At 71.4% G+C, this 115,343-nt stretch carries 86 protein-coding genes (2 of these 86 only partly in view); 52 read left to right on the plus strand and 34 right to left on the minus strand.

The window, feature by feature from the left end:
* On the minus strand, window positions 1-1,075 hold the 5' portion of the coding sequence (locus tag ACH4S9_RS27910) for an AMP-binding protein (RefSeq protein ID WP_398374314.1). The gene continues 638 nt to the left of window position 1, outside the view; 1,075 of the gene's 1,713 nt are visible here — the first part of the coding sequence; the start codon lies at window positions 1,073-1,075; the stop codon falls past the left edge of the window.
* 366 nt (window positions 1,076-1,441) lie between these two features.
* Between ACH4S9_RS27910 and ACH4S9_RS27915 the strand changes: the two genes are divergently transcribed.
* Both ACH4S9_RS27915 and ACH4S9_RS27920 read left to right on the plus strand, forming a co-directional pair.
* Window positions 1,442-8,323 carry a type I polyketide synthase gene (locus tag ACH4S9_RS27915; protein ID WP_398374316.1) on the plus strand — a complete coding sequence of 2,294 codons (6,882 nt, stop codon included), beginning with the start codon at window positions 1,442-1,444 and terminating at the stop codon, window positions 8,321-8,323.
* Window positions 8,316-14,171 carry a type I polyketide synthase gene (locus ACH4S9_RS27920; protein ID WP_398374318.1) on the plus strand — a complete coding sequence of 1,952 codons (5,856 nt, stop codon included), beginning with the start codon at window positions 8,316-8,318 and terminating at the stop codon, window positions 14,169-14,171. The genes ACH4S9_RS27915 and ACH4S9_RS27920 overlap by 8 nt, the downstream gene beginning before the upstream one ends.
* Window positions 14,172-14,210: 39 nt before the next feature.
* Here the strand turns inward: ACH4S9_RS27920 and ACH4S9_RS27925 are convergent, their stop codons facing one another.
* The gene (locus ACH4S9_RS27925) at window positions 14,211-15,407 is read right to left on the minus strand and encodes a cytochrome P450 (protein WP_398374319.1); all 1,197 of its coding nucleotides are present in this window, start codon (window positions 15,405-15,407) and stop codon (window positions 14,211-14,213) included.
* A 145-nt stretch (window positions 15,408-15,552) separates the two neighbouring features.
* The gene (locus tag ACH4S9_RS27930) at window positions 15,553-16,173 is read right to left on the minus strand and encodes an MBL fold metallo-hydrolase (protein WP_311722213.1); all 621 of its coding nucleotides are present in this window, start codon (window positions 16,171-16,173) and stop codon (window positions 15,553-15,555) included.
* Window positions 16,174-16,290: 117 nt separating this feature from the next.
* Between ACH4S9_RS27930 and ACH4S9_RS27935 the strand changes: the two genes are divergently transcribed.
* The 14 genes from ACH4S9_RS27935 to ACH4S9_RS28000 all read left to right on the plus strand — a co-directional run bounded on the left by ACH4S9_RS27935 (window position 16,291) and on the right by ACH4S9_RS28000 (window position 34,695).
* Window positions 16,291-16,431: a hypothetical protein gene (locus tag ACH4S9_RS27935; RefSeq protein ID WP_311722214.1), complete on the plus strand. Its 141-nt coding sequence runs from the start codon at window positions 16,291-16,293 to the stop codon at window positions 16,429-16,431.
* Between the two features lie 302 nt (window positions 16,432-16,733).
* Window positions 16,734-18,854 (plus strand): putative PEP-binding protein, encoded by a 2,121-nt coding sequence (locus ACH4S9_RS27940; protein ID WP_398374322.1) that lies wholly within the window; start codon window positions 16,734-16,736, stop codon window positions 18,852-18,854.
* Entirely contained in the window at window positions 18,851-19,831 is a 981-nt protein-coding gene (locus ACH4S9_RS27945) for an ABC transporter ATP-binding protein (RefSeq protein ID WP_398374323.1), read from the plus strand. Before ACH4S9_RS27940 ends, ACH4S9_RS27945 begins: the two co-directional genes overlap by 4 nt.
* Window positions 19,828-20,595: an ABC transporter permease gene (locus tag ACH4S9_RS27950; RefSeq protein WP_385337705.1), complete on the plus strand. Its 768-nt coding sequence runs from the start codon at window positions 19,828-19,830 to the stop codon at window positions 20,593-20,595. Before ACH4S9_RS27945 ends, ACH4S9_RS27950 begins: the two co-directional genes overlap by 4 nt.
* Complete coding sequence (locus tag ACH4S9_RS27955; protein WP_385337702.1) at window positions 20,582-21,406, plus strand: ABC transporter permease; 825 nt, start codon at window positions 20,582-20,584, stop codon at window positions 21,404-21,406. The genes ACH4S9_RS27950 and ACH4S9_RS27955 overlap by 14 nt, the downstream gene beginning before the upstream one ends.
* Before the next feature lie 29 nt (window positions 21,407-21,435).
* The gene (locus ACH4S9_RS27960; RefSeq protein ID WP_385337699.1) at window positions 21,436-23,352 is read left to right on the plus strand and encodes a RiPP maturation radical SAM C-methyltransferase; all 1,917 of its coding nucleotides are present in this window, start codon (window positions 21,436-21,438) and stop codon (window positions 23,350-23,352) included.
* Between the two features lie 34 nt (window positions 23,353-23,386).
* Window positions 23,387-24,487: a hypothetical protein gene (locus ACH4S9_RS27965; protein ID WP_311722221.1), complete on the plus strand. Its 1,101-nt coding sequence runs from the start codon at window positions 23,387-23,389 to the stop codon at window positions 24,485-24,487.
* On the plus strand, window positions 24,484-26,697 hold the full coding sequence (locus ACH4S9_RS27970) for a peptidylprolyl isomerase (RefSeq protein WP_398374326.1): 2,214 nt from the start codon (window positions 24,484-24,486) through the stop codon (window positions 26,695-26,697). Before ACH4S9_RS27965 ends, ACH4S9_RS27970 begins: the two co-directional genes overlap by 4 nt.
* Before the next feature lie 208 nt (window positions 26,698-26,905).
* Window positions 26,906-28,486 (plus strand): amidase, encoded by a 1,581-nt coding sequence (locus ACH4S9_RS27975; RefSeq protein ID WP_398374328.1) that lies wholly within the window; start codon window positions 26,906-26,908, stop codon window positions 28,484-28,486.
* 63 nt (window positions 28,487-28,549) lie between these two features.
* Window positions 28,550-29,125, plus strand: a complete 576-nt coding sequence (locus ACH4S9_RS27980; RefSeq protein ID WP_385337690.1) for a Chromate resistance protein ChrB — start codon at window positions 28,550-28,552, stop codon at window positions 29,123-29,125.
* Window positions 29,126-29,178: 53 nt separating this feature from the next.
* Window positions 29,179-30,309 carry an MFS transporter gene (locus ACH4S9_RS27985; protein WP_398374443.1) on the plus strand — a complete coding sequence of 377 codons (1,131 nt, stop codon included), beginning with the start codon at window positions 29,179-29,181 and terminating at the stop codon, window positions 30,307-30,309.
* Window positions 30,310-30,431: 122 nt separating this feature from the next.
* Window positions 30,432-32,018: a PH domain-containing protein gene (locus tag ACH4S9_RS27990; RefSeq protein ID WP_398374330.1), complete on the plus strand. Its 1,587-nt coding sequence runs from the start codon at window positions 30,432-30,434 to the stop codon at window positions 32,016-32,018.
* Window positions 32,019-32,062: 44 nt separating this feature from the next.
* The gene (locus ACH4S9_RS27995) at window positions 32,063-32,437 is read left to right on the plus strand and encodes a hypothetical protein (RefSeq protein WP_385337686.1); all 375 of its coding nucleotides are present in this window, start codon (window positions 32,063-32,065) and stop codon (window positions 32,435-32,437) included.
* 578 nt (window positions 32,438-33,015) lie between these two features.
* On the plus strand, window positions 33,016-34,695 hold the full coding sequence (locus tag ACH4S9_RS28000; protein ID WP_398374331.1) for an HEXXH motif domain-containing protein: 1,680 nt from the start codon (window positions 33,016-33,018) through the stop codon (window positions 34,693-34,695).
* A 29-nt stretch (window positions 34,696-34,724) separates the two neighbouring features.
* Here ACH4S9_RS28000 and fxsT read toward each other — a convergent pair whose 3' ends face one another.
* From fxsT to ACH4S9_RS28015, 3 genes are read right to left on the minus strand one after another with little or no spacing between them, the layout of a single operon-like run.
* Window positions 34,725-39,221 (minus strand): FxSxx-COOH system tetratricopeptide repeat protein, encoded by a 4,497-nt coding sequence (gene fxsT, locus ACH4S9_RS28005; RefSeq protein ID WP_398374332.1) that lies wholly within the window; start codon window positions 39,219-39,221, stop codon window positions 34,725-34,727.
* A complete protein-coding gene (locus tag ACH4S9_RS28010; protein WP_398374333.1) occupies window positions 39,214-40,359 on the minus strand; it encodes an AAA family ATPase in 1,146 nt (381 codons plus the stop codon). Before ACH4S9_RS28010 ends, fxsT begins: the two co-directional genes overlap by 8 nt.
* Window positions 40,356-41,891: a hypothetical protein gene (locus ACH4S9_RS28015; protein WP_398374445.1), complete on the minus strand. Its 1,536-nt coding sequence runs from the start codon at window positions 41,889-41,891 to the stop codon at window positions 40,356-40,358. Before ACH4S9_RS28015 ends, ACH4S9_RS28010 begins: the two co-directional genes overlap by 4 nt.
* A gap of 411 nt (window positions 41,892-42,302) precedes the next feature.
* On the opposite strand from ACH4S9_RS28015, the gene ACH4S9_RS28020 reads away from it, so the two are divergent.
* Window positions 42,303-44,057 (plus strand): alpha/beta hydrolase, encoded by a 1,755-nt coding sequence (locus ACH4S9_RS28020; protein ID WP_398374334.1) that lies wholly within the window; start codon window positions 42,303-42,305, stop codon window positions 44,055-44,057.
* Window positions 44,058-44,198: 141 nt separating this feature from the next.
* On the plus strand, window positions 44,199-46,106 hold the full coding sequence (locus ACH4S9_RS28025; protein WP_385337671.1) for a polysaccharide lyase family protein: 1,908 nt from the start codon (window positions 44,199-44,201) through the stop codon (window positions 46,104-46,106).
* Here the strand turns inward: ACH4S9_RS28025 and ACH4S9_RS28030 are convergent.
* The 4 genes from ACH4S9_RS28030 to ACH4S9_RS28045 all read right to left on the minus strand — a co-directional run bounded on the left by ACH4S9_RS28030 (window position 46,063) and on the right by ACH4S9_RS28045 (window position 49,900).
* Window positions 46,063-46,680 carry a hypothetical protein gene (locus tag ACH4S9_RS28030; RefSeq protein ID WP_385337669.1) on the minus strand — a complete coding sequence of 206 codons (618 nt, stop codon included), beginning with the start codon at window positions 46,678-46,680 and terminating at the stop codon, window positions 46,063-46,065. The two genes, ACH4S9_RS28025 and ACH4S9_RS28030, sit on opposite strands and share 44 nt — an antisense overlap.
* Window positions 46,677-47,540 (minus strand): carbohydrate ABC transporter permease, encoded by an 864-nt coding sequence (locus tag ACH4S9_RS28035; protein WP_311722230.1) that lies wholly within the window; start codon window positions 47,538-47,540, stop codon window positions 46,677-46,679. Before ACH4S9_RS28035 ends, ACH4S9_RS28030 begins: the two co-directional genes overlap by 4 nt.
* Before the next feature lie 2 nt (window positions 47,541-47,542).
* The gene (locus ACH4S9_RS28040) at window positions 47,543-48,532 is read right to left on the minus strand and encodes a sugar ABC transporter permease (protein WP_311722232.1); all 990 of its coding nucleotides are present in this window, start codon (window positions 48,530-48,532) and stop codon (window positions 47,543-47,545) included.
* A gap of 87 nt (window positions 48,533-48,619) precedes the next feature.
* The gene (locus tag ACH4S9_RS28045) at window positions 48,620-49,900 is read right to left on the minus strand and encodes an ABC transporter substrate-binding protein (RefSeq protein WP_398374335.1); all 1,281 of its coding nucleotides are present in this window, start codon (window positions 49,898-49,900) and stop codon (window positions 48,620-48,622) included.
* A 152-nt stretch (window positions 49,901-50,052) separates the two neighbouring features.
* Between ACH4S9_RS28045 and ACH4S9_RS28050 the strand changes: the two genes are divergently transcribed.
* The 5 genes from ACH4S9_RS28050 to ACH4S9_RS28070 all read left to right on the plus strand — a co-directional run bounded on the left by ACH4S9_RS28050 (window position 50,053) and on the right by ACH4S9_RS28070 (window position 56,017).
* On the plus strand, window positions 50,053-51,411 hold the full coding sequence (locus ACH4S9_RS28050; RefSeq protein WP_398374336.1) for an alpha-L-fucosidase: 1,359 nt from the start codon (window positions 50,053-50,055) through the stop codon (window positions 51,409-51,411).
* A 473-nt stretch (window positions 51,412-51,884) separates the two neighbouring features.
* Window positions 51,885-53,186, plus strand: coding sequence for an MFS transporter (locus tag ACH4S9_RS28055; protein WP_311722235.1), 1,302 nt, complete (start codon window positions 51,885-51,887; stop codon window positions 53,184-53,186).
* On the plus strand, window positions 53,183-54,127 hold the full coding sequence (locus ACH4S9_RS28060; protein ID WP_398374337.1) for a dihydrodipicolinate synthase family protein: 945 nt from the start codon (window positions 53,183-53,185) through the stop codon (window positions 54,125-54,127). The genes ACH4S9_RS28055 and ACH4S9_RS28060 overlap by 4 nt, the downstream gene beginning before the upstream one ends.
* Window positions 54,124-55,260, plus strand: coding sequence for a mandelate racemase/muconate lactonizing enzyme family protein (locus tag ACH4S9_RS28065; protein WP_398374338.1), 1,137 nt, complete (start codon window positions 54,124-54,126; stop codon window positions 55,258-55,260). Before ACH4S9_RS28060 ends, ACH4S9_RS28065 begins: the two co-directional genes overlap by 4 nt.
* Before the next feature lie 130 nt (window positions 55,261-55,390).
* Entirely contained in the window at window positions 55,391-56,017 is a 627-nt protein-coding gene (locus ACH4S9_RS28070) for a hypothetical protein (protein ID WP_361194060.1), read from the plus strand.
* 50 nt (window positions 56,018-56,067) lie between these two features.
* Here ACH4S9_RS28070 and ACH4S9_RS28075 read toward each other — a convergent pair whose 3' ends face one another.
* Together ACH4S9_RS28075 and ACH4S9_RS28080 are read right to left on the minus strand one after the other, a co-directional pair.
* Window positions 56,068-57,183, minus strand: coding sequence for an SGNH/GDSL hydrolase family protein (locus ACH4S9_RS28075; RefSeq protein WP_398374340.1), 1,116 nt, complete (start codon window positions 57,181-57,183; stop codon window positions 56,068-56,070).
* Window positions 57,184-57,367: 184 nt separating this feature from the next.
* Window positions 57,368-58,414: a LacI family DNA-binding transcriptional regulator gene (locus tag ACH4S9_RS28080; RefSeq protein ID WP_361194065.1), complete on the minus strand. Its 1,047-nt coding sequence runs from the start codon at window positions 58,412-58,414 to the stop codon at window positions 57,368-57,370.
* 109 nt (window positions 58,415-58,523) lie between these two features.
* Between ACH4S9_RS28080 and ACH4S9_RS28085 the strand changes: the two genes are divergently transcribed.
* Genes ACH4S9_RS28085 through ACH4S9_RS28100 form a run of 4 tightly spaced genes read left to right on the plus strand, consistent with a single transcriptional unit; the run spans window position 58,524 to window position 62,542 of the window.
* Window positions 58,524-59,702, plus strand: a complete 1,179-nt coding sequence (locus ACH4S9_RS28085) for a phytanoyl-CoA dioxygenase family protein (RefSeq protein WP_398374342.1) — start codon at window positions 58,524-58,526, stop codon at window positions 59,700-59,702.
* Window positions 59,703-59,718: 16 nt separating this feature from the next.
* A complete protein-coding gene (locus ACH4S9_RS28090) occupies window positions 59,719-60,480 on the plus strand; it encodes an SDR family oxidoreductase (RefSeq protein ID WP_398374343.1) in 762 nt (253 codons plus the stop codon).
* 32 nt (window positions 60,481-60,512) lie between these two features.
* Window positions 60,513-61,523, plus strand: a complete 1,011-nt coding sequence (locus tag ACH4S9_RS28095) for a Gfo/Idh/MocA family oxidoreductase (protein ID WP_311722246.1) — start codon at window positions 60,513-60,515, stop codon at window positions 61,521-61,523.
* Window positions 61,520-62,542, plus strand: a complete 1,023-nt coding sequence (locus tag ACH4S9_RS28100; protein WP_385337636.1) for a Gfo/Idh/MocA family protein — start codon at window positions 61,520-61,522, stop codon at window positions 62,540-62,542. Before ACH4S9_RS28095 ends, ACH4S9_RS28100 begins: the two co-directional genes overlap by 4 nt.
* Window positions 62,543-62,549: 7 nt before the next feature.
* On the opposite strand, the gene ACH4S9_RS28105 is transcribed toward ACH4S9_RS28100, so the two are convergent.
* Window positions 62,550-63,707 carry a DUF2235 domain-containing protein gene (locus ACH4S9_RS28105; RefSeq protein ID WP_398374344.1) on the minus strand — a complete coding sequence of 386 codons (1,158 nt, stop codon included), beginning with the start codon at window positions 63,705-63,707 and terminating at the stop codon, window positions 62,550-62,552.
* A gap of 308 nt (window positions 63,708-64,015) precedes the next feature.
* On the opposite strand from ACH4S9_RS28105, the gene ACH4S9_RS28110 reads away from it, so the two are divergent.
* Window positions 64,016-65,374, plus strand: a complete 1,359-nt coding sequence (locus ACH4S9_RS28110; RefSeq protein ID WP_398374345.1) for an MFS transporter — start codon at window positions 64,016-64,018, stop codon at window positions 65,372-65,374.
* Here the strand turns inward: ACH4S9_RS28110 and ACH4S9_RS28115 are convergent.
* Window positions 65,362-68,373 carry a carbohydrate binding domain-containing protein gene (locus ACH4S9_RS28115; RefSeq protein WP_398374347.1) on the minus strand — a complete coding sequence of 1,004 codons (3,012 nt, stop codon included), beginning with the start codon at window positions 68,371-68,373 and terminating at the stop codon, window positions 65,362-65,364. The genes ACH4S9_RS28110 and ACH4S9_RS28115 overlap by 13 nt on opposite strands.
* A 182-nt stretch (window positions 68,374-68,555) precedes the next feature.
* The gene (locus ACH4S9_RS28120) at window positions 68,556-68,966 is read right to left on the minus strand and encodes a Fur family transcriptional regulator (RefSeq protein ID WP_352127484.1); all 411 of its coding nucleotides are present in this window, start codon (window positions 68,964-68,966) and stop codon (window positions 68,556-68,558) included.
* Between the two features lie 310 nt (window positions 68,967-69,276).
* On the opposite strand from ACH4S9_RS28120, the gene katG reads away from it, so the two are divergent.
* The 5 genes from katG to ACH4S9_RS28145 all read left to right on the plus strand — a co-directional run bounded on the left by katG (window position 69,277) and on the right by ACH4S9_RS28145 (window position 76,007).
* Window positions 69,277-71,493, plus strand: a complete 2,217-nt coding sequence (katG, locus tag ACH4S9_RS28125; RefSeq protein ID WP_311722252.1) for a catalase/peroxidase HPI — start codon at window positions 69,277-69,279, stop codon at window positions 71,491-71,493.
* A gap of 214 nt (window positions 71,494-71,707) precedes the next feature.
* Window positions 71,708-72,814: an ABC transporter substrate-binding protein gene (locus tag ACH4S9_RS28130; protein WP_385337621.1), complete on the plus strand. Its 1,107-nt coding sequence runs from the start codon at window positions 71,708-71,710 to the stop codon at window positions 72,812-72,814.
* Window positions 72,815-72,859: 45 nt separating this feature from the next.
* Complete coding sequence (locus ACH4S9_RS28135; RefSeq protein WP_385337618.1) at window positions 72,860-73,702, plus strand: ABC transporter ATP-binding protein; 843 nt, start codon at window positions 72,860-72,862, stop codon at window positions 73,700-73,702.
* Window positions 73,699-74,523, plus strand: coding sequence for an ABC transporter permease (locus ACH4S9_RS28140; protein WP_311722256.1), 825 nt, complete (start codon window positions 73,699-73,701; stop codon window positions 74,521-74,523). The genes ACH4S9_RS28135 and ACH4S9_RS28140 overlap by 4 nt, the downstream gene beginning before the upstream one ends.
* Window positions 74,524-74,546: 23 nt before the next feature.
* Window positions 74,547-76,007, plus strand: coding sequence for a dihydroorotase family protein (locus tag ACH4S9_RS28145; RefSeq protein WP_398374446.1), 1,461 nt, complete (start codon window positions 74,547-74,549; stop codon window positions 76,005-76,007).
* A gap of 248 nt (window positions 76,008-76,255) precedes the next feature.
* On the opposite strand, the gene ACH4S9_RS28150 is transcribed toward ACH4S9_RS28145, so the two are convergent.
* From ACH4S9_RS28150 to ACH4S9_RS28160, 3 genes are all read right to left on the minus strand, one after another.
* On the minus strand, window positions 76,256-76,783 hold the full coding sequence (locus ACH4S9_RS28150; RefSeq protein WP_385337612.1) for a choice-of-anchor C family protein: 528 nt from the start codon (window positions 76,781-76,783) through the stop codon (window positions 76,256-76,258).
* 47 nt (window positions 76,784-76,830) lie between these two features.
* Complete coding sequence (locus ACH4S9_RS28155; protein WP_311722259.1) at window positions 76,831-78,072, minus strand: right-handed parallel beta-helix repeat-containing protein; 1,242 nt, start codon at window positions 78,070-78,072, stop codon at window positions 76,831-76,833.
* A 161-nt stretch (window positions 78,073-78,233) separates the two neighbouring features.
* Window positions 78,234-79,160 (minus strand): AraC family transcriptional regulator, encoded by a 927-nt coding sequence (locus ACH4S9_RS28160; protein WP_385337608.1) that lies wholly within the window; start codon window positions 79,158-79,160, stop codon window positions 78,234-78,236.
* Between the two features lie 104 nt (window positions 79,161-79,264).
* Here ACH4S9_RS28160 and ACH4S9_RS28165 point away from each other — a divergent pair, with 104 nt between their 5' ends.
* A complete protein-coding gene (locus tag ACH4S9_RS28165) occupies window positions 79,265-80,179 on the plus strand; it encodes an MBL fold metallo-hydrolase (RefSeq protein ID WP_398374348.1) in 915 nt (304 codons plus the stop codon).
* Between the two features lie 17 nt (window positions 80,180-80,196).
* Here ACH4S9_RS28165 and ACH4S9_RS28170 read toward each other — a convergent pair whose 3' ends face one another.
* On the minus strand, window positions 80,197-80,889 hold the full coding sequence (locus ACH4S9_RS28170) for a pentapeptide repeat-containing protein (RefSeq protein ID WP_311722262.1): 693 nt from the start codon (window positions 80,887-80,889) through the stop codon (window positions 80,197-80,199).
* A 243-nt stretch (window positions 80,890-81,132) separates the two neighbouring features.
* On the opposite strand from ACH4S9_RS28170, the gene ACH4S9_RS28175 reads away from it, so the two are divergent.
* Entirely contained in the window at window positions 81,133-81,957 is an 825-nt protein-coding gene (locus tag ACH4S9_RS28175; protein ID WP_398374349.1) for a maleylpyruvate isomerase family mycothiol-dependent enzyme, read from the plus strand.
* 24 nt (window positions 81,958-81,981) lie between these two features.
* On the opposite strand, the gene ACH4S9_RS28180 is transcribed toward ACH4S9_RS28175, so the two are convergent.
* Entirely contained in the window at window positions 81,982-83,349 is a 1,368-nt protein-coding gene (locus ACH4S9_RS28180) for a hypothetical protein (RefSeq protein ID WP_311722264.1), read from the minus strand.
* 225 nt (window positions 83,350-83,574) lie between these two features.
* On the opposite strand from ACH4S9_RS28180, the gene ACH4S9_RS28185 reads away from it, so the two are divergent.
* The 5 genes from ACH4S9_RS28185 (at window position 83,575) to ACH4S9_RS28205 (ending at window position 88,706) form a co-directional block, all read left to right on the plus strand.
* Complete coding sequence (locus ACH4S9_RS28185; protein WP_398374351.1) at window positions 83,575-84,522, plus strand: helix-turn-helix domain-containing protein; 948 nt, start codon at window positions 83,575-83,577, stop codon at window positions 84,520-84,522.
* A gap of 180 nt (window positions 84,523-84,702) precedes the next feature.
* Window positions 84,703-87,321: a nitrate- and nitrite sensing domain-containing protein gene (locus ACH4S9_RS28190; RefSeq protein WP_398374352.1), complete on the plus strand. Its 2,619-nt coding sequence runs from the start codon at window positions 84,703-84,705 to the stop codon at window positions 87,319-87,321.
* 5 nt (window positions 87,322-87,326) lie between these two features.
* Window positions 87,327-87,743 (plus strand): roadblock/LC7 domain-containing protein, encoded by a 417-nt coding sequence (locus tag ACH4S9_RS28195; protein ID WP_385337589.1) that lies wholly within the window; start codon window positions 87,327-87,329, stop codon window positions 87,741-87,743.
* An 11-nt stretch (window positions 87,744-87,754) separates the two neighbouring features.
* A complete protein-coding gene (locus tag ACH4S9_RS28200; RefSeq protein WP_311722268.1) occupies window positions 87,755-88,129 on the plus strand; it encodes a DUF742 domain-containing protein in 375 nt (124 codons plus the stop codon).
* On the plus strand, window positions 88,110-88,706 hold the full coding sequence (locus tag ACH4S9_RS28205) for an ATP/GTP-binding protein (protein WP_385337586.1): 597 nt from the start codon (window positions 88,110-88,112) through the stop codon (window positions 88,704-88,706). The genes ACH4S9_RS28200 and ACH4S9_RS28205 overlap by 20 nt, the downstream gene beginning before the upstream one ends.
* A 66-nt stretch (window positions 88,707-88,772) precedes the next feature.
* Here the strand turns inward: ACH4S9_RS28205 and ACH4S9_RS28210 are convergent, their stop codons facing one another.
* Window positions 88,773-89,912 carry an amidase domain-containing protein gene (locus ACH4S9_RS28210; RefSeq protein WP_398374353.1) on the minus strand — a complete coding sequence of 380 codons (1,140 nt, stop codon included), beginning with the start codon at window positions 89,910-89,912 and terminating at the stop codon, window positions 88,773-88,775.
* Between the two features lie 110 nt (window positions 89,913-90,022).
* On the opposite strand from ACH4S9_RS28210, the gene ACH4S9_RS28215 reads away from it, so the two are divergent.
* Together ACH4S9_RS28215 and ACH4S9_RS28220 are read left to right on the plus strand one after the other, a co-directional pair.
* Window positions 90,023-90,214, plus strand: coding sequence for a hypothetical protein (locus ACH4S9_RS28215; protein WP_398374354.1), 192 nt, complete (start codon window positions 90,023-90,025; stop codon window positions 90,212-90,214).
* Window positions 90,215-90,248: 34 nt separating this feature from the next.
* Window positions 90,249-91,700, plus strand: coding sequence for a hypothetical protein (locus ACH4S9_RS28220; RefSeq protein ID WP_398374355.1), 1,452 nt, complete (start codon window positions 90,249-90,251; stop codon window positions 91,698-91,700).
* Window positions 91,701-91,743: 43 nt separating this feature from the next.
* On the opposite strand, the gene ACH4S9_RS28225 is transcribed toward ACH4S9_RS28220, so the two are convergent.
* From ACH4S9_RS28225 to ACH4S9_RS28235, 3 genes are all read right to left on the minus strand, one after another.
* A complete protein-coding gene (locus ACH4S9_RS28225; protein WP_398374357.1) occupies window positions 91,744-92,472 on the minus strand; it encodes a TetR/AcrR family transcriptional regulator in 729 nt (242 codons plus the stop codon).
* Window positions 92,473-92,561: 89 nt separating this feature from the next.
* Window positions 92,562-93,440, minus strand: coding sequence for an alpha/beta fold hydrolase (locus ACH4S9_RS28230; protein ID WP_398374358.1), 879 nt, complete (start codon window positions 93,438-93,440; stop codon window positions 92,562-92,564).
* 160 nt (window positions 93,441-93,600) lie between these two features.
* Window positions 93,601-94,089: an Lrp/AsnC family transcriptional regulator gene (locus tag ACH4S9_RS28235; protein WP_311722276.1), complete on the minus strand. Its 489-nt coding sequence runs from the start codon at window positions 94,087-94,089 to the stop codon at window positions 93,601-93,603.
* Between the two features lie 192 nt (window positions 94,090-94,281).
* Here ACH4S9_RS28235 and ACH4S9_RS28240 point away from each other — a divergent pair, with 192 nt between their 5' ends.
* From ACH4S9_RS28240 to ACH4S9_RS28250, 3 genes are all read left to right on the plus strand, one after another.
* Window positions 94,282-96,642, plus strand: a complete 2,361-nt coding sequence (locus ACH4S9_RS28240) for a transketolase-like TK C-terminal-containing protein (RefSeq protein WP_311722277.1) — start codon at window positions 94,282-94,284, stop codon at window positions 96,640-96,642.
* 98 nt (window positions 96,643-96,740) lie between these two features.
* Window positions 96,741-97,025: a hypothetical protein gene (locus tag ACH4S9_RS28245; RefSeq protein ID WP_311722278.1), complete on the plus strand. Its 285-nt coding sequence runs from the start codon at window positions 96,741-96,743 to the stop codon at window positions 97,023-97,025.
* The gene (locus ACH4S9_RS28250; RefSeq protein ID WP_398374360.1) at window positions 97,022-98,608 is read left to right on the plus strand and encodes an amidase; all 1,587 of its coding nucleotides are present in this window, start codon (window positions 97,022-97,024) and stop codon (window positions 98,606-98,608) included. Before ACH4S9_RS28245 ends, ACH4S9_RS28250 begins: the two co-directional genes overlap by 4 nt.
* Before the next feature lie 35 nt (window positions 98,609-98,643).
* Here ACH4S9_RS28250 and ACH4S9_RS28255 read toward each other — a convergent pair whose 3' ends face one another.
* The 7 genes from ACH4S9_RS28255 to ACH4S9_RS28285 are packed head-to-tail and all read right to left on the minus strand — an operon-like array spanning window position 98,644 to window position 105,322.
* Window positions 98,644-99,864, minus strand: coding sequence for a beta-ketoacyl-[acyl-carrier-protein] synthase family protein (locus ACH4S9_RS28255; protein ID WP_385337569.1), 1,221 nt, complete (start codon window positions 99,862-99,864; stop codon window positions 98,644-98,646).
* Window positions 99,864-100,094 carry a phosphopantetheine-binding protein gene (locus ACH4S9_RS28260; protein WP_311722282.1) on the minus strand — a complete coding sequence of 77 codons (231 nt, stop codon included), beginning with the start codon at window positions 100,092-100,094 and terminating at the stop codon, window positions 99,864-99,866. Before ACH4S9_RS28260 ends, ACH4S9_RS28255 begins: the two co-directional genes overlap by 1 nt.
* Before the next feature lie 54 nt (window positions 100,095-100,148).
* Complete coding sequence (locus ACH4S9_RS28265) at window positions 100,149-101,189, minus strand: beta-ketoacyl-ACP synthase III (RefSeq protein ID WP_385337565.1); 1,041 nt, start codon at window positions 101,187-101,189, stop codon at window positions 100,149-100,151.
* Between the two features lie 34 nt (window positions 101,190-101,223).
* Complete coding sequence (locus ACH4S9_RS28270; RefSeq protein WP_361186436.1) at window positions 101,224-101,706, minus strand: SRPBCC family protein; 483 nt, start codon at window positions 101,704-101,706, stop codon at window positions 101,224-101,226.
* Between the two features lie 11 nt (window positions 101,707-101,717).
* On the minus strand, window positions 101,718-103,001 hold the full coding sequence (locus tag ACH4S9_RS28275; RefSeq protein WP_311722285.1) for an aminotransferase class III-fold pyridoxal phosphate-dependent enzyme: 1,284 nt from the start codon (window positions 102,999-103,001) through the stop codon (window positions 101,718-101,720).
* Between the two features lie 57 nt (window positions 103,002-103,058).
* Window positions 103,059-104,657 (minus strand): aldehyde dehydrogenase family protein, encoded by a 1,599-nt coding sequence (locus ACH4S9_RS28280; protein WP_398374361.1) that lies wholly within the window; start codon window positions 104,655-104,657, stop codon window positions 103,059-103,061.
* Between the two features lie 44 nt (window positions 104,658-104,701).
* Complete coding sequence (locus ACH4S9_RS28285) at window positions 104,702-105,322, minus strand: hypothetical protein (protein WP_358847697.1); 621 nt, start codon at window positions 105,320-105,322, stop codon at window positions 104,702-104,704.
* 984 nt (window positions 105,323-106,306) lie between these two features.
* Here ACH4S9_RS28285 and ACH4S9_RS28290 point away from each other — a divergent pair.
* Window positions 106,307-107,011, plus strand: coding sequence for a response regulator transcription factor (locus ACH4S9_RS28290; RefSeq protein WP_311722288.1), 705 nt, complete (start codon window positions 106,307-106,309; stop codon window positions 107,009-107,011).
* A gap of 92 nt (window positions 107,012-107,103) precedes the next feature.
* Here ACH4S9_RS28290 and ACH4S9_RS28295 read toward each other — a convergent pair whose 3' ends face one another.
* Complete coding sequence (locus ACH4S9_RS28295; RefSeq protein ID WP_398374362.1) at window positions 107,104-107,463, minus strand: ArsR/SmtB family transcription factor; 360 nt, start codon at window positions 107,461-107,463, stop codon at window positions 107,104-107,106.
* Between the two features lie 237 nt (window positions 107,464-107,700).
* Between ACH4S9_RS28295 and ACH4S9_RS28300 the strand changes: the two genes are divergently transcribed.
* Window positions 107,701-108,372 (plus strand): enoyl-CoA hydratase-related protein, encoded by a 672-nt coding sequence (locus tag ACH4S9_RS28300; RefSeq protein WP_311722289.1) that lies wholly within the window; start codon window positions 107,701-107,703, stop codon window positions 108,370-108,372.
* Window positions 108,373-108,411: 39 nt separating this feature from the next.
* The gene (locus tag ACH4S9_RS28305) at window positions 108,412-108,867 is read left to right on the plus strand and encodes a PaaI family thioesterase (RefSeq protein WP_311722290.1); all 456 of its coding nucleotides are present in this window, start codon (window positions 108,412-108,414) and stop codon (window positions 108,865-108,867) included.
* A 58-nt stretch (window positions 108,868-108,925) separates the two neighbouring features.
* On the opposite strand, the gene ACH4S9_RS28310 is transcribed toward ACH4S9_RS28305, so the two are convergent.
* Window positions 108,926-110,110 (minus strand): CaiB/BaiF CoA transferase family protein, encoded by a 1,185-nt coding sequence (locus tag ACH4S9_RS28310; protein ID WP_398374364.1) that lies wholly within the window; start codon window positions 110,108-110,110, stop codon window positions 108,926-108,928.
* Between the two features lie 207 nt (window positions 110,111-110,317).
* On the opposite strand from ACH4S9_RS28310, the gene ACH4S9_RS28315 reads away from it, so the two are divergent.
* The 4 genes from ACH4S9_RS28315 to mgtA all read left to right on the plus strand — a co-directional run bounded on the left by ACH4S9_RS28315 (window position 110,318) and on the right by mgtA (window position 115,155).
* Window positions 110,318-110,476 carry a hypothetical protein gene (locus ACH4S9_RS28315; RefSeq protein ID WP_311722293.1) on the plus strand — a complete coding sequence of 53 codons (159 nt, stop codon included), beginning with the start codon at window positions 110,318-110,320 and terminating at the stop codon, window positions 110,474-110,476.
* Window positions 110,477-110,550: 74 nt separating this feature from the next.
* Window positions 110,551-112,029, plus strand: coding sequence for a hypothetical protein (locus tag ACH4S9_RS28320; RefSeq protein WP_398374365.1), 1,479 nt, complete (start codon window positions 110,551-110,553; stop codon window positions 112,027-112,029).
* Window positions 112,030-112,127: 98 nt separating this feature from the next.
* Window positions 112,128-112,478, plus strand: a complete 351-nt coding sequence (locus tag ACH4S9_RS28325) for a metalloregulator ArsR/SmtB family transcription factor (protein ID WP_311722297.1) — start codon at window positions 112,128-112,130, stop codon at window positions 112,476-112,478.
* Window positions 112,462-115,155: a magnesium-translocating P-type ATPase gene (mgtA, locus tag ACH4S9_RS28330; RefSeq protein ID WP_398374366.1), complete on the plus strand. Its 2,694-nt coding sequence runs from the start codon at window positions 112,462-112,464 to the stop codon at window positions 115,153-115,155. The genes ACH4S9_RS28325 and mgtA overlap by 17 nt, the downstream gene beginning before the upstream one ends.
* Before the next feature lie 52 nt (window positions 115,156-115,207).
* Here mgtA and ACH4S9_RS28335 read toward each other — a convergent pair whose 3' ends face one another.
* Window positions 115,208-115,343, minus strand: partial view of an LCP family protein gene (locus ACH4S9_RS28335; protein WP_398374367.1) — the final stretch only. It continues 1,376 nt past the right edge of the window; only the last 136 of its 1,512 coding nucleotides appear in the window; the start codon falls outside the window, past its right edge; its stop codon occupies window positions 115,208-115,210.

Here is a 115,343-nt window from a genome sequence, read left to right on the forward strand (position 1 = left end):
GCACGGCACCGGTCCTGGCCAGCTCGTCGCGGTCCACAGCACGGATCCGAGCGGTGTCCCCGGGGGCGGGATAGCTGATCGACAGGGTGGCCTCGGCCATGCCGTACACCGGGTACATCACCGACGGGCCGACACCGCTGGGCGCCAGCGCCTCGGTGAACCGCCGCACGGTGGCCGCGCTGACGGGTTCCGCGCCGTTGAACGCCAGCCGCCAGCTGGACAGGTCGAGCGCGGCGAGCCGCTCCGCCGGCACATGGTCGAGCAGGTAGTCGTAGGAGAAGTTGGGGCCGGTGATCACCGTTCCGCGGTGTGCGGCGAAGTGTTCGAGCACCGTGCCAGGTCGCCGGAGAAACGTGGTCGGCGAGAACGCGTGGACGTCGGCGCCGTTGAGCCAGTGGGCCTGGAGGCCGATGAGCCCCATGTCGTGGAAGGTCGGCACCCACTGGACGAACACGTCGTCCGGGCTGAACCCGCCGGAGACCACACAGGCGCGCAGGCCGGCCATGGTCGTGCGGTGCGGCAGCATCACGCCCTTGGGCAGGCTGGTGCTGCCTGAGGTGAACTGGACGATGGCCAGCGCGTCGGGGTCGACGGTGGGCAGGGCGAGCGGGTCGCCGGTGGAGCCGGGCGACGGCGGGGGCACCAGGGCCACCTCGGGGGCCGTCGTGGCGAGTGCGCGCCCGAGATCGTCGCCCAGTTCGTGATAGTCCCGGTCCAGGACGAGGTGGCGCAGGCCCGCGACACCCGCGATGCGCGCGATGCGCCGCGCGGTGTCCCGCGGATCACCGAATCCGGCCTGGACCGGCAGCACACTGATCGCCGCCCCGGCCCGCCAGAGCCCGAAGACCGTGGTGAAGAACCGGGCGGCGGTGGGCACCAGCACGCCCACGATGTCACCGGGCCGCACCCCGGCGCGCAGAAACGCGTGCGCGGCCGCGGCGGAGGCGATGTGGAGGTCCGCCGCGGTGATGTCGTCGCCCGCGGTGGGAAACCTCGCGCGGGAGTCCGGTGCTGCCTTCGCCAACAGCGCCAGGCTCTCTCCCAGCGTCTGTCCGTCCAGCAAGGCAGGTCGCATGGATCGCTGCAAGCTGATTCCCCTATCGCGGGTCGAAGACCAGATTCCTGCATTCCCGACCCTTAATGGATGAAGAAAGTGCAGGGGGCCGGGCCTGGCAATTACAGTTCTGGAGATTCTCAGCATGGCATGGATGTGCGGGGACTTGCGCCGGCGCCGGGGAGGACTAGGAGATCTGCTAAACACCCGCTCCACCCGGAGGCGGAGCCTGGAATCGCTTGCCGGGAATAGTTACGCTGCCGATCCCGTCGCCTCTTCCCGGGATTACCCGCGTATTCGGTGGCATTCCCTCAAGCGATACGTCCACGGCCCGTGTTCGGCACGATTCCGCCCGACGATGAGACGGTGAACAGGACAGGTGGTCCCATGCAGCCCGGCAGTACCGCTCGCCCGGCGCCGGTCGCGGTGATCGGCTTGTCCAACTGCCCCTCAGGGGTGCCGCCGACCGAAGCGGCGCTGCGGGCGCTGGACAACGCGGGCCTCGTCCCGGAGCGGCTCCGCAAGGCGGCGGCCAGTGTGTTCGCCATGGCGCAGGCCGACCCGATCGCCGCCGAACTGGGCGTGACCGGGCCCGCGCTGACGCTGGACACCCTGCCCGCCGGGGTGGTCCACCTGGCCTGCCAGTCCATCCTCACGGGCGAGTCCGCGCTGGCGCTCGCCGGCGTCGTGTCGCCCGAGGGAAGCAGCGGATTCCTGGTGCTGAAGCCGGCTCCGGCCGCGGTGGCCGAAGGCGACCCCGTCCACTGTGTGATCGACGGCAGCGCGCTGGGCCGCGGTGACGTCGTGCGGCAGGCCTGTGCGCGCGCCGAGGTGGCGGGCGACGGGATTCACTTCTGGTGGCGGGGCGGCTACCACGCGGCCGAGTCCGCACCGGACGGCCTGTTCGACGACGGCGGGCCGGGTGGCGAGGCCGGGGACGCGGTGGCGGCGTTGCTGGAGCTGCCCGTGCTGCTGGGCCGGGGACAGGTGCCGGTCCCCGGAGCCCCGGACCTCGACGGTCGGCTGACCGTGGTTCTCAGCTCCTCGGACGGCGCGGGAACGGCCTGCGCGTTGGTGCTCTCCGAACCGCCCGTGCGCCCCGCGCCGCCGGTGGAGGCTGCCGTCCCGGCGCTGCCCGTGCTGCTGTCGGCGGACAGCGAGGAGACGCTGTACGGCAAGGCGGAGAGCCTGCGTGCCCATCTGGCCGAGCCCGGGGGCCCGGACCTGCTCGACACCGCGCACACCCTGGCGGTCGGCCGCCCGCATCTGCCGTATCGCGCGGTGCTCCTCGCCGCCGACCGCGCGGAACTCGCCGACGGGCTCGGCGAGCTGGCCGCGGGCCAAAGCGGCGCGGTGCGGGCCGACACCGGTCGCAAGGTGGCCTTCCTCTTCCCCGGCGAGGGCGGCCAGCGCCCCGGCATGGGGCGTGAGCTGTATCCGCTGTTCGACGTGTTCGCGGACGCGCTCGACGAGGTGTGCGCACACCTGGACGCGGTCGCCACCTGGTCGGTCCGCGATCTGCTGCTCGACACGGGCAAGGCCACCGAGGTCGCGCCGGCCGACCAGGCGCTGTACACCCAGGACGCGCTGTTCGCCCTTCAGGTCGCGCTGTTCCGGCAGTTCGAGCACTGGGGCGTACGCCCAGACTTCGTGGCCGGGCACTCGGTGGGGGAGCTGGCCGCCGCGACGGCGGCCGGGGTGTTCTCCCTGCCCGACGTGTGCGCGCTGCTCGCCGAGCGGATCCGGCTGTTCCGGGAGAGGACACCCGTCGGCGGCGCGATGGTCGCGATGCGCGTCACCGAGGCCGAGGCCCTCGAATCGCTGGCCGGACACGAACACCTGGTCGCCCTCTCCGCGGTGAACGCCCCGAACTCCGTCGTCGTCTCCGGAGATCGCGAAGCCGTGCTGCGGATCGCCGCGCTGTGGTCGGAGCGGGGGCGCAAGGTGAAACAGCTGCCGGTCGACCGGGCTTTTCACTCACCGCATATGGCCGCGATGGCCGGGGACTTCGAGCAATTCGCCCGCGGCCTCGTCACACGACCGCCGCGCATTCCGATCGTCCCGGTGCACCACGCGCTCGGAACCGATCCCACGGTCGTCTGCCTGCCCGAGTACTGGGGTGCGCAGGTGCGCGGCACCGGGCATTTCCTCCAGTGCGTGACCGGCCTCGACGCGGCCGGAGTGAACACCTATGTGGACATGAGCGCGAACGGCGTGCTGGCCGCGCTGGTCGAGGAGACCCTGCCCGAGCCCGCCGCCGCGAAGGCGCACATCACCGCGGCCCTGCACGGCGGCGGGTCCGATCTCCGTGCCGTGCTCGGCACGCTGGGCGGGTTGCACGCCCACGGCGTCCCGGTGGACTGGCCCGCCGTCTTCGGCGGCTGGGGCGGCCGCCGCACCCATCTGCCGACCGAGGTGGCACAGCCCGCCCGCGCCGTGTCCCGGTCCACGGATCTGCGGCGGTCGATCCGGATCGAGACCGAGGCGATGACCGGGGGTGGCTACGGGCCGGACCGGTCGTTCTTCGAGCTCGGGCTGGACTCCCTGGCCGCCGTGGAGCTGGTGAACCGGCTGCGGAAGCGGACCGGGCTCAAGATCGCCACAGCCGCGCTGTTCGACCACCCCACCCCGAACCGCCTGGCCGCACACCTGGAGCACCGCGCGCCCCGGCCGGTGGCCGCCCGCCCCCGTCGGACCGGCCCGGACGAGCCGATCGCGATCGTCGGGATGAGCTGCCGGTTTCCGGCCGGAGTGCGATCGCCGGAGGATCTGTGGCGGTTGCTCGTCTCCGGCCGGAACGTCATGTCGCCGATGCCCGAGGACCGCGGCTGGGACCTGGCCGCGCTGTACGACCCGGAGCGGAACCGCCCGGGCACCAGCTATGTACGCGAGGGCGGATTCCTCCACGACGCCGCCGAGTTCGACCCCGCGTTCTTCGGCATCGGCGGACACGAGGCCCTCGAGATGGACCCGCAGCAGCGGTTGCTGCTCGAACTGTCCTGGGAGGCGATCGAACGGGCCGGCATCGACCCGGTCACCCTCCGCGGCAGCGACACCGGGGTCTACGCCGGGCTGTCCCACGGCCAGTACGGTACCGGCGCCGGCCACCCGGACCTCCATGTGCGACCGCATCTGGCGATCGGCACCGGCGCCAGCACGGCCTCCGGCCGGATCTCGTTCACCCTCGGCCTGGGCGGGCCCAATCTCGCGATCGACACGGCGTGTTCCTCGTCGCTGGTGGGGCTGCACCTCGCCGCCGCCGCGCTGCGCCGCGGCGAGTGCTCGCTGGCGCTGACGGGCGCGGTCACCGTGCTCTCGTCGCCCATGGTGTTCGTCGAGTTCAGCCGCCGGGGCGGGCTCGCGCCGGACGCCCGGGCCAAGCCGTTCGCCGAGGGCGCCGACGGCACCGCCTGGTCCGAGGGCGGCGGGATGTTCGTCCTGGAGCGGTACTCCGACGCACGCCGCAACGGCCATCCGGTGCTGGCCCTGGTCGTGGGGTCGGCGGTCAACTCCGACGGCGCCAGCAACGGGTTCACCGCGCCCAACGGCGCCGCCCAGCACCGGCTGCTGGTCTCCGCCCTCGCCGACGCCCGGCTGAGACCGTCCGACGTGGACGTCGTGGAGGCGCACGGCACCGGGACGATGCTCGGCGACCCCATCGAGGCCGGCGCCCTCCTGGAGGCGTACGGTGCGCACCGGCCGCCGGACCACCCGCTGCTGGTGGGCTCGTCGAAGTCCAACCTGGGCCACACCCAGGCCGCGGCCGGTGCCGCGGGGGTGATGAAGATGGTGCTGGCCATGCGGCACGGGCTGGTCCCGGCGACCGTCAACGTCGACCGGCCCAGCCCGCACGTGGACTGGGACGCGGGGCTGCGGCTGGTGACCGAGGACACGCCATGGCCCGACCAGGGACCGCTCCGGCGGGCGGGCGTGTCGTCGTTCGGCATCGGCGGGACCAACGCCCATGTCATCCTCCAGCAGCCGCCCGCCGAGCCACCGGCCCCGGCGGAGCCCGCGCGGACCGTCCGGCCGCTGTGGACCGTCTCCGGCGGCTCGCCGGCCGCGCTGCGCGCCCAGGCCGGACGGCTCGCCGCGCACTGGGACGCCCGTCCCGACCTCGACGCGCTCGACATCGGCTTCTCGCTGACCCGGACACGCTCGGCGCTGACCCACCGGGCCGTGCTCACCGGCGGTGACCGGGACCGGCTGCGGCGCTCGCTGACCGCCCTGGCGGGTGGACGACCCGACCCCGGCCTCACGGTCGGCGCGGTGGCCGAGGGCGGCCTGGCGTTTCTGCTGACCGGTCAGGGCAGCCAGCGCGTGGGTATGGGACGCGGGCTGTATGCCGCCCACCCGGCCTTCGCCGAGGCCTTCGACGAGGTGTGCGCCGCGCTGGAGCCGCCCGTGAAGGAGACGGTGTTCGGGACCGACCAAGGCCCCCTCGATCGCACCGAGTTCGCGCAGCCCGGGCTGCTCGCCTTCGAAGTGGCGCTGTTCCGGCTGTTCGAGAGCTGGGGCATCCGGCCGGACCTGCTGCTGGGCCACTCCCTCGGCGGGCTGACCGCCGCCCATCTGGCCGGGGTGCTGTCCTTCCAGGACGCGTGCACGCTGGTCGCGGCGCGCGGCTCGCTCATGCAGGCGCTGCCCCGGGAAGGGGCGATGTACGCGGTGGCGGCCGCGCCGGACGAGGTTGCCGAGCTGCCTCCGGGCGTATCGCTGGCGGCGGTGAACGGGCACCGGTCGGTGGTGGTCTCCGGTGTCGAGGAGGCGGTCGTCGCGGTGGCGGAGCGGTTCCGCGCCCAGGGGCGCAGGACCACGCGCCTGAGGGTCGGCCACGCGTTTCACTCGGCCCTGATGGACCCCATGCTCGACGCGTTCCGCACCGTCGCCGAGGGGCTGACGTACCACCCGCCCGAGATCCCTGTCGTGTCCGATCTGACCGGGCGGCTCGCCGAGCCCGGTGACCTGTGTTCCCCCGAGTACTGGGTCCGCCATGTGCGCTCCACGGTCCGGTTCCGGGACGGGATGCGGACCCTGCGGGACGAGGGCGTCACCACCTTCCTGGAGCTGGGACCGGACACGACGCTCACCGAGATGGCCGCCGACTGCCTCGATGAAACCACCGAGGCGGCGGTGATCCCCGCCCTGCGCCACGACGATGTGCTCGGCGCCGTCGCGGCGCTTCAGGTCCGCGGCCACGGGCCCGACTGGTCTGCGTGGTACGCCGGAAGCGGGGCGCGCCGCGTGGACCTGCCCACGTACGCCTTCCAGCGCAAGCGGTACTGGCTGCTGCCGGAGGCGGCGGAACACCGTTCCCAGCGGACGGACTCGGCGTTCTGGCGGGCCGTGGAGAGCGAGGACACCCAGGCGCTGAGCGATCTGCTGGGCACCGGCACCGACCGGACCCTCGGCGAACTGCTGCCCGCGATGGCGCGCTGGCGGCGCGATCACGACCGGGAAGCCGCGATGGACCGGCTGCGGTACCGGATCGGCTGGCGGCCCACCGCGGACCGGGTCGCCACCCGGCGCGACTGGCTGATCGTCCATTCCGAGGCCCTCCCCGTACCGGAACCGCTCCGTGACGCGCTCGGCACCCGGACACTCCCCGTCGCCATCGGCGCGGACCGCGCGGAACTCGCCGAGCGTCTGGCGTCCGTGACGGGCGGCGCACCGCCCGGCGGGGTGCTGTCCCTGCTGGCCCTGGACGAGCGGACCCATCCGGAAACGGCCGGAGTACCCGCGGGGCTCGCGCTGACCACGGCGCTCATCCAGGCCATGGGGGACACCGCCCTCGACGTGCCCTTGTGGTGCGCGACCCGGGGAGCGGTGTCCACCGGCCACGGCGACCGGCTCGGCAGCCCGGCGCAGGCCATGGTGTGGGGACTCGGCCGGGTCGCGGCCCTGGAGCACCCCGGGCGGTGGGGCGGACTGGTCGATCTGCCTCCCACCGTGGACGCACCGGCGGCCGAACGGCTGGCCGGGATCCTCTCCGCCACGGACGACCAGGCCGCCGTCCGCGCCTCCGGAGTGTTCGTACGGCGCCTGCTGCGCGCGCCGCTGCGCACCGGGCCCCGGCGCGGCTGGCCGCTGCGCGGAACCACCCTCGTCACCGGGGCGTTCGGGGCGCTCGGCGGACACGTCGCCAGATGGCTGGCCGCCGAGGGCGTCCAACGGCTGCTCCTGACCGGCAGGCACACCGACGACCCCGAGCTGGTCGCCGAACTGACCGCGCTCGGCGCCGAGGTCGACACCGCGGCCTGCGACGTGGGCGACCGGGAGGCGGTGGCGGCCCTGCTCGCGGGGATCCCCGGGGACCGCCCGCTGACCGCGGTCGTCCACGCGGCCGGGGTACTCGACGACGGCGTCATCGACGCCCTCGATCCGTCGCGGCTCGCACGCGTCCTGCACGCCAAGGCCACCGGCGCCTGCAACCTCCACGAACTCGCGGGGGAGCTCCGGGCGTTCGTGCTGTTCTCCTCCGCCACCGGCGCGGTCGGCAACGCCGGCCAGGCCAACTACGCGGCGGCCAACACCTACCTCGACGCGCTCGCCGAACAACGCCGCGCCGACGGACTCGCGGCCACCTCGGTGGCCTGGGGGCCATGGGGCGCCGGAGGCATGGCGGTGGACGGGGCGGACGCGCGGATCGTGGGCACCCGGCTGCGCCGCAACGGCATGACGGTGCTCGACCCGGACCTGGCCGTCGCCGTACTGGCCCGGGCCTTCGCGGACGACGAGTCCGGACTGGTGATCGCGGACATCGACTGGGCCCGGTTCCTCACGGCGTTCGCCACCACCCGCGACAGCGCCCTGCTCGCGGACCTGCCCGAGGCCCGGCGGGGCGAGGCCGTCGATCCGCCGACGGAGGTCTCCTCGCTCGTCGGCCGGCTCGCCGGGATGTCGCGGGCCGAGCGGGTCCGTGTGCTGCGCGACCTGGTGTGCCAGGACACCGCGCAGGTGCTCGGGCACGAGTCGGCCGCGCAGATCCAGCCCGGAAAACCCTTCCATGAGCAAGGGCTCAGCTCGCTGGGCATCGTCGAGCTGCGCAACCAGCTCAGCGCCCGGACCGGCCTGCGGATGCCCGCCAACACGCTGTTCGACCACCCCACCCCCTCCGCACTGGCCGGCCACCTCGCCGCGGAACTCGCCCCGGCCGTCCCACCCGAGCCCGTACCGGAGGCGGAGCCCGGGACGGCGGACCTCGAGGCCGTCCTGAGCCGCGCCGAAGAGGAGCTCTCCCGGGCCGGGGAGGACCGGCTCGATGGCTGACGACCGCAGGCTGCTCGACACCGTGCAGCGCCTCACCACCGCGCTGCGGGACACCCGGGAACGCCTGCGCGTGGCCGAGGCCGGCGCCCGCGAGCCGATCGCCGTCGTGGGGGCGGGCTGCCGGTTCCCCGGCGGAGTGGGCGACCCGGAAGGCCTGTGGCGGCTGGTCCGCGAGGGGCGGGACGCCGTCACGCCCTTCCCCACCGACCGCGGCTGGGCGGACGAGTTCACCGGCGCGGGGGCGTTCCTGACCGACCCCGGCTGGTTCGACGCGGGCTTCTTCGGCATCGGCCCCCGCGAGGCCCTGTCGATGGACCCGCAGCAGCGGCTGATGCTGGAAATCTCATGGGAGGCCGTGGAACGGGCCGGCATCGACCCGCTGTCCCTGCGCACCTCCCGGACCGGGGTGTTCACCGGCACCAGCGACCAGGACTACCGCGGCCTGCTGGGGAGGGTCAGCAACCACAACGAGCACACCGACCACCTGGCGACCGGCACCGCGGCCAGTGTGCTGTCCGGGCGCGTCGCCTATCTGCTCGGGCTGGAGGGCCCGGCGGTCTCCATCGACACCGCCTGCTCGTCCTCGCTGGTGGCGTTGCACCTGGCCGTCCGGTCGCTGCGCTCGGGGGAGTGCGATCTCGCGCTGGCCGGGGGCGTCGTCGTGCTGTCCACCCCCGGACTGTTCACCGCCTTCCAGCGCCAGGGCGCGCTCGCCGCGGACGGCCGCTGCAAGGCGTTCGCCGAGGCGGCCGACGGCGTGGGCTGGGGTGAGGGCGCCGGGGTCGTGCTCGTGGAGCGGCTGACCGACGCCCTCGCCCACGGCCACCCCGTGCTGGCCGTGATCCGGGGCACCGCGATCAACTCCGACGGCGCCTCCAACGGGCTGACCGCGCCGAACGGGCGCGCCCAGCAGCGGGTCATCCGCGACGCGCTGGCCGACGCCGGGCTGTGCGGCCGCGACGTGGACGCCGTCGAGGCACATGGCACCGGGACCCGGCTCGGCGACCCCATCGAGGCGGCGGCGTTGCAGGCGGCGTACGGCGGCGACCGGGAAGCCCCGCTGGCACTCGGATCGGTGAAGACGAACATCGGGCACACCCAGGCCGCCGCCGGGATCGCCGGAGTACTGAAGACCGTACTGGCGCTGCGCCACCGGACCCTCCCGAAGACCCTGCACGTGGACCGCCCGTCGTCCCAAGTGGACTGGGACGCCGACGCGGTGGAGCTGCTCACCGAGAGCCGCCGGTGGCCGCCCCGCCCGGGCCGCCCCCGGCGCGCGGGAGTGTCCGCGTTCGGCATCAGCGGCACCAACGCCCATGTGATCCTGGAGGAGGCGCCGCCCGCCGAAGCGCCGACGCCCGGCGAAACCCCGGCCGCCCCCGGGGCGGAGCCGCTGCCGTGGGTGCTCTCGGCCCGCACCGACTCCGCGCTGCGCGCCAGGGCGAGACAGCTGCTGTCGCACCTGGACGGCAGGGACCCGGCAGGCGTCGCACACGCGCTGGTCACCTCCCGCAGCACGTTCGAGCGCCGTGCCGTGGTGCTCGACACAGAGCCGCGGGCCGCCCTGACCGCGCTCGGCCGCGGCGCCGCCGCGCCCGGCCTGGTCACCGGCACCGCCGATCTGACGGGCAAGGTGGTGTTCGTCTTTCCCGGCCAGGGCGGTCAGTGGGCGGGCATGGCCGGCGACCTGCTGGAGACGTCGCCGGTGTTCCGGGAACACATCCACCGCTGCGCCCGGGCGCTGGCGCCGCACGTGGACTGGGACCTGATGGACGTGTTGCGGCAGCGGCCGCACGCGCCCTCGCTGGAGCGCGTGGACGTGGTGCAGCCGGCGCTGTTCGCGGTCATGGTCGCACTCGCCGCCCTCTGGCGCTCCTGTGGCATCGAGCCCGACGCCGTGGTGGGGCACAGCCAGGGGGAGATCGCCGCGGCCCATGTGGCCGGCGCGCTGTCCCTCCAGGACGCCGCGCTGGTGGTGGCCCGGCGCGCGAAGGCGCTGACGGGGCTGTCCGGCCACGGCGGCATGGCCGCGGTGGAGCTGTCGGCGGACGAACTGCGGCCCCGGCTGGACGGGAGGCTGTCCATCGCCACGGTCAACGGGCCCGGATCGGCGGTGGTCGCCGGGGACACCGACGCCCTCGACGCGCTGCTGGCGGACCTGGCCGAGTCCGGCGTACGGGTGCGGAAGCTGCCGGTGGACTACGCGTCCCATTCGCCCCAGGTGGAGCTCGTCCGCGACCGCGTCCTCGCCGAGCTGGGGCCGATATCGCCGACGGCCACGGACATCCCCTTCCACTCCTCGGTGACCGGCACCGCGCTCGCCGGGACGGAGCTCGACGCCGGGTACTGGTACCGGAATCTGCGCCTTCCGGTGCGGTTCGACGAGGCCCTCGCCGGGCTCGCGGCGCCGGAACACTCGTTCTTCGTGGAAGTCGGCGCACACCCCGTGCTGGTCCCGGCGATCGCGGCGGCCGTCGGTGACAAGGCCGTGGCCGTCGGGTCGCTGCGCCGCCGGGAGAGCGGCCGCGCGGCGCTGCTCGCCTCGCTCGCCGAACTCCATGTCCGCGGGCTGTGCCCGGAGTGGACGGCATGGACAGGGCCGGACACACCCGCATTCACCGAACTGCCCACCTACCCCTTCGAACGCAAGCGGTTCTGGCTGACACCGGGCGAGTCCGGAAGCGGCGAACACCCCTTCCTGGACACCGCGATCGAGCTGGCCGACAGCGATGAACTGGTGCTGACCGGACGCCTGTCGGTGGCGTCGGCTCCATGGCTGGCCGACCACCGGGTGCTGGACGAGGTGATCCTGCCCGGCACCGCCTGGCTCGAATGCGCGCTGCACGCGGGCGCCGTGGCGGGCTGCGCCACCGTCGACGAACTCACCCTGGAAGTGCCCCTGGCCCTGCCGGACGAGGGCGCCGCGACCATGCAGCTGCGGGTCGGCGCGCCGGACGGCACCGGGCGCCGCGCGCTGCGCCTCCACGCCAAAGTGGACGGCGCGGGCTGGGTGCGCCACGGCGAGGGCGTGCTGAGCCCGGCGCCCACCGAGCCCGAGGGCCCGGAGAAGTGGCCACCCCCCGGCGCCGAGGAGGTCCCGCACACCGGGCTCTACCCCGCGCTGGTCGGCCGCGGGCTGCGCTACGGCCCCGCGTTCCAAGGGCTGCGCACTGTGTGGCGGCGCGGCGACGCGGTGTACTGCGAGGTGGCCTGCCCGGTGGACACCCGCGGCTTCGTGGTCCATCCGGCGCTGCTCGACTCCGCCCTGCACGCTCTCGGATTCGGCGCCTCGGCGAATGGCGGAGCAGGAGCCGCAGACGGCCCGCTGCTCCCGTTCGCATGGACCGGGGTGACCGCGCACCCGGCCCGGCCCTCGACGCTGCGGGTGCGGCTGTCCGGGTCCGCCGAGAACGGGGTGCGGCTGACCGCGACCGACGGCGAGGGCGCGCCGGTGCTGTCGGTGGACTCGCTGGCCCTGCGCCCGGCGGCCGTACGGAGCGCCGCCCCGCGCGACGCGCTGTTCCGGAACCGGTGGGTCGAGGTACGCCCGGCGAGCGGCCTGGCATCGGAGACCATCGCGGCCGTCGGCCTGGACACCGGCCACTTCCCGAACTTCGACGATCTTCCGGCGCTGGCGGAGGCGGTCGCCGCGGGGCTGCCGGTGCCGGGCGTGGTGCTCGTCGCGGGCTCCCGCGGCTCGGTCCGGGAGTCCGCACACCGTGCGCTGAGCCTGGTCCAGTGGTGGAGCGCGCACCCGGAGTTCGCCGCCTCCCGGCTGGTGTTCCTCACCTCGGGCGCGGCGGCGGCCAGGGCCGGCGACGACCTTCCCGACCTGGCCGGCGCGGCCGTCATCGGCCTGGTCCGGTCGGCGCAGACCGAGGAGCCCGGCCGGTTCGTCCTGCTGGACGCCGACGAGATCACCCCGCACACGATCACCGCCGCCCTGGCCGCGGAGGAACCGGAAGTCGCCCTGCGGGGCGGACGGGTGCTGGCGCGCCGCCTGGTGCGGGCCGTCCCCCGTGGCCCGGGGCGGTTCGCCGGGCCCGAGGACACCGTCCTGATCACCGGTGGCACCGGCACGCTCGGCCGCCTGCTGGCCCGCCACCTGGCCGCCGCGCACGGGGTGCGGCGGCTGGTCCTGACCGGCCGCCGTGGCCATGCGCCAGGGCTGCGGGACGAACTCGCCGCCCTGGGCGCCACCGCCACCGTGGCCGCCTGCGATGTCACGGACCGGACAGCGCTGGCCGAGCTGCTCGGCACACACCGGCCGACGGTCGTGGTCCACGCGGCCGGGGTGCTGGACGACGGCGTGGTGACGGCCATGACGCGAGAGCGCGTCGACGCCGTGCTGCGGCCGAAGGCCGAGGCCGCGCTCGCCCTGCACGAGCTGACCCGGGATCTGCCCCTGACGTCGTTCGTGCTGTTCTCGTCGGCCGCCGCCACCGCGGGCAGCGCGGGCCAGTCGAACTACGCCGCCGCCAACGCCGTGCTGGACGCGCTGGCGCACCACCGGCGGGCGCGGGGGCTGCCCGCGGTCTCGCTCGCCTGGGGCCTGTGGCGGGAGCGCAGCGACATGACCCGCCATCTCGACCCGGCGGCCGACTCGCTGTCCACCGAGGAGGCGCTGGCGCTGTTCGACGCCGCGGCCGCCCTCGCCGACCCGGTGCTGGTGCCCGCCCGGCTCGACCCGCGCGGCCAGGCCGGGCCCCTGCTGCGGGAGCTGGTGAACCGGCCGGAGACGCCGGGGGGAAGCCTGCGCCGACGGCTCGAACCGCTGGGCGGGCCGGAGCGCGAGCGGACGCTGCTCGACCTGGTGCTGGACACGGTCGCGCTGGTCCTCGGGCACGACGGCACGCACGAGCTCAGTCCGCAGGCCGGGTTCCTGGAGATGGGCGTGGACTCGCTGGCCGCCGTCCGCATCCGCAACCACCTCGGCCAGGCGCTCGGCGTACGGCTGCGGGCGACCGTCACCTTCGACCATCCGACACCGCCGGCGCTGGTCCGGCATCTGCTGGAGGTGCTGGCCCGGCCCGCGGACCAACCGGCCCCGGAGGAGCGCGGCGAGACCGTCGACGAGCTGATCGCCAGGGCCAGGGCCACCGAATGGGGGACGACGCGCACCTACTTCTCCTCGCTGGACGAGCTGCCGCGGATCCCGCGACCGACCCGGCTGGCCAGTGGCCCGGAGGGACCGGCCCTGGTGTGTGTCACCTCGGCCATCGGCACCTCGGACCCCGTGCAGTACGCGCGCCTGGCGAGGCCGTTCCAGGGTGAGCGGGACGTCTGGGCACTGCGGCAACCGGGTTTCCACCGCGGCGAGGCGCTCCCGCGGACCTCGGAACTGCTGCTGCGGACACACGCCGCCGGTCTGCGCGTGGAGCTGGGGGAGCGGCCCTTTGTGCTCGCCGGCCTGTCCTCCGGCGGCCTGATCGCCCATATGCTCGCCCGGTACCTGTACGACCAGGGCACCCCGCCCGCCGGTGTCGTCCTGCTGGACAGCTACGCCCCGGGCGAGGACGAACGGCTCGCCGTCCTGGCCCCCGGCCTGCGGGGGGAACTCCAGCACCGGGCGGACGACCCGGACTCGGCGATGCCCGGCGACGACAGCTGGGTCACCGCCATGCTGCACTACGAGACGTTCGACTGGCCGTTCACCGAGCTTCCGGCCCCGGTGCTGTTCGTGCGCGCGGGGGCGCCGCTGGAGGGCTGGCCTGACGACTGGGCCCCCGCCTGGCCGTTCGACCACACCGCCGTCACCACCCGCGGCAACCACTTCACCATGCTGGAGGAGCACGCCCCGCACACGGCGGCCCTGATGCGCGACTGGCTGCGGGCCACGTACGGCTGAGGCCGGGGGTGGACGCGGCCACCCGGGCCGTGCGCGTCGTCAGCGCACCAGCCTGAGCGGCAGCTCCTCCAGGCCGCGGAAGCTGACGTTCGGTCGCCAGACCAGATCGTCGCCGGTGAGCTCGATCGTGGAATACCGCCGCACCAGCTCCGTCAGCACCATGGAGGTCTCCAGCTTCCCCAGCGCGGCGCCGACGCAGTAATGCGGCCCACCGCTGAAAGCCAGCGTTTTCACTCCGGTGCGGTTCAAGTCGAGGCGGTCGGGGTCGGGATAGCGTTCCGGGTCCCGACCGGCCGCCCCGAAGAGCAGCATCACCTTGGCCCCCTCGGGGAGGGTGATGTCCTGGAGGGGGAGGTTTTCGGTGAGAAGTCTGGAGACGATCTGCACGGGAGGGTCGTATCGACTGATCTCATCAATGGCGCCGGCGATTGTCTCCGGGTTGTCGCGCGCGATGCGCAATTGGTCGGGGTGGCGGAGCAGCGCCAGAAGGCCGTTTCCGATCAGATTGACCGTTGTCTCATGGCCCGCGACGAACAAGAACTGAACATTGGCGATGATCTCCTCCTCGGTCAGCCGACCGCCGTCGGCCTCGGCGTGCAGGAGGAGGGACAGAATGTCGTCCCGCGGAGTCGATCTGCGCTCTTCGAGATGGCCGGCGACATATTCGCGGAACTCCACCTCCGCCGCGTTCATATCGACCGCGTCCGCGGCGGTTATCGAGGGGTCGATCACGCGGCTTATCTGTTCCGTCCAGCGGCGGCACTGGTCCCGATCGCTTGTGGGCAGGCCGAGAAGCTCGCAGGTCACGGTCGTCGGAAGGGGCAGGGCCAGGCTCTGGATGAGGTCGGTGTCGCCTTCGCCCACGGCGTCGAGCAACCGGTCGGTCTCGGCGGCTATGCGCGGCCGCAGCCGCTCCACGGCGGCCCGGGTGAAAACCTTGCCGATCACGCCGCGGATCCGTCGATGGGCGGGTCCGTCGAGCATGAGCATCCACTTTCGCACGCTCCGCACGAGGGGGCTGTCGGGACCGCCGCGGCGGTTGGCCCAGGTCGGGTCCCGGTAGAACTCGCTCGAAGCGCCCTGCGCCCGCAGTACGGCATCCACATCGGCGTAGCGCGAAAGGATCCAATAACCGAAGTTCGATCGATGGACCGGATCCGACTCGCGCAGCTTTCGATAGAGGGGATACGGGTCCGTGCGCACCGAAGGATCTCGTGGATCGAAAAGTGCCGTCATTCCCGTCCCACCCCTGTGTCCGTGGCCGATTGCCCGTCCCCGCGGAGTTTCCGCATTCTCCATGAGACATAACACTGTTCGGAGAGGAGCGGCCAGGAGACGGAACCCGGACTAGGGAAAGTGCCATAAGGGGGCGGCTCGGCCGTCAGGCGGACGAGCCCGGCGCGAGCCAGCGGTAGCGGCCATCGCACTGATCGGTGAGCCAGCCGTTGAGGCTGCCGAGCCCCCGCTCGTTGATCTGCCCGTCGTGGATGCCGTACGCCCGCTCCGGCCCGACCCCGCGTACAAACTCGATCGCCTCGTCCGTCTTCAGCCATGACCCCTGAAGAGGGACCAGCAGTGTCTCCACCGGTTGGCCGGGAAGGTGCAGCGAGTCCCCGGGGTGGTAGAGGCTGTCCTCGACGAGGTAGCCGAGATTGGCGCAGTCCGGGAGTTCGCCGTAGATACGCGCGTGCCGCCCGCCGCGGGCGATCACCCGGAAACCCGCCGCGGTGAATTCCTCACCGGCGACGACACCGGTGAAGTCCAGGCCCGGGATGCGTGCCGCCTTGGGCGCGTAGACCGGGATGCCCAGCCCTTTCAGCCGCAACAGGTCCATGTGGTCGTCGTGTTCATGGGTCACCAGGACCGCGTCCGCGCCCGCGAGGGCCTCGGGCTCGCTCCAGATGCCGGGGTCGATGACCAGCGTGCCGCCGCCGTCGTGTTCCAACCGGACGCAGGAATGGGTGTACTTGGTGATCCGCGTCATTCGCACCCGCGTGAGCATAACCGGAAACCTGAATTCCCTCCGGAAGGAATGGCCGGAAAGGCCCACTTGTCAACTCCCCTGCGGACATTGGCAGTTCACCTTGTCGCAAGGTGGGGGCCCTGCTAGCGTCAGATCATGGACATATCAAACTCGAACGTCGAAGAGCTGGCCGACCTGGCTGAGCTGGAGTTCTCCCCGATCTCCCCGGAGGAGGCCGATGACCTGGATGACCGCGTGTACCTGCTCGGCGTCCGCCCCGAGTTCGTAAAGCGGTAACGTCCACTCGTCAACCCGCCCCTCGCCTATTCGGGGCATGTTGTCAATAAAGGTTCACCACCGGCATCGGTGCCGAACCTCGCCCTTGGGAGATGGGGATACAGCGCGTGGTCAATGATCATCTGCCGGGCTGCCTTCCCGCTGATTCAGCATTGCGGCTGCCGGTCGATGCGGCTGACGACACCATCCATGAGGCGATCGGCGCGCTCGATCCCGATCATCGCCTCGGGAGCGCGGATGACCCCGTTTTCCTGACAGCATGGCTTCCCTGCCCGAAGGGAAGTCGCCTGTCATTTCTCGGAATGGGCCCTGCCGGCCAACGGTGGCTGGCAGGGCTCGCCGGTGATGAATTCGCTGCGGCCCGCCGGGCCGAACTGGCCGCCGCCCTCGCCGCCGTGGATCCCGGCGCCGCGCTTCCCGACGACCCCATCGAGCAGGTGACCACCCTGGTCCGCGCGCTGACCAGGGACGGGACGGGACCGGATCAGTTCATGCTCGGGCGGCAGCTGCTGTGGTGCGGCCCCGACGGAGGCAGCGGACTCGCCTATTCCTGCGATCCGTCGACCGGCCGCCCCGGCGTGACCGGCACCTATCTCGCGGGAGGATCCGGGGCCCAGCTGCTGACGGCGGGCGGCACGGATCTCGCCGAACTGATCGACACACAGCCCTGGGGTCCTCGGTTACGCGAGGCGGTCCGCGCCGCCGAAGCCGGACTCGAATGGCCGGCCAGGGTGGAATTCGCCGTCGAACACGGCCTCGCGCACCTCGTCGGAATCACCCCGGCCCCCCTGCACGGCGCCGCTCGCCTGCGCGCCGTGGCCACACGGTACCGACAGGGCCGGCTGACCCCCGCGCGGGCGGTGTCGCTGGTGGAGCCCGCGGACATCGAGCAGGCGCGCTCCGCACCGGCCCGGTGCCTCGGCCTGCCCGTCGCCGCGCGCGGCCTCGGCGTGTCCCCCGGCATCGCCACCGGCACCGTCGTCTTCGGCGCGGCCGAGGCCGTCGCCGCCCAGGCGAACGGCGAGCGGCCGGTGCTCGTCCTCGCCGAGTCCCGGCCGGAGGACCTGCCGGGCCTGCTCGCCGCGACGGCCATCGTGACCGAGCGGGGCGGACAGACCTCACACGCGGCGGTCGTGGCGCGCGGACTCGGGCGGCCGGCCGTCGCCGCCCTCGTCGACGGCGTGCTGGACGGGGACGGCACGAGCCTGCGCACCACAGGCGGCGACACCGTCCGCGCCGGCGACCTGGTGACGGTGGACGGCGGTGCCGGGACGATCCATCTCGGCGGCCGGAAGCAGGGGACCGCCGAACGGCAGGCCGGCACGGCGCTGCCCGGCTGGCTGGACGAGGCGCTGTCCGGGCTGCCCGGCATCTCGGTGCGGGTGAACGCCGACACGGGCGCGGACGCCGCCGCCGGGCGGGAGCTCGGCGCGACCGGGGTGGGGCTGTGCCGGCTCGAGCACATGTTCCTCGGTGAGCGCCATCAGACGCTCCAGCGGGTCCTGATGGCCCGGCCCGGCCCCGAGATGGCGGAGGACCTCGCCGCGATGCGCGCCCTCCTGCGGGCGGAGATCACGGACGTGCTCGGCGCGATGGACGGGCTTCCCGTCACCATCCGGCTGCTCGACCCCCCGCGCCACGAGTTCCTCCCCGACCTGACCGAACTCGCCCTGACCTCGGCGGCGACCGGCGCCCCCGCCGACCGGGACCGGCTCGACATCACGCGCCGCCTGCACGAGCACAACCCCATGCTGGGGGTGCGCGGCGTGCGGCTGGGCGTCCTGCTCCCGATGCTGACGACCGTACAGATCCAGGCGCTGGTGGAAGCGGCCCTCGCGGTGCGCCGGGCGGGTGGCGACCCCCGGCCCGAGCTCCTGGTCCCCATGGTCAGCACACCGGCGGAGCTGGACTTCGTCCGGGGCCTGCTCGACGACGTCTGCGACCGTCTGGGCACCTCGCGCGAGGAGGCGGGCATCTCGCTCGGCGCCATGATCGAAACCCCGCGGGCCGCGCTGCTGGCCCGGTCCATCGCCCGCCGCGCGGACTCCCTGTCCCTGGGCACCAACGATCTGACCGCGCTGGTCTGGGGGCTCTCCCGCGACGACGCCGAACGGCATCTGCTGCCCGCCTACCAGGACCTCGGGCTCCTCGCCGAATCGCCCTTCGCCCGGCTGGACCTCGAGGTGGTCGGGGCCCTGGCCCGGCGGGTCGCGGACGAGGCACGCGCGGTACGCCCCGACATCACGCTCGGCGCCTGCGGCGAGCAGGCCGCCGACGCGGCGGCCGTGCGCTTCTTTGCCGAGGCGGGCTTCGACCATGTCTCCTGCGCACCGCCACGCATCCCCCTGGCAAGGCTCGCCGCCGCGCGGGCCGCCGTGGCCGAAGGGGCCACGGACGTCCACGCGATGGAGGCGGCGCGTTGAGCGAACCGGCGATCGTCGTGGAACACCTGGGCCGCACCTTCACCGACCGCGGACACGAGATCGTGGCGCTGCGGGACGTCGGCTTCCAGGTCGGGGTCGGCGAGATCGTGGGCCTGCTGGGCAGCAACGGCGCGGGCAAGACCACCCTCACCAAGATCCTGGCCACCCTGCTGTTGCCCACGACCGGCAGCGCCCGGATCTTCGGCCATGACGTCACGCGCGATCTGCGCGAGGTGCGCCGTATGACGGGCGTGGTGCTGGGCGGCGACCGCGGCCTCTACGCCAAGCTGGGCGGCCGCGACAACCTGCGGTTCTTCGCCATGCTCGCCGGGGTGGGCCGGCGCGGCCTGAGCGCGAAGCTGGACGCCGCCCTGGACCAGGTCGGCCTGGTCGACGCGGCCGACCGCGCGGTGGAGACCTACTCCAAGGGCATGCGCCAGCGGCTCCATATCGCCATCGGCATGATCGCCGAGCCGCGGGTGCTGCTGCTCGACGAGCCGACCGTGGGTCTCGACCCGGTCGAGGCCGAACGGCTGCGCGGCACCGTCGCCGCGCTGCGCGACACCGGGGTGTCGGTCCTGCTCACCAGCCACTATCTGCTCGATATCGAGCGCCTCGCCAGCCGGGTGATCATCCTCTCGGGCGGCACCCTCGCGGCCGACCTGCCGGTCGACGAGTTCGCCCGGCAGGCGGGCTACACCGCCACGGTGACGGTGCGGGGCACCGGCAGCCCGCCCGACGGCGGCGCCCTGTCGTCACCCGACATCGCCGTCGGCGGCGTCGACGTGGCCGAGGGGGCATGGACCCTCCGGCTGCACGTCCGCGACTGGAGCGTCGGCTCGTTCGGCCTCCTGGAGAAGGCCCTGGCCCATGTCAGCGTCCTGGACGTGCGCATCGATGCGGTGCGGCTCGAGGACGTCTACTCGCATGTGGCCGCGCGCCTGGCGAACGGCAGCCGGGTCGGTGGGGTGCGGTGAGCGGCGCCCTGTGGATGTTCCTGACCGCGGCCCGCATGGAGCAGCGGGCCATGCGACGCAATCCGCTGCTGCTGGTCAACTCCGGCATGCTTCCGGCCGTGTTCCTGGTGACCGCGGTGGAGACCGGCCGCCCGGACCGGGACGGGGCGACGGAGCTCGTGGTGGCCGTGGCGCTGACCGCCCTGTGGGGCTCCACGGTGTGGATGAGCGGAGGCGTTCTGCGCCGTGAGCGCACCTACGGCACGCTCGCCCGCTGTGTCTCCGGAGTGTGGTCCCCGTATCTGGTGCTGCTGGGAAAGAGCCTGGGCGCCACCGTCACCAGCGTCGGGGCGATTCTCGTCTCCACCGGTGTCACGGCGGCGGCGCTGGGGCTGCCGCTGAGCGTGGCGCACCCCGGGTGGATCGCGGTGTCGCTGGTGGTGCTGGTGTGTTCCGGCACCGCCCTCGGGGCGCTGGTGTCATGTCTCTTCCTGGTGACCCGCAACGGGCTGGTGTGGTCCCACGCGCTGATGTATCCGGTCTTCGTCCTCGGCGGGCTGCTCATCCCCGCAGGCGCGCTGCCGGAGTGGTTGCGCTGGGTGCCCGAGGTGATCAGCCTGCACTGGATCAAGGACTGCATGGTCGGCGCGGCCACCGGCGATGTCACGGCCACCCCGCTCGGTATCGCGACTCTGCTGACGCTCGGCTACTTCTCCGCCGCGGGGTTCGCCTACCGCAGGTCCGTCGAGGTGTCCCGGAAGGGGGGCACGCTTGACCTCGCATGACGCCGCCCGGGCGGGTGACGCCGCCCCGGCCCGCGCCCCCCTGGCCTGGCGGGCGGCCGAAGCGGCCCGCATGGGTTGGCTGGAGTACCGCGCGCTCGAGACGCCCGCCGGTCTGCTCGGCGCCACCCTGCCGCGCGGGGTCCTCCAGATCCTCTTCTTCACCACGCTCGCGGAGGTCCTCGCCGGTCCCGGACACCGGGAGTACGCGTTCGCCGGCTCGCTGGTGTTGGTGCTGAGCGGCACCAACGTCAACGGTGTCGTCGCCGTCCCCGTCCTGGACAAGCAGTACGCCACCTTCGCCCGGGTCCGGACCGGCGCGCTGTCCCCCACGGTCACCCAGATCGCCCGGGCGCTTCCCTATCCCGTCATGGGCTGGGTCCTGCTCCTCGTCCAGGCCGCGATCGCGGCACCCCTCCTCGGTATGACGGACTTCGCCCTCCGGCTGCTGCCCTGGGCGTGGGTGTACGCGCTGATCGCGCTCACTCTCAGCGTGCTGGGGCTCGCCGGGGCGACGATGACGGTCGGCAAACGGGCCGACGTGGTGGCGCCGAACGTCCTGTCGTATCTGGTCATGCTGTGCAGCGGCGCGATCGTCCCGACCGGCCGGGTGGCCTGGGTGGACGCGATCGGCCAAGTGCTGCCGGGCCGCCACGGCCTGGACGCCGTCCGCGCGGGGATGGCCGGGCGGCCCTGGCTCGGCGACCTCGGTCTCGAGGCCGCCGCCGGCCTCGGTTTCACCGCCCTCGCCGCGCTGTCGATCCTCGTCCAGGCCCGGCGCGCGAGCAGGCTCGGCCACGACGACTTCGAGTGACCGATGTGCCCACACCCGAGGGGAAACCGATGAGCATCATCCACCTGCCCCTGGCCGTGCGTACGGCACAGGAACCACAGGACCGCACACCGCCCGCCAGACGGCTGCGCGTCGCCCTGGTGAACATGCCCTGGGCGCGCATCCACGCGCCCTCCATCCAGTGCGGACTGCTCCAGTCCATCACCCGGAGCGCCGGGCACGAGTGCGACAGCCACTACCTCAACATCGAGTTCGCCTCGCTCTTCGGGGCCGAGGCCTACGACGCGATCGCCAACATCGCCTCCGAGCGGCTGCACCTGATGGGCGAGTGGCTCTTCTCCTACGCCGCCTTCGGCGAAGTCACCGCCGACGACGCGTACTTCGGTGAGTATCCGGAAGTGAAGTCCATCTGGGACGAGCTGACCGGAAAGGGCCTCGAGGACCTCGCCCGGACACGCCGTGAGACGCTGCCCGACTGGATCGCCGAGTGCGCGGCCAGGGCTGTCTGGGGGGAATACGACGTCATCGGCTTCACCTCCACGTTCATGCAGAATACGGCGTCCCTCGCGCTGGGCAGGAAGATCAAGGAATGCCACCCGGGCGTGACACTGGTCTACGGGGGCGCGAACTTCGACGGCGAGATGGGGGCCGAGTACGCGAGGAAACTGCCCTGGCTCGACTACGTCGTGGCCGGCGAGGGCGACCTCGCGTTCCCCGCGTTGCTGAACAACATCGCCGACGGCGTCGACACCCCGCTCCCCGGCGTGCTGCGGCACGGCGCCACCGGCCGGCCCCCGACCGCCGACGCACAGCGCCCGCAGGCCCTCGACGAGCTTCCCGTCCCGGACTACCGGGACTACTTCGCCTGGCTGGAGCGGTTCGACCGCGCCCGGCTGCTGGGCCGGGCCCCCGTAAGGCTGCCGGTGGAGTTCTCCCGGGGCTGCTGGTGGGGCCAGAAACACCACTGCACCTTCTGCGGCCTCAACGCGCTCGGCATGGCGTACCGGTCCAAGTCCGGCTCCCGCGCGTTCACCGAACTCGCCGCGCTGCTGCGGGACTACCCGGTGGTGCACGTCGACACCGTGGACAACATCCTCGACATGGGGTACTTCTCGACGCTCTGCGCACAACTCGCCGAAGAGCACTGGGACGTGAACCTCTTCTTCGAGGTGAAGGCCAATCTCACCCGGGAGCAGCTCGCCACCCTGAGACATGCCGGGATCCTCCGGATCCAGCCCGGAATCGAGAGCCTGAGCACCCATGTGCTGCGGCTGATGCGCAAGGGCGCAAGCAAGCTGATCAATATCCGGCTGCTGAAATGGGCCATGTACTACGGGATCGACGTCTCCTGGAACATCCTGGCGGGATTCCCGGGGGAGACCGAGGAGGACTACGCGGAGCAGCTGCGCCTGCTCCCGCTGCTGCACCATCTCCAGCCACCGGGGGGCTGCGGAAGAATCTGGCTGGAGCGCTTCAGCCCCTACTTCACGGACCCGTCCTTCCCCATGACCGGCATCCGGCCCCGGGCCAGCTACGGCCATGTCTATCCGGCCTCCCTGGACCATGAGAAGATCGCGTACTTCTTCGACTACGAGGTGTCCGGCACCTGCTCCAAGGAAGCGGTGGCGGAGCTGGGCGCCGCCGTCTCGCAATGGCAGCGGCGGTTCTCCGAGGCGAAGCCCAGCCTCGTCCACCAGCGGCTGCCCGGGAAGCTGACGCTGATCGACCGCCGGACCGACCAGCCCAGGCGGGCCGTCCTGGCGGGCTGGAAGGCCGAGGCCTATGAGTCCTGCGGCGACGCGCCCCGCGGAGCGGCGGCCATCGCCCGGGAGCTGGTGGCGAAGGAGGTGTCCGTGTCCGAGGACGAGGTGAGGGCCTTCCTCGAGCAGTGCTGCCGGGCCGGGGTGATGGTGTCGGACGACGGTAAGTACCTCGGGCTCGCGCTGCCGGAAAACCCCGGCTGGTAGGCGTCGTGGCCACGCGTCAAGGAGGGGTGAGCGCATGACACAGGCCGCATCGGCCCGGGACCGGGTCCGCCTGGGCAGAAGCGTCGCTGCCCGCCTGGCCGCCACGGTGAACGCGGACGCGGCGTTCCTCGCGGGCAGTTCGGTGGTCGGGCTCTCCAGCGCCACCAGCGACATCGACATCTATCTGGTCAGGTCCTCGGCGCGCGAGGAACGGCGGCAGATGTTCGCCGACACCGTCCGCGTCGACGTACAGCATCTCTCGCCGGACACCCTGGAGTCGCTGGTCGACCGGGTCCTCGGCACGGGACTGCGCTCGGACCACACGGGAGAGACGCTGTCGGAGCGCGAGGTCGCGCTGGCCGTCCGGCTGTGGACGGGCGACATCGTGACCGACTCCGGCACGCTGGCCGCGCTGCGGCAGCGGCTCGCCGAGCAGCCCCTCCGGCTCTCCCGCCTGGTCATGAACAGCTGGATCCTCACCGCGTTCTTCGCGGCCGAGGACTGCCTCGGGCTGCGCGCGTCGGACAGCCCGGTCGACCTGGACCCGGCCGCGCTCGTCGGCCGGCGCGCACTGGTGTGTGCCGGCAAGGCGCTGGCCGCGGCGTGCGGGGAGCTGTACTTCGGCGAGAAATGGGTGTGGCGGCAGCTCGCCCGCGGCGGCCCCGAGGGGTTCCCCTTCGCCGAGTTCCAACGGCTGCTGCGGGAGGACCCGCTGGCCGCCGACCCACAGGCCGGGCTGACCGCCCTGATGTCGTTCGCCCAGACCTGTCTGATCGCCACCGCCACCCTGGGCTGGCAGGACGTCGACGTCTCCCGCTGGCCGGCCTGGCTGGAGGGGAGCGGCCCGCTGCGCAGAGCCCCGGGGTTCTTCCCGCGCGCCTACGACGACATGGTGACGCTGGTCCAGCCCGGCGGCCGGCACTTCCGCCTGCCGCCCCACACGGCGCTGGTCTGGGGCCTGTGCCATGGGCGTGCCGAGCGGGCCGTCACCGAGGCCGCGCTGGAGCTGTCGAAGGAGTCGCCCGTGTTCGCCGGGCTGACCGAGCAGCGGTGCCGGAGCGTCATCACCGAATTACGGGACGCGGGTCTGCTCACCGAATCGGACGGACCACGGGGAGAGCGGGGTCGGACGTGAGGTTCCGTCAGCAGCGCAGCACCACCCTCGATCTCGCCCTGGCGCTCCAGCGCGAGCTGATCGGGCGCACCGGCTCCTGGGAACTCAACTTCCTGCCCAGGCCGGTCACCCCCGAGACCGATCTGTTCCGCGACGGGCTGCGGTCCTGGGCGCGGACGGTCGGCTCCGGCCTGCCCGCGTTCCTGGCCGCCGCACGCAGGCCACAGGATCTGCCCACGCTCGTCGACGACGACGCCCTCCGTCCCGGCGCCGAGCTCATCACCACCGCGCTGACCGCCGCGGCGCCGATGTTTGCCGACGCGCTCCCGCTGTTCGAGGACGTCCGCAAACAGGGGGTGGCGGAGGTGACCGACCTCCTCGCGCCCGAGCGCTATCTGGCCCCGCTCTGCGCCGCGCTGGGCACCGTGGACACCGGGCGGACGCTGGACCTCCACCTCGTGCCGCTCGCCCCCGCCCCGCCCGCCACGGGCTTTCTGATCGCCGAAGGCAGGGCCACCGGCGTCTACGCCGACTGCCGCCGGTTCCGGGGCGCCACGCTCGCGGACGCCGTCCTGACCATGCTGGGCTGGGCTCAGCTGAAGTCCGGTGCCATCCCCGAGGGCCATCTGTCCACCGAACTCGTCCGGCGCCTGCCCGGCGGCGCTCCGTACCGGCGCCGGCTGCGGGTTGTCCTCACCAAGATCCTCGTCGAGATGACGGCCGGGCATCTGGTGCGCGCGGTGGACTCCGGGCACCGTCCCTGCGCCGACGTCCTGGGCACCAAGTGGCGCTATCCGCGGCTGTACTCGGTGGCCGAACGGCACTGGCCCCGGTATCTCGACGGCGACGTCGACCGCGACCAGGCCCTGACCCGGATGGCCGCGGACCTGTCCGCCCACAGCCCGCGCTGGTTCGTCGACCATGTCGACCCGTCCTCCCTCGCCGCCGACTTCTATCTGCTCGAATGGCTGACGGCGGCGGGCGACCGCACGGCCCGGGCACGGCTGTTCCAGTGGCTGCCCCACCTGTGCGCCGAGCTGGCCGGCCACCTGGACAATGTGATCGGCAACGAGCTCGGACACTACGAACGGGCCAGGACCGGGCACTACCCGCGCGAGCTGGCGGACTTCATCGGGGAGATCAACCAGGGGGACAGCCGCGTCACCTGGCAGCGTCTGCGTCGTGAGCTGGGCCACGCACGGGCGCTCCAGCTCGCCACCGAGGCGTTCGCCGGTCCGGGGGTCGAGTTCGGCGGAGAGGCATGGGCCCCCGTCGCCGCCATGGTGCGCCGGTACGTCCTCCACGAGCTGCCGGACCGGGTCTTCGTCGACCAGTGCTTCACCCTGGAGCACAACAACGGCTCGCTCTTCGACAAATACCAGGACACGGCGACCATGCGCGAGCTGCTGGACGCCCAGGCGGCGACCGATCTCGGCACGCTGCTCACCCATGCCTCGGCGGAGGTCCGCGAGCTGTGGCACGGACGGTTCCGCGACTCGGCGGAACACCATCCGATGTGGCTCGGGCCGAGCCCGACCCCGCCGCCCGGGGCCCGTACGAGGCGATCGGGGCGGGGCGGCACCGGGCTGCCCGGAAGCGCCCCCGGCACCGTCGGATGCGGAGACCGCGGCGAGCGAGACGCGTTCGACCCGCTGCGGGACCCGCTGCGCGACTCCCCGGTGCGGATCCGCCGCATGGTGGCGCGCCGCCCCTTCTCGTCCCCCTTGAAGATCTACCGGTCCATCACCGCCGTCCTGCACACCGGGCACGGCGACATCCACCTCGACCTGCGGCCCGAGGAAGCCCCGTACACGGCGGACAACTTCGTGGGCCTGGCCACCGGAAGCCGCCCCTGGACCGACCCCTTGACCGGAGCCGCGGGCACCGGCGGTTTCTATGACGGCACGGTCTTCCACCGCCGTGTGCCCGGATTCGCCATCCAGGGCGGCGACCGGCTGGGCACCGGGCACGGCAGCGCCGGATACCGGATACCCGACGAAGTCCTTCCGGATCGGGGATTCGAGCACCCCTTCCAGCTGGCCATGGCGAATCTCGGCCGGGACAGCACCGGTTCCCAGTTCTTCATCACCCTCGCTCCGGCGACGCATCTGAACGGGCACTACACGATCTTCGGCGAGGTGGCGGACGCCCCGTCCCGGAGCGTGGTCGGCGACATCGCCTCGTCGCGCACGGCGGTCCGGCTCGACCGGGTCACGATCTCGGCCGACTGAGGAGTCAGCGGTCGGGCCGTACGGCGGTGCTCATGCGATCGGCTCTCAGTGGCCCCTTCTCGGTCATCTCTGATGGGAGCGCTCCCGTAGTGGCGATGGTGCCGATGCTAACGATCGAACGTTGTTCGCGTAAGGACGTAACCGGGGCGGCGGGAAAGGCCCTTGTGCCGGGTGGTCGGCCTGTAGTCGGCTGATCGTCATGAGGAGCATGAGGAAGCGGAGCACTGCCACCCTGCTCGCCGCCCTGGTCGTGGGCTCCCTGTGCGCGGGTGCGCCGGGTCCGCGTGCGGAAGCCGCCGAATCCGGCGTCGGGATCCGGCCGTCGGCGGCCTCGTCGCAGGGGGCGCCGGGAGTCGACCTCGACACGGTGACGATTCCGGAACTCCAGGCGCGCATGGCGGACGGTTCGCTGACCTCGTCGGCGCTGACCACCGCCTACCTGCGGCGCATCGAGACCATCGACCCCAAGATCAACGCGGTGCTGCGCACCGACCCGACGGCCCTGCGCCAGGCGGCCGCCAGCGACGCCCGGCATCGGCACGGCGACATCCGCGGCCCGCTCGACGGCATCCCCGTCCTGCTCAAGGACAACGTGAACACCCGCGACATGGCCACGACGGCCGGGTCCCTGGCGCTGGCCGGCGGCCCGCCGGGCACCGACGCCGCCCTGGTGACCCGGTTGCGGGCCGCGGGGGCGGTGATCCTCGGCAAGACCAACCTGTCCGAGTGGGCGAACTTTCGTGCGGCCAAGCCGACATCGGGGTGGTCGGGGGTCGGCGGGCAGACCAACAACCCCTATGTACTGGACCGGAATCCGTGCGGCTCCTCCTCCGGCTCGGCCGCCGCGCTCGCCGCGTCGCTGGCGCAGGTGGCGATCGGTACGGAGACGGACGGCTCCATCGTGTGTCCGGCCGGAATGAACGGGGTGGTCGGCCACAAGCCCAGCCTCGGCCTGGTCAGCCGGGCCGGAGTGGTCCCGATCTCCGCCGAGCAGGACACCGCGGGGCCCATGGCGCGCAATGTGACCGACGCCGCGCTCACCCTTGCGGTGCTCAGCGGCGGCGACACCTCGCGCCCGGGCGATGCTGTGGGTCTTTCGGGTCTGCGCGGCAAACGGATCGGCCTGTGGCGGCTGCCCTCGCTCGGGCCGGAGGTGGACGCCGTGATGACCCGGACCGCGCAGCGACTGCGGGACGCGGGGGCCGAGGTGGTCGAGGTGACACCGCCGTACCAGCAGCGGCTCGCCGAACTCGAGTTCCCGGCGCTGCTGAGCGAGTTCCACCGGGACATCGACGCCTACCTCGCCACCCGCGACGGGCCGCGCGACCTCGCCGAGCTGATCGAGTTCAACAGCGCCCACCCGGTCGAGCGGACCTGCTTCGCCGGCCAGGAGCTGTTCGAGCAGGCCCTCGCCGCACCTCCCGTCACCGACCCGGAATACCGGGCCAACCGTGCCGAGCTGCGGGACCTCTCCCGGCGTTCCATCGACGAGACCATGGCCACCCACCGGCTGGACGCCATCGCCTCGCCGACGAACCCGCCCGCCTGGACGACCGACTGCGCGCGGGGCGACAACGACGTCATCCCGTCCTCGACCCCCGCGGCCGTGGCCGGATACCCGTCGCTGTCGGTGCCCGCCGGATCCGTGGACCAACTGCCCGTGGGTCTGCTCCTGATGGCCGGTGACCACGAGGACGCGGCGCTCCTGTCGCTGGGGGCCGCGGTGGAGCGGCGACTTCACGCCTGGCGGCCACCGCGCTATCTGCCCTCGGTGGGGCCCGACGCCTGAGGGCATCGCGCCGGTAGAGCCGCAGGTGACCGCGACATCTGTAACGCGTCTTACTTTCATGAGGTGAGTGGCCAAGCGGCGATGCAGTGGATGGTGCTGATCGTGCGGCTGCCGGCGCAGCCCTCGCGGCACCGGGTGGCGGTGTGGCGGGAGCTGCGCAAGGTCGGCGCGCTGTCGCTCGGCCAGGGCGTCTGGGCGGTGCCGGACGTGCCGGTCTTCGCCGACGGCGTGCGCCGGGCGGTGGAGCTGGCCCAGCGCGCCCAGGGCGAGACCGTGACGCTGCGCGCCGCCGGGCGCGAGCCGCGGGACGCCCAGCGGTTCGAGGCGATGTTCACCGCGGCCCGCGAGGAGGACTGGGCCGAGTTCACCGCCGACTGCGGCAAGTACACCGCGGAGCTGGACAAGGAGATCGGCCAGGCCAAGTTCACCCTCGCCGAGCTGGAAGAGGAGGAGCACTCGCTGGAGCGGCTGCGCCGCTGGCACCGCGATCTGAAGGCCCGTGACGTGTTCGGCGCCCCGGGCGCCGGAGAGGCCGAACGGCAGCTCGCCGAGTGCGCCCGCCGGTTCGAGGACTACAGCGAACGCGTCTTCGCCCACCTGCACGCCTTCTCCACCGGCGGCGTCGAGGAGGTGCCGTGAGCGGGCGGCGGGCCGCTGAGACCGCCGCGATACCCGCGGCGGACCGGCGGCGGATGTGGCCGTTGTACGCGGCGGGGTTCACCACGGCCTTCGGCGCCCACGGCATCGCCGCCAACCTCGGCGCCGGTGACAAGGGCCTGGAGCGGTCGGTGCTCTACCTGGGGCTGCTGCTCGCCCTGTACGACGGAGCGGAGGTCGCCCTCAAGCCGGTGTTCGGCACCATCGCCGACCGCGTCGGCGCCCGCCCGGTCCTCCTCGGCGGCCTGATCGCGTTCGCCGCCTCCTCCGCCGTGTTCGTCGCGGTACGGGACCCCGGGTGGCTGTGGGCCGCCCGGCTGGGGCAGGGGGCTGCGGCCTCCGCCTTCTCCCCGGCCGCCTCCGCGCTGGTCGCCCGGCTGAACCCCCGGGCCGGGCACGGCCGCGCGTTCGGCTCCTACGGCTTCTTCAAGAGCATCGGCTACACCGCCGGCCCCCTGCTCGGCGGCGCCCTGGTCTGGGCGGGCGGCCTGACCGTGTTGTTCGCCGTCCTGATGGTGCTGGCCGCCGCGGTCGCGGTGTGGTCCGCGCTCACGGTGCCCGCCGTGCCGCCCCTGCCCAAGAGCCGCCAGACCCTTCTGGGCCTGGCCCGCCGCCTGTCCGACGGCACCTTCCTGCGCCCGGTCGCCGCACTGGCGGCGGCCACCGCCGCACTGTCCGTCGGCGTCGGATTCCTGCCCCTGTCCGGCGCCGCCGACGGCCTGCCCCCGCCCGCCACCGGCGCCGCCGTCTCGGCCCTGGCGGCGTGCGCGGCCCTCGTCCAGCCCTGGGCCGGGCGGGCGCTGGACGACGGACGGCTGACCGCCCGCGCCGGGATGGCCGCCGGGCTCGCCCTGACCGCGTGCGGCCTGACCGTCGCCCTGCTGCCCGGTGTGGCGGGGATGCTGACGGCCGCCGTTCTCATCGGCGCCGGCACCGGCCTGATCACCCCACTCGGCTTCGCCGCCCTCGCCGCCGTGACGCCACAGGAGCGGATGGGGCAGACGATGGGCGCGGCCGAACTCGTCCGCGAACTCGGCGACGCGGGAGGCCCCTTGCTGGTCGCCGCCGTCGCCTCCGCCGCCGCACTGGGCTGGGGCTATGCGGCGCTCGCGCTGGTGGTCGCGCTCGTCTCGCTCCTCCTGTCCGCCGGCCGACCGCGCGGGTGACCCCGCCGGGCACCGGGGCGAAACCGGCTTCACCTTTTCTGGAAGTCGGCAGCGTCGCCGACCGGGAAGCTGCCGAACCATGAACAAGCGCTTACGGCCCAGTAGATGTCAGGATTCCGGTTATGACCGATGTGTGGGAATTGACCTGCCGTCCCCTCTGGAAGCGCCCCCTGTGGTTCTTCGTCGGGCTCGGGGCGGCCGGGGCAAGCCTGGCCGCGGCGCGCGTGGCGTACCGGGGCGGGCTCCTGGACGGGCTCCTGGACGTATGGGCGGGCCTCGGCCTGCTGCTGACGCTGGTGGGCATCGTGTCGCTTCGCGCGGTCACCGCCGAGGTGAGCGCCGACGCGCGGGGCGTGCACTCCCGGACGCTGCTGCGCCGCCGGAGCGTGGCCTGGCCCGACATCGCCGACCTGCGCGTACGCCTGAAGTACGCGAACACTCCCCGGGCCCAGGACAGCCGACGGATCATCCTGGTGCTGCGGAACGGGCACAAACGGCTCCTGCCCCTGCCGCACAGCTGGTCCCCCCACGACCCGGCCTTCGACGCGGAGCTGGAGACGCTCCGCGCGCTGCACCGCCGCTACGGCGCCCCGGAGTCGAGCCACCTCCCCGTCGTCTCGTACCGCACCGCGGGGCGCGGCTGGGCCGGATCGCTGGCCCTGTGCGCGCTGCTGCTCGCGGGCGCGGGGGCGGCCGCGTGGTTCGTGCCGAACGCCGCGTCGGACGAGCGGGCGTGGAAGTCGGCCACCCCGTGCACCGCCGAGACGCCCGCCGCGGAGCGCGGGGGAGAGTGCCTGGCCACCCGGTCGGCGGTGATCGCGCGGACCGAGGTCAACGAGGGCAAGGGCCCCAGCCGGCTGTACTTCGCGGACGGCCGGCCGCTGGAGCGGCTCGAGGTCTCCCGCGAGGCCGCCGGGGAGTTCCAGCCCGGCGACAGCGTCGAACTGACCATCTGGCGCCACCAGGTGAGGGAGGTCGCCGGGGCGGGCCATGTGTGGCGCGAGCACGTACCCGGCCCCGGGTCCCTGGCCGTCGTGGCGGCCGTGCTCGCCCTCGCCGCGGGCTGGCCGGGAGCCCGGATACTGCTGCGCCTGCGCGGACGACGGCTGCCCGACGACGAGGTCCTCCCATCCGCCCTGCCGTTCGTGTGCGCGCTCGTCGGCACCGCCCTGTGGCTGCTGCCGCTCTGCTACCTCCACCCCACGACCCTGCTCGCCTCACCCTCGGCGATCACCTGGGCAGCCGTGGGCTCGCTGGTCACACTGGCCCTGCTCACCTGGGCCTGGCGCGCCACCCGGATCCGTACGCCCGGGACGGCCGGAGCGGCCAGGGCATCCGGGGCGGCGGGTGTCCCCGAGGTGTCCGCCGAAACGGAGGGTGAGGTGTTCCTGGCCGCCCGCTTCCTGGACCACACCGACTACAACCCGCACGGTTTCGGCACCCACATCGTCATCGGAGGCGGTGCGCCCGCGGTGACCCCCCACCCCGGTCCGGGCCGGTTCGCGGCGCGACCGATACCGGTGGAGCGGCTCACCGTCAAGGATGTACGGCGCGCCCGGGGCAGCGACGGCGACACCGTCCCCCGAAGCTGGCACATCGCCGAACTCGACGACGCCGGCCGACCGGTCCGCCTCGCGGCCGCCCCGGCCGACCTGTCCCGCATCCTCCGCGAGCTGAGTCCCGCGCACGCCGCGCCCGCCCCGAGGTGAGGGCGCGGTAGAGTCCGCTCCCGGGCATCGGAGGGGGCGAACGGGTGCCGGAGGAGCGAGAACACGGCCAGGGGCAGGACCGGCAGCCGCCCACGAGGCCCGGCGCCCGGCCCGGCCTCGACCGGCGCAGACGGCTGGTCCTGGCGCTGGAGGCGGTCCCCGTGATGGCCGATCCGGCCGCACGCGGCCAGGTCCTGGCACTGCTTCCGCCCGAGATCCACGGCAGTCTGCCCCGATCGCCGATCACCCGGGTGGACTTGGTGGGCGTGGTGGAGACCTGCCTGGCCTTTCCCGGCGGCCTCACCCTGCTGTGGCAGGCCGTCGAGATGGTGGACTCCGGGTCGTACGCGCTGCGAGAGCTGGCCGAGGCGCTGGCCGAGATGCCCGGATTCGACGGTGGGGGAGCGGCGACCGGTTGAAGGCGACCGGCCGAAAGGTGTCCGAGACACGGGCTACCCGTCGGTCCGGCGCTGGGACATGATGGGTGAACGGGAGAGGTCAGGGCCCGGAATCGGGGAGGTCATCGCGGGATGGATCGGCCTGGGACGGTTATCGAGTCGGAACTGCTCGATCTGACAGGCGTCAGTCTTGAGAACTTGCGCGCGAGATGCGGCCTTGAGTGGGACCGGATCGAACAGCGGATGGCACGGCAGCTCTCCGGTGGCCCGGCCAGTCTCGCCGCAGACACCAAAACCAGTTGGACCATGTGACGCCTGTCGGCAGCGGCGGCGAACGTCCCTTCGGGCGGCACCGCCCTCCGGGCTCGGCGCGCGCTCCACGGCACGGGCTTCCCCCGCGCCACTTCGACGCCCTGGCCGCCGGCGGCGGCGGGGCGGCGGTCATCGCCCATCTCTGGGACGCGGAACGCAGCCATCGGCTCCTTCTCCTGGGATTGCTCATGACCAGGGCGGCCGATCGTCCCGATGCCGTCGGTCCCCTCGCACCCCTCGAACAGGCATGGGAACTGCTCAGCGCGTCAGAGCGACAGAGCCGCGCGGTGACCGACGACCTATTGCTGCTGCCGGAAACCGGCGTCTGGCTTCAGCACACGCTGCGCCGATTACATGAGGCCCTGGCCCCGTCGGACGCCGATCCGCCTCTGTGGCTGGACACCGGGCAGCTGCACCTCATCGCCGCGGCCTGCGGCATTCGGACCGGCCTGCCCTTCTCCCTCCGCCTCCCCTCGCGCGCGGGGACCGTCTGGCTTCCCTCGCTGGGACTTGCCACCCTGCCCGGCGCGGCAGGCCCGGGGGCCGTGCGGGCGGAGTTCGACGGTGACGCGCTCACCCTCGGCCACGGCGGCGAAACGCTCCATGTGCCGTTTCCCAGCCGGGCGGACACCCCCGGATGGCAGCCACCGACCAGGCTCGTACTCGAACTTCCCGAAGGACCGAAGGACCTCCAGCTCAACGACCTCGGTCCGTATCGCATCCTGTCCGCGGCCCCCGCCGGTCGGCTCCCGTCATCCTCGGGCGAGCAGGCCGACCGCTGGGCCGAACTGCTCGGACGCGCCTGGCCGCTGTTGCGGCGCGCCGATCCGCAGGCGGCCGAGGATGTCGCCGCCTGCCTCCGCTCCATCGAACCGCTGCCCCCGTCGACGCCCTTCCGCTGGCACAGCGCCACCATGCGGGACGGCATGGGCGGTCTGGCCGCCTCCGCACCGACGGGGTCGGAGCCCGCCGCCGTGCCTCAATTCGCGGCGATCCTCACCCATGAGGTCCAGCACAGCAAACTCAGCGCCCTGATGCACATGTACTCCCTGCACACACAGGAGAACCAGGCGCGGCTGTACGCGCCCTGGCGGGACGATCCGCGGCCGCTGAGCGGGATGCTGCACGGGGTCTACGCGTTCACCGCCGTGGCCCGGTTCTGGCGCGGGTATGTGCTCAGTGGTGCTGCGCCGCCGGACGAAGCGGCGCTGGCCCATTTCGAGTTCGCCCTGCGCAGGAACCAGCTGCTGCGGGTGTTGCCCCCACTGGGTGAGGACCCGGAGCTGACCCGGCTCGGCCGCCGACTGCTGGGGCAGCTGACCGAAACCGTGTCGGACTGGACCGATGCCTCCGTCCCCACATTGCTTCTCACCGCGGCTGAGCGGGCGGCCGACGACCACGCCGTGAGCTGGCGGTTGCACCATCTCGCACCGGATCCCTCGCTGGTGGCGGAGATGGCCCACGACTGGATCACGGCCGGCCGCACCGGCCGTCCGCTTCCACGGCACGGCTGCCCGGCACCCCGCCTGGTGCCGGACCCCACTGCCAGAAACCTGGACGCCCGGGCCGTCCTCGCGCGGATGCGGCTGATGGAACCGGCGCTGGCGAAGCTCCGAGCAACTCCCGAACGCCTCGCCTCGACGGTCGAGGGCGCCAGGCCCGCCGACCTTCTCCTCGTCTCCGGTCAGGTCACGGCGGCGTGGGAGCTGTATGAACGGGAGATCAGCGCAGGGTCGGGCCCGGCGCCGGGCGGTGGGGTGGGCTTCCCCTCCACCGCCGGCGCCTGGGCGGGCCTTCGCCTCGCCCTCGGGGTCTCCGGTGGGCACCGGGCGGCCGGCCGGGCGCTGCTCCGGTGCCCGGAACTGGTCCGCGCGGTGCACCGGGCGATCGGGGAGGCTACAGGAGAGCCCGCCGATCCCGTCGCGGTCGCCGCATGGGTCGGGCGTACGGCTGGGGAGTCGGCCTGACACCGACCCCCGGCCCGCCCCCGGCGCCGTCAGAGCGGCATGGGGTCGGCATCGCAGTTGGCACGCCGCCAAGCCGCCGCGTCGACACAGGCGGGGTGGCCTTCGCCGAGTTTGGCCTGGAGCTCCTTGACCGCCGTGGCGTGCAGAGTCTCGGCCTCGTCGGTCTGGCGCAGCGCTCTGAGGTCACAGGCCAGGTTGCCCATCACGACCAGCGCCGTCGGGTGCGTCGCGCCCAGGGTGCTCTTGATCACTTCGAGGTTGGCGCGGTCGAGTTCGGCGGCCGCGACGGCGTCGCCCTGCGCGAACATGTCACTGGCCAGGTTGGCGGAGGCGATCAACACATAGGGGTGAGTGTCGCCAAGGGCCTCGCGGGCCCGCCTGAGCGCCGATTCGTTGAGGGCACGAGCGGTATCGACCTCGTTGAGCAGCCGCAGCGTGATGGCCAGGTCCACATCGGCCGCCGCGGTGTCCGGGTGGTCCTCTCCGAAGACCTCTTCGTACCGTTCTCTGGTCGACTGCCCCAGCCGCATGGCCTCGTCGAGGACACCGGACTGTCGCAGATCGACGGAGAGGTTGAGGGAGGCGATCAGGGAATCCGGACTCCGTACGCCGTATCGCTCGGTGAGGGCCTTGCGAACGGGCCTGCTGAGCTCGAGCGCTCCGGGGTGGTCTCCCGCCTTCCGCCGGGACACCGCCAGCCGCCCCACGGTGCGCAGGGTGTTCGGGTTCATCTCGCCGAAGACCCTGCGGAACTTGTCGACCAGTTCCTCGAACATCCGTGCTGACAGGGCGTATTCGCCCGCTTCCCGACGGTCGACCGCCAGCCCCATCTCCGAGAGCAGGCTGTCGTAGGCCTCCTCCCCGTAGAGCAGCATGGTGCGCCGATAGGTCTCCTGGTCGACCTCCCGGGCGCGTAGGAATTGGCCGGAAGTCCGCAGGGCGACGGCCAGGTTGTGGGAGTGGATCAGCGTCAGCGGGTCCTCGTCGCCGTACGCCCGCACGGCCCGCTCGTACACCTCCTCGGCGATCTCCAACGATCCCCGGAAGTCGCCCCGGGCTCGGCGGTCGGCGGCCACCTGACCGAGGATGGAGAGCAGTTCCTCCTCCGCGTCGGGACCGAGGCCCCGCACCTCTGCCCGCATGCGCTCGCTCAGTGCCGCGGCCTCCTGGTAGCGGCCCATCCGCCACAGCACGAACCACAGATCCCGGCAGAGCAGCAGGGTGTGCTGGTCGCCCTCCCCGTACTTGTCCTTCCAGACGTCGTACGCCTGCTGGCCGAAGTCGCGCGCGGCCTCGTGGTCGCCCCAGAAGTAGAGGTACTGCGCGAGATTGATGATCATCTGCCGCGCGTTGCGGGAGTCCGACTCGACGGCCTTCGAGACCACCACATGCGGATAGAGGTCGGCGAACCGCCCCCAGTGCTCGGGGTCGCGGGGATCGCGGGGGGCGTTGGCGGCCAGCAGCATATGCGCGCCCTGCCGCATGCGCTCGCGCTGCTCCTCGGTCATCCGGGCGATCAGCACGGCCTGCACCAGACGGTGCATCTGGATGGAGTTGTTGCGGTGGTCGATCTTGGCCAGGGAGTAGCGGTTGATCTCCCGGATGGCGCGGCCCAGCCGTAGCGGGTCGGTCAGCGCCCGGTCCAGGTCCGGGGCGATGGGCTCGACGGCGGCGCCGGAGAACAGCGACCGGGCCACCGGCTCGGAGGCGAAGTAGGCGCAGATCTGGAGAAGTTGCAGCGCAGCCGGGTTCTTGCTCGCCAGGTGGTCCAGCGAGACATTCCAGGCGGTGGCCACCGTCTGTTCGTACTGGGTCGGCGGCGACACCGACATCAGCTCGGCCCGCTTCTCCTCGAACAGCCGCAGATACTCCGCCGCCGGCATGCCGGTCTCGGCCCGCCAGGCCGACGCCTGCTCGACCGCCAGCGGCAGATCGCCGAGCACCTCCGCGAGCTGGTCCGCCTCCTCCTCGGGGAGGTCGGGGTTGCGGCGCTGGAGGAGCTGAATGCTCTCGGAGCGTTCGAACACATCCACCTCCAGCGGATGGGCCAGCGTGTTCCACTGCGGATTCCGGGAGGTGACCAGAATAGATCCGGAGGGGCCGCCCTCCGGGCTGCTCGGGAAGAATTCCTGCACTGATTCGGGACTTTCCGCGTTGTCGAACACCAGCAGCCAGTTGCCATAGGGGTTTCCGGTGCGCAGCGCCTCCAGGACCGCGGGCACCGCGGTAATGGCCTCGCTGGTCACCGGCAGGCGCAGCCGCTGGGCGAGTTCCACCAGTGCCTGGGCGATCTGGGTGGGCCGCTCGGCCGGAATCCACCAGACGACGTCGTACCGTGAGGCGTGTCGATATACATATTCCAGGGCCAGTTGGGACTTTCCGACACCGCCCATGCCGTGCAGCGCGTGCGGAAGCACCGCGGTCGGGCCGTCACCGAGGTCACGTTCCAAGCGCTCGAGCAATTCCTCGCGCCCGGTGAAGACAAGGTTCCGCGGCGGCATGTTTCCCCAAATGGCGGGCCGCGTCGACGGCCCGGAAGAGCCTCGATCGAGCGGCGCGCCCGATTCCGGCGTCGTCGCCCCCTGGGAAACCGCGGTCAAAATCGTACCTCCTCGAAGTGCGCCTTCGCCGCCCACACCTCCCTGCTGCGAGGGGACGGGCGTCTCGGGCATTCCTGGAATATTCACTGTGGCAGGGCTTTCGTTGTGTGCGGCGGGGTTGCTCTCTTCGCGCGCCGTTGGGTCAATCTTCTGATCCGATGACGTGCGGCCGGTGCGGATGACTCGCTGAATGCGCCGGGCGCGGCGCAAATGGGGCCCGGACAGGGCCTCCAGGACGGTGTGCTCGATTTCCCGGAAGCGCAGGTTCTCCCCGGTGACCTCGGGCTCTCTCGGAACCTCCCCGCCGCTGAGGTGGATGAGCAGCTCACGAGCCGCGCCGCTGTGCGGCGCCAGGACCTCCGCGGCGATCCTGGACGCCATTTCCGTCGCCTGCCGGGTGCTGGAGGCGAGCAGTTCCTCGCGCACTCCACGGCCGAAGAGAAAGGAGTTCCCGCCGCTCGCCGGCATGGGCTCGACGAGATCGCTCATAAAGAATTCAGCCAGATGGGCCGGGCCCGTTCGGGGCAGGGTGCGGCGCTGAACGGCGTACATGACGGGAAGGTCGAGCGGGACCGCGGCCAGCCGGGTGGCGAGGGAGAACGCCTCCGGCGAGGCCCACACCCGGAAGCGCGCGACGCGCTCCGCGGCGCCGCCGGCGGTCCTGGGTCGCTCCGGCCATGGGGCGGGGGGATCGGGCCGGCACGGGGGCACGAGGAGGGCCGCCACCTCGGTCCAGCGCGGCCCGTCACCGGCGATGAAGCGGGCCCAGGGGGCGATCCACTCGTCGGCGACCTCCAGGACGGGCACGGGGACCGGGCGCCGACGGCCGCTCGCCTCCGCGGCGGGTGCCGCGATGGAGGGCTCGGTGAACTCCCAGTCCACCCGGGCGCTCCCGGCCCAGGGGCCGGAGGCGCGCAGCCGGACCCGCCGCGGGTCGAGGGCCGTGCGGTGCCACAACCGCTGCGGCAGCGTCTGGAGTACGGCCACGGGCTGATGCCGGCCCCATACGGCCAGCGCCTCCTGCACGGCACCCGCGCGCCAGGCGGGGCCGAGGCCGTCGGTGAGGACGAGCACGATCCGGCGCCCGGTGGGATCGGCCAGACTCCTCGGCGGCTGGGGTCTCGACCGGCGGTTCGGGCCGCGCAGAGAGACCCCGCCCGGGTGGTCGGAGTGGGTGTCCAGGAAGCGCAGCCGCAGATCGCGGAAGCCGCCGTGGCGGCGCAGCGTCGCCATGAAGCGCCGGGCCAGTGCGGCCCAGAGCGTCATATGCGGGCCCGCGTCCACCACCAGCACCGCGTCCCAGCGGCGCTCGCTGCCCGGGCCCATCGCTGGGGGCAGCCCGGGGGCCTCGGCCAGCCGCTCGGCGGTCGCCTCCTCGTCCAGCTCCTGGAGGCGCGCCGAACGGATCCGCTCGCGGAGGGGGCGTAACGCGTCTCCCACCCGGGCCGTGTGGAGGTCGTCCGCCACCCTGGCCCGGGGCGAGGGCCGACGCCTGGCGGCGTGGTCATGGGTCCGGACCGCGGGGGTTCGCGGCGGCCCGGGCGGTGGGAGGCGGTCCGGTAACGGGTGTTCGTGTGCTTCGCCGCCGTCGGCCGTCGGCGACGCCGTACCCGCCGGGGCCGACGGCGCGGCGTCCGGCTCCGGGACCGAGGGCTCCGGTTGCGGCGCGGCGGCCCGCTGCTCCCCGGGAGTGGGTAACTCGCCGGTCGGTGACTCCTCGGACGGTGACTCGGCGGATTCCGGGGAGACATCGGGTTGCCGCGGCCCGGCCAGCTCCGGGTGGTGACGGGCCAGCCACAGCGCGTCCGCCACCTCCCACCACCGCAACCCGCCGACGTGCAGACGTCCGTGGTCCGGGGAGGTGGCAGGGCCCTCGGCCGCGCCATCCGCCCCGGATCCCTCGGGAACCGACGGACGTTCAGGCACTCGGTTCCGCCCCGTCGGCGCGTACGTCCGTACTCAGGGGATGCCAGATCGCGCCGAGGAGGGCCTGCCACTCGGCGCCGTCACCCTCGGCAGGCGTATACGCGCCGGAGGTCGCCAGATGGGCGGCGTTCAGCAACTGGTCGGCCGCCAGGCCGTGCACCTGCTCGCTGCGCGTCATGAAGTCCCGGACCAGCCTGTCGTGCATGTCCCCCAACTGGTCTGCGAAGTGAGCGGCGACCAGCTCGCCCAGTGCCTCCGGGCCAGGGTCCGGTATATCGAATCGGAGACAGCGGCGCATAAACGCCTCCGGGAACTCGCGCTCCCCGTTGGAGGTCATGATGACGATGGGGAATGACCGCGCTGTGACAATACCGTCCACGATGGGTGCGGTTCTGCCCGGATCCGCGGTGTGGACGGTCACTTCGGGGGACCGGCGCTTCACCCGCACGAGTGGTGGCACGGTGTACCAGCCGTCCTCGAAGAGCGTGAGCAGGTCGTTCGGGAGGTCGGCGTCGCCCTTGTCGAGTTCGTCGATGAGCAGGACCCGCGGTAATCGATGGGGGAGCAGCGCGGTGCCGAGCGGGCCGATCTGGATGAACTCGCCGATGTCCACGCGGTCCTCGCCGCATGAGGCCGTGGACCCCTCGTCGGAGCCGTCCGCCGGACGGCTGTGCTGCCGTGCCGCGTACCAGGCCTGGCCGGCCTGGGCGCGCCCGATCACATCGTATTCGAACAGCCCCGAGGCCAGGGTCGTCCGGGAGGTGACCGGCCACTGGAGCACCCGGCCCAGCCTCAGCTCACGGGCGATGCGATAGGCCAGGGTGGACTTGCCGACACCGGGCCGGCCGGTGACGAGCAGCGGACGCCGCAGCAGGATCGCGGCGTTGACCAGGCGGACCTCCTCCGCCGACGGGCTGCGCACTGCGCCGTCCGGGCCCAGCCGCCGGTCGGCCTCGTCGTCGTCGGGCGGCTGCGGCAGACAGGGGCCGCCGACGAAGGTCCGCCAGCGCGGCCCCTCCGGCCACTGGCGTTCCTCGTACGGGGCATCGGGCGGCACCGCGCCCGTCCCCTGGTACGGGAGTGCGCTCGTCGCGGCCGGAACCTCCGCCCCTCCGCTGCTGCTCTCGGGCGTGTTCAATCGATCCCCCCTACGAAGGTGGCGGGAGCACACGGCCCACCGTCGAGGAGCAGTTCGGGGTTGTCCCAGATCACGCTGAGATCCCTGACCGGGTCTTCCCGCGAACCGATTCCGCCTGCGGCGCAGTCGCTCTTCCACTGTCTCGTACGCTCGGGAAGCTTTGACAGACCGTCCTCGGCCAGTCCTTCACGCACGACGCTGCGGAAGGTCTCCGACGCGCTGTCCTCACGGTGGTGGATCAGCACGGGAACCCCGAGGTCGAGCCCCAGCCGCAGCTCGCGCAGCCCCACCCCGCTCCTGGGCCTCGGTGGCTCGCTGAGCACCATCGCCACCACCTCGTCCCGTCGCCCGATCTGCGCGTCCAGCAGAGCCAGGTGCTCGTCGGACGAGCGCCCCTCGGCGTCGCACCAGTGGACGTCTGCCTGGCCGGGCCGACTCTTCCACCGGGCCCAGCGCATGCGCCAGGCATGATGGAGCTCGCGTCGCTGCACTCGCTCCAAACTGTGGATGAATATCTCGTGATACTTGCTCAAGATCGGGTTCGCATAGCCTAGTTGTGGGTTCCGATTCCACCACTCCACGGGCTCGTTCAGCAGCTCGGTGGGTAAAAAGAACTCCAACACCACTTCCTCGGAGCGCGACTGCCACAGCTCCGCCATCCGGGTCAGCAGCTCCGCGACGGCGACGGGGACCCTGCTGCGCGTCACCAGCTCGCGGGGGTCGCCCTCCGGCTCCTGGTGCAGCCAGGAGGACTCGGCGTAGCGCACCCGGGCCGCCAGCCGGTAACGCGCCTCTCTGCGCCCCTGTCTTCTGCCCTTGGCGTCCACCGGGGTCAGATCCGGCGCCACCTTGACGAACAGCTTGATCACCGGGCGCTCCGGCTCGGCATCGGGCCCGTCGACCGTGCTTCGGCCGACCCGGGGCAGGACATCGCCGGTACGGCCGCCGGCCAGGCCCGCGCGCGTCGCGATCAGCCCTTCGTCGTCGTCCGCGACCCCCCATTCATGGGCGAAGTGATCATTCCAGGCGTACAACTCGCCCACCGAGGAGGCCAGGTCGGCGCAGAGGGCGAGCCGCTCCAGCAGCTCCATACTGGGCGGCAGGCCTCCGGGCCGGGTGTTGCGGCAGGCCAGATGGAGGAAGGTGTGCCAGGCGGTGGTGCAGTGGGCGGGGAGACGAAACCGGTCCCCGCATACCTCGGCGACGATCGCGTGCAGCTCGGGGATTCCGACGTCGAGCGCCTGCCGCAGCGCCGACCAGTCACGCCCCCGGTACAGATCGGCCGCGTTCCACTCGTCGAGCAGGGGCCGCAGCCGGTGGGTGAGCGCCGGGGCCACAAACCCGGTGATCTCCAAGAGCGCCTCCATGCCTCCCGGAAGGTCGCCGCAGGCGCGCACCGCCTCGAAGAACTCCTGATGGGGGGTTGGATACGGCTCCAGTTCCAGTCCGTCCAACGCCTCGGACAGCTCTCGCCGCCATTGGTGCCGCCCCCGGGCATCGGCCAGCGCCGCTGAGGCTCCCAAGACATTCACCATCTCCCCCAGTACCCGGCGCCGGGCCCGGCTTTCCGGAAATCGCTCCGACACGTGCGTCCCCCCTCGCACCCGACAAGCGCGCCCCCTGGTATCGCGCCTATTCGGCATACCCATCGTCGCGAGCGATTAGCGTAGAGGCACGATCCGCTTGTCGGAGGCGATTCACACATGAATCAGACGGCGTCCGGATCCGGCATGCCTCGTTCGTGTGCGCGGTGCGTCGATCAGCTGCTCGAAGCGGACCACGGCGGATCGGCCCCTCGCTCTGTTACCTTCCTTCCTTGATCGGCCGTGCGGAACATGGCACAGCGGGTGGAGGAATGTGGTGTTGGGGGACTCGGGATTGGCCTGGCGTACGAAGCCGCTTTCCCCGCGGGGCGGCTCTACGGGGAGTTGGTGACGGGCGTCATGGTGACTTTCGCGCAGTTGAGGGCGCTCGACCCGGCCCAGTTCGAGGAGGCGGCGGACGGCTGGCACAAGGTCAGCAGCAATGCGAGCGCGTCCAAGGACCGGCTGGACAATGAGATCAACGCGAAGCTCCGCGGGGCCCTGAAGGGCCAGGGCGTCGGCTCGGCGCTGGGCCGGCTGGAGCGGCTGAGCGAGAACTTCCACTACATGCAGGTGGAGTGCGCGCTGGTGCTCACGGCCCTGAACGGGCTGGCGGCGGAGTTGCGGGCGGCGAAGACGAAGTTGCACAACGCCGTACAGGACGCCCTGGATGCGGGGATGACCGTCAAGGAAGACGGTTCGGTGCAGTACACGCCCCCGCTGGTGCTGCTGCCGGGCCAGGAGTACGAGCCGGCGGGGAACGGCCGGACACCGTTCGTCATCACGACACCCAAGGAACAGGCGCAGGGGTTCGCCGACCGGATCGGTGACGCGCTGAAGGACGCGGCCGTGGCGGACGGCAAGTACGCGAAGACGCTGGGCAAACTGATCACGGTGGCGGATCTGTCGGTCACCAAGGAGGACTGGACCGACGCCGACGCGGACCGCGGGGCGGTCAAGAAGACCGTCGGCGACTATCTGCGGGATATCCCGAAGGACAAGTCACCGAAGGACAACGCGGCCTGGTGGAAGAGCCTGTCCAAAGAGGAGCAGACGGAGTACATCTCCCTGTATCCGGCGGGCGTGGGCAAGCTGGACGGCCTTCCCGTCGAGGACCGCGACGAGGCGAACCGCGTCTGGTTCAACGAGCAGCGGGCGAAGTACCAGACCGAGCTGGACAATCTGCCGCCCGAGCCGAAGCCGAGGCAGCTCCTGGCCGGCCGGTCCATGGTCCCCAATCCGAAGTGGACCGAGTGGTACAACCGCAAGAAGCATCTGGAGGGGGCGCTCGACGGAATGATGCGCATTCAGATGCGCTTCGACTCCACGGGAAAGGTCGATCCGTACCCGACCAAGAGGCCTGCCGATTACAAACCGACCGGCGACGGGTTGCCGCCGGCGTATCTGCTGGATTTCGACCCGGAGAACAACGGTCGCGCCATCATCGCGAACGGCAATCCGGACACGGCCGATCACACCGTCGTGATGGTCGGCGGTACCAAGAGCAGGCTCAGCGGCCTCTACACACCCATGGTCGCGGGCACCAATCTCTGGCAGGCGGCCAGTGCGATGCCGGGGGAGCCCAAGGTCTCGACGATCACCTGGAACGGTTACGACGCTCCGCAGAACCTCTTCCCGGAGGGCGCGCTGAACAGATACGCCGACCGGGGGGCGGGGGATTTCAACGACTTCCTGGCGGGGCTGCACACGTCCCATGACCCGTCGGCCGATGACCATCTGTCGGTGCAGGCGCACAGCTATGGGTCCGTGCTGGTGGGCTCCGCCGCCCGACAGGGCACCCTGGAGGCGGACGACGTGATGTTCAGCGGCAGCCCCGGCGTACAGGTGGGGCGGGCCGAGGACCTGGACGTGCCCCCGGGGCATGTGTGGAACCAGAGGGCGCAGGACGACCCCGTCCCCAGGCTGGGGGCGCCCACCCATGGCCACCGCGAGGGTCTGACGCAGTACATCACCCCGAACGACCCCATCTTCGGCGCCAAGCAGATGACCACCGACACCAAGGGGCACGGAAACTACTGGCTGGCCGGTTCGGAGAGCCTGGAGAACCAGGCGAGAGTCGTGGTGGGACGCTATGACGAGGTCCAGCTGAAGTAATCGGCAGCCGACGGGATATCGGGGATATTGACATGGCGTGGCCAACACGCCTAAAGTTATTGAAACGAACTATTGAAACGTTTCATGCGTATCGTTTGTGGTCGGCCTGTTGTGATGACACGGGAACACAAAGGAGTGTTCATGCTCGATCGCAGGCGATTTCACCAGTTCGGCGTGGCGGCAGCGATCGGCGCCGCGCTGCCGATCGCGGGGAACGGGATCACCGACGGCATCGCTATGGCGGATGAAGCGCTCGGCGTGGTCGAGACCGACACCGACATCACCGTCGACAACGGGCCGGTCCAGCTCACCGTCAGCAAGGTGAGCGCGGCCCGTGCCACTTCGCTCAAGTATCTCGGCCAGGAACTGCTCGGCAGCGGTGGCCGCGGCAACTTCGACATGAACAACGCCCGTGTGGGCGACCCGCTTCCGCTGCCGCCCCCGCAGAACACCTATGAGATCCGCCGGGGCGAGGACTTCGTCGACATCGCCTTCCGCTACAGCCCCACCAACGGGGGGCCGTTCTGGCTGGAGCGGCACCACATCGTCCGGGCCGGAGAGCCGGGCATCCACCTGGCCACCACGTTCCACCACACCGCCGAGCTGCACGGCTTCTCGTCCGAGCAGCACCGCTATGTGTTCTACCTGGACAAGGAGCTGTTCACCCACGCCTCGGTCGAGGACGACGGCATCGGCGGGGTCGCCTGGCGCGAGAGCGCCGCCCGGATGCCGACCCCGGAGGAGCTGAAGGCGGCCACCGTGGTCATGGACGCCACCTACGACCTGGCGGGGCTCGGATCGGCGTACCCCAAGCGCTACTACACCAAGTACGACTGGGGCACCTACATCAAGGACCACGCCGTGCACGGTCTCTACGGCAAGGGGTTCGGCATCTGGGCGGTGACCGCGCACCGGGACGCGTTCAGCGGCGGACCCACCCGGCATGACCTCACCCTGCACCAGACCGACAGCAGGCCGGTGCTGCTGGTCGAACCGCACGGCGCCCACTACGGCTTCCCGCCCGTCCGGGTGGCCGCGGGCCAGGAGTGGCAGAAGACGTACGGACCGTACTACGTGCACTTCAACACCGGCGACGACCCGGCCGCCCTGCGCGCCGACGCACTGCGGTACGCGGACGAGAAGGCGCACGCGGCGTTCTACGACCGGGTGGCGCTGCCCGGGTGGACACCGTCCACCGAGCGCGCCACCGTGCACGGCAGGGTGGTGGCGCAGGGCGAGTCACGGCTGCGCGGTGCGGTGGCGGTGCTGTCGGACAACGGGGTGGACATGCAACGCACCGCCCTCGGCTACGCGTACTGGACCGATACCCATGCCGATGGCGGGTTCACCCTGCGCGATGTGCGCCCCGGCACCTATCGGCTGACCGTGTACAAGCCCGGGGTCTGGGGCGAGTATGTGCGCGACGACGTGGTGGTGCCCAGTGGCGGCACGGTCCGGCTGGGTACGCTGCGCTGGACGCCGCTGCGCCACGGGCGCACCGTGTTCCAGATCGGCACGCCCGACCGCACATCGGTGGAGTACCGCCGCGGTCCGGAGTATCAGCAGTGGGGCACCTGGTCATTCTATCCGCAGGACTTCCCGGAGGGCGTGGTCTATCGCGTCGGCCGGAGTTCGCCCGCGCGGGACTGGAACTACCTGCAGTTCCAGCAGATCGACGGGGTGCGGCAGGCGCCGTGGCGGATCCTGTTCGACCTGGACGAGGCGCCGCGCGCCGGGCGGACCGCGACGCTGACGGTGGCGCTGGCCGCCTGGTCGCTGGACACCGCCCGCAGTGTGCCCAGCGGGCCCACCCATCTCACCATCAGCGTCAATGACGAGAAAACGGTCTGGAGGTTCGAACCGGACGATTCCCGCGGCGCGACCTACCGATCCGGTTGCTCCGGCGGCTACTTCCGGCGGATCTTCTCCTTCGACGCCGCGGTGCTGCGGCGCGGCGAGAACGAGATCACGCTGACGATCAACGAGGACACCGGTCCGGAGATGGTCAACACGGCGGCCTACGACGCCATCCGGCTCGAACTGCGCTGACACTCCTCGCGTCGACGGCGACGGTGGCGGCGGCCAGCGGCCCGGCGAGCAGCAGCGCCGTGATCGGCAGCAGCGTCACCACCGCGACCGCGGTGCCGACCGCGACCAGCAGCAGCGCGTCGCCGCCCAGGTCACGGCGGCCGACCTGGCGCGCGGCTCCACGCAGTACGGCGCCCCAGCGCAGCCCGGGCCGCCACCCACCGGCGGCGCGCAGACCGAGCAGCACCGCGGCGAGCAGGGCGACGGCCAGCGCCGTGGCGAGCACCGGACGGCCGGGCGCCCCGGCCGCGATGGCCAGGGCGTCCACGGCCAGCACCGCCGCGACCGCAGGCGGGATCAGCAGGCCGGCCGGTCCGGCGCGCAACGCCTGGGCCAGGCGGACCAGATAGGGGCGCACCCCCACCCCGGGCCCGCCCGCGACCCGCTCCCGCAGCAGAGCGCAGGCCGCGGCGAAGGCGGGGAACGCGGTGATCACGCCGACCGACGCCACCGCGGTGAACACCCCGAGCAGCAGCACATCCGCGAACAGCCCGAACCGGCCGTCCACCGTGGCCCGGGTTGACGATGTGCTCATGCGCCGCCCATTCCGGAGGTGCTGACGCCCTCCACCAGAAGTCGCTGAAAGGCCAGGAAGAACAGGCCGATGGGGAGCAGGGTGAGCACCGACATGGCGAACATCGGGCCGTAGGAACTCTCGCTGGTCTGGTCGATGAACAGGCGCAGGGCGAGCGGCAGCGTGTACTTGTCCGGATCGTTGAGGTAGATCAGCTGGGACAGGAAGTCGTTCCAGGTCCAGATGAAGGTGAAGATCGCTGTGGTGACCAGGGCGGGCTTCGACAGCGGCAGGAAGATCATGGTGAAGGCGCGGATCGGGCCGCAGCCGTCGATGCGCGCGGCCTGGCCGAGCTCGTCCGGCAGATTGCGCATGAACTGCACCATCAGGAACACGAAGAAGGCGTCGGTGGCCAGGAACTTCGGCAGCACCAGCGGCACGAAGGTGTTCACCAGGCCCAGATGGTTGAAGATGGTGTACTGCGGGATGAGCACCACGTGTGCGGGCAGCATCAGCGTCGCGATCATGAAGGCGAACAGCGGCCCGCGCATCCGGAACCGCATCCGGGCGAAGGCGTAGGCGGCAAGCGCGCAGGAGATCACGTTTCCCAGCACACACAGCAGCGCCACGGTGAGCGAGTTGCCGAAGAAGGTCCATACGCTGACCCCGCCCGAGCCCTTCAGCGCCTCGGTGTAGTTGCCGAGGACGAGTTTCCTCGGCAGCAGGGCGAGGCTGGAGACGATCTCCTCGGCCGGCTTGAAGGACATCGAGATCAGCCACAGCACCGGATACAGCAGCAGCGCCAGCAGCGCCGCGCAGACCAGATGCCAGAGCGTTCGGCGCCAGATCCTCGCGGCCCGCGGCGCGCGGGCGGTCGTCATGCTCACCTCTCCTCCCCGCCGGAGTAGAAGACCCAGGCCCGAGAGGTGCGGAAGAGGACCGCGGTGACGACGGCGATCGCGATCAGCAGCAGCCAGGCCATGGCCGAGGCGTAACCCATGCGGTACTCCACAAACCCGGACTGGTACAGATAGAGCGTGTAGAACAGGGTCGAGTCGCTGGGCCCCCCGCGCCCGCCGCTGACCACGAACGCCGAGGTGAAGGCCTGGAACGAGTGGATGGTCTCGAGCACCAGGTTGAACAGGATCACCGGTGACAGCATCGGCACGGTGATGGAGCGGAAGGAGCGCCACCACCCCGCCCCGTCCACCGCCGCCGCGTCGTAGAGACTGCGGGGGATCTGCTTCAGACCGGCCAGGAAGATGACCATCGGCGCGCCGAACTGCCACACCGTGAGCAGCACGATGGCCAGCAGGGCGTACTGCGGATCCGTCGTCCAGCCGCCCGCGTGCAGCCCGAAGGCCGAGGCCGCCTTGTCGACGGGGCCGCCGTTGTCGAAGATCACCCGCCAGACGAGGGCCACCGCGACGCTCGCGCCCAGCAGCGACGGGGCGTAGAAGGCGGCGCGGTAGAACCCCTGGGCCCGGCTGGTCCGGTTGAGCAGCAGTGCGACGCCGAGCGCGGCGCCGAGCTTGAGCGGGGTGGCGATCAGGACGTACTTCAGGGTCACCCACACCGAGGTGAGAAAGCGGTCGTCATCGGTGAACAGCCGCCGGTAGTTCTCCAGGCCGATCCAGCGGGGCGAGGTGAACAGGTCGTATGCGGTGAACGACAGATAGAGCGAGTAGAGCATCGGGCCGAGGGTGAGCAGCAGCGCGCCCAGCACCCAGGGCGAGAGAAAGAGATACGCGATGCCGGGCCGCTCGCCGTAGCGGTGTCTCCGCCCGCCACCGCCGGGCGGCGCCTTCGCCGCCCTGGGGCCCGGAGCGGCCGAGGCCGCCACCGCCCCCCGCTTCAGGGCCTGTTGTGCCATCAGCAGTACTCCTTAGCGCTCCTTTGTGCTCCTGGCGTGTCCATGGGGCTTGCCGGGCCCGGGTGGCGGGCCCGGCAAGCCGTGGTGTCACCGGTTGATGGCTTGCTCGGCTTCTTTGATGAATTCCCCGGCGGCCTTCTCCGGGGTGGAGCGCTCGAACATCACGTCGTCGTAGACGCGCTGGAGGGCGGCCTTGACGGCACCCGCGCCCTTGGGCGGCGGGGGAGGGGCGGCGGTCAGCTTCGGCAGCAGCGCGGTCTCGAAGTCATAGGCCAGGCGGGGCGGGCCGGTCAGGCTCTTGCCGACGGCGGCGCGCACATCCGAGTTGGCGGGCATGCCGCGCGAGGTGGACTGGATGGTCCCGGCCTTGGTGTCATTGAGCAGGAAGTCGACGAACTTCGCGGCCTCCTTGGGGTGTTTCGACCGCCTGGTGATCGACATCAGCATGGACGGCTTGGCGTACTGGCCCAGTTCACTGCCGCTCGACGGAAACGTGCTCAGCTTGAGCGGCCGGCCGTAGATCTCCCAGGACGCGGCGGTCAGGCCGGAGTCGTAGTTGAACTCGGCGGCGGAGGTCTTCTTGACCAGCGGCGAGTTGGCCTGTGAGCCGTCCATCTTCGTGGTCTCGGCGGCCTGGGTCGCGGCGCCCGAGGTGCGGAGCCGCTCCGCCAGCTTCCAGTACGCGGCGAGGTCGGCGGCGGTGTAGCCGAGCTTGCCGTCGTCGGTGTAGAGGGTCTTCCCCTGCTGCCGCAGCCACACCTCGAACCAGTCCTCGATCTGCCCGAAGCTGGTCACCCCGCGCACCTTGCCGCCGCTCGCCTCGCTCACCTCGGCCGCGCCGGCCTCCAGGTCGGACCAGGTCCAGCCGTCCTCGGGGGCGTGCTCGCCGGCCGACTTCCACACCTTGGGGTCGTACAGCAGCGCCTGGGTGGTCTGGCCCACCGGGATCGCATAGGTCCTGCCGTCGATCCTGCCGGAGCTGAGCAGGTTGGGGCTCATCTTCGTGGTGTTCACGCCGTTGATCTCGGCGAGCACATTACGGTCGGCGTACTCGCGTATATACCGGTAATCCATCGTCAGGATGTCGGGGCCGCCACCCCCGGCGAACTGGGTCGCCATCTTCTCCCAGTACGCGTCGAACTCGGAATACGAGGTCTCGATCTTGATTTTGGGGTTTTCGGCCTCGAACAGGTCGATCACTTTCTGGGTGATCTCCGCCCGGTCCGCGTTTCCCCACCAGGTGAAGTGCAGTGTGACCTTGTCATCGCCACCGGTTCCACCGCCACACCCGGCCGTGGTGGCGACGACGGCCACCCCCAGCGCCGCGGCGGCCATCCGTCTGCCCCAGTGGATACTTCCGAGCCGCATGGTTGCTCCTTCAGTGAATTGAAACGTTTTGAAGGACCTTGGCGGGGAGAAGCTATTGTCGTGACTGACCTCTGTCAAGATGGTGCGTCGAACCTTTGCAGGGCTCTGAGTCCTTTCAAAAGGATCGTGCCAACCGAATGGAACCGAGAAACGTGACAGATTTTCAGTCCTCGCCGCCCCGTATCGCGCCCTGGGACCGCTTCGTGCGGCAGGTGCCCGCCTGGTACACCGATGCCAAGTTGGGGATCTTCGTGCACTGGGGTGCCTACTCCGTCCCCGCCTGGGCGGAGCCCGTCGGCCAGCTCGGCGAGGTCGACGAGGCGGCGTGGTTCCGGCACTGCGCCTACGCGGAGTGGTACGGCAACACCATCCGTCTCGACGGCAGTCCGGCCCAGCGCCACCACCGCGAGACCTACGGGGGAGCGCCCTACGACGACTTCCTCGACATGTGGCAGGCCCAGGCGTTCGACGCCGAGGAGATGGTGGGGCTCTTCCGGCGGGCCGGCGCCCGCTATGTCATCCCGACGACCAAGCACCACGACGGCATCGCGCTGTGGGACGCCCCCGGTACCGGCACCCGCAACACCGTGCGCCGCGGCCCCAAGCGCGATCTCGTCGCCGAGTTCGAGCGGGCGGCGAGAAAGGCCGGTATGCGGTTCGGCGTCTACTACTCCGGGGGCCTCGACTGGCATGTCAGCGACTTTCCCCCGCATGACACCCAGCGCTCGGTGTTCGAGGACCGGCCCAACGACGCCACGTACGCCGCCTACGCCTACCGGCATGTGCGGGATCTCGTCGACCGCTACCGCCCGGACCTGCTGTGGAACGACATCGACTGGCCGGACGCGGGCAAACACGACGGCCCCGACGGGCTCGCCGGGCTGTTCTCCCACTACTACGAGCGGGTCCCCGAAGGGGTCGTCAACGACCGGTGGGGCGAGACGCACTGGGACTTCCGCACGAGTGAGTACCAGAGCGGGACGGAGAACGAGAGCGCCGGAGTGTGGGAGAACACCCGGGGCATCGGCCTGTCCTTCGGCTACAACCAGGCCGAGGACGCCACCGTCAGCCTCGACGGCCCCGGGCTGATCCGCCATCTGCTCGACACCGTTTCCCGCGGCGGCAACCTACTGATCAACGTCGGCCCGGACGCCGCGGGGCGCGTCCCGGAGCTTCAGCGAAGGACCCTGGAGTACCTGGCCGACTGGATGGACACGGGCGCTCCGGCGGTCTTCGGCACCACCCCCCTGGGGCAGGGCCTGGCGCGCCCCGGCGATGATCCGTGGGTGCGCTGGACCCGCTCCGGACATCTCACGCACGCGGTGATCGACGCGCGCGGAACGGTGGCGATCGGCGCCGACGCCGACGCCTTCGACCTCTCCTCGGCCCGCCTGACCGACGGGACGCCGGTCGAGGTGGCGGCGGTTGCCGGACGTCTCGAGGTGCGCCTTCCCGAGCCGACGGCTGTGGGCCCCGCGGTCGTTGAGCTGCGCCTGCGCGACGCACGCTGATCCGGCGGGCGGGCCGGCCACGTCGAGCGGCTCGCCAAGACCGGGTTTTGTCAGAAGCGTTGACGAATCTCTTGCGCCCCTCCTACCTTCATCGCGTCATGCATCGTACGTCATATACGAGACGCGTTATGCCGGGATTGGGGGGACAGTGACCGTTGTGTGCTCATGGGGGTCGCCTCATGCGTCGGCGCGCGCCACGGCCGTGGCCGCCCGGCCGCTTCCCGAGCCCGGGTATCCGTTAGCGGCATAAGCCAGGCGCCTCGATGGGCAGCCACGCGGACTGATCAGAAAACAGCCGCGGATGCACTGACGAATGAGAAACGCGGCCCGTTCACCGCCAAGATCCCGGGCCGCGTCAGAGAGTTCCGATGCTCCCTCTTGGGGGAGCCTATCCAACTTCGGGAGCGATGGTGCCCCTTTCCAGCCTGTCCACGTCCAAGACCGGGAGATCACCGGCCCGGCAGCGCAGCAGAATGCGGTGGACGATCGTCGGTTTCTCGGCGCTCGGACTGACGATCGCCTATCTCGACCGTGCCGCGCTGAGCGTGGCCATGCCGTATATGTCGAAGGAGTTCCACATCAGCTCTGCGGTGCAGGGCGTGATGCTGTCGGCGTTCTTCTGGACGTACGCGCTGTTCCAGATTCCCTCCGGCTGGCTGCTCGACCGGTTCGGGCCGAGGGTCATCTACCCCATCGCGGTCGGCTGGTGGTCGATCTGGACCGCGCTGATGTTCTTCGCGCGGGGCGTCGGATCGGTCATCGTGTTCCGTCTCGGCCTCGGCATCGGTGAGGCGCCGGTGCAGCCGGCGAACATCAAGGTCGTCTCGCGGTGGTTTCCGCGCAAGGAGCGGGCCTTCGCGTCGAGCCTGTTCGACATGGGCCAGCAGATCGGTACGACGCTGTCGATCCCGGTGGTGACGGCGCTGGCCCTGTTCGGCGGCTGGCGGCTGTCCTTCGTCGTCATCGGGCTCGTCGGGCTGCTGTGGCTGGTGGGCTGGCTGGCCGTCTACCGCGATCCCGAGGAGCACCCGCGGGTTTCCGAGGCCGAACTGGCGCACATCCGGTCCGATCAGGGCCCGAAGGACGCCGCGGCCTCGGGCGACGCCGAGGTGCCGTGGCGGGAGCTGCTGGGCGACTCGCAGGTGTGGGCGCTGACCACCGGCTATGTGTTCCGCTCGCTCGCCGGGGCGTTCTTCCTCACCTGGTACCCCAGCTATCTGCTCGACGACCGCGGGTTCTCCAAGGCGGACTTCGGCATGGTGGGCTGGATCCCGTCGCTCATCGCGATCGGCTCCACCGTGCTCGGAGGCATCGTGTCCGACCGGATGCTGGCGTCCGGACGCTCGCCGAACCTGGCCCGCAAGGTGCCGATCGTCACCGGGCTCGGCCTGAGCGCCTGCATCGGCTTCGCCCCGTTCGTCGACAGCAATCTGCTGCTGATGGTGGTGCTCACCATCAGCAGCTCGGCGCACTCGTTCGCCGGCGCGGCGATCCTGAGCCTGCCGGCCGAGGTGGCGCGCTCGTCGGAGCGCGTCGGCGCGGTGGCCGGCTTCCAGAACTTCGGCTCCCAGGTGGGCAATCTGCTCAGCCCCATCGCCATCGGGCTGTTCCTGGCCACCAGCAACGGCTCGTATGTGGGCCCGCTGGTCGGCGCGGCCGTGTGCTGCCTGGTCAGCGCCGCGATCTATTTGTTCTGGGTGAGCATCAAGCCCGTCGCGCCGGAGGGGGGCGCCCTCGCGGCGTCCGCCGGACACCATGGAAGGAGCACCTCGTGAATGCCTCTTGGGACCCGGCTCGCCTGGTCGAGCGGCTGAGCACGGTCATCGGGATCCCTGTCGTCCCCTACGACGAGGAAGGCGCGGTCGACCGCGACCTGACCGCCGCGCTGACGGCCCGGCTGATCCGCAACGGAGTCACCGTGCTGACGCCCAATGGCAACACGGGCGAGTTCTACGCGCTCTCCCCGGACGAGCGCCGCCATGTGCTGACGTATGTGCTGTCGGCGCGCGAGAGCGCCACGACCGTCATCGCCGGGGTCGGGCTCGACCTCGGGACGGCCGTCGCCGACGCGCGCTTCGCCCGGGACTCGGGCGCGGACGCGGTCATGATCCACCAACCCGTCCTGCCGTATCTCTCGGCGGACGGCTGGGTCGAGTACAACGCCACGGTCGCGGCGGCCGTACCCGACATCGGGGTGCTGCCCTATCTCACCAAGCGGGCGGTCACCGGCGCCCACATCACGCGCCTGGCGGAACGGGCGCCGAACGTCGTGGGGCTCAAGTACTCCGTTCCCGATCCGGTGGTGTTCGCCACCACCAAGGCCCAGGCGAAGGACGGGCTGTTGTGGATCGCGGGCCTGGCGGAGTCCTACGCCCCCGCCTACTGGCAGGCCGGGGCCCGGGCCTTCACCTCCGGCCTGGTCAACCTCGCTCCGGCCGTGTCCCTGGAGATGCTGGAGGCGCTCCGGCGAGGTGACTACGTCGCCGCGGCACGGGTCTGGCGGCGGATCCGCCACTTCGAGGAGCTGCGCGCCCGCGACGCCTCGGCCAACAACGTGTCCGTGGTGAAGGAGGCCATGCACCAGCTCGGGCTGTGCCGGCGCGACGTCCGTGCGCCCAGCCACCCGCTGGCCGAGGAGCTCGCCCGCGAGGTCACCGAGTCCATGGCGCACTGGCGCTCCGCGGTGCCCGAGGCGACGGGGGAGCGTGCGGCATGAGGATCGAGTCACTGGAGACCTTCAGGCAGCGGGTGGGCGACCGGCCCAGGGTGCTGGTGAAGATCGGCACCGAGGACGGGATCCACGGCTGGTCGGAGGTCTACAACCACGGCCCCGACCTGGCCTATCCACCGCTGCTCGACTACCTCTTCGAGCAGATCAAGGGCATGGACGCGCGGTCCCCGAGCCGCGTCAACCAGTTCCTCCTCCAGTCCGGCCGCTTCCCCCAGGGCGCGCTGGGGCTGGCCGCCATCGCCGCCATCGACCACGCTCTGTGGGACATCGCGGCCAAGGCCCTGGGCGCACCGGTGTACCAGCTGCTCGGCGGCGCCGTGCGCGACCGGGTACGGGTCTACGCCGGGCTCTACTCGGCGCCGGACGTCGGCGAACTGCGCGACACCACCGCGGCGTTGCACGACCGCTTCGGCTTCACGGCGTTCAAACTGAGCCCCTACCGGAAGGAGCTGCACCGCACCCGGTTCGGGCTGGTCGTCCGCGAGCTGGGCGAGTACTTCGGCGAGGTGCGCGAGAGCCACCCCGCGGAGTGGGAGTTCGCGTTCGACGCCCACGCGTGTCTGTGGGAGCCGCGGCAGGCCGTCGAGCTCGGGGCCGCGCTCGCCCTCCACCAGCCGCTCTTCCTCGAGGAGCCCATCCGCCCCGAGCACATCCCCGCCTGGGCCAGGATCCGCTCCGACATGGCGGTACCGCTGGCGACGGGGGAGTGCCTCTATTCGCCCCACGAGTTCCTGGCGCTGCTCGGCGCGGGCGGAGCCGACATCGCGCAACCCGACATCTGCGTCGTCGGCGGCCTCACCCACATGATGAAGATCGCCGCCATCGCCGACGCCCACTACGTCCCGATCGCACCGCACAACCCGCTCGGTCCGCTCGCCACCGCGGCGAATGTGCACTTCGCGGCCGCGACGACCAACTTCGCCATCCTCGAGTACAAGCCGGACACCGTGTCCTGGTGCCCCGACCCCTACCTCCCCGTCGACGGACACCTCGAACTGCGCCCGGACCGCCCCGGATGGGGCATCGAGATCGACGAGGACGCGCTCAGGACCGACGACTGGGTCACCTGGAAGCGGAGAGTACCGGTGCGCCCGGACGGCTCGACGGCGTGGATGTGAGGAGGAAGACGGCGGCCCGGCCCGGGTGGTGAAGGGCGCCGCACAAGGAAGCCGTAGCCGTGCGCGGGCGTTGCGGCCCGCGCACGGCAATGGCTCGATATTCGTGCGCGCGAGGCGGGATGATGGGCACATGACGAAGCCTTGGCGAAGAACCCTGCCGCTGCTCCTGCTGCCGCTGGCGGTGACCCTGTCGGCGTGCGGGGAGGGGTCGGTGGACCGCTCCGAACTGGAGTCCCGGGCCCGGGCGTTGGGCACCGAGCCGGAGATGGTGTACGTGACCGACGTACCCGGCTACACGCTCGCGTCGCAGTCCGTGGGCGTGATCGGCGACCACGGCTTCGGGGGCGCCTACACCAAGCCCGGCGGCGGGACGATCGAACTACGGGTGGACGAGGCCGGGAACGCCCCCGTCGACTGCGCGAAGTCCGGCCCCGACCAGGCCGGGGGCGAGAAGCGGACGTGCGAGCGGGACGGCGAGAGCTGGTACCGCGCTTCGAAGTCCGCCCACGAGTATGCGCGCGAGGACGGCGGACGGGTCATCCGGCTGAGCGCCGACCGGGAGAGCGTCACCCGCGACACCCTCCGCCGGGCCGCGAAAAGCGTCCATCAGGCCGATGACGGGGAGCTGGCCGAGGTCCTGCCGGAGGGTGCGGGCGACGGCGGCGGGCAGGGTGGCACCGAGCGCGGCGATCTGCCGAAGACCGGCGACGGCGCGCCCCAGGACCCGGCCGGGATGACCGAGGGGACCAGCGGCTGAGGGCCTGGGCCGGGAGCGCCGCTGGAGCCGGACGCAGGTCTTCCGCCCGGCTACCAGCGCAGCGGAAGGCCGGCGAGGAAGGTGTCGAGCAGACCGGAGATGATCCGGTGGTCGTGGGACGAGGGGTGCCAGTCGCAGCCGAGGCGATCCAGGGCGGGATCGTCGTAGTACCAGGAGCGGACCCGGTCGTCGCCCCGCCGGTTGCGTTCCTCGACGATCCGCAGGGCGGTCCGGGCGAACGCGGTGGTGTTGGCGAGGTAGGTGGCGCCGACCACGATGAACGGCGTGGGTCCGTACCGGGCGCGCAGCTTGTCGAGGAAGCCGTGGTAGGCCGCCTCGTAGGCGGCGGCCAGGCCGTCCTCGGTGGTCCAGCGCTCGCCCGGGTTGAGGGGGGTCGAGAAGTCGTTGATCCCGAGGCCGATCACGACGACCCGCGGCCGCCAGGTGTCCGGCTTCCGCCAGATGTCGCCGTCGACGTGCAGCAGGGCCCGGTCGTAGTACGTGCGGAAGTCGGTGCCGGGGCTGCTGCCGTTGTAGTTGCGGACCATGCCGAGGCCGGAGTAGGCGTTCAGCTGGTAATCGGCGTCCAGGCTGCGGGCGGTGAGGGCGCCGAAGGCGAGGTCGGCGTTGCTGTTCCGGTTGACTCCGCCGTTGCTCGAACAGTCGCGGGTGCCGGAGACATTGCCGTAGCCGGCGGTGAAGGAGTCACCGATGAACTCGATCTGCCTGCTCCGGGGCCGGGGTCCGGGCAGGACCGCGCCCCCGGGCGCGGCGAGAAACCCGCCGAACCGGCCCGCGGCCCACGGGCTTTCGGTGCGCTTGACGAGGCGCACGCGGTGCTCGGTGTCGGGGAGGTCGCCGATCCAGGAGGTGGTGCGGCCCGGCGTCACGAGCGTGGTGGCGGTCGTTCCGTCGATCTGGACGTCGTAGTCGTTGTCGGCGTCGTCGAGGACGATGCCGACACCGGTACCGCGGAAGCGGCCCTCGAAGGAGATGCCGGGCCAGGAGTACTCCACGGATCCGTCGGAGGTGTTCCTGACCCGGCCCGCTGTGTGGAACCGGGCGCGGGCACCGGATGCCTGTGAGGGGGACGCGGCAGCGGTGACGAGGCCCGCGGCGGCGGCCGTCACCAGTGTCCTTCGGGTGAAACGACGGGGCGTCTGCATGTGGCCATCCTTTGATGGTGGGGCACATGGTGCCGGGGCACGGCTGGGGCGGGGCACGGCTGGGGGCGGGGCGCGGCACACAACCGCACCACTGTAGGGGCGGGCCGGGGAATGCGACAGCTCCTCCGCCGCGCGAATCGGCCACCGAGCGTGCCGAGTTGCTCGCGGCCCGGGAGGGCGGCGCTCAGCCTTCGAGCGGCGCCGGCGGCACCCCGGGCGGCATGTTGTACGGCGTGACCACCTGGATCGCCGAGGGGAGGGCGGGCCCGTCGTCCGGCAGCGCCTGATGGGCCCGCATGATGGTCTGGCAGGCGCGGCGCAGGTCCTGGCGCAGGTCGTGGTGGAGGACCGCGGACAGCCGGCGCTCGCGCAGCAGCCGGGTGTTGTCCTGGTCCAGGTCGTGGGCGATGAACACGGCGCACTCCCGGCCGAGGGCGCCGAAGGCGTCGAGGGTGGCGAGGTTGCCGCCGCCCATGGAGTAGACCGCGACGATGTCCTCGTCGCGTTTGAGCGCCTCCAGGGCGAGTTCGCGCTGCGTGGCGTCCAGGCCGTCGCTGTCGGTGACCTCCACAAGGGACCGCTTGGGCTGGGTGAGGCGCATGGCGCCTCGGAAGCCCATCTCGCGCTCCTCCTCGCCGCGGAAGGAGCCCCGGCTGATGGTGGTGAGGACGTTGCCGGGGCGGTCGCCTAGCCACTGGCCGAGGAGGTAGGCGGCGGTGGCCCCTGCCGCGCGGTTGTCGATGCCGACGTACGCCACGCGGGCACTGTGGGGCAGATCGGTCACCAGGGTGACGACGGGAACGCCGGCCGCGACCAGCCGGCCGACGGCGGCGGCGATCTCCGGGACGTCCGGGGCCTTGAGGATCACCCCTTGGGTCCCCCGCTTGGCGATCTTGTCCAACGTCCCGATCAGCTCGGCGGAGGGGCACGTCTCCCGGAAGTGGAAGCGCGAGCGCACAACGGCGGGGTGCAGGGAGGGCAGCTCCGCCTCGAGCGCGTCACGCACGGCGCGCGAAAACCGCTCCGGCGCCTGCATGACGATGTCGATCATGAAGGTGCGGCCCCCGATGCGGATCTGGCTCCGCTGCCGGTCCAGGTCCTTGATCGCCTGGTGCACCTCCCTGACCGTGCTCTCCCGCACCCCGCCGCGGCCGTGGAGAACGCGGTCGACCGTGGCCGTGCTCAGCCCGGCCTGGCGGGCGATTTCCCTGATCGGATAGGGGTGTCCCATGGCTGTTCCCGATGGATGATGATGGTTTTTTGATGTACTGCTGAGGATTGAATGATGGGTTCGGATTCACAAGACTGGCAGAAAGGCAAGGACGGCGAAAGGACCCGGGATGTCCCCCACGCTTGAGGGATCACGGATGTGGCTCACCGAGGAAGACTGTGACTTCCACGCCTTCCGGTCGCTCGTGGAGCAGCGCACCGATCCGGGCGACCACCCCTCGGCCGAGGCAGTCGACCGGAACGTACCGCTCTACGACAGCGCCCGGCTGCGCGCCCTCGCGGACACCCCGGACGGGCGCCGGGCCGTTCAGGCGGAACTGGTCCGGGCCCTGCTGGACGGCCCCGGCATCGTGGTCCTCAAGGGCGCGTTCCCCGACGTGGCCGTCGTGGACCGGGCGTCCGAGGCGTTCAACGCGCTGATCGAGGAGGAGCGCGCCACCGGCGGGGCCCGCGGTGACCACTTCGCCAAGCCGGGCGCCAACGACCGGGTCTGGAACGCCCTGGACAAGGTGGCGGTGCGCGCCCCGGAGGCGTTCGCCGACTACTACGCCAACGACATGCTGGCGCTGATCTCCGAGGCCTGGCTCGGCCCCGCCTACCAGGTGACCTCCCAGGTCAACGTGGTCAACCCGGGCGGAGCCGCGCAGAGCGTGCACCGCGACTACCACCTGGGCTTTCTCACCCAGGAGCGGGCCGCGGCCTACCCGGCGCACGTCCACCGCCTGTCGCGCGTGCTGACCCTCCAGGGTGCGGTGGCCCACTGCGACATGCCCGTCGAGTCCGGCCCGACGATGTACCTGCCGCACTCCCAGAAGTACGAGCCCGGCTATCTCGCCTGGCGCCTCCCGCGGTTCGTCGAGTACTTCGAGTCCCACTACATTCAGCTCCCGCTGGAGAAGGGGGACGCCGCCTTCTTCAACCCCGCGCTCTTCCACGCCGCCGGGCACAACCGCACCGCCGACATCAAGCGCATGGCCAATCTGCTCCAGGTCTCCTCCGCGTTCGGCCGCGCCATGGAGACGGTCGACCGCGAGGCGATGGCGGGCGCGGTCTTCCCGGTGCTGCTGCGCCGCAAGGCCGAGGGCGCCTCCGAGGACTGGCTGCGCCGCGTGGTCGCGGCCACCGCCGAGGGCTACCCCTTCCCCACCCAGCTGGACCTCGACCCGCCGGTCGACGGTCTCGCTCCGCCCTCCCAGGCGGACACCGTGTGGCGGGCCGTCAGCGAGGGCTGGACCTCGGAGCGGCTGCGCGAGGAACTGCGAGCGGGCGCCGAGCGGCGTCAGGGCTGAAGGAGACACAGCACTCATGGGACTGCTCGATGACAAGGTCGTCCTCGTCAACGGCGGCAGCCAGGGCGTCGGCGCGGGCATCGTACGGGCCGCCGTACGAGAGGGCGCGACGGTCGCCTTCACCGGGCGCCGGGCCGAGGTCGGCGACAAGCTCGCGGCGGAGACGGGCGCGCACTTCCTCCGCGCGGACCTCGCGGACCCGGCGCAGGCGCGCGACAGCGTCACACGGACCATGGCCGCGCACGGGCGCCTCGACTGCCTGGTCAACGCGGCCGGGCTGACGTCGCGGGGCTCGCTGCTCGACACCACGCCGGAGCTGTTCGACGCCCATGTCGCGATCAATCTGCGGGCGCCGTTCTTCGCCATGCAGGCCGCCGTCGCCGACATGGTCGCCCGCAAGGCGCCCGGCACGGTGGTCAACATCATCACCACCTCGGCACACGGCGGACAGCCCTATCTGGCCCCGTATGTCGCCGCCAAGGCCGGGCTCGTCGGCCTGACCCGCAACGCCGCGCACGCCCACCGCCACGACCGCGTCCGGATCAACGGCCTCAACATCGGCTGGACCGACACCGAGGGCGAGGACGCCACGCAGCGCGCCTTCCACGGCGCGGGAGACGACTGGCGCGAGAGGGCCGCCGAGGCGCAGCCGATGGGCAAGCTCGGCCAGGTCGACGAGATCGCCGACTTCGTCGTCTTCCTGCTCTCCGACCGCAGCGGCGTGGTGACCGGCTCGGTCATCGACTGGGACCAGATCGTCATCGGCGGACTCGACTGAGCCGCCCCTCGGGCTGAAGGAACGAGAAACTCATGCGTATAGGCATCATGGGACTGGGCCGGATCGGCGCCTTCCACGCGGAAACCCTCTTCGGGCTCGACGCGGTGGACTCCCTCGTGGTCACCGACCCGGTGGCCACGGCCGCGGCCACCGCCGCGGAGCGGTTCGCGGCCACCGCCGTGGACTCCCCGGAGGCCGTGTTCTCCGCCGGTGTGGACGGTGTGGTCATCGCGGCCGCCACCGACGCCCACCCGGAGCTGATCCTCGCCGCCGTCAAGGCGGGCGTCCCCGTGTTCTGCGAGAAGCCCGTGGCCCGCGGCGTCGAGGAGAGCCTGGAGGTGCTGCGTGCCGTCGAGGCCGGCGGCGGCGGTGTTCAGGTGCATATCGGCTACAACCGTCGCTTCGACGCGGGATGCGCCGCCGCCCGCGAGGCTGTGATCAGCGGTGAACTCGGGCCGCTGCACACCGTACGGTCCACCACCCTCGACCCCGCGCCCCCGCCGGCCGGATATGTGGCCACCTCCGGCGGCATCTTCCGCGACTGCGCCGTGCACGACTTCGACATCGTGCGGTGGGTGACGGGCCGCGAGGTCACCGAGGTGTACGCGACCGGCGGCAACCGGGGCGCGGACCACATCCGTGAGGCGGGCGACGTCGACACGGCCTCGGCCCTGCTCACCCTCGACGACGGCACCATCGCCGTCGTCTCCAACTCACGCCACAACGCGCGCGGTTACGACGTGCGCCTGGAGCTGCACGGCATGAAGGACAGCATCGCGGTCGGCCTGGAGGACCGGCTGCCACTGCGCTCCGTCGAACCCGGCGCCACCTTCCCGGCCGGGCCGCCGCACGACTTCTTCATGGACCGCTTCGCCGACGCCTACCGCGCCGAACTCACCGCGTTCACCGAGGTCGTGGCGGGCACCCGCCCCTCGCCGTGCACGGTGGCGGACGCCCTCGAGGCGAGCTGGATCGCCGAGGCGTGCACCCTGTCGCTGCGCGAGAGGCGGCCCGTGCGGCTGACGGAGGTGCGCACGGCATGACGGACGGACCCCTGCGCATCGGTGTCCTGGGCGCGTCCCGGATCGCCGAGCTGTCGATCGTGGGTCCCGCCCGCGCGGCCGGCCACCGCCTCGTCGCGGTGGCCGCCCGTGACCGGGACCGGGCCGAGGCGTTCGCCGCCGCCCACGGCGTCGAGCGTGTGGTCGGCTCGTACGCCGATCTCGTCACCGACCCGGAACTGGAGGTCGTGTACAACCCGCTGGCCAACGGCGCGCACGGGCCCTGGAACCTGGCCGCGCTCCAGGCCGGCAAGCATGTGCTGACCGAGAAGCCGTCCGCGAGCAACGCCGAGGAGGCGGCCGAGGTGCACGCGGCGGCCGCGAAGGCGGGCAGCGCCTTCATGGAGGGCTTCCACTATCTGTTCCACCCGGTCACCCGGCGGCTGCACGAGCTGCTGGACAGCGGTGAGCTGGGCGACCTCCGGCACGTCGAGACCATGGTCGCGATGCCCGCCCCGCCGGACGACGACGTACGGTGGTCGCTGGCCCTTGCGGGTGGCGCGCTGATGGATCTGGGGTGCTACAGCCTGCACGCCCAGCGCATGCTCGCTCCCTGGGCCGGTGGCGCTCCGCGCCTGGTCGCCGCGCGCGGCGGAGCGCGGGCCTTGGCCCCCGGGGTCGACGAATGGCTCCACGCCGACCTGGAGTTCCCGAACGGCGCCACCGGCGCCGCCAACTGCCACATGGCGTATCACCAGTGGCAGATGAGCTGCCGGATCGTCGGCACCCGCGGCGAGGCCACCGCGGTGAACTTCGTCCAGCCGCACCTGGACGACCGGGTCGTGGTGCGAACGGCCTCGGGCGAGCGCACCGAGGAGCTCGGCCGCCGGTCCTCGTACACCTACCAGCTCGAAGCCCTCGCCGCCCACCTGCGCCACGGCGCGCCCCTCGCCCTCGACGCGGGGGACGCGCTCACCACCATGCGGCTCATCGACGACTGCTACCGGGCCGCCGGCTTCCCGGTGCGCCCGCGGACGGTCCTCCCGGCCGCGGCCTCGTGATCGGACGTTACGTCGGCGGGGCGTCGTCCCCGGGCGTTGCCCCCCGGGGCACCGGCTCGAGGCGCACGCTCTCCGGGTGTTCCAGGTAGGTGACGAGCGACGGCGGCCGGTAGCCGGGGTCCCCGTCGTAGTGCTCCTTCGCGGTTGTGGCCAGATACTCGAAGCCGTCGGCGCGGCCGTCCTTGTCCGTGGCCTCGCCGATGGGCCGGTTGAAGGGCTTGACCAATCGGTAAAGCCCCGTCCGGGAGGGGTGCGGAGAAGCCATCGGATCGGGTGCGACCCTGAATTCGACGCTCTCGCCGGGGGTTATCCGGATGGGGCCTTCAGGGCTGAAGGCCCCGGGCCGGAACTCCAGGCCGTATTCCCGGGCCCGCTCGACCATCCACAGCAACGCGATGTCCGACAGGGAGGTGTCGGTGTATCCGCCGCCGACATCGCAGTGCACCCCGCTGAACCACACCTGCTTCAGCTCCTGCCCCTGGACTCCGGGCTGCTGATGCCACAGCGTCGGCTCGAACGCCGCCCGCCGCTCGTCGATGGCCAGGGCGTGGAACGCGCCGTCCACCCGGGTGCTGAGCTTGGTGTCGTGAAACTCCCAGCGGTGGTTCAGCCGCCGCACCACGGGCCTCAGCCAGCGGGGCCCGAGAGCCGGGACACCGAGGGCACCGACGGTGTCCCACACGCCGATGAAGCGTATCCGCGGGTCGTGCGAGTACGCCCGGCGGAACAGGCTGGCCGCCACGCCGGTCGGCTTGTCGGCCGAACTGCGGTACAGGGACCACGCCTCGGCGATCCGGTCGGCGTTCTCCCGGCGCAGGATGCCGCAGTTGCGGACCATGCCGACGATGCTGCGCGCGGTGAACGCGCCCCTGCTGAACCCGAAGAAGTAGAGGTGGTCACCGGGTTCGTAGTTGTCGATGAGAAAGCGGTAGGCGTCGAACACATTGCGCGACAGCCCAATCCCGAAGGCGCCCCCGCGCAGCCGGTCCTTCCGGCTGGTGCCCACACCACGGTGGTAGTAGACGCACTGCCGGTTCCCGCCCGAGTCCTCGGAGGCCACGGTCAGGGCGAGTTTGGTGACATTGGTCGGGCAGGGGCGCCTGTCCTCGGTCTGATCGGGGGTGTTCCATGTACCGTCGCAGCACACGACGAGACGTTTGGGCATGACAGCCTTCCTCCCACGACCGTGTCCAGCCAGGCCGTTGGGTGGTTCATACCCTACGCATCACCCCCTCGGAGCGGAGGAACGACCCTCCGCATGCCGCTATGGTGGAGGTGCTCCCGCCCCTGGTGAACGAGCGGCGGTGTCGAGCAGTCAGGCGGTGCGGGCCGTATCGGCCCCCGCCTTCGCGACGCCCTCACCAGGCGTCCGTCCCGGCAGCACCGGCCACTCTCGCGGTCTCCCGTGTACTCCGCTGCCCCCTTCCCCCCATCGCACGCCCTGTCACACACCTGCGATCAGGAGACGCGCGCATGGCCACACCACCGCACCCCCGTACCTGGGTGCTGCTCGCGATGTCCGTGGGGGTGTTCTGTGTCCAACTGGACGCCTTCGCCCTCAACTTCGCCCTTCCCCGAATCGGCGCCGACCTCGGCGCACCCGGGGACGGAGCGCAATGGGCGGTGAGCGGCTATCTGCTGTCCACCGGCACGCTCATGCTCGGCGCCGGCCGTCTGGGCGACCTGTTCGGCCGCCGCGGACCGCTCGTGCTGGGTCTGTCCCTCTTCGGCGCCGCCTCCGTGGGGTGCGCGCTGGCCACGAGCCTGCCGATGCTGGTCGCCGCACGCGCCGTCCAAGGCGCCGGCTCTGCCGTGATCATGCCGGTGGGGCTGGCCCTGCTCACCAACGTCTATCCCGAACACCTGCGTGGCCGGGCCACCGGCCTCGCCCTCGGCATCGGGGGCGCCGCCACCGCCTGCGGCCCCTTCGTCGGGGGCACGCTCACCGAAACCCTCTCCTGGCGCGCCGTCTTCTGGCTGAACGTCCCCCTCGCCGCGCTCGGCGCCGTGTGGGCCTCGCGCGCCGCCGAGAGCAGTGACACCGGCGGACCCCGGCGACACCTGGACTGGCGCGGCCTGCTCACCGTCACCGGCGCGCTCGCCGCGCTCGCCGTGCTCCTCGATTGCGCCCAACGCGGCGCGCCACGGGGCGAGATGGCCTTCCTCGTCCTGCTGTGCGCGGCGCTGCTCGGCGCGTTCGTCCACGCCGAGCGCCGTGCGCCGCATCCCCTGGTCGGGTTCGCCCTGTTCCGCAACGGCCTCTACGTCGCCCTGACCCTCACGGGCGCCGTGGCCAACACCGCCGCCGTGATGTTCCTCTTCGTCGTCCCGCAGTCCCTTCAGGACCGATGGGGCTGCTCCGCCATGGCTGCGGGCGTGGCCTTTCTCCCGGCGGCCCTCGCCATGGCGGTCGGCGGTCCCCTCGCGGGACGCGTCGCCACCCGGGACGCCGCGCCCGCGATGGCCGCCTGCCTCGGCGCGGGCGCGCTCGGCCTGTCCGGGCTCGCCCTCGCTCCCTCCTTCGCCGTCTATCTGACCGTCGCCACCTGCTGCGGTGCCGCCCTCGGGTTCGGCAACGCCCTCACCCTCGTCGCCACCCAAGGAGTCATCCGCCCGGAACGGGCCGGCGAGGCCTCAGGTGTCACCAAGACCGTCATCACCGTCGCCGCCGGCCTGGGCGTTGCCCTCGCCGGTGTCGGTGCCGGGGCCGCCGCCGACACCGCGCTGCTGGTCACGGCCGCCGGTTGTGCGGCCGCGTGCGCGGCGCTGCTGGGGTGGCGCGTACGACATGGTCCGGACCTCGGCGGGCGCGGTCGGTGTCACTTGAGATAGGGGCCGTCACCGCCGATCTTGCCGGGGCCGTTCAGTACGTACACCCGGAGGTTGCCCTTGCCGGGGGCCGCGACGGACAGCGAGCCGCCGGCGACGGTCTTCACGTCTCCCGTGACGGCGTCGGTGTACGTCCCGTTCGGAATGCCGGTGAAGGTGGCCCCGCCGGTGACGGTGACGAGCGCGAAGCTGTCGGTGCCGCCGCTGGTGTAGCGGCGTTTGAACGCCATCGGGCCGGTGATGCCGTCGGTGGAGTACTGGCCCATCTGGAGGGCCGGGACGGCCCGGCGGATCCGGTTGAGCCGCTGGACGTGCTCGACCAGGGGCTGGGCGAGAGTGGTGGCGACCTGGCCGGTCGCGGAGTCGGCCTTGCCGAAGTCCGAGGCCGTGACGGATCCGGCCAGATGGTCGCCGTAGTACGCGCGTCCGGTGGAGGCCAGCGGGCAGGTCGGGCCGCAGTCGATCTGTTTGCCCTTCTGGAACTCGATCTCCGAGCCGTAGTACAGCGTCGGTATGCCGCGGAAGGTCCACATCAGCGCCATGTTCTCGGCCCAGGCGTCGGTGCCGCCGCTGTAGCGGTTGCTCGACTTGTTCGGGCCGTAGTCATGGCTGTCGACGTAGACGACGTTGTAGGTGGCGTCGTTGACGCTGTCGTCGGAGTCCTTGCCGTTGTTGTACGCGTTCTGCGCGTCACCGAAGTTCATGTGCATGCGCATATCGATGATGTTCATGCCGGAGAACCGGCTGTGGTCCGGCGTGTGGTAGGTGTTGCCGTCCAGGAAGGCGTTGGCGGAGGTCGGCTGGTTGCCCGTGCCGAGCTGCTCCTCGTGGTCGTACTGCTCGATGGCCGCCTTCTCGTCGTCGGCGCTGTACTCCTTGCGCTCCTTCCACGTGTAGAACTGCGCCGAGTGGTTGACGGACCCGCGGTTCCACTTGTCGTTGACGAAGGCCGCGACCTCGCCGAAGACAAAGAAGTTGCGCGCCGCCTCGGCGCCGAACTTCCTCGTGACCCGTTCCTGGATGGCGGGCAGGAAGCGGCGGTTCCAGGTGACGCGCGGGATGTGGACGGCCGTGTCGACGCGGAACCCGTCGACGCCCATGTCGATGTACTTGTCGTAGGCGCCGATCAGGTAGTTCTGCACAGGGGTCGACTCGGTGTCGAAGTCGGCGAGGTCCTCGTGCAGCCAGCAGGAGCGGGAGTCCTCGCCCTCCCAGTTGCCGATCCAGCACTGGTGGTAGTACTGCTTCGGGAACATCCCCGAGGTGGGGCCGGGCCACTGGCAGTTGTAGAGGGTGTAGCCTTCGGGGCTCTTGCCGCCGGTCGGCTTGGACCAGTTGAGGCAGGTGTTCCCGGCCGGTTCGGCCGTGGACCACAGGTCGCCGTTGTAGTACGACTTCCCGGACTTGGGCTCGACGGTCAGGCCGTCGTACGCGAAGCCGTCGTTCTTCTCGTCGTAGTACCAGCTCCACTGGGCGTCCCGGACGCCGTACACGGTCGGGGTGAACAGGCCCTTGGCACCCCAGCGGGAGCTGTGGTTGTACACGACGTCCTGGTAGATCTTCATGCCCTTGGCGTGGGCGGCGTTGATCAGATCCTGGTAGGAGGCGCCGTCCGACTCCAGGCGCGGGTCGACTCGGTAGAAGTCGTAGCCGTGGTAGCCGTGGTAGTCGTAGTCCGAGCGGTTGAGGACCACGGGGGTGACCCAGACCGCCGAGAAGCCGAGCGCCTTGATGTAGTCGAGTTTGCCGATCAGGCCCTTGAAGTCCCCGCGGAACATGGGGTCGTCGTTGGCCGCGTTGCCGGACTTCACATGCTGGCTGCCGCCGCGGTTGTTGGAGCCGTCGCCGTCGAAGAAGCGGGCGGTGAGGACGAAGTAGACGGGGTCCTTGCGGGGGTCGGTGCCCAGCGGGGTGCCGGCGGCCGGTTCCGGCGCCTTCTCCCCGGTGGTCGCGGTGGCCGCCGCGGAGGCGGGGGAGGTGTTGCCGGCCGCGTCGACGGCCCTGACGGTGTAGGCGTACGTGGTCTTCTCCTCGAGGCCGGTGTCGGAGAAGACCGTCGAGGTGACGTCCGTGACGACCGTGCCCCTGGTGCCGCCGGTGCGCGTGACCTGATACTTCGCGACCCCCGTGTCGTCGGTGGCCGCTGCCCAGCTCACGACCACGGAGGTGTGGGTGGCACTGGCCGTGATCCCGGTGGGCGCCGTCGGGGCCTGGGTGTCCGGGGCCTGCGCCGCGCACGGGTCCTCGGCGTCGGCGGTGACCGTTCGGTCCTTCACCGTCGTGGTGCCCGTGGGGATGGTGTAGTCGGAGCTGTTGTTGTTGTCCCAGACGCCGTTGCCGTTGTTGAACGCGGCCTTGAGCGAGGCGGCTGTGCCGATGTCCAGCGTCTTCTTCCACCAGCCGGTGCAGGCGGGCTCCATGCCGACGCCCGGGGCGGTGGTCCAGGAGCCCCCGGCGGGCGCGTAGTGGATGTTGGCGGTGGTCCATCCGGTGGTGGCCGTCGAGTAGTAGACGGTCGCCTTGTTGCCGGAGCCGTCCCCGGTGCCGTCACCGGTGTCCGCGCAGGGGTCGCTGTGGGCGATCACCCCGTCCTTGACGGTGATGTTTCCGGTGCCGAGGGCGTAGTTCTGGCCGCCGTTGTTGTCCCAGGTGCCGCTGCCGTTGTTGAAGGTGGCCCGCAGCCCGGTGGCCGAGCCGAGGTCGACGGTCTTCTTCACCCAGTCCGTGCAGGCCGCCTCCATCGGTAAGCCGGGGGCGGTGGTCCAGGCGCCGCCGTCGGGGGCGTAGTGCAGATAGGTGGCGGACCAGTTCTTGGTCTTCGTGTAGGAGAAGACGGTCGTCGTGTTCGAGGTGGCGGCGGCGGTCCCGACCGGGGTGGGGCGGGACTCCGGCGGGCCCGCGACCAGCCCGAGCACCCCCGCCGCCGCGAGGGCCGTGGCGAGCGTGCGCCGCAGCGGAGCTGGTCGTCTGTCGCGCAAGGGTGCCGTTGACGTGGGTCTCATGGCGTCTCCCAGTGGGGGGAGCGGGTGGGGGAGTGCGCTGAATCCAGAACCGGCAAGTTGCTGCAAGCTCTTTCATCGCAAGCTACAGGGACATGACAGCCCGGTAAAGAGATGCGACGCGGCCCACACTGCCGCGGGAGGGGCGGATGCCGCCCCGAGGGAAACCGGGCGCCGGAGGGTGGCTAGGCGCAGGACGGGCACAGCCCGTGGTACGTGACCTCGGCCTCGGACACCGTGAAGCCGAACCGCTCCTCCGCGGGGAGGTCGGCGAGCGGGTTGCCGATCGGGTGGACGTCGCGGATGGTGCCGCAGCCGGAGCACACCAGGTGCTGGTGCGGGCGGTGTGCGTTGGGGTCGTAGCGCTTGGCGCGGCCGTCGGTGGAGACCTCTATGACCTCACCGAGGGTGACCAGCTCGCCCAGGGTGTTGTAGACGGTCGCCCGGGAGATCTCGGGCAGCCGCCGGGCCGCGCGGGCGTGCACCTCGTCCGCCGTGAGATGCACATGGTCGCCGTCGAGGACCTCCGCTACTACGCGCCGCTGGGAAGTCAGCCGCCAGCCACGCCCGCGCAGTCGCTCCAGCAGGTCACTCATATCGGCTCACCTATTCGGGTTCGGTAGGACACCCGGAGTTTACCAGCGGATGTCCGAAATCCGATCGGATATGGGATTGGCGTTCTTCTTGACTTGGACTCTGTCCATCGTAGGATCGGTTCTGGCGACAGCCAAGGGACAGGAAGACTCCAAAACGGCAGGAGACAGCCACGTGACGGGACCACCGCCGAGCAGTTGCCCGGCGCCGGTCAGCGCGGTGTCCGAGGTCTGCCACCGGGGCCCGCGCCCCGGCTGTTCCACCGCCCGCAGTTCCTGAACACCGAGATGGGCCCAGTCCGGAAGGATTCCGATGTCCGAGAACCATGAAGCAAACGCCGTAGACGCGCAGGCCGAGGGTGGGGGCGGCTGCCCGGTCGCACACGGGCGCGCCCCGCACCCGACCCAGGGCGGCGGAAACCGCCAGTGGTGGCCGGAGCGGCTCAACCTGAAGATCCTCGCCAAGAACCCCGCCGTGGCCAACCCGCTCGGCGAGGAGTTCGACTACGCCGAGGCGTTCAACGCCCTGGACCTCGCGGCCGTGAAGCGTGACATCGCCGAGGTGCTGACCAGCTCGCAGGACTGGTGGCCCGCCGACTTCGGCAACTACGGCCCGCTGATGATCCGGATGGCCTGGCACAGCGCCGGCACCTACCGGATCAGCGACGGCCGCGGTGGCGCCGGCGCCGGTCAGCAGCGCTTCGCGCCGCTCAACAGCTGGCCGGACAACGGCAACCTCGACAAGGCCCGCCGTCTGCTGTGGCCGGTCAAGAAGAAGTACGGCCAGAGCATCTCCTGGGCCGACCTCATGATCCTCACCGGCAACGTCGCCCTGGAGACCATGGGCTTCAAGACCTTCGGCTTCGCCGGTGGCCGCGAGGACGTGTGGGAGTCCGAGGAGGACGTCTACTGGGGCCCCGAGTCCGTGTGGCTCGACGACCAGCGCTACAGCGGCGACCGCGAGCTGGAGAACCCGCTCGGCGCGGTCCAGATGGGTCTCATCTACGTCAACCCGGAGGGCCCCAACGGCAACCCGGACCCGATCGCCGCGGCCCGCGACATCCGTGAGACGTTCCGCCGCATGGCGATGAACGACGAGGAGACCGTCGCCCTGATCGCCGGTGGTCACACCTTCGGCAAGACCCACGGCGCCGGCCCGGCGGACAACGTCGGCGCCGACCCTGAGGGCGCCCCGATCGAGCAGCAGGGCCTCGGCTGGAAGAGCACCTACGGCACGGGCGTGGGCAAGGACGCGATCACGTCCGGCCTCGAGGTCACCTGGACCAGCACCCCGACCCAGTGGAGCAACGGGTTCTTCAAGAACCTCTTCGAGTACGACTACGAGCTCACCAAGAGCCCGGCCGGCGCCAACCAGTGGGTGGCGAAGGACGCTCCCGAGATCGTCCCGAACGCCTTCGACCCGTCGAAGAAGCAGCGTCCGACGATGCTCACCACCGACCTCTCCCTCAAGGTCGACCCGATCTACGGGCCGATCTCCCGCCGGTTCTACGAGAACCCGGAGGAATTCGCCGACGCCTTCGCCCGCGCCTGGTACAAGCTCACGCACCGTGACATGGGCCCGATCGTGCGCTACCTCGGCCCGGAGGTCCCGTCCGAGGTGCTGGTGTGGCAGGACCCGCTGCCGGAGCGCACGGGCGAGCTGATCGACGCCGCGGACATCGCCTCCCTCAAGGAGCAGGTCCTCGGCTCCGGCCTCACGGTCTCCCAGCTGGTCTCGACCGCCTGGGCCTCCGCCTCCTCCTTCCGCGGCAGCGACAAGCGCGGCGGCGCCAACGGCGCCCGTATCCGCCTGGAGCCGCAGCGCGGCTGGGAGGTCAACAACCCGGACGAGCTGGCGCAGGTGCTGCGCACGCTGGAGGGTGTCCAGGAGGCCTTCAACGCCGCCGGCGGCAAGCAGGTCTCGCTGGCCGACCTGATCGTGCTCGCGGGCACCGCGGCCGTCGAGAAGGCGGCCAAGGACGGCGGCGTGGACGTCGAGGTGTCCTTCACCCCGGGCCGTGTGGACGCCGTGCAGGAGCAGACGGACGTCGAGTCGTTCGCCGCGCTCGAGCCGACCTACGACGGGTTCCGCAACTACGTCGGCAAGGGCAACCGCCTCCCGGCCGAGTACCTGCTGCTCGACAGGGCGAACCTGCTGACCCTCAGCGCGCCCGAGACCACGGTCCTCGTCGGCGGCCTGCGCGTCCTGGGCGCCAACCACGCCCAGTCGAAGCACGGTGTCCTCACCGACAAGCCCGGCACGCTCACCAACGACTACTTCGTCAACCTGCTCGACCTGGGCACGACGTGGAAGTCGACGTCGGAGGCGCAGGACGAGTTCGAGGGCCGCGACGACTCCGGCGCCGTCAAGTGGACCGGCACCCGCGCCGACCTTGTCTTCGGCTCGAACTCCGAGCTGCGCGCGGTCGCGGAGGTCTACGCGAGCGATGACGCGAAGGAGAAGTTCGTGCGCGACTTCGCCGCTGCGTGGAGCAAGGTGATGGACCTCGACCGGTTCGACCTGGTCTGATCATGGGGTTCAGGCCCTGACGTTCGGGTCGGTCGGCACACGCCGGCCGGCCCGAACGCTTTCCAGCGCGCGCTCCGCCCAGCCGGGCGGAGCGCGCGCTGCGTCGTTCTTCCGCGACCTGCTCGCCTCCGACATCCTGGAGGTCTGCCCCCCGACCCCGCCGGGCCGACCGCTGCCTCCTTGTTGTTCCACCGGATGGATAGAGGTGCCGAACATGAAGCGCTCCCTGAGACTCGGCGTCAGCGCCGCCGCCCTCGCCGCCCTCGCGGTGCTCTCCGCCTGCGGAGGCGGGTCCTCCTCGTCCGCCAAGGGCGACCGGGCCACGCTCGACCTCGCCGTCGCCTCGGCCGTACTCGCGCCCAAGGAGGAGGTCGCCACCCACGCGGTGGGCGATGCCGAGGGCTACTTATCCGAGGAGAAGCTGAAGGTCGACGTGATCAACACCAATGGCTCGGTGGCCGCCGTCCAGGCCGTGGCCTCGGGCAGCGCCGACATCACGGCGGCTGACGCGGGAGCCATCCTCGCCGCACGGGAGAAGGGAGTTCCGGTCAAGGCCATCGGCGGCCTGGTGCGGAACTGGCCGTGGCGCATGGCGGTCCGGCCGGACAGCGACATCAGAACCCCCGCCGATCTCAAGGGCAAGAAGATCGGTGTCATCAGCCTCGCCTCCGGCTCGGCCATCTACGCCCGCGCGTACGCCAACGACGCCGGGCTTGACGCGGCCGAGGACATCGAGTTGCTGCCGGCGGGGGTGGGCGCGCAGGCCCTGGCCGCGCTGGAGGACGGCAGGGTCGACGCGCTCGCGCTGTACACCCAGGCGTACACCACGATCGAGAACACCGGTGCGGAGTTCCGCTACCTGGACAACTCCGACGCCTTCGAGGGCATCCGCTCCCTGACCTTCGCGGTGACCGAGAAGACCTTGAAGGAGAAGCGGGACGTGCTGACGCGCTATCTGCGCGCCGCGTACAAGGCGCTGCTCTTCTCCGCCGTCAACCCCGAGGCCGCCATGCGCGACGGCTACCAGGTCTTTCCACGGCTGCTGACCGGCAAGAAGGCCGACGACCGCGTCGCCGACGACACCAAGACCCTCAACGCGTGGATCAAGACAGCCGTGCCTGCCACCGGTGAGCCCGAGAGCTTCGAGGACTGGGGCGCGATCAGCGAAGAGGAGTGGACCAAGACGGTCGCCTACACCAGGACATCCGGCCAGATCACCCAGGACGCCAAGCTCACGGAGCTGTGGGACGACAGCCTGCTGAAGGGCGCGAACGACTTCGACTCCGCGGCCGTGATCGAGAAGGCGAAGGCGGCCGAGTAGCGACCGGAGCGCCGGCAACAGGAGGGTGAAGAGACCATCATGGCCATGAGGACTCCGGGCCGCCGCCGTCGCCGGGATGCCCGGAACGCGTATCCCGCGCCCGACGTGGACGAAGCCCGCTGGATCGAAGTCGAAGGACTGCACAAGATCTACCGCCCGCGAAGATCGGAGCCGACCCATGCGCTCTCGGGCATCGGCTTCACCGTCCGGCGCGGTGAGTTCATCTCGGTCGTCGGCCCCTCGGGGTGCGGCAAGACCACCATGCTGAAGATCCTCGCCGGGCTGATTCCCGGGAGCGAGGGGGCGGTGCGGGTCGCGGGCCGCGAGGTGGCGGGGCCGCTGCCCGAGGTGGGCATGGTCTTCCAGGCGGCCACCCTTCTGCCGTGGCGCACCGTTCTGGAGAACGTGATGGTGCCCGTGGAGGTGCGGAAGCTCGACGCCCGGGTGTACCGGGAGCGGGCCGGGAAGCTGCTCGCGATGGTCGGACTCGACGGCTTCGAGGGCAAGTACCCCCATGAGCTGAGCGGTGGGATGCAGCAGCGCGCCGGCATCTGCCGGGCCCTGGTGCACGATCCGGCCGTGCTGCTCATGGACGAGCCCTTCGGCGCCCTCGACGCCATGACCCGCGAGTACATGAACGTCGAGCTGCTGCGGATCTGGCGGGAGAGCGGCCAGACCATCGTGTTCGTCACCCACTCCATTCCCGAGGCGGTCTTCCTCTCCGACCGGGTGGTGGTGCTCAGCCCCCGCCCCGGGCGTATCGCCGAGATCGTCGACATCGAGCTGGAACGACCGCGCGCGCTGAGCGTCATGGCCTCGGACCGGGTCGGGGTCTATGCCGAGCGGATCCGCAAGCACTTCAACGCCATCGGAGTGATCGACGGATGAGGTCCAAGGACAAGACCAAGACCGCACGCGGCGGTTTCAGCGTGGATCTCAGAGAGCGCCCCGAGCTGCTGCTCGTCCCCGCCGTCTTCGTGATCGTGATGCTGGCATGGGAGTTCGCGGTCCCCGCCTTCGGGGTCGACGACTATGTACTGCCGCGCCCCACCCAGATCCTCGACGCCCTGCGGACGCAGCTCTCCGACCCGCTGTTCTGGAGACATCTGAAGATCACGGTGCTGGAGTCGCTCTACGGCTTTCTCCTCGGCGTGGGCGCGGCGCTGGTGCTGGGCACCGCGATCTCGCAGGTACGGCTGATCGAGCGCACCTTCATGCCGTACGTCGTCGCCTTCCAGACGGTCCCCAAGGTGGCCCTCGCGCCGCTGTTCGTGGTGTGGTTCGGCTTCGGCATGACCAGCAAGGTCGTCATGGCGGCGGTGATCTCGTTCTTCCCGGTGCTGGTCAATGTGATCGAGGGGCTGCGCTCGGCCGATGCCGACCGGATCGAGATGCTCACGGCCTTCGGCGCCGGCAGGTTCGCGGTCTTCAGGATGGTGCGGCTGCCGAGCGCGCTCCCCTTCATCTTCGCCGGTCTCGACATCGGGATCGTCTTCTCGATCCTCGGGGCGGTGGTCGGCGAGTTCATCGGGGCGAAGGAGGGCCTGGGATATCTGCTGCTCCAGACCAACTACAACTTCGACATCGCGGGGATGTTCGCCGTGCTGGTGGTGCTCTCCGTGCTGGGGCTGATCGCCCACTTCATCATCCGCTTCGCGCAGAAGCGACTCGTCTTCTGGTCGGAGGAGAACCGGGTGATCGGGGTATGAGCGTGAGTCGACAGGAGGCCGCGGTGACCGAGTACGACCTGGTGGTGCGGGACGCCCGCGTCGTCACCCACGACCATGACCACCCCCGGCCCGCGGACATCGCCGTCAGCCGCGGGCGGATCGCCGCCGTGGCCCCCGGCATCGCCGTGGCAGGCGCCGCCCGGGTGATCGACGCCGGAGGCAAGCTGGCGTTCCCCGGCGTCGTCGACGCCCATCAGCACTGGGGGATCTACCACCCGCTGGCCGAGGACGCGGCCACCGAGAGCCGCGCGTGCGCGCAGGGCGGGGTCACCACCGCCCTGACCTATATGCGGACCGGGCGGTACTACCTCAACAAGGGCGGCGACTACGCCGACTTCTTCCCCGAGGTGCTGGACGCCGCCTCCGGCCGCGCCCATGTCGACTACGGCTTCCACCTCGCACCGATATCGCGCGGCCACATCGACGAGATCCCCGACCTGATCGAGCGGTTCGGCGTTGTCTCGTTCAAGGTCTTCATGTTCTACGGCAGCCATGGTCTGCACGGCAGGTCGGCAAACCAGAGCGCGTTCCTGATGATCGGTGAGGACGAGCGCTACGACTACGCGCACTTCGAGTTCGTCATGCGCGGGGTGCAGGCCGCACGCGAGCGGTTCCCCGACCTCGCCGATCGGATCTCGCTGTCCCTGCACTGCGAGACCGCCGAGATCATGACCGCGTACACCGAACTGGTCGAGGAGGCGGGCGAGCTGACCGGGCTCGCCGCCTACAGCGCCTCCCGGCCACCGCACTCCGAGGGGCTCGCCGTCTCCATCGCCTCCTATCTGGCGCACGAGACCGGGCTGCCGACCGTCAACCTGCTGCATCTGTCGTCCCGCAAGGCGGTCGACGCGGCTGTCCGGATGGGCCGTGCGTTCCCGCACATCGACTTCCGCCGCGAGGTCACCATCGGGCATCTGCTTGCCGACATCACCACCGCGCACGGCCTCGGCGGCAAGGTCAACCCGCCGCTGAGGCCGCGCGAGGACGTGGAGGCGCTGTGGGAGTACGTGCTCGACGGCACCGTCGACTGGGTCGTCAGCGACCACGCGTGCTGCCGCGAGGAGCTGAAGTTCGGCGAGCCCGAGGACGACGTCTTCGTTGTCAGGTCCGGATTCGGCGGCACCGAGTACCTTCTCCCCGGCCTGATCACCGAAGGGACGAAGCGCGGCCTGCCGCTGGGTCGGATCGCCGCGCTGACCTCCTGGAACCCGGCCCAGCGCTACGGGCTGCCCAGCAAGGGCGCCATCGCACCCGGCTTCGACGCCGACATCGCCCTGGTCGACCCGGGCCGCACGTGGACCGTGCGCGCCGCGGAGTCGGAGTCGACGCAGGAGTACACCCCGTTCGAGGGGTTCGAGCTGACCGCCCGGGTCACCGACACCTTCCTGAGAGGCCATCACATCCTGCGGGCGGGTGAGGTCGTCGGCGAGCCCGTCGGCGCCTATCTGCACCGCCCGGCCTGATGCGGGCTGACTCAGCCCGCATCAGATGGGGCAGACGCGCCCGGGGGTCGCCCTCAGCGAGCTGACCGTGTTGTCGCGGCCGGGCGTGATCGTGTCGCCTCCCGGATCTGTGACACCGTCCACCCCGCCATCACCCGTGCCGAGTGGCGCCAGTACTTCCCCCAGTGGACGTACCGGCCATCTTGCGGAGAGCGGCTCGGGGCCCGGTGAACCCGGCCGCGGGTCACCGGGCAACGCCCTGGCGGCTGTTACTTCGAGCAACCACACTGGCAGCAGGGCTCGACCTGTACGTCGTCGATGACGGGGCCGTAGGAGCCCGCCACCGTGCTGGTGAATCCGAGCGTCGTGGTGGTGCCGTTGGCGACGAACGTGACCTCGCGGGTGACATAGCCCATGTTCGCGAAGCTCTTGCCCGTTGAGTTGAACGAGAAGTCCTGGAAGTTCTGCCCGTCGATCAGGACGCTTCCGGTCTTCACCGCCGGACCACCCGCCGGGTTGGCGGCCAGCGAGTACGTCACGGTGTACCTCTGGCCGGCCGTTGTCCGGAAGGTCTGTGCGACCGTGCCCGGCTCGGTGGCGTTGAGATCGACGGACTGGTTCCCCTCGGCCGCTTGCCAGAATCCGGCGCCGATCAGGTCCACGGCCCCGCGCGTGACCTTCCAGGGGCCGATGGACTGGCCGCTGGAGAGCGTGGTGAACGCGTTCGCGGGCGCCGTGGGGTACTCGTCGTGCTGCCGCCGGCCCGGGGAGAAGCCGTCCGTGGTGCGGGACCACATCTCCCCGGGCCGGCGGTGTCGCCCGGGCTCGGCGCGGTGGCCGCCGGCTAGCCGCCGAAGCTCACGGTGAGGCGGCCGTCCGAGGCGAAGGACCACTTCAGCGCGCCGCCGTACGACGAGCAGCGGGATCCGTTCGTGCCGGACCAGAACTGGTTCGATCCATCGGCGTCGCCGATGGTGCGGTCCTTCGTCCCGCTGCTGCTACTGCGGCAGGACACATTGTCGCGGAACACCGAGGTGCCCCCGTCGAAGGAGAAGTTGCGCTCGGCGTTGTCGACGCTGACGTTGCCCGACACCGACATATGACCGGGGTTGCTGTTGTATGTGAACCCGTGCTTGCCGTTGCGGTAGGCGATGCTGCGGCGGACGACGTGGTCGACGGCGATGTCCGAGCCGCCGAGCTTGTAGCCGTTGCGGTCACCGCTCGACGCCTGTGAGCCGTCCGAGAGGGTGCCGTTGTTCAGGGCGAGGGAGTCCTCGATGGTCACCGGGCCGATGGCGCCGGTGTCATCCTTGGTGTACAGGTCCCAGCCGTCGTCGATGTTGTTGTGGGACACGTCGTAGCGGAAGACGTTTCCGGCGCCGACCGTGAGCTTCGCGGCGAAGCCGTCGGCGTCCTCGCCGTCGGAGTCGGCGTTGTCATGCGACTCCGAGCTCACCACGAGGTTGTTCGCCGGCCACTGTTCACGCGGGGTGCTGGAGGCGATTCGCGATATCTGGAGCCCCGTGTCGCGGTTGAAGCGCGTCACCGCCCGCTCGATGACGTTGTTGCTGCCCCCGACGAAGATGCCGTTGTCACCGGCCCGCTCGACGGTGAGGTTGCTGATGCGCCAGTACGACCCGTTGACGGCGAGCCCGCGGTTGGCCGGGTCCTCGCTCATGGCCGAGAAGTTCAACACCGGCTTCTCGCCCGGGTAGGCGGACAGCTGCTTGGGGGCGCTGGAGGTGCCGTTGTTGCCGGGTGCGATGGTGACGGTCTGCGAGAGGTTGTAGGTCCCCCCGCGCATATAGATGGTGCCACCGGCGGTGATGCGGGTGATCGCCGAGGCGAGAGTCGTCGGGGAGGACTCCGTCCCGGGGGCGCTCGCGCTGCCGTTCGGCGACACGTACAAGGCGTCGGCCTTGATCGACGCGGCCTGCGAGACGGTGGGTTGGACCGCGAGCAGACCCGCCGAGGCGACCACCGCCGCGGCGGCGGCGAGGGTGCCGCGTGCGCGGTGGGCGCGCGCGGCCGTGGGGGGCTTCTGCCGCGGGGCAGGGGAAATCCGGGTAATCCGGGTGTGCTTCATGGCGCTGAGACCTCCTGCTGTGAGGGCTGCCGTGGGGGCGGCACGCAGCACATGAGAGCGATTACTGATGGCTTCCCACCCTCAGAAGGGCAGGATAGGGCGGCTCTTATCACGTGACGGCCATCACATGGAGTTCAAATTAGCAAGCGCTTGCTGGAGCGTCAACGCCCCCGCCGCCCGGCGGCTTCGGTCCGGTACTGCCCGGGGGTGGCTCCGAACTCCCTTTTGAAGGCGTGGGAGAAGGCGTACGGGGTGCCGTAGCCGATCCGGTGGGCGATGGTGGCCAGCGGATCCGTGGTGTCGCGGAGCAGAGTGGCCGCCAGGGTGAGGCGCCACCAGGTGAGATACGCCATCGGAGGGCGGCCGACCAGCGCGGTGAACCGGCGGGCCAGGGTGGGACGGGAGACGCCCGCCTCGGCGGCCAGGCGGTCGTTGGTCCACGCGGCGGCCGGATCCGAGTGCATCGCCCGCAGGGCGAGGGTCGTCACCGGGTCGTTCAGCACGGCAGGCCAGACCCCGGTGGTGTCCTCGGCCACCCAGGAGCGGACCATGTAGACCAGCAAGAGGTCGAGCAGGCTGGGGACCGCGACGTGTGACCCGGGCCGTTGCGCGTCCAGCTCACGGCCTAACAGATCGATGGCGGCGCGGAGTTCGGGGTGGCCGCCCACGCGGTTCGGCAGGTGGACGACCGTCGGCAACTCCGTCATGAGCGGATGGACGCAGGCGCGGTCCAGCCGGTACTTGCCGCAGAGCAACTCCGCCGCGCCGGTGGCCGGCCCGGTCTGGCGTGGCCGCGTCCCGTCGAGCCAGGGCTCGAACGGCACCGCCCGCCGCACGGTAGCCGCGTCGGCCGGGGCGTCGGCGAGCACATGCCCGGTGCCGTGCGGCAGCAGCACCGCGTCCCCCGTGCCGAGCGAGACCGGGGCGCCGCCGTCGGGCAGCAGCCAGCAACTGCCCTCCAGTACGACATGGAAGCCCGCGCCGTCATACGGGGCGAGCCGTGTGCACCAGCTTCCGCCCACCCGCACCCGGTTGGAGGACGGCCGTCCGACGCGCACGGCCGCGATCGCATCGCTCACCACATCCACCCGGTCAGGATAGCTCTCATCGTTTCGAGGGTGAGACGGATGCGTATTCAGAAGACTGCTTCACGCATTGAGAGGCTCACCCGGCCTTCCTTAAGGTCGAGAACATGAGCAGCGAAAACGTGCAGTACATCGTGCTGGGAGATGTCGAGGTCATCCGGATCGTCGAGTGGGGCGGGCCCTTCGCGCCAGCCCCCGGCATCGTTCCGGAGGCCGGGGCCGAGGTGTGGAAGGAGAACGAGGACTGGCTGGCGCCGGACCACTGGAACCCCGAGCACGACATGGCGGTGGCCGCGCTCCAGACCTGGGTGCTGCGCAGCGCCGGGCGGACCGTCCTGGTCGACACCGGAGTGGGCAACGGGCGCGAGCGGCCCGGCCTGCCGCAGTTCCACCGCCGGGAGGGCGATTTCCTCGGGAGGCTGGCGCGGGCCGGTGTCCGCCCGGAGGCCGTTGACGTCGTCGTCAACACCCACGTCCACGCCGACCACGTCGGCTGGAACACCGTCGGCGTCGAGGGGGAGTGGGTGCCGACCTTTCCCCATGCCCGCTACCTCATCCCGGCCGCGGACGACTTCCACTTCGGGCCGGACAACGCGTACGGCGGCGGCCTGCGGGAGGACGACCGGCTGGTCTACGAGGACAGCGTCGCACCGGTCCACCGGTCAGGACAGGCTGTGCTGTGGGACGGCACCCACCGCATCGACGAACACCTCACCCTGGAGTCCGCACCCGGCCACACCCCCGGATCCTCGGTGCTGCGGCTCGCATCAGGGGGTGACCGGGCGGTGTTCGTCGGCGATCTGCTGCACAGCCCGGTGCAGATCCTGCGCCCCTCCTGCAACAGCTGCTTCTGCCTCGACCCGGGGCAGGCGGTGGCCAGCCGTCGGCGGATCCTCGAACGGGCGGCGGAGACACGCGAGCTGGTCGTTCCGGCACACTTCGGTGGCGCGGGCGCGGTGGAAGTCCAAAGGAAGGACGGTGAGTTCACCCTCGGGCCGTGGGCGGCCTACGCCACCCGGTAGGCGGGTGTTCCCGGCCATCACCCGGGCGTGGTCCCGGCGTGTCCGCGGTGCCCCGAGGGCCCGGCCGCCCGGGTGAGATGGTCCAGGCAGGAACCTCCGGGGGTCGACCGGGAGCCGTCCGGGCAGACGACGTTTTCCCAGCTCGCCTGTGTGACATCGGCCTTCCGCACGCGCGCGCCGCGGAGATCCGAGTCGGACAGCGTGGCCCCGGCCAGGTCGGCACCGCGCAGATCCGCGTCGGCGAGGCCGACGTGGGTGAGCGACGCGGACCGCAGATTCGCGTCGCCCAGGTGTGCGCCGTCGAAGCTCACGTCCGTGAGGAGACTCCTGCCGAGCGCCGCGCCGCTGAGGTCGGCGCCGCGCAGGTCGACCTCGGAGAGGGTGGCGGAGCTGAGGTCGGCCCGGCGGAGGTCGGCGTCGCGCAGGTCGACGTTCTCCAGCGACGCCCCCGTCAGCCGCGCCTTGTAGAGGTTGCCGTGGCGCAGGTTCGCCTCGGACACGGACCCGGTCAGTGTGGAGCCTTCGAGCCTGATGCAGCGCATCTTCTTCTGCCACAGGTCGGAGCCGTCGACGGTGCGGCCGGAGAGGTCCTTGCCCGCGTGGCCGGGACAGTTACGGCCGTGCTCGTCCTTCCCGCAGCCGATGAGGAAGGCCGAGGACAGGGCGGCCACGATGACACAGGAGAGCGAACGGGGCCAACGCGTGTTCATGGGCCATCCCTGCCGCCGCCTGGTCGCGGAGTGCCGCGCGGTACCGATGAGGGCACGGAAACCGTCGGCCCCGCGCCTGCGGCCAGCGTAGACGAGCCTCAGGAGCGGGCGCCGCACTCTCGGTGGTCCCCGCGTGTTGCCCTGGTGCGCTTGTCGTGGCGGTAGAGGTTACCGGCGGGTTCGGGGATCCTGGGCTGACGCTCGGGCAGGCGCCGGGGCGCATCCGGTTCGAGAGGGAGAGCGATGGGGTCCGTGAGTGGCCAGAACATCGAGGGCCTGGGGCCCGCGGGGCTGGGCGAGGCGATCCGCGCCACCGCCGAGGACATCGCCGCAGTGCTGCGCGGCGCGGCCGACACCGGGGTTCCGGTGCCCGGGTCGCGGTGGTCGGTCGGGGAGGCGGCGGCGCATCTGGCGCAGGCCAATGGGCTGATGGCGGATGTCGCGGCGGGGAAGGCGCGCACCCACGGGGACGGCACGCGGGAAGGGCTGGCCGTGGCCAATGAGCGTGCGCTCGCCGCGTTCACGGAGCGCCGGGCCGAGCCGCTGGCCACCATGATTGTCGAGCAGGCCGACGCGTTTCTCGAGGCGGCGGCATCCCGGCCCGCGGCGCAGGGCGAGCTGGACACCCCGATGGGCCCGATGGGCCTGGACGTCCTGGGGTCGTATCTGCTGACGCATATGCTCGGCCACGGCTATGACCTGGCCCGCGCGCTGGGCCGTCCGCATATGGTGGACCGCGTCCGGGTCGAGCTGACCCTGCCCTTCCTGCTCACGGCCATGGAGCGGGTCGTCGACGCCGCGGCCACCGCCGGGCTCACGGCGCGCTACACCATCCGGCTGAGGGGTGGCGCCCGTTTCGGCACCACCTTCACCGACGGCGCGATAGCCGTGAGCCCGTGCCCGCCGAGCCGGCCGGACTGCACCATCCTCACCGAGCCGGTGGCCTTCTTCCTGATGGCGCTGGGCCGCCTCGGCCCGTGGGGCGCGCTCGCCCGGGGCCACGTGCTGGCCTGGGGGCGCAAGCCGTGGCTCGCGCCCCGCTTTCCGACGCTGTTCACCCCGCCGTGAGCCGACCCGATGGGATCGGATTCGTCACGCGGCGGTGTTGAGCGGTGCACCGGCCGCGGGGGTGTTCCGCTTGCGCACCGCCCTCGCCGCTCGCATCAGCGTTCCGGGACGCATCAGCGTCTTCGCGGGGGAGAGCATGTGCATCACCTCCAGGAAGCGCCGGTGTATCACCGGATCGGTCACCGACGCCCGGACGATGAGGTCGCTGAGCCGGGAGGCGACCTTGAAGCCCCGTGGCCGCGGTCCGGGGACGTGCGGCAGCTTCAGGTCGTTGAGTGCGGATGTCTGCCACGCGTCGTCTACCACGGCTCGGGTCTGCTTGAAGTACGACCACGCCGGATCCCGCAAGGACGGCCCGGATTCGAGATAGGCCGCGAGGCAGGAGGCGTGCATCGTGGCCGAGGACATGCCCTGGCCGTAGATGGGGTTGAACGAGGCCAGGGTGTCACCGGTCGCGATGAGCCCGGCGGGGAACCGGTCCAGGAGGTGGAAGTCGCGCCGTCGATTGTCCGGATGCCGGTAACTGACCGGCTCTCCGATCGGCTCGCCGTCCTCGGCCAACTGGCGGAACGGTGCCGCCGGGTCCTCCTTGCAGCGGAGCAGGAACTCCTCGATGCCCCGGCCCGGGCGGTCGTCCGCATACCCGGCCACCAGGACGATCCACCGATCCCCCTCGACGCGGCCCAGGGTGCCCAGCCGCAGCCGGCCATCCGGCAGGGTCGCCAGGGACTGGGCCAACGTCGCGCCGTGCGGGCCCTCGGGGCGGCGGAACAGCGCGGTGGCATAGCCGAGATCGACGTGCATGCGCCGCGTCGTGGGCTCGGGCCAACCGCCCTCCTGTAGCCAGGCTCCGATCCGGCTGGCGCGGCCGGTCGCGTCGACCACCAGGTCGGCGTCGAGGACTTCCTCATCAGCCGTGCCGGTGCCCGCGTACCGTACGCCGCTCACCCGTTCGCCGGTGAAGGCCAGCCCGCGCACGCGGCCGTTGACCAGACGCAGATTGTCGAGCGCCATGACCCGGCGGCGGAGGTGTGCCTCCAGGAAGGGCCGCGTGGCGCTGATCATCTCCACGCCGTCGACCGGCACCTTGAGACTGCCCTCGAGGTAACTGTGCACACTCGAGCCCGTGTCCGCGAGTGTGGCACCGTCGGCGACGAGTTCGGTGGCGAAACCGGGGAACCACTGGTCGATCCTCCGGCGGCCCGCGTCCAGCAGAGCGTGCATCTGGGTGCCTTGCGGGACACCGGGCCGAGGTTCCCTGTCGCCTCCGAAGGCGCCCGAGGGGGCGACGTCATCCCGCTCGAGGACCAGCACCTCGTCGGCGTGATCACTGAGCACCCGGGCAGCCAGCAGTCCCGCGATGCTGCCCCCGAGTACGACGGCCCTACGCATGTCAACCTCCTGTGTGCAGCTTCCGCTGCGACCGCCCCCAGGAAGGGGAGCGGCGGAGAACATAGTGAGCTTTCAAACCCGTCATGAACCGACGATCCGCGCATCCGCTCTGTACATTTCTGGATCGCTCAGTTCCCGCGAAGAAAGGACCGTGCGATGAGCCTGCCTCCCAACACCCCGGGGATGCCCCGGGGAGGGGCGCCTGACGTCGACGCCTGGCGTGGAATGCTGCACGCCGCCCTGGTCGAACTCGACGCGATCCCGATCGGCGGCACAGGAGACGGTGCGGACTACACGGGCTGGGCCCGCCAGTTCGACCTGGGATTCCTCACCCTGACCGACGTCGGCTCCGACCCGGTGCGGGTGGTGCGCGCACCCAGGATGCTGGTCGGAAACCAGGACGACTTCTATCTCCTGTCGATCGCCCAGGAAAGCAGCTCATCGTTCCATGGAAATGTGCGGTCCCAGCTGCGTCGCGGGGACGCGGTGCTGCTCGACAGCACGGCCCCCTTCCAGCTCAGTGCCGACGAGTTCGCCCATCACCTCGTGCTGACGCTGCCCCGGGCGGACGTGGCACGGGTCATGCCGGTCGACAGGGAACGCGTCGGGCGCCGCATCGCCGCAGAGAATCCAGTGCTGCGTGTTCTGCGTGCCGCGATCGCGGAGATATGCGTCGGCGGCGAACGATTCGACCCGGATACACTGTCTGAATTGGGTCATACGGTGCGCGAATTGATGTTCTCCGTGTTGCGGTCCGATGAGCTCGCCGACCAGGCCGGGGTGAACGGTCTGCTCGGACACCGCGCGCAACTCCTGCGCATGCGGGACTTCATACGGCGTCATCTCGCCGAGCCGGACCTGTCCGCGAAGACGGTGGCGGCGGCGTTCGGAGTCTCCGTGCGCTACGTCGAGGTCGTCTTTCGGGAAGGCGGCACGTCACCGGCTCGGCATATTCGTGAGACCCGGATGGAAGAGGCGCGCAGAAGCCTGGCGAGTCCTCGGCAGCGACAGCGCTCCATCGCCGCGATCGCCCGGTCTGTCGGAATTGAGAATCCCACCGTCTTCACCCGTATGTTCCGTCAATTCCATGACATCACGCCCAGTGAATACCGGCACTCCCCGGCCGGGGAGAGCTGCCGCCGATCCCGGGCGGAAGGTCCTCCGCCCGGATGACCGCTGCGGCTGAAGGCAGTCTGCTGCCGTTCACGCGCGCCCCGAGGCCCCCGTGCGGGAATTGACGAGTTTGTGTGCGCGAATCGTCGACATCGGCGCCCCGGGTTCCGGCACCCTGGGCGCCGACGTCATACGGGGGATTACACGCTCCGGTTTCCACCAAGCAGGGGAATATTCGACTTGCTGTCTGATTCACCACATAACGCCGAGGGGACCCCTACCTCGGGTTCACCCACGCAGCCCCCCTCGCAGGGGCGCGAGGCCCGGTCGACCGCGGGCAGACGCGGGAAACGGGCCCGGGCCAGGCAGCGGGCGGCCCCCCGGCGGGTCCTTCTCCCGGCACGCGGGCCTCGAGGCCCCTGGTCGATCCGGACCCGCGTCCTCGTCCTGGTGACGGTCCCGAGCCTGGCCCTGACCGCGCTGTGGGGCACCTACACGGTCAACGGGTTCAACGAGGCGCTGGACCTGCGGCAGACCGTGCGGGACGTGGAAAGGGTGGGGGTCAAGAGCGAGACCGCGATGGTGGCGCTTCAGGAGGAGCGCCGGCTGTCGATGATCTACCTGGCCCGGCCCGGCTCGGATCGACGGCCGCTGGAGCGGCAGCGCGCGGACACCGACCGGAAGCTGGCGGCGATGCGCGAGGCCGCGGGGCCGGTGGTCAAGAGCAACCCGCCCGCTCTCAAACGGATCTTCGGGCAGATCAGCAAGGGCCTCGAGATGCTGCCGGGATTCCGGCAGCAGATCGATGCGCGCAAGGTGGATTACGGCGCCGCATACGAGTTCTACACCGGCGCCTTGAGTACCGGCATGACGTACTTCGAGGCGGAAGCCCGCCTGACCAACGACTCCAAGTCGCTCAACGAAGGCACGACCGCCGCGGATCTGTTCCGCGCACTCGAGGGCCTCTCCCGGCAGAACGCGGTGCTGTCCGCGGGACTGACGTCGCCCACCGGAATGTCCGCCGAGGAGCAGCGGCAGTTCAACCGGCTCGTCGGCGTGCAGCAGGAACAGTGGAAGGTCGTGGCGCCGGCACTGCGGGGAGAGCAGGCCAAGCGCTATAAAGCCATCACCGCCGGCCCCGACTGGTCGACGCTGGCCGCCGCGGAGCGGTCGGCGATGAAGTCCGGCCGGATCCCGACCCGCTTCGAGAGCTGGCAGACCTCGATGCTCGAGGTGGCGCAAGGCCTGCAGCAGCTCACCCTGGACCAGGTGGAATTCGCGGTCGGATACGCCAACGACCGTGTCGACACCCTGATGACCTCGGTGATCGTGACCAGTGCGGGAACCCTGCTGGCCATCGCGCTGGCCGTGCTGATCTCCGTGCTGATCTCACGGGCGCTGATCCGTCGGCTCCGGGACCTTCGCGGCGCGACGCTGCGGCTGGCCGACGAGCAACTGCCCCAGATCATGGTCCGGCTGGAGAAGGGCGAGAAGGTCGACCTCACCGAGGCCGTCCCCGAAATCGGGCAGGGTCCGGACGAGATCGGGCAGGTCGCCGGAGCGTTCGCCACGGCGCAGCGCATCGCCGTGCGCGCGGCGATCGAGCAGGCCGAAACGCGCGAGGGCCTCAGCCGGGTGTTCCTCAACCTCGCGCAGCGCAGCCAGGGACTGGTGCACCGCCAGCTCGCCCTGCTGGACACGCTGGAACGCGGAAGCGATGATCCCGATCTGCTCGCCGAGCTGTTCCGGGTGGATCACCTCGCCACGCGGATGCGGCGCAACTCCGAGAACCTGTCCATCCTCGGCGGCGCGATACCCGCCCGGCGCTGGCGTCAGCCGGTGCAGTTGACCGAGATCCTGCGGGGCGCGGCCGCACAGACCGAGGACTACTCCCGGGTCAAGCTGGCCGGGATTCCCGAGGTCAGGCTCGCCGGCCCGGTGGCGGGCGACATGATGCACCTGCTGTCCGAACTGGTCGAGAACGCGACGACGTTCGCCCCGCCGCACACGAGCGTGTCGATCCACGCCGAGGTCGTGCCCAAGGGGCTCGCGATCGAGATCGAGGACCGTGGCATCGGCATGGCCGACGAGGTGCGTGAGGAGGCCAACCGCCTGCTGGCGGCGGCGCCCGAGTTCAATGTCATGGGCTTCACGCAGGACACCCGTCTCGGTCTGTTCGTCGTCGCACGGCTGGCGGCCCGCCACAACATCATGGTCACCCTGCGTCCCTCACCATACGGGGGCACCTCGGCCATCGTGCTGGCCCCGCCGGAGCTCATCGAGGGGATCGAGACCCACGCTCCGAACCACGACCGCGCCGAGGTGATGGCCGGGGCGGTGGCGCCGGTGGCGGACAACACGCGGTTGTCGGCCGACTCGCCCACGTGGGCAGGCGGCGTCGGGCAGGTTTCGATGCCACCGGGTCCAGAGGGGACGTCACCACACCGAGAGACGCCGCCACCGCGCCTGGGGACGCCGCCGCCCCGCCTGGAGACGGTGCAGACGCCGCCCGGCGGGGAGGAGCCGCACGTGCCCGACGACGTCACGCCGATACGCAACGACTTTCCGCACCCGGACACCGGCACGGCGCGTCCGGAACGGCCACAGCGAGGGTCGAGACAGCTGCCTCGCCGGGTTCGCCAGGCGAGTATGCAGCCGCAACTGCTCCATCCCGTGACCTCCCCGGAGCCCGAGGCGGCGCCCGCGGAGCGGTCGGCCGACGAGGCACGCCGACTGATGTCGATGTACCAGCGTCAGTCGTACCGGGGGCGTGTCGACGCGGAGCGGGAACAAGACGGCGGACAAGACGACGAGGCCGGGAACCGGCCGGCCGGAGAAGGGCAGTGGGACCCGCGATGACACAGATGCCGAAGCAGATAACCGACCTCAACTGGATGCTGGACGATCTCGTCCGGAGGGTTCCCAGGACCAGGCACGTCCTCGTGCTGTCGGCCGACGGACTGGTGATCGCCAACTCGCGCGATCTCGGCCGTGAAGACGCCGAACACATGTCGGCGGTCGCCTCGGGCTTCCAGAGCCTGGCCGGGGGCGTCGGGCGACGCTTCGGCGGAGGGCCCGTGCGTCAGACGATCGTCGAACTGGAGAACTGCTTTCTGTTCGTGACCGGTGCGGGACGAGGTGCCTGCCTCGCCATCCTCGGCGAGGCCGACATCGACGTCGGCCTCGTCGCCTATGAGATGAACCTGATCGTCAAGCGTGTCGGTGACTATCTCGCCGCGGCGCCTCGACAGGCGGCAGCGGTTTCGCCGTCGCCCTTCTGAGGTGAGGAACCATGTCCGAACCGGAGGACTCGTGGTGGGACGTGGACGCAGGCCCCATCGTGCGCTCGTTTGCGAGAACCGGCGGCCGGACCCGGCCGAGTCGCGACGAGTTCAACCTGATCACCCTGATCATCGCCACGAACGCCGACACGGCACGCCATGGTCTCGAGCCGGAGCACATCGTGATCCTGCGTATGTGCACGGGCACCCCGCTCTCCGTCGCCGAGATTTCCGCTCGGCTGGACCTGCCCGCGACCGTGGCCAAGGTCCTGCTCGGAGACCTACTCGACATGGGAGCCATCCACACACGCGCACCGATCGCGCTGGCGGAGGCCCCGGAAATCCACGTTCTTCAGGCGGTACTTGATGGAATTCGCAGGCTCTGAGCCGTATCCCGGTTCCGGCAGTCTCCCGTCGGGGGTCAAGATCCTGATCGCCGGAGGGTTCGGCGCCGGGAAGACCACCATGGTCGGTGCCGTCAGTGAGATCTCCCCGCTTCAGACCGAGGAGGTGATCACGCGGACGAGCGAGGGCGTGGACGACCTCAGCGGGGTGGAGGGGAAGACCACCACGACTGTGGCCATGGACTTCGGCCGGATCACGATCAGCCGGGACCTGGTGCTGTATCTCTTCGGTACGCCCGGACAGAACCGCTTCTGGTTCATGTGGGACGAGTTGGCTCTCGGCGCACTCGGGGCCATCGTGCTGGCCGACACTCGAAGACTCGAGGACTCCTTCCCCGCCGTCGACTACTTCGAGCACCGCGGCACGTCGTTCGTCGTCGCGGTCAACCGCTTCGACGGCGCCTGTGACTTCGACGCCGACGAGGTGCGCTATGCACTCGACCTCGATGCGCATGTGCCGGTGGTGATGTGTGACGCGCGCTCCCGCGAGTCCAGCAAACACGCCCTCATCACCCTCATCGAACACGCCATGGCGAGCCGGATGTCGGCCGCCCGCTGACGGGAGCGCCCCGGCCCGCTGTTCCCGCCACAGGGGGGAACAGCGGGCCGGGGCGGTGGCGCGGTGTCAGGTGCGGTAGGCGTAGTACGCGGAGTTCGGGTACGAGGAGATGAGGCTGGACAGCGACCGCCGGTAGGTGTCGGTGTCGTGGTAGGTGAGGTACGGGACGCCGCTGGTGCTCCGGTACGAGGTGATCATGGTGTGGTCCTTCGCGCCGTCCTTGTCGAAGTCCACCTGGAGGACGTCACCGAGGTCCATCTGGTAGGCGTTCGCGAGGGCGGTGGTCCGCTTCGCGGTCTGGGTGAACCAGGACCACTCGTTGACACCGATCCAGGAGTCGGACTGGCCCGACGTGCTGTACCACCAGGTGTCGTAGTCCTCGGTGGAGGTGGTGTCGTTCTTCCAGCCGCCCGCGAAGAGGGACTGGCTGATGTAGTTGGTGCAGTCCCCGCCGGCGCTGTTGAAGCGGCGGTAGGCGGTGTTGTAGTTCTTCCAGTACTTCTCGGCGTACGTGGCCATCGCCGTGTAGTCGTAGGTGGTGCCGCTGCCGAGGTTCTTGGGCTTGGCGGGCGCCGGGAGGGTGATGGCGGCGCGCGGGGCGTCGATGATCGCGGTGGGGCGCACCGGCGCCGAGCTCGCCGCGGGCACGGGCTCGTTGACCGCGCGGGGGCCCTTGTCCGTGCGGCGGACGCCCTCCAGCTGCCAGGTGCCGTCCGTCTGCGCGGTGAAGGTGAGCTCGTGGTGCGCGGTGAAGCCGGTGGTCGGGGGCTCGTCGCCGCGGATCTTCCGGTAGGTGAGGATGGTGGCCTCGGTGACGCGGACCGTGGCGCGCTGCCCCTCCACGCGGGTGCTGTCGACGGTCACCTCGGTGTCGGCGTCGCTGTAGGCCTCACCGAACTCGGCCAGCCGGGCGCGCGTGCCCCGCACGGAGGCCAGGGTGGTGTTCTCCGTGCGGGAAAGCGCGGGCGAGAGCCGCACGTTACCCTGCGCCTTCTGCGCCGTACGGGCGAGCTGGGGCCGGTCCAGCAGCGCGGCCGTACGGTCGGTCAGCACGGCGTCCGCTATTCGGCCGAACGAGTCGGCGTTCGGCTGCGGGGCCGCGGGCGCCGAGGCGTCGGCGGCGTGGGCGGCGGACAGGGGCAGCAGCGCGGCGGACAGCACGGTCGCGGCAACGGCTGAGCAACGGCTCAACGTCCGAGATCTCACGGGGTTTTCTCCTCGAACCCGGGTGGTCGGCTCCCGGGTGAGCGTCATCTTTGCATGACCTCCTCAATCTTCTCAGTTACTTCACAAGATTGCCGATCGGATTCGGCCACGTGGCGATGGACCGCCTGGCGGTCCGTCAGGCCGCATCCAGAGCGGCCAGTTCGCTGGCGATGGCGCGCGCGCACGCGGTGCGCCTGCCCGGGGGCACGTTCTGGATGGGCAGCGAGGACCCGGACGTCAACCCCGGCGACGGCGAGGGCCCGTGCCGGGAGGTGGCGGTCCGGAACACCGCCACCGTCTGAATCCTCCCGGTGGCCGCTGCTTAGGATGACCGCCATGCGGCCGCCCCTGCCTCTCCCCGCCCAACTCGGCGCCGTCCTGCTGGGTCTGGCCCGGAACCCGGCCCTGCCGCCCGCGTTGCTGCGCCGCCTGCTCGGCCACCGGGCGACCCGCGACGAGGCGGTGATGTGGCGCACGGACCTGACCGAGGAACTGGCCGAGGAGATCGTCGCGCTGGGCGACACCGTCCTCGTGCACACGCTCGCCTGCAACCGGAACATCCCGCCGGGCGTGAAACACCGCCTGGCGAACAGCCCGGACACCTCGGCCCGGGCGGCGATCGCGTTCCGCGAGGAGCTGCCGCGCGAGGTGTGGGAGCGGCTGATCGCCGACCCGTCGGTGGAGGTACGGGAGTCGGCCGCGGAGAACGAGGACGTGCCCGTCGACCTCCGCGCCCGGCTGGCCCGGGATCCGGCCCCCACGGTCCGCGCCAGGCTCGCGCAGCGGTGGACGGGCGCGCCGGAAGAGATACGGCGCATCTGGCTGACCGACGCGGAGTCCAACGTCCGGGCGGCGGCCTGCGCCACCTACTTCCGCAGGCTGCCGCACCCGGTGCCGCCCGCCGATCTCCACCCCGCGCTGCTCGCCGACCCGGTGACGCGGGCGGGCGTGGTGGCGCACCTCGACCTCGGTCCCGACGCGGCCCGTGAGCTGGCCACGGACCAGGACCCGGAGGTACGCGCGGCCGTCGCGGCCCACCCCGATCTGCCGGCGGAGCTGCGGGAGACCCTCGCCGGGGACCCCGACCCGCTGGTGCGCGCGGAGGTCTTCGCCCGCCAGGACACGCCCGAGGGGCGGCGCGCCTCGATCTATGCGGAGCTGCGCGCCGGGGCGGAGCGGGCCGGGGCGGGCCTCATCGCGTCGGAGGAGGAGGACTTCGCGTCCTACGTCGCGTACCAGGGGCTGGGCCATCGACACCTCCCGTGGGTGTCCGCCGCCCCGCTCGACCACGTCGACTCGCCCTATGTGTGTTTTCGCCGGTCCCTGGCGATGAGTGGCCCGTTGCCCGCGGAGGCCGTCGCCCGGCTGCTCGACGACGAGGACGGCACCGTACGCGCGGCCGTGGCCCGCCGGACGCCCGACCTCGACCCGGTGACGGCCGAGCGCATCGAACGCCGGCACACCGCGAGCCGCAAGCACCCCTGGAGCCCGACCGACCACGTCGTCTTTCCCCCGGAGACCCTGCGCCGGTTCGCGACCGACCCGGACCCGAGGATCCGGGCCCTCGCGCTCCGGGACCCGGACCTGCCCGCCGGGCTCGCCGAGGGGCTGGCGGCCGATGGGTCCGTCCGGGTCCGCCGCGGGGTGGCCGCCCACCCGAGCCTGCCGACGCCCGCCCTGCTCACCCTGCTCGCCGACCAGGACGAGTGGGTGGCCAGAACCGCCGCGGGCTCGCCCGTGCTGCCCCGGGATGTGATGGAGGAGATCCTCGCCTTCGCGACGCTGTGACCCGTGGCCGGGGGAGCGCGCCTCGGACAGGCCGCCGTCGTGCTCAGGCCGTCGTCGCGCTCAGGGCGCTGACCTCCTGGGCGAAGAGGGCGTCGGCGTCTATGCCCATGGAGGTGAAGTTGCCGCCGATCTCGAGGCTGACGAAGCCGTGCAGTCTGGTCCAGGCGCTGAGGACACGCCGAAGCTGCTCGGGACCCGCTCCGGTGGCGGCGAGTATGTCCTCGTGTGCCCGCACGGCGGCGTCCAGGTCCACGTCGCCCTCGCGCCCCGGCGCCGCCGCCGGGCTGTCGTCAGGGGGCCAGAGGTCGGCCGCCACGTCGAGCCCGACGGCCATGACCTCACGGGAGGCGGTGACCAGGGGCTCGCTGTGGGCGTCGTAGCCGGGCACGGGCGGCGCGAACATCAGTGTGTAGCGGTGGGGTTCGGCGCGGGCGAAGGCCCGCCAGGCGGTGGCCAGGGCGCGCAACCGCTCCGCCGGGGCCTGGCCGAGGGCCGGGTCGGTGGCGGCGGCGAGGGCGGCTGCGAAGTCGTGGTAGGTGTCGATGACCAGCTCGGCGAGCAGCTCGTCGCGGCCGGCGAAGTAGCGGTAGAGCGCCGGTCCGGAGACGCCGAGCTGTTTCGCGATGGCGTTGACCGATACCGCCGTGGCGCCCCCCTGGGCCAGCTGGTCCAACGCCACGGCCTTGACGTCTTCGCGGACCTGCTCCCGGTACCGCGCCCGCATCGGGCTGCGAGCCGCACCTGTCGCCGCCGTCGTTTTGTTGGCGCCCATCATGTCCTCCCTCGACAGCCACACCCTAACAGATTCATTCTATTGCTAGAGGGTCTAACGGTCGATGGGTCGCCGGCACCGGACGGAGTTCAGGAGGGCGCGGGCAGGACCCGCCCGAGGAAACCGCGGATGTATCCGGCGATGGTGTCGAGATGGCTCTCCAGGGCGAAGTGGCCCGAATCCAGGAGGTGGACCTCGGCCTCGGGAAGATCCCGCTGGAAGGCCCGGGCGCCGTCCGGACCGAAGATCTCGTCACCCCGGCCCCAGACGGCCAGCAGCGGCACCCGGCTGGTCCGGAAGTACGTGTGGACCGCGGGGTACTGCGCCACATTGGCCGGGTAGTCGCGGAACAGCCGCAGCTGGATCTCGTCGTTGCCCGGCCGGTCCAGCAGGGCCTGGTCATGGGGCCAGGTGTCCGGGCTGACCAGGCTCGGGTCGGCGACGCCGTTCTCGTACTGCCAGCGGGTGATCTCCGGAGTGAGGGCGCGGCGCACGGTGGGTTCGGTGTCCGGTCCGGGCGCCCCGGCGTAGGCGAAGAGGCCGTCCCAGAACGGCCTCACGAAGCCGTCCTCGTAGGCGTTGCCGCTCTGGGTGACGATCGCGGTCACCCGGTCCGGAGCGCGCGTGGCAAGGCGCCAGCCGATCGGCGCCCCGTAGTCCTGGACGTACATCGCGAACCCGGCCACGCCGAGCCGCTCGAGCAGCGCCTCCGTGACATCCGCGAGGGCGTCGAAGGTGTACGGGAAGTCGCCGGGCGCGGGCATCGACGAGTAGCCGAAGCCGATGTGGTCGGGAGCGATCACGCGGTAGCGGTCGGCCAGGAGCGGGATCAGGTTGCGGAACATGTGCGAGCTGGCCGGGAAGCCGTGCAGCAGCAGGACGACCGGCGCGTCGCCCGGTCCGGCCTCCCGGTAGAAGACGTCCAGCCCGTCGATCTCCGCGGTGCGGTGGTACACGACCGGAGCCATCTCTGGCCTCCAAAGAACAGGGTCATGGTCAGGCGCGCTGTCCAAGAAACTAGTCGATCTTCCCGAGGGAGGCCGGAAGGCGGGGAGTCGTGTCCGGCGAGGTCGTGCCCGGCGCCCCGGAACGGGGTGATCGTCACCGCCGACGGCCCGCTCGCCGGGGTCACCCGTCCGGGGCGCCCCGTTCGAGCAGGGGGGTGAGCCGGTGGCCGACGAGTTCGCGCATCACCAGGGAGGTGGTGGTCCGCTCCACGCCGGGTCCGTCCAGGATCCGGCCGGCGATCCGGTAGAGGTCGTCCGCGTCCCGCGCGACCACCTGCACCAGCAGGTCGACCGGGCCGCTCAGGCCGAACACCTGGAGCACCTCGGGGATGGCCGCCAGATCGGCGGCGACCTCGGCCAGCAGCCGCTGGGTGACCTGGACGGTGACAAACGCCGTCAGGGGATATCCCAGCGCCCTGGGCTCGATCCGGCGCTCGAACGGGGCCAGCGCGCCGCCCTGTTCCAACCTGGCCAGCCGGGCCTGCACGGTGTTGCGCGACAGCCCCACCCGCTCGGCGAGGGCGACCGTGGTGGCCCGCGGGTCGTCGTTCAAGGCCAGCAGCAGACGTGTGTCCACCGCGTCCACGCCGACCGGATCATGCTCCGGCATGGTCATCCACCTTTCCGCCGGGCCGTCGGCACTGTTCGGCCACGGCCCGCGCGCGACAGAACAGACTGCCCATCCAGGCGGCCCCACGGCCCCGTGGTGTTGGGCATTCTGCTCAGTTTCGGACGCATCGATTGTGCGGTCCGCATCCCCATGATGTCATCCAGGCACCAAGTGCACCCTGGAGGGTGAGAGATGACTGACGTGACACCCGGCCACCCGACATCTCCGGCGACGGCGACGGCAACGGCGGCGACCGACACCCGGACGCTCTCCACCGAGGACGGATCCGTCCTGGAGGAGATCGAGCGCCGTGTGCTCTGGCTGTCGACGGCGATCATCCACCACGCGAACCGGGTGCGCCCCAACCCGTCCGGCCTCAAGGTCGGCGGCCACCAGGCCTCGTCCGCGTCGATGGTGTCGGTCATGACGTCGCTGTGGTTCCGTCATCTGCGCCCCGAGGACCGGGTGTCCGTGAAGCCGCACGCCTCACCCGTCCTGCACGCCGTCAACTACCTGCTCGGCAGCCTCGACGAGCGCCATCTGACGACCCTGCGTTCCTTCGGCGGGCTCCAGAGCTACCCCAGCCGCACCAAGGACCCCGACCCGGTGGACTACTCGACGGGATCGGTGGGCCTCGGCGCCACCGCCCCGGTCTGGGGCGCGATCGCCCGCCGCTATGTGGCCGACCGGACGGGCGACGGCGGATCGGGGCGGCAGTACGCGCTGCTCGGCGACGCCGAACTCGACGAGGGCGCGGTCTGGGAGGCGGTCCTGGACCCGGCGGTGGCCGACCTCGGTGAGCTGGTGTGGGTGGTCGATGTCAACCGGCAGTCGCTGGACCGGGTGGTGCCGGGGATCGCCGTCGACCGGCTGCGCGCGATGTTCGCGGGCGCGGGCTGGCAGGTGCTCACCGTCAAATACGGGCGGCTCCTGGAGGAGCTGTTCACCCGGCCGGGCGGTGCGGAGCTGCACACGCGGATCGACCGCATGCCCAACGCCGAATACCAGCGCCTGCTCCGCTGCTCCGCCCAGGAGCTGCGGCTGCGGCTGCCCGACGGCGGCGAGCCGCTCGCGCGGCTGGTGGCCGAGCTGGACGACGCGACGCTGCTCGCGGCGGTCCGCAACCTCGGCGGACACGACCTCGGCGCCCTCGACCACGCCTTCGGAGCGATCGACGACACCCGGCCCACGGTGGTCTTCGCCTACACCATCAAGGGCCACGGGCTCCCCACCGAGGGCCATCCGCAGAACCACTCCGCGCTGCTGACGGCCGAGCAGGTGCGCGAGCTCGCCGACCGGCTCGGCGCCGATCCGGAAGCCCCCTGGACCCGGTTCCCCGACGGCGGCGCCGCGGCCGCGCTGTGCGAGCGGACGGCCGAGCGGCTGCGCCGCACCGAGCCGGTCCGCCACGACCCGCCGACGCTGCCGACGGACATGGGCCGCACCCCTTCCGGCACCGCGACCACTCAGGCCGCGCTCGGCCGCACCCTGCTCGACCTCACCCGCGCCGCGCCCGAGGCCGCCGAAGCGGTGGTCACGGTGAGCCCGGACGTCAGCTCGTCGACCAATCTGGGCGGCTGGGTGAACAAGGTCGGGGTGTGGTCGCCCACCGAACGCGTCGACTGGTTCGCCGACGACCCCGAGACCATCCTGCACTGGCGGGAACGCCCCACCGGCCGTCACATCGAGCTCGGCATCGCCGAGACCAACCTCGTCGGCCTGCTGGGGGAGCTGGGCACCACCTGGAGCCGCTGGGGGCGGCCCCTGCTGCCGATCGGCGTCCTGTACGACCCGTTCGTCGAGCGTGCCCTGGAGCCCTGGTCGTTCGGCATCTACGCCGGAGGCCAGTCGATCCTCGTGGGCACCCCGTCCGGGGTGACCCTCGCCCCCGAGGGCGGCGCCCACCAGTCGATCAAGACGCCGTCGATCGGCCTGGAACAGCCCGGCTGCACCGCCTACGAACCGGCCTTCGCCATCGACGTCGAGTGGACGCTGCTGGCGTCGCTGGCCCGGCTGGGCCGGCCCGGTGGCGGCTCCGCCTATCTGCGGCTGTCGACCCGGCCGGTGGATCAGTCGCTCGCGGCCGTGCCGGCGGACCCGGCGGCGCGCGAACGCCGCCGGCGCCAGGTGGTCGCCGGGGCGTATGCCCTGCGCCGTACGGAAGCCCCCCGGGCGACCATCGCCGCGATGGGCGCCATGGTGCCGGAGGCGCTGGCCGCGGCCGACCGGCTGTCGGACCTCGGCTTCCCGGTGGACGTGGTCTGTGTGACCAGCCCCGGGCTGCTGTTCCAAGCCCTGCGCGCCCGGCAGGGCCGAGAGGAGGCGCCGAGCTGGATCCTCGACCAGGTCTTCCCCGCCTCACGGGCGACGCCGCTGCTCACGGTCCTGGACGGGCACCCGCACACGCTCGCGTTCCTGGCCACGATCCACGGCGTGCCCGCCACGACCCTGGGGGTCACCGGCTTCGGCCAGTCCGGCTCACTGGAAGAGGTGTACCGGCACCACGGGCTGGACACCGACAGCCTGGTCGCGGCGGTCCTGGACCTCGAGTAGGGGTTATATACAGTAACTTCGGTGAAACAGCGGCTTGATGGGGTGTTCACGGCCGGGTGATGAAGTCCGGGGACGAATCAGCCGATCATGGAGTTTCCTTGAGCATTCCCACAACCGAGCAGCTGGACGCCTATGTGCGGACCCGCCTGGCACTGGCGGGCTTCGACCTCTCACTGCTCCCCGAGGTGTTCGACGCGGGTACCGGAGTGCCGACGCGCGACCAGGTGCTCGCCTCGCTGCGGTCGTTCGTGGCCGCCACCCCCGGGGCGATAGCCGGCTGGGCCCCGCCCGCCCGGAGCGCCGAGTACGCCCAGCAGGCCTCGCCTCCCCTGCTGTACCCGTCGATCACGGAGGCGTGGACCGGTAAGGCGGGCGAGAGATGAGCCGAGCAGTCAACCGACGTGTCTTCCTGGCTGGTTCAGCCGCCGCGGCCGCCGGCGGCATGGTCGCCCAGGCCGCACCGGCCCAGGCCGCGCCCGCCAAGTCGGCGCCCTCGCCGACCGGCGCCGCCGCGCCGCGCGTCCCCGACGTCGACGTACGGCGGGCCGCCCTCGACGACCCCTCCGAGGCCACCCTCGCCGAGGCGGCCGTGCTCATGCGGCGCGGAAAGCTCACCTCCACCGCGCTCACCGAGGCATACCTGGACCGGATCGAGCGCTACGACTCCACGTACCAGGCGTACGCCGAGGTCACCGGCGAGACCGCGCTCGCCGCGGCGCGCAAGGCCGACCGCGGCCACGGCGGCGGGGTGCTGCGCGGCATCCCGCTGTGCGTCAAGGACAACTACTTCACCGCCGGTGTGCCGACCCGCTGCAACTCGTCCATCTTCGCGGACTTCGTGCCGGACGAGGACGCCACCGCCGTGGCCCGGCTGACCGCGGCCGGCGGGATCCTGCTGGGCAAGGGGCAGATGGGGCCGCTCGCCACCACCCGGGCCACCAAGCCGAACGGGACCGTCACCACGGTCAACGCCTGGACCCCGAACGACCCCTCCGTCGACCCGGGCGGCTCCTCCACCGGGCCCGCCTGTGCGGTCGCCGCCCGCCTGGCGTCCTCCTCGATCGGCACCCAGACCGGCGGCTCGATCGTGCTGCCCTCCAACCAGCAGAACCTCACCGGGCTCAAGCCCACCATGGGCCGGGTCTCCATCCACGGCGTCATCCCGCTGTCCTCCACGCGCGACCACTCGGGGCCGCTCGCCCGCGACGCCCTGGACGCCGCGATCATGCTCCAGGTCATGGCGGGCCCCGACGCCGCGGATCCGCGCACCCTCGGGCTGCCGGAGCTGCCCGATCTGATACGGGCCGCGACGCCCGTCGTCGCGCGCGGAGGGAAGGTACGGCTGCGGCGGGCGACCAAGGTGGGCGTCCCGGCCGACTTCCTCAGCGGCCAGAAGGAACTGCGCGGCGCACTCCTGGACCGGCTGGACGCGATCGAGGGCCTGACCCTCGTCGACATCGCCTACCCGGCCGACTGGAACCTGCTGACCGGCACCTTCAACGCGGCCCGGCTCGTCGAGCGCACCGAGCCGTTCCGCCACTGGCTGCGCACCGACCCCGCCAAGTTCGGCGTCTCGCTGCTGTCGTGGCTCCAGGGCCTGATGCTGTCCGGCGACGAGTGGCTCACCGCCCAGCGCGCCAAGAACCACCTGCTGCGGGAGGTGCTGGACGGCGTCCTGAGCCGCTGCGACGTGGTGCTCCAGACCGGCCCCGTGCCGTTCGACATCCTCGGGCTGCCCGAGATCGGCTTCCCGATCGGGTTCGACGCCGGCGGTGTGCCCGTCGGCGCGATCCTCGGAGGCCAGCCCTACGAGGAGGACCGGCTGCTGGAGGTCGTGGCCGCCTATCAGGCGGTCACCGACTGGCACACCCGCCGCCCGGCGGACCCGGCGTCGAAGGCCCGGCTGCGGGCGGCGGTCGCGCGGCCCCGGCTGTCCCCGGAGGAGGCGGCGAAGGCGTCGGCCTGAGCGGTCGGCCCGATCGGTTGGCCCGATCGGTTGGCCTATGCCCTCGCTATCGCCAGCACCGCGTTCTGGCCTCCGAAGCCGAAGGAGTCGGAGACGGCGAGCTCGATACGGGTGGCGGTCGGGGTGGTGGGGATCTTGATGTCGAGACGAGGGTCGAGCGTGAACAGACTGGCGGTGGGCGGCACCAGCTGTCGCTCGACCGCCAGCACGGTGAACGCCGCCTCCACCGCCCCGGCCGCCCCCAGCAGATGGCCGGTGACGCCCTTCGTGGAGGTCACCAGCGGGTCCGCGGTCAGCGCGCGGTGCAGCATGCGGCCCTCGGCCAGGTCGTTCAGCGGCGTGCCGGTGCCGTGCGCGTTGACGTGCTGGACGTCCCCCGGGCCGGCGCCGGCGTCCGCGAGCGCCGCGCGCAGCGCCGCCTCGATGCCGACGCCGTCCGGGTGCGGCGAGGACATGTGGTGGGCGTCGGCGGTCGCGCCGTAGCCCATGACCCTGGCCCGTACGCGCGCACCGCGGGCGCGGGCGTCGGCGACCCGTTCGAGGACGAGCACGCCCGCGCCCTCTCCCGCGACGAAGCCGTCGCGGTCGGCGTCGAAGGGCCGGGAGGCGGTGGCCGGGTCGTCCTCGCGCTTGGACAGGGCGCCCATCTTGGCGAATCCGGCCATGCTCAGCGGGGTGATCATCGCCTCGCTGCCGCCCGTGATGACGATGTCACAGCGGTCGAGAGCGAGGAGGTCGCGGGCGGTGCCGATGGCGCTCGCGCCGGACGCGCAGGCGGTGGCCACGACCAGGTTGGGGCCGGTGGCCCCGAACTCGATGGCGGTCTGCCCGGCGACCATGTTGGACAGCTGCATCGGCAGCAGCAGCGGGGACACCCAGGAGGGGCTCTCCTCCAGCAGGACCCGGTGCTGCGCCTCCCTGGTGGCGGGGCCGCCGTCGGCGCAGCCGAGGACCACGCCGACCCGGCCGCCGTCCCAGGTGGCCGGGTCCAGCCCGGCGTCGGCAATCGCCTCCCGGGCGGCCACCAGGGCGAACTGCACGAAGCGGTCCAGCCGGTGGGCCCGGCGGCCGCCGAGCAGCCCATCGGGGTCGAAGCCCGGGACGCGGCAGGAGATCCGCACCGGATTGCCGGCGAGCTCCGGGTCGACGGCGGCGGTGGGCCGCCCGTCCAGTGCCGACTGCCAGCTCGGTCCGGTCCCGATGCCTCCCGGGGTGACCAGGCCGAGTCCGGTGACGGCGATTTCGTGACCGCCCATCAGACCTTCGCGCTCCGCTCCTCCAGCAGGCGCGCCATGTCGCCGATCGTGGGCATCTCCAGCAGCTCGTCGTCGCTGACGACGATCCCGAACTCCTTGTCCAGGACGAGGGAGAGCTCGACGACGGCCAGCGAGTCGAGCTCGACATCGTCCCTGGTGGCCTCCGGGACGACCTGCTCGGGCGCCACCTTGAGCTTATGGACCAGGATTTCCTTGAGGGTGTCGAACATGGCGAGTTCCTTCCGAGGGACGTACAGCGGGACGTGCAGGGGTGTACTGGGGCGTCAGCCGGGTTTGACGTCCGGCCACTGGACGGTCGCCGCGCCCCAGGCCAGCCCGGCGCCGAACGCGGTGAGCAGCACCCGGTGGCCGGCGGTCAGGCTGCCGTCCGCGGCGGAGTCGGCGAGCAGCAGCGGGATGGAGGCGGCGACGGTGTTGCCGTTGCGGTCGATGTTGGAGAGCCGCCGGTCCTCGGGGATGCCGAGATGCTCCGCGACCGTGGTGAGGATGCGCGCGTTGGCCTGGTGGGCGGCGAGCCGGTCGATGTCCGCGAGGCCGCAGCCGGCCGCCTTCACCGCCCGCCTGGACGCGTCCGCCATTCGTTCCACCGCGTGCCGGTAGGTGTCGCGCCCGGCCATCCGCAGGAACTCGTCGCCGGGCCGGGCGGGCTCGCCCGAGGCGCGCTGCCGGGATCCGCCGCCCGGCACCTCGAGCAGACCGGCGAGCGAGCCGTCGCTGCCGAGGACGACGGGCCCCACCGCACCGGGCTCGTCCGGGCGGCCCGCCCGCAGCACCACGGCCCCCGCCCCGTCGGCGAAGATCACCGCGGTGGAGCGGTCCCGCGGGTCGACGAGGGTGGTGAACGCGTCCGCGGCGATCAGCAGGACGCGGTCGGCCGTGCCCGCCGTGATCAGCCCGGTCGCGGTGGCCAGCCCGTACAGGAAGCCCGAGCACACGGCCGAGACGTCGAAGGCCGCGACCGTGCCGAGCCCCAGCCGCCAGGCCACCTCGGGCGCGGTGGCCGGGCACGCCCGGTCGGGCGTGGTGGTGGCGAGCACCACCGCGTCCACCCCTTCCGCGTGTTCCGGCCCCGCCGACTCCAGCGCCCGCCGGCCCGCCTCGACCGCGAGATCCGAGGTGGCCTGCCCGGGCAGCACCATGTGCCGGGACGAGATGCCGGTACGGCTGCGGATCCACTCGTCGGAGGTGTCCAGGCGGAGCGAGAGGTCGTGGTTGGTCACCGGGTTCGGCGGGACGTACGCCCCGATGCCGGCGATCACGGACGTGGGCGGGCCGCCGCCGGCGCCCTCCAACGGCCTGTTCATAGCTGCGCGTTCTCCTTACGCGTCCGGGCGGGACCTACGCGCCGCCGGTGACCGCTGCCTCGGTGGTGCTCAGGGCGATGTCACCGCGTATCTCCGTACGGTCGAACAGCCCGGTGACCGCCCAGGCGACCGTCTCCTTGATGACCCGCTCGGCGATGGGGTCGAGAATCCCCTCGAGGCTCGGGATGCCGAAGTCGAAGTCGGCCTCGAAGCGCACCAGGACATCGTCGCCGCTCTGTGTGATGTGCCACTGGCCCGCGAAGCTGTCGAAGTCGCCGTCGGTCTGCTCGAAGTGGATCTCACCGCGCTCGGGGACGAACCGCTCCTCCTCGGTCCAGCGCAGCAGCCCGCTGCGGAAGTGCAGTTCCCAGCTGGAGCTGCCCTTTGCCGCGGGAAACGCGCTGTGCGCGGTGGCGGCCCGCACATGCGGGGCGAGCTGCGGGTACCTCTCCCACTGGACGACGTTCTCGAAGACGTGTCCGGCCTTCTCGGAGCGCACCACGGCGTCGAGTTCCACGTGCCGCACGATCAGTTACCGCCTTCCGGCATGGTGGCCGAGCCGCTGAGCAGAGCGCGGGTGGCCTGGTCGAAAGAGTCGAGGAAGAAGTTCACATCGCCGTCGGTGAGGGTGGCGGGCGGCGTGAAGCGCACCACCGAACTGCCGATCATCGAGTGGTTGGCGACGACTCCGTGGTTGAACAGCTCGATCAGCAGCTCGCCCGCCAGCCCCGCCTCGACCAGCTCGACGCCGATCAGCAGGCCCCGGCCGCGCACCTCCACGAGCTGACCGGGGATGTTGCGGTGGGCGATCTCGGAGATCCGCGACAGCAGCCGCGCGCCGAGGTCCATGGACCGGGACACCAGCCGCTCCTCCTTGACCGCCCGGACGGCGCCCTGGACGGCGGCCATCAGCAGCGGCTGTCCCGAGAAGGTGGCGGTGTGGACATACGGGTCCTTGTCGAACGGGCGGAACGCCTTGCGGGTGGCCACGGCCGCGGACACCGGCAGCACGCCGCCGCCGAGGGCCTTGCCGGTGAGCAGGACGTCGGGGACCACGCCCTCGGTGTCGGCGCCCCACCACTCGCCGAGCCGGCCGAAGCCGGTCTGCACCTCGTCCAGGACGAGGAAGCCGTCGTACTCGCGCACCAGTTCCTCGACGCGCTTGAGATAGCCCTTGGGCGGGATGATCACGCCGCCCTCACCCTGGACGGGTTCGAGGATGACACACACCTCGCCGGGGTGCGCCCGCAGCTCCGCCTCCAGCGCCTCCGGGTCACCGAAGGGCAGATGCCGGACATCGGGGAGCAGCGGGCGGAACGGCGCCTGGTAGACCTCCTTGGAGGTGGCCGACAGCGCGCCGAGCGTCTTGCCGTGGTAGCCGCCGAGCATGGCGACGGTGCGCCTGCGGCCGCCCGCGCGGGCCAGCTTGAGGCCGGTCTCGACGGCCTCGGCGCCGGACAGCGCGAAGTGCACCCGGTCCAGGCCCTCGGGCATGACCGAGACCAGCGCCTCGGCCGCGCGGGCGACGGTGGGCTCCAGCAGGATGCGGGTGGCGGTGGGGTGGGTGCGCAGCTGGCGCTCCACCTCCTCCATGACGATGGGGTGCCGGGCGCCCATGATGAACACGCCGTATCCGCCGGCGTTCAGAAACCGCTCGCCGTCGCTGGTGGTCAGCCAGGCCCCGGAGGACTCCACCTCCATATGGCTGCCGAACAGCTCGGCGAGGGTCGCTCGCCCCTTGCTGAGGTGGGCGCGGTACAGGCTGAGGATCTCCTCCTCGGTGTCGACCCGGGCTCCCTGGATCACGGTCACGGGCAACTTCCTCCGGAATGCGCGGTGGTGGGTCAGAGCAGTGGGAACGATGGGTGATCAGGCCCCGAAGACCGCCTCACGCGGGCTGACGTCCCGGGCGATGGACACGCCCTGAAGGTGCGATGTCTTGAGCATCGGGTAGTTGGCCTCGCCGAAGACGCCCCCGGTCAGGCCGGTACCGCCGTGGCTGGGCAGATAGGGCAGAAAGCCGATGTGCGAATCGTTGACCTTCAGCAGGCCGCCGTTGACCACGCGCTGCACAAAGGATGCGATGACGTCGTCGGACCCGGCCCACAGCGAGTTGCGCAGTCCGTAGTCGTTGGTGTTCACGAACTCGAGGAAGCCGTCGAGGAGTTCGTCGTCGCCCGCGGGCTCCGGGACGACGATCGGCAGCAGCGGGAAGAACGTCTCCTGCCGTACGACGTCGAACCGGCGCGCACCGGGCAGCCCGTTCACCCGCACCACGGTGGGCTCGAGGAAGACGCCCGTCTCCGACGGGGTGCCGTCCAGCTCGATGCGCCTGCCGCCGGTGACCAGCTCCGCGCCGCCCGCCAGGGCCTGCCGGAGCAGTCCGAAGAAACGCTCGCTGCGGCGGACCGGGGACAGCAGCACGCCCTCGTCCTCCGGATAGCCGGGCCGTACGGTCCTGGCCTGCTCCTTGACCGCGGCGATCAGGCCGTCGGCGACGGCGGGGTGCACCAGGACGCGGTTGGGCACCATGCAGATCTGCCCGGACCCGTAGAACGACTCGCGGATCGCCTCGGCGGCGCGCTCCAGGTCCGCGTCCTTCCACACCACGATGGTGTCGTTGCCGGCCAGCTCCAGGATCGGCTTCTTGCCGTGTGCCACGCACCGCTCCTGGAAGCGCAGGCCCTCCTCGCTGCCGCCGATGTAGAAGATGTCGTCGATGAGCGGGCTCTCGATCCACCGGTCCAGCGTCTGCTTCGGGTTGGAGCAGACCGCGTTGAGCACACCGGGGGGTGCCCCGACCTCGTCGAGCAGCGGCGCGACCACGTCGCGCAGGACCCACATGGTGGACAGCGCGATGGAGCGGGGAGCGCGTACGACGACCGCGTTGCCCGCCATCAGGGCGAGCACCGCGAGGGCGGCGCTGGGCGCGGGGGCGTTCTGTGGCGGGTTGAACGCGACCACGCCGTCGGGCCGGCGGCGTACGATCAGCCGCCGCCCGGCGTGCTCGAACTCGGTGTGCATCCGCTCCCGGTACCAGCCCAGGCTCTCCTCGCTGTAGACCTGGAACAGACAGCTGAGCTCCCAGCGGGCCAGGCTCACCGGGTGCCCCTCGGCGACCAGCAGCTCCAGGAACTCGTCCTGGCGCCGGGCGAGTTCCTCCCGGAACAGGGTGCCCAGCCGCATCCGGCGCTCCAGCGGGACCGCCGCCCAGCCCGGCGCGGCCGATGCCGCGGCCTCGGTTGCCAGATCGATCGCGGCGTCGGACGCCACGGCGCAGCGGCCCACCACATACGGGTGCTCCGCCGCCGCGGATTCGGCGTTCCGCTCCAGATCCCGCTTCAGGCTGACGCTCGTGAACACGTCTTCGAGCAGTGACTGCGCACTGACGGTGTAAACCCAGCCGTCGCCCTCGATGTCCTTGCCCGCGATATAGAGCCGATAGCTGTGGATCGGGTTTTCACGCATCAACAGGCCCCCCTTTGAGCCGGTCATTGCCGGGGCGGTGACGCTCAGCCCTGGTACCCGGGCGGCGGAATGAACATGGGGATCAAGGCCACATCGGATTCGGGCAGCCGGATCGGCTCACCGCGGCGCTTCATCCCGAGCCGCTCCCACAGCAGGGCGTTCCGCTCGGACGAAGCCTCGCAGTAGCCCCCGAGGTCGAGGCTGAGGGACAGGCGCACCAGCTCGTCCGTCAGGGCGGTCCTGACCTCCATGCCCCGGTCCGGGCGGACGGCGGCGAGCGCGACATGCCCATGGGGCGGAAGGTCGTCCGGGTAGTGCGTGTCCAGCAGTTCGATGAGCTGGAGGCAGCGCTTCTCGGCGGGGCCGGTGGAAGCGGAGATGTCGGCGAGGAACGCCTCCTCGTCCTCCGGGGGGATGGGGGTCTTCCTCTCGTAGGGCTCCCACACGATGACACCACCGTGGTCCGAGGTGACGATGGCGGTCCCCTCGTGGTCCAGCATGAATTTCACCCAGGCGCGCAGGAAGCCGCGGAGGTGACGTTCCCGCTCCGGAGTGCCGGGCGGTATCAGCCACCTCACGACCGGGTCGTCCTCAAGGAATGCCGCAGTGAGGATGTCGACAATCACGTCCAGGTCCGTGGACGTCTTCACTTCGATCACGTTCATTACTTCCCATCTGGACTTTGCGGTAGTGCGGGAGACCTGGCCGTGCACTGCTGCCAGACACCGGTCAGCCAGTCGGCGGCGATCCCGATCGGGGCGTCCTGTGCATTTCCGCCCGGCGACGGCTCGTGTCCCTCCACGACCGGCTCCGCTTCGAAGTCGGAATCGACAGGGCTCAGAAATTCGGCCGACTCTCCTGAGGTAAACGTGAACCGGGCGATAGACAACGTTCCACTGGTGACACGAGGCAAGCTCACGTAACGGAAACCTCCACCTGCGTGTTCTCCCCAGCAGGGGAACAATTATCCGATAAGGAACTCCGTTTTCCACTGGCGTGCTGCTGAACGTATCAACCTGGCCAATGGCGAACATACAGCGGTCGGTGTAGCCGTAACTGCACTCTCTGCGGATGCCGGTAGTCCACCCTCGACCGTATCCACTCCGCCTGTACTCCCACATGGTGAGTCGGGCCGGGATGGGCCGGTCCGGCGATGTGTGAGACGATATGTCAGCACCATGCGTTGTTGCTGGTGGAATTGGGTTTGTCGCCCGCTGTCCGGCATTGGGCCGTCGGTGCGAAGGCCTCCTTTGGCTACCGCGTGGAGTGGAAGCCGCCGCGACCGCGCCGAGCGGGCCCGTCGCCGCCCGTGAAGTTCTCGGGGAGCCGGCGCCGCGCCCCCGTTCGCGGCCTCTCCGAAAACGCGGCAAGGACCCCATCCGCGTCCTTCATCACCTGTGCACCTGGAATGCCTGACTTCCACCGACTTACGCGCGGCCCGATGGCATGTGTGGACGGGTTTTCCTTGCGCGTGCCACCGACGCGTGCCAGGATCTTTGTTCAGAGATTACCTAAAGTAATCTCGGTATTCTCCGTCGAGACTGGAATGCTGACTGCCTCGGCTGCCGGGCCAAAGTGTGGGTTTCTGGCGCCTGGCCGGCCGGTGCGGCCCGGAGGAGGACAATTTGATCAGCGGGGGAAAGTGTGATGTGGAGACCACATTACTCATCGCGGACGCACATCCCTGGACAAGGCTTGGGCTTTCCGCGCTGTTGAACGCGGTGTCGGGGCTGAATGTCGTGGCTCAGGCCGCGGACAGCGAATCCGCTTGCGCATTGGCCGAGAGCATCAGGCCGGACATCGTCATCATCGACACCGATCTACCGGATCTCGGCGGGGCGGAGACCATCCAGCGCATCCTGGAGGCCGCCCCGGAGAACGCGCCGAACGCGCTTCTCGTGACGTCGACCGTGGATGACAACGACATATATTCGGCCCTCCATATAGGGGCCCGCGGTATTCTCCTGAAGAACATCCCCGCGGATCAGATGACCGCGGCCGTCACGGCCGCCGCCCGCGGCAATATGGTCTTCTCGCCCGGTGTGATGTCGCGCCTGATCGACATCTGCACCCATCGCACCACGCCGCTCGAATACGACGGATCGAGGCTGGCCACGCTCACGATGCGCGAGGCCGAGGTGCTCAAGCTGGTCGCCAAGGGGCACGGGAACGCGACCGTCGCCAAGATGCTCCACATCAGCGAGGCGACGGTGAAGACGCATCTCAACCGCGCCATGGGGAAGCTGGAAATCAGCAGCCGGGCCCAGGCCGTGGCGCTGAGCTATGAGTTCGGCCTGGTCATACCGCGCCAGCGGGCAGCGGGTCCGATGCCGAAGGCGGTCAACAGCGCGTAGGCGCCATGCGACCTGGACGGCCCTCATCCGGCCGTCCAGGTGGGCCTCGGCGATGTCCTCGCGATGGCTGTCGAATGTTGATCGGCATCGAATTATGTGCGCGAGGGTGCGGGGGCCCCCGCTTCCAGGGTGGACGCGGTCACCAGTGCCGACAACAGTCCGGGAAAGCGCTCTTCCATCTCGTCCGCGCGGAGCGTGTTCATCTTGGCCGTCCCCACGTAGTACTGCCGGATCACGCCGGCCTCCCGCAACACGTTGAAGTGGTGGGTCAGCGTCGACCGTGACACCGGCGCGTCGAAGGTGCCGCAGCTCAGGTCTTCGCCGGCCCGGGCCAGCTGGGACACCACCTGGCGCCGCACCGGATCCGCCAGTGCCTCCAGGAGCTGCTGGAGTGAGATCTCTTCCATGGAGGGGTGCTCCACGGTCCGTGAAGAGTTTCGTGCGCGGGCCATGGCGACTCCTTCGGGGCGGCTGGGGCGCGATGAGGCCATAGTGCGACCCGCGTCGAACAAGTGGTGTCCGGCCTGGTGGCGGCGGCTCTTGCGTGGTCTATGACGTACGGCATAACTTACCGGTAAGTAATGCGGCTGCCCGACCCTGGCGGCGGCCGTGGCGACCGACGACGAACCCCGCAGCTCACCCGCCCCGGATCCACCCGCCCCGGACCCCACTCAGCCTGAGGGAGCCCCATGCCCACACTCGACCGCCAGGACGATGTCTTCGTCCTCGACCTCGGGACGGACGAGAACCGCTTCCACCCCGACTGGATCGCCTCCGTCAACGCCGCTCTGGACACCGTGGAGAAGGCGGAAGGGGCCCGGGCCCTGGTAACCGCCGCGACCGGCAAGTTCTACTCCAACGGCCTGGATCTGGACTGGCTGTTCGCCCACGCCGACCAGCACCAGGACTATGTCGTCTCCGTCCATGAACTCCTCGCGCGCCTGCTGTCCCTCCCGGTGGTCACCGTGGCCGCGCTCCAGGGACACACCTTCGCCGCCGGAGCCATGTTCTCCCTGGCCCATGACTTCCGCGTGATGCGCGCCGACCGCGGCTACTGGTGTCTGCCCGAAGCCGACATCAACATCCCCTTCACCCCGGGCATGTCCGCCCTCATCCAGGCCCGGCTGGCCCCGCAGACCGCGCACGAGGCCATGGTCTCCGCCCGCCGATTCGGCGGCCACGACGCCGCGGCCGCCGGGATCGCGGACCGCGCCGTCGACGAGGACGCCGTCCGGGTGACCGCCCTCGAGATCGCCCGGGCCCAGACCGGCAAGGCGGGCGACACCCTCGGCACCATCAAGGCCCGCATGTACGCCCCCGTCCTCGCCGCCCTGCGTGACACCACCAGCCCCCTGGGCTGATACCGCGACTCGCGCCACCACCACAGCAAGGAGCCACCCGTGTCCACCACCGATCTCGCCGCGCTGTCCGGCCTGGAACTGATGCGCTGGATACAGTCCGAGCGCCCCACCGACATCCCCTCCATCGGCCGGCTGCTCGGCATGCGGTTCGACGAAGTGGAACACGGACGCATGGTCATCTCCCTCGACACCCGGCCCGACTTCGCCAACCCCCTCGGCGCCGTCCACGGCGGCATCGCGGCCACCCTCCTGGACTCCGTCATGGCCTGCGCCGTGCACACCACTCTCCCCGCCGGTGTCAGCTTCACGACCCTCGAACTCAAGGTCAACTACATCCGGGCCGCCCACACCGGCGGACAGACACTCACGGCCGAAGGGTCCGTCATCCACGCCGGCCGCCGTACCGCCACGGCCGAGGGCAGGGTCATGGATGACCAGGGGAAGCTGATCGCCCATGCCACGACGACCTGCCTCGTCCTGCGGCCCGCCGACTGAGAGACCCTGACGTTCGAAACCCTGACAGCGGTCGCACTCACCGTGCGCGCGACCGCTGTCACACGGCGGCCTCGGCGCGCAGCCGGTCCCGGGCCCGGCTGTCGTAGCCCAGCTCCTCCAGGACGGTGTCCGTGTGCTCCCCGAGCGCCGGGATCGGGTCCATGCGCGCCGGGCGTCCCGGCAGCCCGATGGCGGGCAGCACGGCGGTCAGCGGCCCGACCGGCGACCCCACCTCGGTCAGCCGGTCCCGGGCCACGAGCTGCGGATGCGCGCCGATCTCGGTGACCCCGCGCTGTCGGGCGTGGGCGATCCGCGCCGCGGCCAGGCGCCGCTGGACCTGCTCTGCCGTCAGCCCGGAGAACACCTCGGCGATGTGTTCCTCCAGCGCACGGCGGTGTGCCACCCGCCGGCTCCCGGTGTCGAAGCGCTCGTCGGCGGCCAGCTCGGGCCGGTCCAGCACATGTCGGCAGAAGGCCGCCCACTCACGTTCGTTCTGCACGGAGAGCACGATGTCGGTGCCGTCCCCCGCGGTGAAGGTGCCGTACGGGGCGATGGCGGCGTGGCTGGTTCCGGTGCGCCCCGGGGGAGTTCCGCCGTACTCCGCGTAGTAGAAGGGATAACCCATCCACTCCACCAGCGAGTCGAGCAGGCTGATCTCCAGCGCCGCGCCGACGCCGGTGTGTTCCCGCTCGTACAGGGCGGTGAGGATGCCGGAGAAGGCGTACATCCCGGCGCCGATGTCGGCCGCCGGGATTCCGCTCTTCGCCGGTGTCTCCTCGCTGCCGGTCACGGACACCAGACCGGCCTCCGCCTGGATGAGCAGGTCGTAGGCCTTGGCGTCGCGATACGGGCCGCTGGAGCCGTACCCGGAGATGGCACAGGTGATGAGACGGGGATGCCGGGCGCGCAGTTCCTCGGCGCCGAGGCCGAGCCGTTCAGCGGCGCCGGGGGCGAAGTTCTGGATGAACACATCGGCGCCCGCGATCAGGCGGTGGACGACCTCCTTGGCGTCGGGGTGCTTGAGATCGAGGGTGACGCTTTCCTTGGACCGGTTGAGCCACACGAAGTGGCTCGACATGCCGCGCACCGTCTCGTCGTAGCCCCGCGCGAAGTCCCCGGTGCCCGGTCGCTCGACCTTGATGACTCTGGCGCCGAGATCGGCGAGATGGCGGGTGGCCAGTGGCGCGGCGACGGCCTGCTCGCAGGCGATCACCGTGATTCCGGCGAGGGGCAGCGCGTTCATCGGACTCCGATCGCGATGTTTTCGGCTGCCGCCATGCTAGGGGCGGGACACGCCCGCTCAGGAGGGCGACATGGCACCGAGCCCGTCCGCGGCCGCCAACGCTCCGCGGCGCCGGAGGAAAAAGAAAGTGCTTTCGAAGCGGACGCGAAGTGACGTGCGCCAGCATGGTCGGGCAAGCCCTGGTACACCACCGTAGGAGGATTTGTCATGGGGAACGCAAAGACGGCGGGAAAGGCGCCGGCTTCCGCCGTGGAGACGACGGTTCTGCGGGACGCGCTGGTGGTTCCGGTCCGGATGAGCCTCGGCTGGCCGGCCGCGCGCAGCTCTTCGGAGCTCGTCGACGCGGTGCGTGGCGCCCGGCGCTGAGCAGGCTCCCCGGACGGCCTTGACCGCCGCTCGGCGCTCAAGGCCGTCCGGTCCGCCGGCGCTTGAGGAAGCTCGTGGAAGCTCCACGAAGCCGCAGGAAGCTCGAGGAAGAAGGCAACACCCGGCTCATGACGCTCTTCTCGTTCCGCTCCTGCTTCGACGGAGCCGTTCCGCCGACCGTGGCCGATCCCGCGGCGCTCGGCACCGTCGCGTTCCGCGCCGTCTCCTTCTGCGAACCGTTCCGCGCCGCCTCCGGGTACGGCTGGTACCTCTACCCGCCGCTGGACTGCTTTGTGAAGTGGGACGGGACCTCCTTCCGCTGGCTCGCCGAAGGCTGCCCCGACTGGCTGCCGCTGACCGAGGTGGCGGCCCAGACCATGTTGCGGGTGCGGGACGGCGAGGCGCCCGACGACGACCCCGTGCTCGGCCTGCCGGTCTTCTCCGTGGCACCCGAACCCGGGCTGCTCCAGGTGTGGACGGGCCTGGTCGCGCACACCCCGCCGGAGCCCCGTGCCCCGGCAACTGCCTCCCGACGTCCCGCTGTTCGTCGGCAGGAACGAGCAGCTGGAGAGCCTGGACGGGCTTTTCGCGGCCGGTACGACCACCGCGGTCGCCGCGGTCGGCGGCGGCCCGGGGGTGGGCAAGACGTCGCCGGCGGTGCACTGGGCCCACCGTGTCCGCGACCACTTCCCCGACGGCCAGCTGTATGTGCCGCTGCGCCGGTGCGGGCCGGACGGGCCCGCGCTGTACCCGGCGGAGGCGGCGGCCGGGGTGCTGGAGGCGTTCGGCGTGCCCGGGGCGGCCGGACCCGGCTGGTCGGCCTGGTCGCCGCCGAGGGCGCCCGGCCCGTCACCCTGGACCCGCTGTCGGCCCGCGAGGCCCGGGAGTTCCTGGGCGGCCGCCTCGGAGCGGCCCGGGTGGCGGCCGAACCGGAGGCGGCCGACCGGCTGGGCGCGCTGTGCGCCCGGCTCCCGCTCGCCCTCGCGATCGTGGCCGCACGCGCCGGCACCTGTCCGCAGTTCCCGCTCGGCGCGCTGGTCGAGGAGATGCGGGACGCCGGCGGGGTCCTGGACGCGCTGGGCGGCGGCGATCCGGAGATCGATCTGCGGGCGGCGTTCGCCCGGTCGTACCGCTCCCTCCCCCCGCGGGCCGCCCGGCTGTACCGGCTGCTCGGCCTCCAACCGGGGCCCGAGGTCACCCCGTCCCTCGCCGCCGGGCTGCTGGGCGAGCCGGAGCGGCGGGTCCGGCCGCTGCTCGCGGAGCTGGGCCGGGCCCACCTGGTGACCGAGGAGGCGCCGGGCCGGTACCACCGTCACGACCTGCTCCGCGCCCACGCCCTGGAGCTCACCCTGGCGCAGGACACCGAGGAGGACCGGCGGGCCGCCTGCCACCGGCTGCTCGACCGTCCCCCGCACTCCGCCCAGGGGGCGGCCTGGCCGTTCCACGCCCTGGGACCGGCCCCGGTGGAACCCGGCCGCCCCGGCCTGTCCGCACCCCGTCGCCCGCCGCCGGTGACGGCCGGGTGCCCGGGCCGCCGGGATGGCGAGGGGTAGCCGCGCGACTCGCTCTCACCGGTGCTGTCGGCGGGGGCACCTAAACTGGGGCCTTCGGCGGACGGGGCCGATCGGGTCGGGCGAACGGGAGAGCGACAGTGGCGAACGGCGTCGGCGAGGATCCGCCCGCGGAGGTGCTGGCGGAGGCCGCCGCGGCCTTCGGACTGCTGGCTTCCCCCGCCCGGCTGCACATCGTGTGGGTGCTGGCGCACGGCGAGAGCGATGTGAGCGGGCTCGCGGAGCGGGTCGGCGGCGCGCTGCCCGCGGTGAGCCAGCATCTGGCGAAGCTGAAGCTGGCGGGGCTGGTCCGGTCCCGCCGCGAGGGGCGCCGGGTGGTGTATCTGCTGGACGACCCGGATGTGGTGACCATGGTCCGGTGGCTGGTCGGGCAGGTGGCGGAGCGCGCCGGCCACCCGGCGGCGGAGCGTGTCCGTGGTCTGGGCGCCTGAGGACACCGCGGAAGCCGGCACCACCCGCTCTGCCTCGGGCGGTGCCGGCCCGGCCACGGCGACGGCCGCCCCGCCGGGCGTCCCGGACGTCCGGGACCTGGCCCGCCTCACCTCGCTGGAGACCCTGCGCAGGCTGGGGAGCGGGCCCCGGGGGCTGGTGGAGGCCGAGGCCGAGGAGCGCCTGGGCAGGTGCGGGGAGAATGTGGTGCCCGACCGGCGCCCGGCCTCCTGGCGGGGGCGGTTCGCCCGCAGCCTGCGGGACCCCTTCACCAGCGTGCTGCTGTGCCTGGGGCTGGTGTCCGCGGCCGTCGCCTCCTGGGGGACCGCCTGTGTGATCGTCGTGCTGGTGGTGGTCAGCTGTGTGCTGCGGGCCGGCGGGGAGCACCGGGCCGACCGGTCCGTGGCCGCGCTGCGGGAGCTGGTCGCCACCACCGCGACCGTGCGGCGCCGAGCCGCCGCGTCCGCCGAGCCGCGCTCCCGTGAGATCCCCGTCGATCAGCTGGTGCCCGGCGATGTGATCAGCCTGGGCCCCGGCGACCTGGTCCCGGCGGATGCCCGGCTGCTGCGTACGAGCGGGCTGACCGTGCACCAGGCGGCGCTGACCGGAGAGTCCGCGCCCGTCCCCAAGTACGCCGTGGACGCCCCCGGCGCCGCGGGCCCGGCCCCGTTCCAGCAGCCGCACCTGTGCTTCCAGGGCAGCAGTGTGGCGTCGGGCAGCGCCACCGCGGTCGTGGTCGCGACCGGCGAGCACACCCGGTTCGCCGCGACCCGCCGCGGGCTGCTCCGGCATCGGCGGCCGTCCGCCTTCGACCGCTCGGTCAACAGCATCTCCTGGATGCTCGTCCGCTTCATGCTGCTGACCCCGCCGCTGGTGCTGCTGGCCGGGGCCGCGCTGGACGGGCGTGGCGTGGAGACGCTGCCGTTCGCGGTGGCGGTGGCCGTCGGTCTCACCCCCGAGATGCTGCCGGTCGTCGTCACCTCGGCGCTGGCCCGCGGCGCGGCCCGGCTCGCCCGCGACCGCGAGGTGATCGTCAAACGGCTGCCCGCGCTGCACGACCTCGGCGCCGTCGACGTTCTGTGCACCGACAAGACCGGCACCCTCACCCAGGACCGGCCGGTCCTCGACCGCCACCTGGACGCCGAGGGCCATGACGACCCGACGGTGCTCCACTGGGCCGCCGTCAACAGCTTCTGGGCCCTCCAGCTGGCCGACCTGCCCGCCCCCGACACCCTGGACGAGGCGATCCTGGAGGCCGTCGCGGACTACGACGACCTGCTGGACTACGACGGCGTCACCGCGCTGCCCTTCGACCCGGTGCGCCGCAGCTCCATCGCCGTGGTCCGCCGCCCCGGCCGTACGGGCCTGCACACCCTGGTCGTCAAGGGCGCCGCCGAGGACGTCCTCGGGCGGTGCGCCCGGGTGCGGACCGGCGGCAGCGACACCGAGCTGGACGCGGCGGGCCGGGACCGGCTGCTGCGCCGGGCCGAGGAGCTGGCGGCCGACGGCCTGCGGCTGCTGGCCGTCGCGCTCGCCGAACGCCCGGCCCGCCCCGGCCCGTACAGCCGGTCCGACGAGCGGGGACTGACCTTCATCGGCTTCGTCGGGCTGCGTGACGCCCCACGGCCGACGGCCGCCGACGCCCTGGGCGACCTCGCCCGCCGCGGGGTCACCGTCAAGGTCCTCACCGGCGACCACCCGGGCACCGCCGCCCGCGCCTGCCGCGAACTCGGCCTGGCCGGGCCGGTGGTCACCGCCGACCGGATCGACGGCCTCGGCGACGCGGCCCTGGCCGAGCTGGCCGAGAAGACCACCGTCTTCGCGCGCTGCACCCCCGAACACAAGGCCCGTATCGTCGGCGCGCTGCGCGAGGGCGGGCGCACCGCCGGGTTCCTCGGCGACGGCGTCAACGACCTTCCCGCGCTGCGCGCCGCCGATGTGGGCGTCTGCCCGCGCGACTCCGTCGATGTGGCGCGGGACGCCGCCGACATCGTGCTCGCGGCCAAGGACCTCACCGCCATCGACCACGCGATCGCGGCGGGGCGGCACAGCACCGGCAACATCATCACGTATCTGCGCATCGCACTCTCCTCCAACCTCGGCAACGTCATCGCGATGCTCGCCGCCGGGCTGATGCTGCCGTTTCTGCCCATGCTGCCGCCGCAGGTCCTGGCGCAGAACCTGTGCTTCGACGCCGCCCAGCTCGCCTTCGCCTTCGACCGGCCCGGCCCGGCGGCCCTGGCGCGGCCGACCGTGCTGCGCCCGCGCGATCTGCTCCGCTTCCTCACCGGATTCGGACTGCTCAACGCCGTCGCCGACCTGGCCACCTTCGGGGTGCTCATGCTCGCGGTGCCCGGGGCCGGCGATATCGAGGGCCAGGCGGCCTTCCACGCCGGGTGGTTCACCGAGAACCTCCTCACCCAGGCGCTGGTGATGGTCGTGCTGCGCAGGGGCGGCCGGGACGGCGAGGGCCGGATGCCGGTGCCGATACGGCTCGCCGCCACCGCGCTCGCGGTCATCGGGGTGCTGCTGCCGCTGTCGCCCCTGGCGTCCGTGCTGGGCATGACCGCCCTGCCGCCCGTCTACTACCTGCTGCTCACGGCCGTCCTCGCGCTGTACGCGGCGGGGCTGGCGGCGGCCAGGGCGCACTGGGACAGGCGCGCCGAAGGCCGGTGGTGAGCGGGCGGCGGGGCCGTCATCCGTGCCGTTGTCCGTGTCGTCCTCCGTGCCGTCATCCGTACGAGAGGTCGGAGCAGGGGTCGGTGTCGGCCGAGCGGGCCGTGTCGGCGACCTCGGAGGGCAGCGTGGTGGGCGCCGAGGCGCTGGGGGAGGGGTCCGCGGCGTACTCCTGACCCAGGGTGACGCTG

The organism is Streptomyces sp. NPDC021225, assembly GCF_044332865.1.
Lineage (GTDB): Bacteria > Actinomycetota > Actinomycetes > Streptomycetales > Streptomycetaceae > Streptomyces.

Coding starts and splice junctions, on each gene's coding strand:
- ACH4S9_RS27915 (WP_398374316.1), top strand. CDS start 1,442: ATGCAGCCCGGCAGTACCGCTCGCCCGGCGCCGGTCGCGGTGATCGGC.
- ACH4S9_RS27920 (WP_398374318.1), top strand. CDS start 8,316: ATGGCTGACGACCGCAGGCTGCTCGACACCGTGCAGCGCCTCACCACC.
- ACH4S9_RS27925 (WP_398374319.1), bottom strand. CDS start 15,407: ATGACGGCACTTTTCGATCCACGAGATCCTTCGGTGCGCACGGACCCG.
- ACH4S9_RS27930 (WP_311722213.1), bottom strand. CDS start 16,173: ATGCTCACGCGGGTGCGAATGACGCGGATCACCAAGTACACCCATTCC.
- ACH4S9_RS27935 (WP_311722214.1), top strand. CDS start 16,291: ATGGACATATCAAACTCGAACGTCGAAGAGCTGGCCGACCTGGCTGAG.
- ACH4S9_RS27940 (WP_398374322.1), top strand. CDS start 16,734: ATGGGCCCTGCCGGCCAACGGTGGCTGGCAGGGCTCGCCGGTGATGAA.
- ACH4S9_RS27960 (WP_385337699.1), top strand. CDS start 21,436: ATGAGCATCATCCACCTGCCCCTGGCCGTGCGTACGGCACAGGAACCA.
- ACH4S9_RS27965 (WP_311722221.1), top strand. CDS start 23,387: ATGACACAGGCCGCATCGGCCCGGGACCGGGTCCGCCTGGGCAGAAGC.
- ACH4S9_RS27975 (WP_398374328.1), top strand. CDS start 26,906: ATGAGGAAGCGGAGCACTGCCACCCTGCTCGCCGCCCTGGTCGTGGGC.
- ACH4S9_RS27985 (WP_398374443.1), top strand. CDS start 29,179: ATGTGGCCGTTGTACGCGGCGGGGTTCACCACGGCCTTCGGCGCCCAC.
- ACH4S9_RS27990 (WP_398374330.1), top strand. CDS start 30,432: ATGACCGATGTGTGGGAATTGACCTGCCGTCCCCTCTGGAAGCGCCCC.
- ACH4S9_RS28020 (WP_398374334.1), top strand. CDS start 42,303: ATGGTGACTTTCGCGCAGTTGAGGGCGCTCGACCCGGCCCAGTTCGAG.
- ACH4S9_RS28025 (WP_385337671.1), top strand. CDS start 44,199: ATGCTCGATCGCAGGCGATTTCACCAGTTCGGCGTGGCGGCAGCGATC.
- ACH4S9_RS28030 (WP_385337669.1), bottom strand. CDS start 46,680: ATGAGCACATCGTCAACCCGGGCCACGGTGGACGGCCGGTTCGGGCTG.
- ACH4S9_RS28035 (WP_311722230.1), bottom strand. CDS start 47,540: ATGACGACCGCCCGCGCGCCGCGGGCCGCGAGGATCTGGCGCCGAACG.
- ACH4S9_RS28040 (WP_311722232.1), bottom strand. CDS start 48,532: ATGGCACAACAGGCCCTGAAGCGGGGGGCGGTGGCGGCCTCGGCCGCT.
- ACH4S9_RS28045 (WP_398374335.1), bottom strand. CDS start 49,900: ATGCGGCTCGGAAGTATCCACTGGGGCAGACGGATGGCCGCCGCGGCG.
- ACH4S9_RS28055 (WP_311722235.1), top strand. CDS start 51,885: ATGCGGTGGACGATCGTCGGTTTCTCGGCGCTCGGACTGACGATCGCC.
- ACH4S9_RS28065 (WP_398374338.1), top strand. CDS start 54,124: ATGAGGATCGAGTCACTGGAGACCTTCAGGCAGCGGGTGGGCGACCGG.
- ACH4S9_RS28070 (WP_361194060.1), top strand. CDS start 55,391: ATGACGAAGCCTTGGCGAAGAACCCTGCCGCTGCTCCTGCTGCCGCTG.
- ACH4S9_RS28075 (WP_398374340.1), bottom strand. CDS start 57,183: ATGCAGACGCCCCGTCGTTTCACCCGAAGGACACTGGTGACGGCCGCC.
- ACH4S9_RS28080 (WP_361194065.1), bottom strand. CDS start 58,414: ATGGGACACCCCTATCCGATCAGGGAAATCGCCCGCCAGGCCGGGCTG.
- ACH4S9_RS28085 (WP_398374342.1), top strand. CDS start 58,524: ATGTCCCCCACGCTTGAGGGATCACGGATGTGGCTCACCGAGGAAGAC.
- ACH4S9_RS28090 (WP_398374343.1), top strand. CDS start 59,719: ATGGGACTGCTCGATGACAAGGTCGTCCTCGTCAACGGCGGCAGCCAG.
- ACH4S9_RS28095 (WP_311722246.1), top strand. CDS start 60,513: ATGCGTATAGGCATCATGGGACTGGGCCGGATCGGCGCCTTCCACGCG.
- ACH4S9_RS28100 (WP_385337636.1), top strand. CDS start 61,520: ATGACGGACGGACCCCTGCGCATCGGTGTCCTGGGCGCGTCCCGGATC.
- ACH4S9_RS28105 (WP_398374344.1), bottom strand. CDS start 63,707: ATGCCCAAACGTCTCGTCGTGTGCTGCGACGGTACATGGAACACCCCC.
- ACH4S9_RS28110 (WP_398374345.1), top strand. CDS start 64,016: ATGGCCACACCACCGCACCCCCGTACCTGGGTGCTGCTCGCGATGTCC.
- ACH4S9_RS28115 (WP_398374347.1), bottom strand. CDS start 68,373: ATGAGACCCACGTCAACGGCACCCTTGCGCGACAGACGACCAGCTCCG.
- ACH4S9_RS28120 (WP_352127484.1), bottom strand. CDS start 68,966: ATGAGTGACCTGCTGGAGCGACTGCGCGGGCGTGGCTGGCGGCTGACT.
- katG (WP_311722252.1), top strand. CDS start 69,277: ATGTCCGAGAACCATGAAGCAAACGCCGTAGACGCGCAGGCCGAGGGT.
- ACH4S9_RS28130 (WP_385337621.1), top strand. CDS start 71,708: ATGAAGCGCTCCCTGAGACTCGGCGTCAGCGCCGCCGCCCTCGCCGCC.
- ACH4S9_RS28135 (WP_385337618.1), top strand. CDS start 72,860: ATGAGGACTCCGGGCCGCCGCCGTCGCCGGGATGCCCGGAACGCGTAT.
- ACH4S9_RS28140 (WP_311722256.1), top strand. CDS start 73,699: ATGAGGTCCAAGGACAAGACCAAGACCGCACGCGGCGGTTTCAGCGTG.
- ACH4S9_RS28150 (WP_385337612.1), bottom strand. CDS start 76,783: ATGTGGTCCCGCACCACGGACGGCTTCTCCCCGGGCCGGCGGCAGCAC.
- ACH4S9_RS28155 (WP_311722259.1), bottom strand. CDS start 78,072: ATGAAGCACACCCGGATTACCCGGATTTCCCCTGCCCCGCGGCAGAAG.
- ACH4S9_RS28165 (WP_398374348.1), top strand. CDS start 79,265: ATGAGCAGCGAAAACGTGCAGTACATCGTGCTGGGAGATGTCGAGGTC.
- ACH4S9_RS28170 (WP_311722262.1), bottom strand. CDS start 80,889: ATGAACACGCGTTGGCCCCGTTCGCTCTCCTGTGTCATCGTGGCCGCC.
- ACH4S9_RS28175 (WP_398374349.1), top strand. CDS start 81,133: ATGGGGTCCGTGAGTGGCCAGAACATCGAGGGCCTGGGGCCCGCGGGG.
- ACH4S9_RS28180 (WP_311722264.1), bottom strand. CDS start 83,349: ATGCGTAGGGCCGTCGTACTCGGGGGCAGCATCGCGGGACTGCTGGCT.
- ACH4S9_RS28185 (WP_398374351.1), top strand. CDS start 83,575: ATGCTGCACGCCGCCCTGGTCGAACTCGACGCGATCCCGATCGGCGGC.
- ACH4S9_RS28195 (WP_385337589.1), top strand. CDS start 87,327: ATGCCGAAGCAGATAACCGACCTCAACTGGATGCTGGACGATCTCGTC.
- ACH4S9_RS28200 (WP_311722268.1), top strand. CDS start 87,755: ATGTCCGAACCGGAGGACTCGTGGTGGGACGTGGACGCAGGCCCCATC.
- ACH4S9_RS28205 (WP_385337586.1), top strand. CDS start 88,110: ATGGAATTCGCAGGCTCTGAGCCGTATCCCGGTTCCGGCAGTCTCCCG.
- ACH4S9_RS28220 (WP_398374355.1), top strand. CDS start 90,249: ATGCGGCCGCCCCTGCCTCTCCCCGCCCAACTCGGCGCCGTCCTGCTG.
- ACH4S9_RS28225 (WP_398374357.1), bottom strand. CDS start 92,472: ATGGGCGCCAACAAAACGACGGCGGCGACAGGTGCGGCTCGCAGCCCG.
- ACH4S9_RS28230 (WP_398374358.1), bottom strand. CDS start 93,440: ATGGCTCCGGTCGTGTACCACCGCACCGCGGAGATCGACGGGCTGGAC.
- ACH4S9_RS28235 (WP_311722276.1), bottom strand. CDS start 94,089: ATGCCGGAGCATGATCCGGTCGGCGTGGACGCGGTGGACACACGTCTG.
- ACH4S9_RS28240 (WP_311722277.1), top strand. CDS start 94,282: ATGACTGACGTGACACCCGGCCACCCGACATCTCCGGCGACGGCGACG.
- ACH4S9_RS28250 (WP_398374360.1), top strand. CDS start 97,022: ATGAGCCGAGCAGTCAACCGACGTGTCTTCCTGGCTGGTTCAGCCGCC.
- ACH4S9_RS28255 (WP_385337569.1), bottom strand. CDS start 99,864: ATGGGCGGTCACGAAATCGCCGTCACCGGACTCGGCCTGGTCACCCCG.
- ACH4S9_RS28260 (WP_311722282.1), bottom strand. CDS start 100,094: ATGTTCGACACCCTCAAGGAAATCCTGGTCCATAAGCTCAAGGTGGCG.
- ACH4S9_RS28265 (WP_385337565.1), bottom strand. CDS start 101,189: ATGAACAGGCCGTTGGAGGGCGCCGGCGGCGGCCCGCCCACGTCCGTG.
- ACH4S9_RS28280 (WP_398374361.1), bottom strand. CDS start 104,657: ATGCGTGAAAACCCGATCCACAGCTATCGGCTCTATATCGCGGGCAAG.
- ACH4S9_RS28285 (WP_358847697.1), bottom strand. CDS start 105,322: ATGAACGTGATCGAAGTGAAGACGTCCACGGACCTGGACGTGATTGTC.
- ACH4S9_RS28295 (WP_398374362.1), bottom strand. CDS start 107,463: ATGGCCCGCGCACGAAACTCTTCACGGACCGTGGAGCACCCCTCCATG.
- ACH4S9_RS28300 (WP_311722289.1), top strand. CDS start 107,701: ATGCCCACACTCGACCGCCAGGACGATGTCTTCGTCCTCGACCTCGGG.
- ACH4S9_RS28310 (WP_398374364.1), bottom strand. CDS start 110,110: ATGAACGCGCTGCCCCTCGCCGGAATCACGGTGATCGCCTGCGAGCAG.
- ACH4S9_RS28315 (WP_311722293.1), top strand. CDS start 110,318: ATGGGGAACGCAAAGACGGCGGGAAAGGCGCCGGCTTCCGCCGTGGAG.